Source organism: Staphylococcus sp. GDY8P85P, from assembly GCF_017892405.1.
Classification (GTDB): domain Bacteria; phylum Bacillota; class Bacilli; order Staphylococcales; family Staphylococcaceae; genus Staphylococcus; species Staphylococcus borealis.
This window is the reverse complement of sequence record NZ_JAESLA010000017.1, coordinates 18,265-133,607: the sequence shown is the minus strand read 5'-3', so window position 1 is coordinate 133,607 and position 115,343 is coordinate 18,265. Positions and strand designations below refer to the sequence as shown.

Annotated in this window: 112 protein-coding genes, 3 pseudogenes and 3 riboswitches (1 of these 118 running past the window's edge); of the genes and pseudogenes, 66 read left to right on the top strand and 49 right to left on the bottom strand. The window is 34.8% G+C overall.

Annotation, left to right across the window (positions count from 1 at the left end):
* Positions 1–853, top strand: partial view of a putative glycoside hydrolase gene (locus KA828_RS04530; RefSeq protein ID WP_075108796.1) — the 3' portion only. Its footprint begins 473 nt before the window's first position; 853 of the gene's 1,326 nt are visible here — the last part of the coding sequence; the start codon falls outside the window, past its left edge; the stop codon is at positions 851–853.
* Between the two features lie 60 nt (positions 854–913).
* Here KA828_RS04530 and KA828_RS04525 read toward each other — a convergent pair whose 3' ends face one another.
* Complete coding sequence (locus tag KA828_RS04525) at positions 914–1,540, bottom strand: cell surface protein (protein WP_075108795.1); 627 nt, start codon at positions 1,538–1,540, stop codon at positions 914–916.
* 197 nt (positions 1,541–1,737) lie between these two features.
* Positions 1,738–2,169 carry a hypothetical protein gene (locus tag KA828_RS04520; protein WP_178377483.1) on the bottom strand — a complete coding sequence of 144 codons (432 nt, stop codon included), beginning with the start codon at positions 2,167–2,169 and terminating at the stop codon, positions 1,738–1,740.
* A gap of 141 nt (positions 2,170–2,310) precedes the next feature.
* Positions 2,311–2,417, top strand: a riboswitch (SAM riboswitch).
* 111 nt (positions 2,418–2,528) lie between these two features.
* Between KA828_RS04520 and KA828_RS04515 the strand changes: the two genes are divergently transcribed.
* Both KA828_RS04515 and KA828_RS04510 read left to right on the top strand, forming a co-directional pair.
* On the top strand, positions 2,529–3,344 hold the full coding sequence (locus KA828_RS04515) for a MetQ/NlpA family ABC transporter substrate-binding protein (RefSeq protein WP_210125509.1): 816 nt from the start codon (positions 2,529–2,531) through the stop codon (positions 3,342–3,344).
* A 265-nt stretch (positions 3,345–3,609) separates the two neighbouring features.
* Positions 3,610–4,947 carry an aspartate aminotransferase family protein gene (locus tag KA828_RS04510; RefSeq protein WP_210125508.1) on the top strand — a complete coding sequence of 446 codons (1,338 nt, stop codon included), beginning with the start codon at positions 3,610–3,612 and terminating at the stop codon, positions 4,945–4,947.
* Between the two features lie 237 nt (positions 4,948–5,184).
* On the opposite strand, the gene KA828_RS04505 is transcribed toward KA828_RS04510, so the two are convergent.
* A complete protein-coding gene (locus KA828_RS04505; protein WP_053028895.1) occupies positions 5,185–6,636 on the bottom strand; it encodes an APC family permease in 1,452 nt (483 codons plus the stop codon).
* A 739-nt stretch (positions 6,637–7,375) separates the two neighbouring features.
* Here KA828_RS04505 and alsS point away from each other — a divergent pair.
* The 3 genes from alsS to KA828_RS04490 all read left to right on the top strand — a co-directional run bounded on the left by alsS (position 7,376) and on the right by KA828_RS04490 (position 10,806).
* A complete protein-coding gene (alsS, locus tag KA828_RS04500) occupies positions 7,376–9,040 on the top strand; it encodes an acetolactate synthase AlsS (protein WP_210125507.1) in 1,665 nt (554 codons plus the stop codon).
* A gap of 34 nt (positions 9,041–9,074) precedes the next feature.
* Complete coding sequence (gene budA / locus KA828_RS04495; protein ID WP_053028893.1) at positions 9,075–9,779, top strand: acetolactate decarboxylase; 705 nt, start codon at positions 9,075–9,077, stop codon at positions 9,777–9,779.
* Positions 9,780–9,918: 139 nt separating this feature from the next.
* The gene (locus tag KA828_RS04490) at positions 9,919–10,806 is read left to right on the top strand and encodes a zinc ribbon domain-containing protein (RefSeq protein ID WP_210125506.1); all 888 of its coding nucleotides are present in this window, start codon (positions 9,919–9,921) and stop codon (positions 10,804–10,806) included.
* 245 nt (positions 10,807–11,051) lie between these two features.
* Here the strand turns inward: KA828_RS04490 and KA828_RS04485 are convergent.
* Positions 11,052–11,333: pseudogene (locus tag KA828_RS04485) on the bottom strand (CocE/NonD family hydrolase C-terminal non-catalytic domain-containing protein); the annotation flags it as partial.
* A gap of 62 nt (positions 11,334–11,395) precedes the next feature.
* On the opposite strand from KA828_RS04485, the gene KA828_RS04480 reads away from it, so the two are divergent.
* From KA828_RS04480 to KA828_RS04465, 4 genes are all read left to right on the top strand, one after another.
* Entirely contained in the window at positions 11,396–11,989 is a 594-nt protein-coding gene (locus KA828_RS04480; RefSeq protein WP_075109407.1) for a TetR/AcrR family transcriptional regulator, read from the top strand.
* Between the two features lie 387 nt (positions 11,990–12,376).
* Positions 12,377–12,898: a DUF3278 domain-containing protein gene (locus tag KA828_RS04475; protein ID WP_178377495.1), complete on the top strand. Its 522-nt coding sequence runs from the start codon at positions 12,377–12,379 to the stop codon at positions 12,896–12,898.
* Entirely contained in the window at positions 12,895–13,398 is a 504-nt protein-coding gene (locus KA828_RS04470) for a hypothetical protein (RefSeq protein WP_210125505.1), read from the top strand. Before KA828_RS04475 ends, KA828_RS04470 begins: the two co-directional genes overlap by 4 nt.
* A gap of 62 nt (positions 13,399–13,460) precedes the next feature.
* A complete protein-coding gene (locus KA828_RS04465) occupies positions 13,461–14,177 on the top strand; it encodes an epoxyqueuosine reductase QueH (RefSeq protein WP_210125504.1) in 717 nt (238 codons plus the stop codon).
* A gap of 52 nt (positions 14,178–14,229) precedes the next feature.
* On the opposite strand, the gene KA828_RS04460 is transcribed toward KA828_RS04465, so the two are convergent.
* The gene (locus KA828_RS04460; RefSeq protein ID WP_210125503.1) at positions 14,230–14,520 is read right to left on the bottom strand and encodes a hypothetical protein; all 291 of its coding nucleotides are present in this window, start codon (positions 14,518–14,520) and stop codon (positions 14,230–14,232) included.
* A gap of 81 nt (positions 14,521–14,601) precedes the next feature.
* Positions 14,602–15,669, bottom strand: a complete 1,068-nt coding sequence (locus KA828_RS04455; RefSeq protein WP_193838916.1) for a quinone-dependent dihydroorotate dehydrogenase — start codon at positions 15,667–15,669, stop codon at positions 14,602–14,604.
* A gap of 225 nt (positions 15,670–15,894) precedes the next feature.
* On the opposite strand from KA828_RS04455, the gene KA828_RS04450 reads away from it, so the two are divergent.
* Complete coding sequence (locus tag KA828_RS04450) at positions 15,895–16,749, top strand: fructosamine kinase family protein (RefSeq protein WP_075109412.1); 855 nt, start codon at positions 15,895–15,897, stop codon at positions 16,747–16,749.
* 52 nt (positions 16,750–16,801) lie between these two features.
* On the opposite strand, the gene KA828_RS04445 is transcribed toward KA828_RS04450, so the two are convergent.
* From KA828_RS04445 to KA828_RS04415, 7 genes and pseudogenes are all read right to left on the bottom strand, one after another.
* A complete protein-coding gene (locus KA828_RS04445) occupies positions 16,802–17,749 on the bottom strand; it encodes an amidohydrolase family protein (protein ID WP_075108211.1) in 948 nt (315 codons plus the stop codon).
* A 6-nt stretch (positions 17,750–17,755) separates the two neighbouring features.
* Complete coding sequence (locus tag KA828_RS04440; protein WP_228481709.1) at positions 17,756–18,115, bottom strand: hypothetical protein; 360 nt, start codon at positions 18,113–18,115, stop codon at positions 17,756–17,758.
* Between the two features lie 172 nt (positions 18,116–18,287).
* Positions 18,288–18,500: pseudogene (locus KA828_RS04435) on the bottom strand (bile acid 7-alpha dehydratase); the annotation flags it as partial.
* A gap of 25 nt (positions 18,501–18,525) precedes the next feature.
* The gene (locus KA828_RS04430) at positions 18,526–19,362 is read right to left on the bottom strand and encodes an alpha/beta fold hydrolase (protein WP_210125502.1); all 837 of its coding nucleotides are present in this window, start codon (positions 19,360–19,362) and stop codon (positions 18,526–18,528) included.
* Between the two features lie 55 nt (positions 19,363–19,417).
* Positions 19,418–20,422: an amidohydrolase family protein gene (locus KA828_RS04425; protein ID WP_210125501.1), complete on the bottom strand. Its 1,005-nt coding sequence runs from the start codon at positions 20,420–20,422 to the stop codon at positions 19,418–19,420.
* Positions 20,423–20,464: 42 nt separating this feature from the next.
* The gene (locus KA828_RS04420) at positions 20,465–21,169 is read right to left on the bottom strand and encodes an SDR family NAD(P)-dependent oxidoreductase (RefSeq protein WP_193838921.1); all 705 of its coding nucleotides are present in this window, start codon (positions 21,167–21,169) and stop codon (positions 20,465–20,467) included.
* A complete protein-coding gene (locus KA828_RS04415; RefSeq protein ID WP_210125500.1) occupies positions 21,169–21,726 on the bottom strand; it encodes a TetR/AcrR family transcriptional regulator in 558 nt (185 codons plus the stop codon). Before KA828_RS04415 ends, KA828_RS04420 begins: the two co-directional genes overlap by 1 nt.
* Positions 21,727–21,848: 122 nt before the next feature.
* Between KA828_RS04415 and KA828_RS04410 the strand changes: the two genes are divergently transcribed.
* From KA828_RS04410 to KA828_RS04400, 3 genes are read left to right on the top strand one after another with little or no spacing between them, the layout of a single operon-like run.
* Positions 21,849–22,148 (top strand): DUF2316 family protein, encoded by a 300-nt coding sequence (locus KA828_RS04410; RefSeq protein ID WP_193838923.1) that lies wholly within the window; start codon positions 21,849–21,851, stop codon positions 22,146–22,148.
* A gap of 12 nt (positions 22,149–22,160) precedes the next feature.
* Positions 22,161–22,979: an NmrA/HSCARG family protein gene (locus tag KA828_RS04405; protein ID WP_210125498.1), complete on the top strand. Its 819-nt coding sequence runs from the start codon at positions 22,161–22,163 to the stop codon at positions 22,977–22,979.
* A 25-nt stretch (positions 22,980–23,004) separates the two neighbouring features.
* Positions 23,005–23,382 carry a VOC family protein gene (locus KA828_RS04400; RefSeq protein ID WP_210125497.1) on the top strand — a complete coding sequence of 126 codons (378 nt, stop codon included), beginning with the start codon at positions 23,005–23,007 and terminating at the stop codon, positions 23,380–23,382.
* A 91-nt stretch (positions 23,383–23,473) separates the two neighbouring features.
* Here the strand turns inward: KA828_RS04400 and KA828_RS04395 are convergent, their stop codons facing one another.
* The 8 genes from KA828_RS04395 to KA828_RS04360 all read right to left on the bottom strand — a co-directional run bounded on the left by KA828_RS04395 (position 23,474) and on the right by KA828_RS04360 (position 30,195).
* Positions 23,474–24,343: a DMT family transporter gene (locus KA828_RS04395; protein WP_075108202.1), complete on the bottom strand. Its 870-nt coding sequence runs from the start codon at positions 24,341–24,343 to the stop codon at positions 23,474–23,476.
* The gene (locus tag KA828_RS04390) at positions 24,336–24,761 is read right to left on the bottom strand and encodes an NUDIX hydrolase (protein WP_053016377.1); all 426 of its coding nucleotides are present in this window, start codon (positions 24,759–24,761) and stop codon (positions 24,336–24,338) included. The genes KA828_RS04395 and KA828_RS04390 overlap by 8 nt, the downstream gene beginning before the upstream one ends.
* Positions 24,730–25,497 (bottom strand): class I SAM-dependent methyltransferase, encoded by a 768-nt coding sequence (locus KA828_RS04385; protein ID WP_210125496.1) that lies wholly within the window; start codon positions 25,495–25,497, stop codon positions 24,730–24,732. The genes KA828_RS04390 and KA828_RS04385 overlap by 32 nt, the downstream gene beginning before the upstream one ends.
* 392 nt (positions 25,498–25,889) lie before the next feature.
* Positions 25,890–26,126 (bottom strand): DUF896 domain-containing protein, encoded by a 237-nt coding sequence (locus KA828_RS04380; protein ID WP_011274805.1) that lies wholly within the window; start codon positions 26,124–26,126, stop codon positions 25,890–25,892.
* Positions 26,127–26,138: 12 nt separating this feature from the next.
* A complete protein-coding gene (locus KA828_RS04375; protein ID WP_210125495.1) occupies positions 26,139–27,083 on the bottom strand; it encodes an LLM class oxidoreductase in 945 nt (314 codons plus the stop codon).
* 207 nt (positions 27,084–27,290) lie between these two features.
* On the bottom strand, positions 27,291–27,857 hold the full coding sequence (locus tag KA828_RS04370) for a TetR/AcrR family transcriptional regulator (RefSeq protein ID WP_075108199.1): 567 nt from the start codon (positions 27,855–27,857) through the stop codon (positions 27,291–27,293).
* A gap of 83 nt (positions 27,858–27,940) precedes the next feature.
* Entirely contained in the window at positions 27,941–28,543 is a 603-nt protein-coding gene (locus KA828_RS04365) for a DUF4811 domain-containing protein (RefSeq protein WP_245336038.1), read from the bottom strand.
* 134 nt (positions 28,544–28,677) lie between these two features.
* Positions 28,678–30,195 carry an MDR family MFS transporter gene (locus KA828_RS04360; RefSeq protein WP_210125494.1) on the bottom strand — a complete coding sequence of 506 codons (1,518 nt, stop codon included), beginning with the start codon at positions 30,193–30,195 and terminating at the stop codon, positions 28,678–28,680.
* A gap of 136 nt (positions 30,196–30,331) precedes the next feature.
* On the opposite strand from KA828_RS04360, the gene KA828_RS04355 reads away from it, so the two are divergent.
* From KA828_RS04355 to KA828_RS04300, 12 genes are all read left to right on the top strand, one after another.
* Positions 30,332–30,925, top strand: a complete 594-nt coding sequence (locus KA828_RS04355; RefSeq protein WP_193838928.1) for a TetR/AcrR family transcriptional regulator — start codon at positions 30,332–30,334, stop codon at positions 30,923–30,925.
* Between the two features lie 197 nt (positions 30,926–31,122).
* The gene (locus tag KA828_RS04350) at positions 31,123–31,686 is read left to right on the top strand and encodes a M23 family metallopeptidase (RefSeq protein WP_210125493.1); all 564 of its coding nucleotides are present in this window, start codon (positions 31,123–31,125) and stop codon (positions 31,684–31,686) included.
* A gap of 309 nt (positions 31,687–31,995) precedes the next feature.
* Positions 31,996–33,054 carry a PTS sugar transporter subunit IIC gene (locus KA828_RS04345; RefSeq protein ID WP_075108194.1) on the top strand — a complete coding sequence of 353 codons (1,059 nt, stop codon included), beginning with the start codon at positions 31,996–31,998 and terminating at the stop codon, positions 33,052–33,054.
* A gap of 141 nt (positions 33,055–33,195) precedes the next feature.
* Positions 33,196–34,623: a phosphate--AMP phosphotransferase gene (locus KA828_RS04340; protein ID WP_075108193.1), complete on the top strand. Its 1,428-nt coding sequence runs from the start codon at positions 33,196–33,198 to the stop codon at positions 34,621–34,623.
* 437 nt (positions 34,624–35,060) lie between these two features.
* Positions 35,061–35,762, top strand: coding sequence for an aggregation-promoting factor C-terminal-like domain-containing protein (locus KA828_RS04335; protein WP_053028866.1), 702 nt, complete (start codon positions 35,061–35,063; stop codon positions 35,760–35,762).
* Positions 35,763–35,928: 166 nt separating this feature from the next.
* Complete coding sequence (locus tag KA828_RS04330; RefSeq protein ID WP_075108192.1) at positions 35,929–36,414, top strand: glycosyl-4,4'-diaponeurosporenoate acyltransferase CrtO family protein; 486 nt, start codon at positions 35,929–35,931, stop codon at positions 36,412–36,414.
* Between the two features lie 2 nt (positions 36,415–36,416).
* The gene (locus tag KA828_RS04325; protein ID WP_210125492.1) at positions 36,417–37,925 is read left to right on the top strand and encodes a phytoene desaturase family protein; all 1,509 of its coding nucleotides are present in this window, start codon (positions 36,417–36,419) and stop codon (positions 37,923–37,925) included.
* Positions 37,926–37,938: 13 nt separating this feature from the next.
* Complete coding sequence (locus KA828_RS04320) at positions 37,939–39,066, top strand: glycosyltransferase family 2 protein (protein ID WP_075108190.1); 1,128 nt, start codon at positions 37,939–37,941, stop codon at positions 39,064–39,066.
* Between the two features lie 20 nt (positions 39,067–39,086).
* Entirely contained in the window at positions 39,087–39,944 is an 858-nt protein-coding gene (locus KA828_RS04315) for a phytoene/squalene synthase family protein (protein ID WP_075108189.1), read from the top strand.
* 9 nt (positions 39,945–39,953) lie between these two features.
* On the top strand, positions 39,954–41,459 hold the full coding sequence (locus KA828_RS04310; protein ID WP_210125488.1) for a phytoene desaturase family protein: 1,506 nt from the start codon (positions 39,954–39,956) through the stop codon (positions 41,457–41,459).
* An 80-nt stretch (positions 41,460–41,539) separates the two neighbouring features.
* Positions 41,540–41,647: riboswitch (SAM riboswitch) on the top strand.
* Between the two features lie 79 nt (positions 41,648–41,726).
* Positions 41,727–42,887 carry an aminotransferase class I/II-fold pyridoxal phosphate-dependent enzyme gene (locus KA828_RS04305; RefSeq protein ID WP_075108188.1) on the top strand — a complete coding sequence of 387 codons (1,161 nt, stop codon included), beginning with the start codon at positions 41,727–41,729 and terminating at the stop codon, positions 42,885–42,887.
* A 33-nt stretch (positions 42,888–42,920) separates the two neighbouring features.
* Positions 42,921–43,919, top strand: coding sequence for a D-lactate dehydrogenase (locus KA828_RS04300; RefSeq protein ID WP_210125486.1), 999 nt, complete (start codon positions 42,921–42,923; stop codon positions 43,917–43,919).
* 159 nt (positions 43,920–44,078) lie between these two features.
* Here the strand turns inward: KA828_RS04300 and copZ are convergent, their stop codons facing one another.
* The 3 genes from copZ to KA828_RS04285 all read right to left on the bottom strand — a co-directional run bounded on the left by copZ (position 44,079) and on the right by KA828_RS04285 (position 47,221).
* On the bottom strand, positions 44,079–44,285 hold the full coding sequence (copZ, locus tag KA828_RS04295; protein ID WP_053028858.1) for a copper chaperone CopZ: 207 nt from the start codon (positions 44,283–44,285) through the stop codon (positions 44,079–44,081).
* Positions 44,286–44,373: 88 nt separating this feature from the next.
* On the bottom strand, positions 44,374–46,761 hold the full coding sequence (locus tag KA828_RS04290) for a heavy metal translocating P-type ATPase (protein ID WP_210125485.1): 2,388 nt from the start codon (positions 46,759–46,761) through the stop codon (positions 44,374–44,376).
* 253 nt (positions 46,762–47,014) lie between these two features.
* Positions 47,015–47,221: a hypothetical protein gene (locus KA828_RS04285; protein WP_053028857.1), complete on the bottom strand. Its 207-nt coding sequence runs from the start codon at positions 47,219–47,221 to the stop codon at positions 47,015–47,017.
* Between the two features lie 231 nt (positions 47,222–47,452).
* On the opposite strand from KA828_RS04285, the gene KA828_RS04280 reads away from it, so the two are divergent.
* The 3 genes from KA828_RS04280 (at position 47,453) to KA828_RS04270 (ending at position 52,049) form a co-directional block, all read left to right on the top strand.
* Positions 47,453–48,322 (top strand): SDR family oxidoreductase, encoded by an 870-nt coding sequence (locus KA828_RS04280; RefSeq protein WP_075108186.1) that lies wholly within the window; start codon positions 47,453–47,455, stop codon positions 48,320–48,322.
* A 398-nt stretch (positions 48,323–48,720) separates the two neighbouring features.
* On the top strand, positions 48,721–49,296 hold the full coding sequence (locus KA828_RS04275; protein ID WP_075108185.1) for a sugar O-acetyltransferase: 576 nt from the start codon (positions 48,721–48,723) through the stop codon (positions 49,294–49,296).
* Positions 49,297–49,544: 248 nt separating this feature from the next.
* On the top strand, positions 49,545–52,049 hold the full coding sequence (locus KA828_RS04270; protein ID WP_210125484.1) for a glycosyltransferase: 2,505 nt from the start codon (positions 49,545–49,547) through the stop codon (positions 52,047–52,049).
* 249 nt (positions 52,050–52,298) lie between these two features.
* Here KA828_RS04270 and KA828_RS04265 read toward each other — a convergent pair whose 3' ends face one another.
* The gene (locus KA828_RS04265; RefSeq protein WP_210125483.1) at positions 52,299–53,249 is read right to left on the bottom strand and encodes an NAD-dependent epimerase/dehydratase family protein; all 951 of its coding nucleotides are present in this window, start codon (positions 53,247–53,249) and stop codon (positions 52,299–52,301) included.
* A gap of 279 nt (positions 53,250–53,528) precedes the next feature.
* On the opposite strand from KA828_RS04265, the gene pruA reads away from it, so the two are divergent.
* Positions 53,529–55,073 (top strand): L-glutamate gamma-semialdehyde dehydrogenase, encoded by a 1,545-nt coding sequence (pruA, locus tag KA828_RS04260; protein WP_210125482.1) that lies wholly within the window; start codon positions 53,529–53,531, stop codon positions 55,071–55,073.
* Between the two features lie 134 nt (positions 55,074–55,207).
* Here the strand turns inward: pruA and KA828_RS04255 are convergent, their stop codons facing one another.
* Complete coding sequence (locus tag KA828_RS04255) at positions 55,208–55,657, bottom strand: VOC family protein (protein WP_107629132.1); 450 nt, start codon at positions 55,655–55,657, stop codon at positions 55,208–55,210.
* Between the two features lie 134 nt (positions 55,658–55,791).
* On the bottom strand, positions 55,792–56,340 hold the full coding sequence (locus tag KA828_RS04250; protein ID WP_075108182.1) for a TetR/AcrR family transcriptional regulator: 549 nt from the start codon (positions 56,338–56,340) through the stop codon (positions 55,792–55,794).
* Between the two features lie 273 nt (positions 56,341–56,613).
* Between KA828_RS04250 and KA828_RS04245 the strand changes: the two genes are divergently transcribed.
* On the top strand, positions 56,614–57,084 hold the full coding sequence (locus tag KA828_RS04245; RefSeq protein ID WP_053028849.1) for a hypothetical protein: 471 nt from the start codon (positions 56,614–56,616) through the stop codon (positions 57,082–57,084).
* Between the two features lie 161 nt (positions 57,085–57,245).
* Complete coding sequence (locus KA828_RS04240; protein WP_210125481.1) at positions 57,246–58,196, top strand: CorA family divalent cation transporter; 951 nt, start codon at positions 57,246–57,248, stop codon at positions 58,194–58,196.
* Between the two features lie 51 nt (positions 58,197–58,247).
* On the opposite strand, the gene KA828_RS04235 is transcribed toward KA828_RS04240, so the two are convergent.
* Positions 58,248–58,568, bottom strand: a complete 321-nt coding sequence (locus KA828_RS04235; RefSeq protein ID WP_053028847.1) for a YrhK family protein — start codon at positions 58,566–58,568, stop codon at positions 58,248–58,250.
* A 92-nt stretch (positions 58,569–58,660) separates the two neighbouring features.
* On the opposite strand from KA828_RS04235, the gene KA828_RS04230 reads away from it, so the two are divergent.
* Entirely contained in the window at positions 58,661–59,182 is a 522-nt protein-coding gene (locus KA828_RS04230) for a methylated-DNA--[protein]-cysteine S-methyltransferase (protein ID WP_210125480.1), read from the top strand.
* Between the two features lie 84 nt (positions 59,183–59,266).
* Here KA828_RS04230 and KA828_RS04225 read toward each other — a convergent pair whose 3' ends face one another.
* A complete protein-coding gene (locus KA828_RS04225) occupies positions 59,267–60,433 on the bottom strand; it encodes a hydroxymethylglutaryl-CoA synthase (RefSeq protein ID WP_075108178.1) in 1,167 nt (388 codons plus the stop codon).
* A 295-nt stretch (positions 60,434–60,728) separates the two neighbouring features.
* Here KA828_RS04225 and KA828_RS04220 point away from each other — a divergent pair, with 295 nt between their 5' ends.
* Together KA828_RS04220 and KA828_RS04215 are read left to right on the top strand one after the other, a co-directional pair.
* Entirely contained in the window at positions 60,729–61,880 is a 1,152-nt protein-coding gene (locus KA828_RS04220; protein ID WP_193838941.1) for a thiolase family protein, read from the top strand.
* Positions 61,881–61,884: 4 nt separating this feature from the next.
* Complete coding sequence (locus tag KA828_RS04215) at positions 61,885–63,159, top strand: hydroxymethylglutaryl-CoA reductase, degradative (protein ID WP_075108176.1); 1,275 nt, start codon at positions 61,885–61,887, stop codon at positions 63,157–63,159.
* A gap of 100 nt (positions 63,160–63,259) precedes the next feature.
* Here KA828_RS04215 and KA828_RS04210 read toward each other — a convergent pair whose 3' ends face one another.
* Together KA828_RS04210 and KA828_RS04205 are read right to left on the bottom strand one after the other, a co-directional pair.
* Positions 63,260–63,694, bottom strand: coding sequence for a CHAP domain-containing protein (locus KA828_RS04210; protein WP_053028842.1), 435 nt, complete (start codon positions 63,692–63,694; stop codon positions 63,260–63,262).
* A 330-nt stretch (positions 63,695–64,024) separates the two neighbouring features.
* The gene (locus KA828_RS04205) at positions 64,025–64,240 is read right to left on the bottom strand and encodes a sterile alpha motif-like domain-containing protein (protein WP_011274838.1); all 216 of its coding nucleotides are present in this window, start codon (positions 64,238–64,240) and stop codon (positions 64,025–64,027) included.
* Between the two features lie 192 nt (positions 64,241–64,432).
* Here KA828_RS04205 and cidR point away from each other — a divergent pair, with 192 nt between their 5' ends.
* The 5 genes from cidR (at position 64,433) to ptsG (ending at position 70,954) form a co-directional block, all read left to right on the top strand.
* Positions 64,433–65,317, top strand: coding sequence for a cidABC operon transcriptional activator CidR (gene cidR / locus KA828_RS04200; protein WP_053028840.1), 885 nt, complete (start codon positions 64,433–64,435; stop codon positions 65,315–65,317).
* Between the two features lie 314 nt (positions 65,318–65,631).
* Positions 65,632–66,018 (top strand): CidA/LrgA family protein, encoded by a 387-nt coding sequence (locus tag KA828_RS04195; RefSeq protein WP_053028839.1) that lies wholly within the window; start codon positions 65,632–65,634, stop codon positions 66,016–66,018.
* A 1-nt stretch (position 66,019) separates the two neighbouring features.
* On the top strand, positions 66,020–66,706 hold the full coding sequence (locus KA828_RS04190; RefSeq protein WP_075108174.1) for an LrgB family protein: 687 nt from the start codon (positions 66,020–66,022) through the stop codon (positions 66,704–66,706).
* A gap of 52 nt (positions 66,707–66,758) precedes the next feature.
* Positions 66,759–68,498, top strand: a complete 1,740-nt coding sequence (locus KA828_RS04185) for a pyruvate oxidase (RefSeq protein ID WP_053028837.1) — start codon at positions 66,759–66,761, stop codon at positions 68,496–68,498.
* Positions 68,499–68,887: 389 nt separating this feature from the next.
* The gene (gene ptsG / locus KA828_RS04180; protein WP_070854744.1) at positions 68,888–70,954 is read left to right on the top strand and encodes a glucose-specific PTS transporter subunit IIBC; all 2,067 of its coding nucleotides are present in this window, start codon (positions 68,888–68,890) and stop codon (positions 70,952–70,954) included.
* 62 nt (positions 70,955–71,016) lie between these two features.
* Here ptsG and KA828_RS04175 read toward each other — a convergent pair whose 3' ends face one another.
* Both KA828_RS04175 and KA828_RS04170 read right to left on the bottom strand, forming a co-directional pair.
* A complete protein-coding gene (locus KA828_RS04175) occupies positions 71,017–71,574 on the bottom strand; it encodes a LysE family translocator (RefSeq protein ID WP_245336037.1) in 558 nt (185 codons plus the stop codon).
* A gap of 205 nt (positions 71,575–71,779) precedes the next feature.
* The gene (locus KA828_RS04170; protein WP_210125479.1) at positions 71,780–72,832 is read right to left on the bottom strand and encodes a zinc-dependent alcohol dehydrogenase family protein; all 1,053 of its coding nucleotides are present in this window, start codon (positions 72,830–72,832) and stop codon (positions 71,780–71,782) included.
* A gap of 201 nt (positions 72,833–73,033) precedes the next feature.
* Here KA828_RS04170 and KA828_RS04165 point away from each other — a divergent pair, with 201 nt between their 5' ends.
* Positions 73,034–73,438, top strand: coding sequence for an acyl-CoA thioesterase (locus tag KA828_RS04165; RefSeq protein ID WP_053028834.1), 405 nt, complete (start codon positions 73,034–73,036; stop codon positions 73,436–73,438).
* Between the two features lie 20 nt (positions 73,439–73,458).
* Positions 73,459–73,815, top strand: coding sequence for a thioredoxin family protein (locus tag KA828_RS04160; protein WP_053028833.1), 357 nt, complete (start codon positions 73,459–73,461; stop codon positions 73,813–73,815).
* 28 nt (positions 73,816–73,843) lie between these two features.
* Here KA828_RS04160 and KA828_RS04155 read toward each other — a convergent pair whose 3' ends face one another.
* Positions 73,844–74,803 carry an L-lactate dehydrogenase gene (locus tag KA828_RS04155; protein WP_210125478.1) on the bottom strand — a complete coding sequence of 320 codons (960 nt, stop codon included), beginning with the start codon at positions 74,801–74,803 and terminating at the stop codon, positions 73,844–73,846.
* A gap of 163 nt (positions 74,804–74,966) precedes the next feature.
* Between KA828_RS04155 and KA828_RS04150 the strand changes: the two genes are divergently transcribed.
* Positions 74,967–75,938 carry an alpha/beta hydrolase fold domain-containing protein gene (locus KA828_RS04150; protein WP_075108170.1) on the top strand — a complete coding sequence of 324 codons (972 nt, stop codon included), beginning with the start codon at positions 74,967–74,969 and terminating at the stop codon, positions 75,936–75,938.
* A gap of 108 nt (positions 75,939–76,046) precedes the next feature.
* Here KA828_RS04150 and KA828_RS04145 read toward each other — a convergent pair whose 3' ends face one another.
* Entirely contained in the window at positions 76,047–76,961 is a 915-nt protein-coding gene (locus KA828_RS04145) for an EamA family transporter (RefSeq protein WP_245336036.1), read from the bottom strand.
* Positions 76,962–77,075: 114 nt separating this feature from the next.
* On the opposite strand from KA828_RS04145, the gene KA828_RS04140 reads away from it, so the two are divergent.
* On the top strand, positions 77,076–77,960 hold the full coding sequence (locus KA828_RS04140) for an AraC family transcriptional regulator (RefSeq protein ID WP_075108168.1): 885 nt from the start codon (positions 77,076–77,078) through the stop codon (positions 77,958–77,960).
* A 17-nt stretch (positions 77,961–77,977) separates the two neighbouring features.
* On the opposite strand, the gene KA828_RS04135 is transcribed toward KA828_RS04140, so the two are convergent.
* Positions 77,978–78,298, bottom strand: coding sequence for a hypothetical protein (locus KA828_RS04135; RefSeq protein WP_210125477.1), 321 nt, complete (start codon positions 78,296–78,298; stop codon positions 77,978–77,980).
* A 427-nt stretch (positions 78,299–78,725) separates the two neighbouring features.
* On the opposite strand from KA828_RS04135, the gene pgsB reads away from it, so the two are divergent.
* The 10 genes and pseudogenes from pgsB to KA828_RS13105 form a co-directional block, all read left to right on the top strand.
* Complete coding sequence (gene pgsB, locus KA828_RS04130) at positions 78,726–79,883, top strand: poly-gamma-glutamate synthase PgsB (protein ID WP_210125476.1); 1,158 nt, start codon at positions 78,726–78,728, stop codon at positions 79,881–79,883.
* A gap of 1 nt (position 79,884) precedes the next feature.
* Complete coding sequence (pgsC, locus tag KA828_RS04125; RefSeq protein WP_075108165.1) at positions 79,885–80,337, top strand: poly-gamma-glutamate biosynthesis protein PgsC; 453 nt, start codon at positions 79,885–79,887, stop codon at positions 80,335–80,337.
* 23 nt (positions 80,338–80,360) lie between these two features.
* Positions 80,361–81,434 (top strand): CapA family protein, encoded by a 1,074-nt coding sequence (locus KA828_RS04120; protein WP_210125475.1) that lies wholly within the window; start codon positions 80,361–80,363, stop codon positions 81,432–81,434.
* Positions 81,424–81,585: a hypothetical protein gene (locus tag KA828_RS04115; RefSeq protein WP_174841346.1), complete on the top strand. Its 162-nt coding sequence runs from the start codon at positions 81,424–81,426 to the stop codon at positions 81,583–81,585. The genes KA828_RS04120 and KA828_RS04115 overlap by 11 nt, the downstream gene beginning before the upstream one ends.
* A 1-nt stretch (position 81,586) precedes the next feature.
* The gene (locus KA828_RS04110) at positions 81,587–83,182 is read left to right on the top strand and encodes a gamma-glutamyltransferase (RefSeq protein WP_210125474.1); all 1,596 of its coding nucleotides are present in this window, start codon (positions 81,587–81,589) and stop codon (positions 83,180–83,182) included.
* Between the two features lie 362 nt (positions 83,183–83,544).
* A complete protein-coding gene (xylB, locus tag KA828_RS04105) occupies positions 83,545–85,038 on the top strand; it encodes a xylulokinase (RefSeq protein WP_210125473.1) in 1,494 nt (497 codons plus the stop codon).
* Positions 85,039–85,557: 519 nt separating this feature from the next.
* A complete protein-coding gene (locus tag KA828_RS04100) occupies positions 85,558–86,604 on the top strand; it encodes a PTS sugar transporter subunit IIC (protein ID WP_075108161.1) in 1,047 nt (348 codons plus the stop codon).
* A 2-nt stretch (positions 86,605–86,606) separates the two neighbouring features.
* Complete coding sequence (locus tag KA828_RS04095; RefSeq protein WP_210125472.1) at positions 86,607–87,293, top strand: L-serine ammonia-lyase, iron-sulfur-dependent, subunit beta; 687 nt, start codon at positions 86,607–86,609, stop codon at positions 87,291–87,293.
* A gap of 13 nt (positions 87,294–87,306) precedes the next feature.
* Positions 87,307–88,203, top strand: coding sequence for an L-serine ammonia-lyase, iron-sulfur-dependent, subunit alpha (gene sdaAA, locus KA828_RS04090; protein ID WP_053028816.1), 897 nt, complete (start codon positions 87,307–87,309; stop codon positions 88,201–88,203).
* A gap of 179 nt (positions 88,204–88,382) precedes the next feature.
* A pseudogene (locus KA828_RS13105) lies at positions 88,383–88,550 on the top strand (hypothetical protein); the annotation flags it as partial.
* A 115-nt stretch (positions 88,551–88,665) separates the two neighbouring features.
* Here KA828_RS13105 and KA828_RS04085 read toward each other — a convergent pair.
* Entirely contained in the window at positions 88,666–89,160 is a 495-nt protein-coding gene (locus tag KA828_RS04085) for a GNAT family N-acetyltransferase (RefSeq protein ID WP_210125471.1), read from the bottom strand.
* Between the two features lie 157 nt (positions 89,161–89,317).
* Between KA828_RS04085 and srtA the strand changes: the two genes are divergently transcribed.
* Entirely contained in the window at positions 89,318–89,920 is a 603-nt protein-coding gene (gene srtA / locus KA828_RS04080) for a class A sortase SrtA (RefSeq protein ID WP_193838949.1), read from the top strand.
* 270 nt (positions 89,921–90,190) lie between these two features.
* Complete coding sequence (locus KA828_RS04075; protein WP_075108157.1) at positions 90,191–90,988, top strand: Cof-type HAD-IIB family hydrolase; 798 nt, start codon at positions 90,191–90,193, stop codon at positions 90,986–90,988.
* A gap of 64 nt (positions 90,989–91,052) precedes the next feature.
* Here KA828_RS04075 and KA828_RS04070 read toward each other — a convergent pair whose 3' ends face one another.
* Positions 91,053–92,045, bottom strand: a complete 993-nt coding sequence (locus tag KA828_RS04070) for a D-lactate dehydrogenase (RefSeq protein WP_075108156.1) — start codon at positions 92,043–92,045, stop codon at positions 91,053–91,055.
* 319 nt (positions 92,046–92,364) lie between these two features.
* Between KA828_RS04070 and KA828_RS04065 the strand changes: the two genes are divergently transcribed.
* The 3 genes from KA828_RS04065 (at position 92,365) to KA828_RS04055 (ending at position 95,803) form a co-directional block, all read left to right on the top strand.
* Positions 92,365–93,021, top strand: a complete 657-nt coding sequence (locus KA828_RS04065) for an NAD(P)H-dependent oxidoreductase (RefSeq protein ID WP_210125470.1) — start codon at positions 92,365–92,367, stop codon at positions 93,019–93,021.
* Positions 93,022–93,243: 222 nt separating this feature from the next.
* The gene (locus tag KA828_RS04060; protein WP_210125469.1) at positions 93,244–94,737 is read left to right on the top strand and encodes an aldehyde dehydrogenase family protein; all 1,494 of its coding nucleotides are present in this window, start codon (positions 93,244–93,246) and stop codon (positions 94,735–94,737) included.
* Between the two features lie 157 nt (positions 94,738–94,894).
* Positions 94,895–95,803 carry a phosphate/phosphite/phosphonate ABC transporter substrate-binding protein gene (locus KA828_RS04055; RefSeq protein WP_210125468.1) on the top strand — a complete coding sequence of 303 codons (909 nt, stop codon included), beginning with the start codon at positions 94,895–94,897 and terminating at the stop codon, positions 95,801–95,803.
* Between the two features lie 266 nt (positions 95,804–96,069).
* Here KA828_RS04055 and KA828_RS04050 read toward each other — a convergent pair whose 3' ends face one another.
* Together KA828_RS04050 and KA828_RS04045 are read right to left on the bottom strand one after the other, a co-directional pair.
* Positions 96,070–96,876, bottom strand: coding sequence for a VOC family protein (locus KA828_RS04050; protein ID WP_075108152.1), 807 nt, complete (start codon positions 96,874–96,876; stop codon positions 96,070–96,072).
* 365 nt (positions 96,877–97,241) lie between these two features.
* A complete protein-coding gene (locus tag KA828_RS04045) occupies positions 97,242–97,523 on the bottom strand; it encodes a GNAT family N-acetyltransferase (RefSeq protein ID WP_193838955.1) in 282 nt (93 codons plus the stop codon).
* Positions 97,524–97,696: 173 nt separating this feature from the next.
* Here KA828_RS04045 and KA828_RS04040 point away from each other — a divergent pair, with 173 nt between their 5' ends.
* Positions 97,697–98,659 (top strand): metal ABC transporter solute-binding protein, Zn/Mn family, encoded by a 963-nt coding sequence (locus tag KA828_RS04040; protein ID WP_210125467.1) that lies wholly within the window; start codon positions 97,697–97,699, stop codon positions 98,657–98,659.
* 45 nt (positions 98,660–98,704) lie between these two features.
* Here the strand turns inward: KA828_RS04040 and aldA are convergent, their stop codons facing one another.
* A complete protein-coding gene (aldA, locus tag KA828_RS04035) occupies positions 98,705–100,132 on the bottom strand; it encodes an aldehyde dehydrogenase (protein ID WP_210125466.1) in 1,428 nt (475 codons plus the stop codon).
* Positions 100,133–100,308: 176 nt separating this feature from the next.
* Between aldA and mhqR the strand changes: the two genes are divergently transcribed.
* The 4 genes from mhqR (at position 100,309) to mhqD (ending at position 103,303) form a co-directional block, all read left to right on the top strand.
* On the top strand, positions 100,309–100,743 hold the full coding sequence (mhqR, locus tag KA828_RS04030) for a MarR family transcriptional regulator MhqR (protein ID WP_210125465.1): 435 nt from the start codon (positions 100,309–100,311) through the stop codon (positions 100,741–100,743).
* A gap of 63 nt (positions 100,744–100,806) precedes the next feature.
* Positions 100,807–101,775: a ring-cleaving dioxygenase MhqE gene (mhqE, locus tag KA828_RS04025; protein ID WP_210125464.1), complete on the top strand. Its 969-nt coding sequence runs from the start codon at positions 100,807–100,809 to the stop codon at positions 101,773–101,775.
* A gap of 11 nt (positions 101,776–101,786) precedes the next feature.
* Complete coding sequence (locus tag KA828_RS04020; RefSeq protein WP_210125463.1) at positions 101,787–102,695, top strand: VOC family protein; 909 nt, start codon at positions 101,787–101,789, stop codon at positions 102,693–102,695.
* A 14-nt stretch (positions 102,696–102,709) separates the two neighbouring features.
* On the top strand, positions 102,710–103,303 hold the full coding sequence (gene mhqD / locus KA828_RS04015) for a methylhydroquinone degradation carboxylesterase MhqD (protein WP_210125462.1): 594 nt from the start codon (positions 102,710–102,712) through the stop codon (positions 103,301–103,303).
* A 60-nt stretch (positions 103,304–103,363) separates the two neighbouring features.
* Here mhqD and KA828_RS04010 read toward each other — a convergent pair whose 3' ends face one another.
* On the bottom strand, positions 103,364–104,398 hold the full coding sequence (locus tag KA828_RS04010) for a YkvI family membrane protein (RefSeq protein WP_245336035.1): 1,035 nt from the start codon (positions 104,396–104,398) through the stop codon (positions 103,364–103,366).
* A 255-nt stretch (positions 104,399–104,653) separates the two neighbouring features.
* Here KA828_RS04010 and KA828_RS04005 point away from each other — a divergent pair, with 255 nt between their 5' ends.
* Positions 104,654–106,435, top strand: a complete 1,782-nt coding sequence (locus tag KA828_RS04005; RefSeq protein ID WP_210125460.1) for a cation:proton antiporter — start codon at positions 104,654–104,656, stop codon at positions 106,433–106,435.
* Positions 106,436–106,544: 109 nt separating this feature from the next.
* On the opposite strand, the gene KA828_RS04000 is transcribed toward KA828_RS04005, so the two are convergent.
* The 7 genes from KA828_RS04000 to KA828_RS03970 form a co-directional block, all read right to left on the bottom strand.
* Positions 106,545–108,509, bottom strand: coding sequence for a fructose-1,6-bisphosphatase (locus tag KA828_RS04000; RefSeq protein ID WP_075108143.1), 1,965 nt, complete (start codon positions 108,507–108,509; stop codon positions 106,545–106,547).
* Between the two features lie 184 nt (positions 108,510–108,693).
* Positions 108,694–109,308: an undecaprenyl phosphate transporter UptA gene (gene uptA / locus KA828_RS03995; RefSeq protein WP_210125459.1), complete on the bottom strand. Its 615-nt coding sequence runs from the start codon at positions 109,306–109,308 to the stop codon at positions 108,694–108,696.
* Between the two features lie 189 nt (positions 109,309–109,497).
* On the bottom strand, positions 109,498–110,496 hold the full coding sequence (locus KA828_RS03990; protein WP_210125458.1) for a ThiF family adenylyltransferase: 999 nt from the start codon (positions 110,494–110,496) through the stop codon (positions 109,498–109,500).
* Complete coding sequence (locus KA828_RS03985) at positions 110,496–111,263, bottom strand: thiazole synthase (RefSeq protein ID WP_053028785.1); 768 nt, start codon at positions 111,261–111,263, stop codon at positions 110,496–110,498. The genes KA828_RS03990 and KA828_RS03985 overlap by 1 nt, the downstream gene beginning before the upstream one ends.
* Position 111,264: 1 nt before the next feature.
* Positions 111,265–111,465 carry a sulfur carrier protein ThiS gene (gene thiS, locus KA828_RS03980; RefSeq protein WP_053028784.1) on the bottom strand — a complete coding sequence of 67 codons (201 nt, stop codon included), beginning with the start codon at positions 111,463–111,465 and terminating at the stop codon, positions 111,265–111,267.
* Positions 111,449–112,564: a glycine oxidase ThiO gene (gene thiO / locus KA828_RS03975; protein ID WP_075108141.1), complete on the bottom strand. Its 1,116-nt coding sequence runs from the start codon at positions 112,562–112,564 to the stop codon at positions 111,449–111,451. Before thiO ends, thiS begins: the two co-directional genes overlap by 17 nt.
* Entirely contained in the window at positions 112,557–113,147 is a 591-nt protein-coding gene (locus KA828_RS03970) for a thiamine phosphate synthase (protein ID WP_210125528.1), read from the bottom strand. The genes thiO and KA828_RS03970 overlap by 8 nt, the downstream gene beginning before the upstream one ends.
* A gap of 65 nt (positions 113,148–113,212) precedes the next feature.
* Positions 113,213–113,322: riboswitch (TPP riboswitch) on the bottom strand.
* A 588-nt stretch (positions 113,323–113,910) separates the two neighbouring features.
* Between KA828_RS03970 and KA828_RS03965 the strand changes: the two genes are divergently transcribed.
* Positions 113,911–115,191: a pyruvate MFS transporter gene (locus KA828_RS03965; protein WP_210125457.1), complete on the top strand. Its 1,281-nt coding sequence runs from the start codon at positions 113,911–113,913 to the stop codon at positions 115,189–115,191.
* Positions 115,192–115,343: the final 152 nt, after the last annotated feature.

Below are 115,343 nucleotides of genomic sequence, written 5' to 3'. Positions count from 1 at the left end.
AGAACATCCGGAGTGGTCATTTAAAGAAAGTGATGGTTCAGTTTGGACAAATGGTAAAGGTGATAGCTTCGTTAACCCATTTATGAAAGAAGTTTGGGACTACGACATTGATGTAGCCAAAGCGGCAGCTAAAGCCGGTTTCCAAGATATTCAATTTGACTACGTGCGTTTCCCAGAAGGCTTTGAAAATGAAGCAGACAGTCTAACTTATAGTAAAGGTGACTATAAAAATAGCAAGTTAAGTTCTGGCGATCAGCGTGTGGATACCATTACGAAATTCTTAGAACACGCTAATAAAGAGTTGAAACCGATGGGTGTTAATATATCTGCGGACGTATTTGGCTATTCTGCATTAGTTAAAAATGCACCTGGTATTGGTCAAAGTTTCCCTAAAATATCTGAAAATGTAGACGCAATTTCATCAATGATTTACCCATCACATTGGAGCAATGGTGACTTTGGTTTACAAGCGCCAGATACAGAACCATATAAAACAGTGAATCGATATATTCAAAAAGAAAATAACTTATTAGATTCACTTGGTAAGAAAAAACCAATTTCACGTCCATGGATTCAAGACTTTACAGCATCATACTTAGGCGATGGTAATTATATTGATTATGATGCGAAAGCTGTATCTGAACAAGTTCAGGCATTAAAAGATAATGGTGTAAATGAGTTCTTACTATGGAATGCCGGCAACGAATACACTGAAGATGCGAACTATAATCCTAAAAAAGGTAGCGCGAAAGAACGTGACCCTGAGGGTGTAGAACAAGACACAAAGCAGAATGAGAAGCAAGACGACAATAAGAAAGATAAAGACAACGAAAATAATAATAGCACTCAATAATGTTAAAAAGGGAGAGAGACAGAATTCTTTTAAATTCTGTCTCTCTCCCTTAGTAATATCTTAGTCAATGTTCTTATGCGTTTGTTTCGCTACGAATATGCTCCCCAATAATAAGCAAAGACCACCTAATAGTTGAGTGGATTGTTCATGATGCGATTGACCTGTTTCTGGTAAAGATGATTGCGTCGTCGTATGATGGTTTTCTTGCTTTTGATCTGATTGAGACGAAGGTACTTCATTAGATTTAACGTTACCAACATAGTAAGTATTTAATTCACGTGCACAATCTACGGAATTGACTTTTGACGCTGCTTCTTGTCGGTCATCTAATTCAGCGGCATTCGCAATACCGTGTTCAACATATGTTTCTCCACTTTGAAGTCGATTGAAGTTACTGTATCTATCATTTTTATATTCGACTTGGCCATTTTTATAAACTTTATAGACACCTATACCAGCATTTGCCTTATTGTGGCTTTCAATTTTGAAATAGTCCCCTTTATCAATTGCTTTGTCAAAGTTTTGTAAATCTGGATTACCACCACTATTTGATAATGCTTCCGAAGCAATTTCTTGTGCATTGTCCTTCGTCACTACATCAGCTGCGAGTGCATGTTGTCCGTTAAAAGCAGATAATATTACCGTACTTGTTAAAAGTGTTGACGCAAATAGAGAAACCTTCACCACAATGAAAACCCCATTTCATTATTTATCTTTTACAACGTTAGTGTAACATTCAGATTTAATTAAAAGAGGGGATTAAAGTAAACCATATTGAAACTTTAAATTAGCTTAAAGAACGGCGTATTTGTAAAGTTAAATTTACAATAGTGATGTTTTAATGACTATAAGCGATTGTTTATATAACGTGCATGGTTATCAACTTACCATTTCTTTTTAGAAAAATAAGGAATCGACCATGCCATCAGTAAAGTGAATATCAAGTGTGCGATCATCCATAAGGCATACGCTACCCAATTAAATTGGAACAGTGAACGTTCAGCCAACGTAATAAGTAATGGGTATAAGATTAGAAAAATAATCATTAATAAGAGATAACTTAATTTGTATAAAGGTTTGAATAACAGATAAATGATTAGAAACGTTATGTAAATACAAAATCCAATAATGATATGAATTAAAAGTTCTAAAATAAGTGGTGTCTTATTAGGATCTGCGATGAAATCAATGTTGATTAATAGCAAAGTAAGGTGTGTCGTATGCATCACCACATCCATGACAAACATGATAAGTAATAATAAAATACTAATGAACAATGCACTAAGTAAGTGATAGCTGTAACGTAACATAATCATCAACCCTTCGAATGTGTTTAACAAGCTATTCCCTACAGTAAAACAACTTACACATTTTAAAAATTTAGAATATTTAAAAAATGATATTGACCCAAGCTTGATCCAATGCTAATATAATATCAATTCAATAAAACTTGTTAACTCTTATCAAGAGTGGTGGAGGGATGTGCCCTGAGAAGCCCAGCAACCGTCGTGTAACGAAATGGTGCTAATTCACATAAAGTAGACAATACTTTAAGAGATGAGAGAAAGTGTATCGATACTTTCTCTTAAATAATAGAAAGTATTTTTTTATGTCTTCTAACTATTTAAGAGTTGAAGTGTAGTTGAATCATTTTAAAAAAGAGGTGTCGATATACATGAGAAAATGGTTAAGTATGATCAGTATTTTAGTTTTAATTATCGTATTAGCAGGATGTGGCAAAGATAAAGAGGATGATAAGAAAATCACAGTTGCTGCTTCACCTGCACCCCATGGAGATGTGTTGAAGAAAGCTAAAGAACAATTAAAGAAAAAAGGTTATGATCTAGAAGTTAAAGAGGTTAATGATTATAAAGTACCAAATAAATTATTAGATAAAGGCGATGTAGATGCTAACTTCTTCCAACACGTACCGTATCTAAAAGCTGAGAAGAAAAGTCATGGCTATAAAATAGAAGAATTAGGTAAAGTATTTACAACGCCAATGGGTGTCTATAGTAAGAAATATAAACATTTGAAAGATATTCCTGAAGGATCAACGATCTATGTTTCAAATAACCCTGCAGAGGAAGGACGATTTTTATCTTTCTTTGTAGATGAAGGTCTGATTAAGTTGAAAAAAGGTGTCAAAATTGAAGATGCCAAGTTTGAAGATATTGCGGAAAATAAAAAGAATTTAAAATTTAATCATCAGCAAGGGGCTGAGTTTTTACCTAAAACATATAAAAACGGTGAAGGTGCAGCAGTTATTATGAATTCTAACTATGCCATCGATAATGGTTTAAAACCGTCTAAAGATGCAATTGTGATGGAAGGTAAATCATCACCATTTGCCAACATTATCGCAGTTCAAGAAGGACATAAAAATGATAAGAAGTTCCAAGAATTATTAAAAGTCATGCAATCTAAAGAAATTAAAGACTATATTAAAAAAGAATATGGAGACGATGTCATTCCTTACGAAAGTAAATAATCCTATATCTTTATTGGGGAGTGGGACAACGAATTTAAAAGAATTCTGTCCCACTCCCTCATTTTTTTAATAAATATGTATCATCAAAAAAACTAAAAATAGCAAATTATAATTATTTTTGATTATTCAGAAAATATTTACAAATCTGACAATTATTAGTAAGATATTGAATATTATCAATGAAACATTGTTTATTAAGATGGCCGGAGACTTTTCAAAGAGAGGGATGTAAAAGGGATGGTCGATTATGGGAGGATGAGTCAATATGAGTAAAGCAGAGGAATTAATACAAGAGGATGGGAAGTACTTTGCGGTATCAGGAAGAATTAAATATTACCCATTAGCCATTGATCATGGTTACGGTGCGACACTCGTAGATGTGGATGGTAAAGAATACATTGATTTATTAGCAAGCGCGAGCTCGCAAAATGTAGGGCATGCACCTAAACCGGTAATTGAAGCGATTCAGAAACAAGCTGAGAAATTGATTCATTATACACCTGCATATATGTATCATGAACCAGCAGTGAAATTATCTAAGAAACTATGTGATATTGCGCCAGGTGATTATGAAAAACGTGTGACGTTTGGATTGAGTGGATCTGACGCCAATGATGGCATTATTAAATTTGCAAGAGCGTATACTGGTCGACCGTATATCATTAGTTTTACAAATGCCTATCATGGTTCAACATTTGGGTCACTATCGATGTCAGCCATTAGCTTAAATATGCGCAAGCATTATGGTCCTTTATTAAATGGCTTTTATCATATTCCGTTTCCAGATAAGTATAGAGGTATGTATGAACAACCTAATCCTAATACAGTAGAAGCGTATCTTGCACCACTTAAAGAAATGTTCGCCAAATATGTGCCAGCAGAAGAAGTTGCATGTATTGTCGTAGAAACGATTCAAGGTGATGGTGGTTTACTAGAGCCAGTAGACGGTTACTTTGAGGCGTTAGAAGCATTATGTCGTGAACATGGCATTTTAATTGCAGTAGATGATATCCAACAAGGACTAGGGCGCACAGGTACATGGAGTTCAATTGAACACTTTAATTTCACACCGGATTTAATCACATTTGGCAAATCATTAGCTGGTGGGTTACCGATGTCTGCGATTGTTGGTCGCAAAGAAATCATTGAAACGCTTGAAGCACCGGCGCATCTATTTACCACTGGTGCCAATCCTGTAAGTTGTGAAGCGGCTTTAGCAACATTGAAAATGATTGAAGATGACGCATTACTAACTGCTAGCTCGGAAAAAGGCGCCTATGTACGCAACCGAATGGACAAATGGGTTGATAACTATCAATTTGTCGGAGATGTACGTGGTAAAGGTTTATCTATTGGCGTTGATATTGTGTCAGATAAACAAATGAAAACGAGAGCCTCAGAAGAAGCGCTAAAGATTTGTAATTATTGCTTTGATCATGGTCTTGTACTGATTGCAGTAGCTGGCAATGTACTTCGTTTCCAGCCACCATTAGTCATTACGTATGAGCAATTAGATTATGCGCTAGATACAATAGAAGATGCGTTACAAGCATTACAAGATGGACAATTAGACAACTATAATATAGATGGACAAGGATGGTAATACATCAAGAAAAGGGAGTGGGACAGAATTCTTTTTGAATTCGTCGTCCCACCCCCGCAAGGATGACTAGAACTGAAAAAAGCTTGATTTAAGCGCCTTCTCAGTTCAGTCAGCTACTGCGAAGGCACAAAATAGATTCATTATATTATTTTTGTCCGGACTCATTTAATGTAAAAATCAAAAGAAGCACCTATCTCATGAAAATAAATGAGATAGGTGCTCTATGTTATGGCTATATTAATCTTTCGGTACGATGTACTCTTTTTCTTCATTTTTCTTAGAATGTCGAACACCATAACTTAAATAGATGATGATACCAACGACAAACCAAATTAAAGTATAGAGTTTAGCGTCGAAGCTTAATCCCCAGAATACAAGTAATACTAAGATGAATGTAATAATTGGTAGTACTGGGAAGAACGGTACTTTAAATGACGGTACGGGTAAATCTTTACCTTCACGTTTTCTTAGTCGATACATTGCAAGAGATACAAACATGAATGCAACTAATGTTCCGGCAGAAATAAGTTGTGCTAAGAATGCGAATGGGAACATTGAACCAATTAATACACCAATAATAGTAAGTATTAACAGTGCTCTGTTTGGTAAGTGCTTATGGTTTAATTTAGATAACCATGATGGTAATAAACCATCACGACCGAATGAATAAAGCAAACGTGATCCTGCTAACATCATACCAATTAAAGCGGTGAACATACCTATTACTGAAATTGCTTGAATGACAGCCGCGATAATACCATGACCACTTTGACGTAGTGCCCAACCTACAGGCTCTGCATTGCCAGCATATTTAGAGTAGTGGAACATACCTACTAATACTAATGCTACACCTACGAATAATACAAGTGCGACAGCTAATGAACCAAGAATACCACGTGGCATGGTTCTTTGTGGATTGATTGCTTCTGCAGAGTTAGCTGCAATAGAGTCAAAGCCGATATAAGCTAAAAATATCATTGAAACCCCAGCATAAATACCTTGCCAACCACCGAAATCACCATTTTCAGTGACTTTATGTTCTGGGATAAATGGTACATAATTGGATGCTTGAATGGCTGTTAAACCTACAATAATGAATAATACAATTGCTAATACTTTTAAGATAACTAAGATGTTCTCAATACGTGCAGTCTCAGTCATACCACGCGATAAAATAATTGCAGTAATAATGATAACTACAGCCGCGATAATGTCTATGACGCCACCATCAGCGCCAAACGGATTGGATAAAGCTTTAGGCAATACAATACCTAAAGGGGAGATCAGTCCTCTTAAATTTGCTGAGAATCCGGATGCTACAAAGGCAACGGCAATAAAGTACTCAGCTAAAAGTGCCCAACCTGCTACCCAACCTGAAAATTCGCCAAATAAAACGTTAATCCAAGAATACGCAGAACCAGCGAAAGGCATAGTTGATGCCATTTCAGCATATGAGAAGGCAACTAAACCTGCTACAATTGCTGCTAATAAGAATGATAACGCAACGGCAGGACCTGCATGTTCAGCTGCAACAACACCAGGTAATGTGAATATTGCAGTTGATACAATTGTACCAACACCTAATGCAAGAAAATCTCGAACACGTAATGTACGTTTCAAGTGCCCATCTTTATTTTGATAGATTGTGGGATCTTCTTTTCGAGTTAAATTTTTGAAAAAACTGGCCATAATCATGAACCTCCACTTACTTAATAAAATGAGTTATAAGATTAGCTTGTTAGCTCTAGAATATTTATTATCTTAGCATAAAACTTTATATTTTTGTCTAAAATTTCTGAAAATTTTAAGTTTTCTCACTTTTTATAAAATGACAGAGTATAACAAGGAAATTTTAAATGATAGATTTGATTATAACAGATTAAAAAGAAATAAAAACAACTAAAAAGAGTAAAATTATACTTAAAATATAAAAAGGGGTCTTTTGACTGAGAATAATATGCTAAAAACTTAGAATAAGTCAAGTAATTAGACCTTTTTTTAGCTACTTTTTACTAAAAAATTAAACTTTGTTGACCTATTCCATTATGGAATAGGTTCTATCGAAAATATGTATTTTATTAATAGTTACGCACATACTATAATGAGTCATGTAATAAAGTTACATCATATTCAAATGCTTCTATTATGTGTAATAAATCCATCCCCTTATATTGAATCAACGCTTAAGTGTTGAACTTTATGATTTGTTACACCTCTTGACATAAATAGAAGACTCCCATCTCGCATTTGAATATGCATCCCTAACTGAGATTACTAGCAACAATGAAATAATGAAGTAACTTTAAATATAAAGAAGCCACAACTCATGTAACTAAGTCTTTCCCTCTTTTTCCCTTAAAAATAGACATGTATGTGGCTTCTTTTTAATATTAAAAAATAATTGGACTTTGAAAGGATATGAATTTAGATGACTAAAGAAAACTACTCTGCTGCAGATATGGTCATTGATACTTTAAAAAATAATAATGTGGATTATGTATTTGGTATTCCGGGAGCAAAAATCGATTATCTCTTTAACGCACTTGAAGATGATGGTCCAGAACTTATTGTGACACGCCATGAACAAAATGCTGCTATGATGGCGCAAGGAATCGGACGTTTAACTGGTAAACCAGGTATGGCATTAGTTACAAGTGGCCCAGGCGTGAGTAACTTAACAACTGGATTATTAACTGCTACATCAGAAGGAGATCCAGTGTTGGCTATCGGTGGCCAAGTTAAACGTAATGACTTATTACGTATGACACATCAAGCAGTAGATAATGCTTCTCTTTTAAGATCATCTACAAAATATAGTGCAGAAGTACAAGATCCTGAGTCTCTTTCTGAAGTAATGACAAACGCTATCCGTACAGCGACTTCAGGTAAAAATGGTGCAAGTTTTATCAGTATTCCGAAAGATGTTATCGAATCACCTGTAACATCTAAAGCAATTGATTTATGTGAACAACCACAATTAGGTGTTCCAAATTTAGAAGATATTCAAGATGTAATTAAAGCGATAAAACATGCTAAATTCCCAGTGTTGCTAGTAGGTATGAGAAGTTCAAGTGAGAAAGAAACAGAAGCCATTCGTCAATTAGTTGCGAAATCAAATTTACCAGTTGTTGAAACATTCCAAGGTGCAGGTGTGCTTAACCGTGAGTTAGAAAATCACTTCTTCGGACGTGTAGGATTATTCCGTAACCAAGTGGGTGACGAATTATTAAGAAAAGCTGATTTAGTCGTCACAATAGGGTATGATCCAATTGAATATGAAGCAAGTAACTGGAACAAAGAACTTGAAACAGAAATCATTGTTATTGATGAAGTACAAGCCGAAATTACAAACTTCTTACGTCCTAAAAAAGAATTAATTGGTAATATTGCAGGTACGATTCAATTATTATCTGAGAATGTGCATGAACCAATCATTAATCAAAGTCGTTTAGATGACTTAGAACGTTTAAGAGCAGATGTTATTGAAGCAACAGGTATTAAATATACTCATGAAGATGGTGTGATGCATCCATTAGAAATTATTGAAACAATGCAAAACACATTAACTGACGATACTACAGTTACTGTCGATGTGGGTAGTCATTATATTTGGATGGCACGTAAATTTAGAAGTTATAACCCAAGACACTTATTATTTAGTAATGGTATGCAAACACTTGGTGTTGCTTTACCTTGGGCAATTGCAGCTGCACTAGTACGTCCAAATACACAAGTTGTGTCAGTAGCAGGAGATGGCGGTTTCTTATTCTCAGGTCAAGATTTAGAAACAGCCGTACGCAAAAAATTAAACATCATCCAATTAATTTGGAATGATGGTAAATATAATATGGTAGAATTCCAAGAAGAAATGAAATATAAACGTTCAGCTGGTGTTGAATTTGGACCAGTTGATTATGTGAAATATGCTGAATCATTTGGTGCTAAAGGGTTACGTGTTACTAGCCAAGCAGAATTAGAAGCAGCATTAAAAGAAGGCTATGAAACTGATGGCCCAGTATTAATTGATATTCCAGTTAATTATAAAGATAATATCAAGTTATCAACAAATGTATTACCAGATTCTTTAAATTAATTTTTAGATAAACAAACTTAGGAGTGAATATTCAATGAGTCACGTATTATATCAACATGGTACGTTAGGTACATTAATGGCAGGTCTGTTAGAAGGAACTGCATCTATCAATGAACTATTAGAACATGGTGATTCAGGGCTAGCGACATTAACTGGTTCTAATGGTGAGGTTATCTTTTTAAATGGTGAAGCATTTCATGCCAATGAACATAAAGAATTTAAGAAATTGAATGGCGATGAAATGACACCATACGCAACGATTACACGTTTTGAAGCAGACCAATCTTATCAAACCTCAGATAAGGATTCTGAAAACGTATTAAATGAAGTTAAGGAACATATGTTAAGTGATAATCTATTTTCTGCAGTGAAAATAAGTGGTACATTTAAAAAAATGCATGTACGTATGATGCCTAAACAAGAGCCACCGTATACTAGATTGATTGATTCAGCACGTAGACAACCAGAGGAAACACGTGAAGATATTAAGGGAACAATCATCGGTTTCTTCACACCTGAGTTATTCCATGGTATTGGGTCTGCTGGTTTTCATATTCATTTCGCTAATGATGATCGCAACTTTGGCGGCCATGTATTAGATTTTGAAGTGGATGATGTCACAGTGGAAATTCAAAACTTTGAAACATTCGAACAACATTTCCCAATCAATAATAAAACATTTACAGAAACAGAAATTGATTATGCGGATGTTGATGCAGAAATTAGAGAAGCTGAGTAACTAATAATCATACCTAAAAAAGAAAGATGAATTCTTAATGAATTCATCTTTCTTTTTTAATTTATAAAATATAATATATGACACAATATAAAATAATGGTATAATGACTTAGAATTTTATATTTATGGAGGTAGCCCTAATGCAATGTCCAAATTGTGGTCAGACATATCAACCAGGAGATCAATTTTGCGGTAGTTGTGGTAAGAAATTAAATGATTCAACGCTCCAATCAACGCAATCAGCAACAGAATCAGTCAATTCGGAGATTCAATCTACAACGTATTCTAAAACAGTTAAACAAGAAGGTTTCAATGAAACACAACGTGATAATGCGTATGAACATGGTGAATTTGCACATAGATATATGTCTTATGAACACCGTTATGCTGAAGGTCCATTCACACTGAAAGTGAAAACAACATTTAATGAAAGTAAGTCATTTTTTAAACAAGCATTTACTGCTCATGATGCTGTAATTAAAGGGGAACATTCATTTAGCCAGACGTTACTTGCTTCATTAGTCGTTATTGGTTTGATCATATTGGGAATGTTTTTACACATATTTTCAGCAAGTTTATTTGATGGTTATTTTGTTGATACTGCAACAATTATCTTGAAATTTGTATTAACACTCCTGTTAGCACTTGTGTTTTTACTTGTCGTAACATTTGGCGTTATTCGCTTAATGATCGTAGAACGTATTTTATTTAAAAAAATATTATCAGATTATATATTCATCAATACACTGTCAGTCAGTGTGCTGTTTTTAGGACTTGTTGTGTTTTTCCTTGAGTTCTATATTTTCAGTGGTATATTGATTGCGTTCTCTATGATTTTACTTATAACATCATCAATAGTCTTAATTTCGAAATATAGTGTGAATCATACACTACGTATAGCGAGTTTTTATGGCATCATGATTTTCTTTGTCATTATAGCCTTCGCCATGCATTTGTTCGGATCAACGCTTGTTCATCATTATGATGATTTAGGTATTGCACATCAACTGTTTTGGCGTTGGTTATAACGCGTTGGGACATGTAAGTCATTCATATTAACAATAAAAGGGAGTCGGACAGAATGTTTTTAAATTCGTCGTCCGCTCCCATTTTGCTTTGCTTGTAGGATTTTTTAGTGAAATGCGCTTTGCTGGGGCACTAGATTATAACTGAGAAAAGCTGGGTTTAAGCGTCTTCTCAGTTTAGTCAGCTATTGTAAATTTCCAAAACAGTATGATTATATTATTTATGCCCAGATACTTTTTATCCATTGTTATTCAATTACAGGAATGATTAAGTGTGAATCATAATTGTCGCCAGTATATACAAGATGACGACCTTTGTTTACTGTATCTTCATGTTCATAGCGTGTTTTCATATTAGGTAAAGGTGTGCTATTATCTTTGATAATTTCGTTACCTTTAACAATAACTACTAAAGATTCACCTTTTTTAAATAATGTGCTTGATGGTAATAATTCTATTTCAACTGGCACGATTTCATTTGGGTTAACTTTTTGTTCGTGTTCATGTGTATGCCATGGTTGGGTAATTGTACGAAAACCAACAAGGTCGGTATAATTGTACAAAAACAAACATGTAAAGTGAGGTCTATAAAATGACTCAAGATCGTAGAATTAGGAAGTCGCAACAAGCGATTAAAATGGCATTTATCAATTTATTACATAAATATGATTTCAATGATGTAACTGTACAACAAATTACAGATTTAGCTGATATTAATCGCGGTACGTTTTATAAGCATTACTTAGATAAATACGATTTGCTAGACAAAATGGAAGACGAACACGTAGATGTAGTGCGTACGTTTATTAAAGAAAGCAAACAAAGTAGTGGCGGGAAGTTCTCAACAGAGGATTTAAGACACATCATGGAATTTCTGATTGCACATATTGAGGATAATATAGCATTTTATCAATTAATGTTCAAAATAGGGACAGCGTCTAAATTGCATGAAAAATTATATGGCTTGCTAACGAACTATTTAAATAGTTTTACAAATACACAGGGTGATATTAGTGGTATTCCATTTTCTTATTTTATGAGTTATGTATCAGGTGCAGGATTATCATTCTTAAGACATTGGGTTGAGGATGATAACCGTATCCCTAAAGAAGATTTAATTCAATATTTTTACGATATTGTTAATAATGGACCAGCTACAATTATACAAAGAGAGATTAATAAATAATGTATGGCTTCTAATTACTGATATTAGTGATTAGGAGCTTTTTCATTTAACTGACATTCTATGTATCTTGGGTTATACATATATTTTTATATTTAAAATTAAGCATAAAAATAACGTTTTCTTAAACCACAATTTAGAAAACGTTAGCCCAATAATAGAAATTGGAGATACATATTGGCTTACCTATAAGTCAGTAATATGTCCTTTATTTTTACACCTAGTTCCAAATCTCAAACGATCTAGGTGTTTTTTATTACAATTATTGTAGCATAACACTTGATGTTAAGCAATCTAAATAGAATCTTTGTGTCGTCTATATTTGACATATACAGAAATGTCGTTTATATTTTACATATACCGTAATTAATAATCTTGAGGTGATCAAAGATGACCAATTTTCGAGATAAAATGATTAATCGACTCATCGGCGTAATGACTGAACGTGATGAGCGAGAAAAAGAAATGCTATACGCACATGTTACGACAACTTTTGTTATTACTTATTTTGGCTTGCTTATATTAGCTTTCATTAGTTTAATCAATGATTATGTTGTGCAGCGTGTTAATATACCAACCATTGGTGTATTCGTTTTGTTCTTTATTGTGAATATATTCTTATCGATAGGTATTCGAAAACATCATTTAGATGAAAATCGAGTTTATACTAAAGAAGCCTATCAAAGGGTGTTAAAAAAGCATAAGTTAAGTTGTTTACTCGGTGGTATCATGTTCGGTGTCATTATGAGTTTACTTAATTTAACGCGATTATATTTTTCTGATCAAAAGATTGAATTAGGATTTTTTATAACGGTTAATTTGATGGCATCTTTAATTTTCGGTTTAGTCAGTTATTTTGCTGGTAAGAGTAAAATTGTTAAGGCATACAATGAAGGGGCGTATAAAGAATGAATAAATTTAGTAATGCGTTATTCAATTGGTTTACACAAAATCCTACAGATCGAGATGAGCGTGAACAAGGTGTCCTTGAACATAAATTAGCAGTTATGTTTTTAATAACCTATATATTAATAGTTATCTTAGGTACAGTTAGTTTGATTATAGATATGATGAGAGAAACAGTAAGCTTCGGAACGGTGTGCTTATTAGTATTAAGTGTTATTTTAACGTTTGCCTCTCTATGGATTAATAGAAGAAATCGTTTAGATGAGTTAAAAGCGACTTCTGCAGAAGCGTATAAATATTGGGTGAAGAAACTTGCATTAAAATGCGCGTTTTTAGTTGTTTATTTTGCAGTGATGATGTTTATTATTACAGGCGTTATCTTTCCGTATATTTTTAATGACGGGTTTGACTTTAAAGCGCAATTCATCCGATGTGTCATCTCTGGCGTGCTATTCGGAGGCTTCATGTTTACTTATTACATGATGATGTTGAAAAAAGAATATTAACGATGATTCGGCTCCTTAAGTATTATATAATAAATTTATATAATACTTAAGGAGTCATTTTTATGTTAAACGCGGATCCAATTATTGCTAAAATGAAAAATCAAAAAATCAACTATGATCGAGTACTGAAAAAATTAATTCATCAATGGGAAAGGGAAGGATTGAGACCTAAAATCTTGCTACATAGTTGTTGTGCGCCATGTAGCACTTACACGTTAGAATATTTAACAGAGTATGCTGATGTGGCGATTTACTTTGCTAATCCTAACATCCATCCTAAAAATGAATATTTAAGACGTGCTAAGGTTCAAGAACAATTCGTTAAAGATTTTAATGAGACGACTGGAAAGCAAGTGGAATATATTGAAGCAGAATATAAGCCACATGAATTTATGAAAATGGCGAAATCGCGTGGACTTACTGAAGAACCAGAAGGTGGCTTACGTTGTACTGCATGTTTTGAAATGCGTTTAGAGCTTGTTGCTGAAGCTGCTGTGAAATACGGCTATGATTATTTTGGTAGTGCCCTTACATTATCCCCTAAAAAGAATGCGCAATTAATTAACGAGTTAGGGCTGGAAGTGCAACATTTATATGATGTGAACTATTTACCAAGTGACTTTAAAAAGAATAAAGGATATGAACGTTCAATAGAAATGTGTAATGACTATCACATTTTTAGACAATGCTATTGTGGATGTGTCTTTGCTGCGATGGCACAAGGGATAGATTTCAAACAAATCAATCAAGAAGCGAAAGATTTTTTACAACAATTTTAATTAAAATGACTCCTAATTTGAAGTTGAAGTATTTCAAATTAGGAGTCTTGTTTTATAATGTTCGATTAATAAACCGTATAATAGCTAAGACGGCAATAACAAATGCAGAAAGAAAACCTGCAATTTTTAATCCTTTTTTCTGTTTCTCAGGTTCTGGATCTTCATTTTCCATCATTTCAAGCAACTCGCGTTCGATTTCAAGATCAAGTGCGGTCTTCTTTTCGCCATTATAGCCAATGCTATTATCATCATTTGATGATTGATGATTCGGTTTAGATGATTGCGTTTGGTTTTTAGTCGCTTGGTCTGCATTGTGTTTAGTATCTTTATCTTCTGCAGTCATACGCATACCCCTCCGGTAAACTAGTTATCTTTGGCTTTAGTATAGTACTTTTTAAAATTAAGTAAAGCCATATCACCATTATTATTTGGCATCTAAACCAATGATATCACTTACATTGTTGTATTGATGTTGTTTTAAATATGCAGCGATGTCTTTATTAATCTTCTTAGTTAATCCAGGACCTTCGATAACTAATGACGAATATATTTGAACGAGAGAGGCACCATTTCGCATCATTTGAATGGCATCTTTAGCGCTAAATATACCGCCTGTGCCGATAATTAAGAATTCACCTTTAGTTTGTTGGTATGCCCATTTCACTAATTCTAAATTTCTTTTGAAAAGGGGGCGCCCACTTAAGCCACCGTCTTCTACTTTATTCGCAGATGTTAAACCATCACGTTGTCGTGTTGTATTAGCGAGAATCATACCATCAAATGTTTCTGTAATCGCTGGTAAAATCGTTTTAAATCCATCAAGCTCTAAATCAGAAGTTAATTTTAAGAAAATAGGGACATTTACTTCTGTATGCGCTTTGAAATCTTTTAATGCGTTACATAACATTGAAAATTCATCTTTATCATGGAAACTTTGTAAGTTCTCAGTGTTTGGTGAACTAATATTGACTGTAAAGAAGGATACATCTGCTTTAAACGTATCAATCACTTTAATGTAATCTTGATAGCGATCGTTGTATGGCGTCGTTTTATTTACGCCAACGTTTAAGCCAACAGGAATCGCGTATGAATGGCGACGTAAATTCCATAACGCACGATTCATACCAATATTGTTAAAGCCCATACGGTTAATTAAGGCATTATCTTCTACTAGACGATACATACGTGGTTTCGGATTGCCATCTTGAGGTTTTGGTGTAATACCACCTAATTCAAGTGCACCGAACCCAACATTTTCAAGTGCTTTAGGGACTTCACAAGATTTGTCAAAGCCTGCAGCTAAGCCGATTGGATTGTTAAATGTAATACCTTTAATCGTTTGCGTTAATGATGGGTCTTCATAATTAAATAGTTTATGCATCACAGGTAATAAGAAAGCACGCTTCTGTGCGAGTTTCAAAGCGTCGATCGTCATACTGTGTGCTTTTTCAGGGTCAAATTTAAATAATAGTGGTTTAATTAGTTTATACATAATAATGCTCCTATTTCATTGTATTTGAGGCTTACTATCCTCATTTAATATCATTGAAAAAACATTCCTCTCTAAGACTAGCATGTTCAACCATAATTGCATAGTTAATTTAAAGACTGTTTGAAAATTTGCCTTAACTAAAATCGATATAAGGACGTACGATTAGTTAACGCATTTTCAGGAAATATAATATAGTAAGAAGATGTATGCGAAGGAGGAATCATCATGAAGAAAGATTGGCAAGCACAGCTACCATTAGACCAAATCAGTGATATTTCACCAGTCAGTGGTGGAGATGTCAATGAGGCATTCAAAGTAACGACTAAGGATGATGTGTATTTCTTGTTAGTTCAGCGTAATCGAGATAAGTCATTCTATGCAGCTGAAATCGCTGGACTCAATGCATTTGAACAAGCAGGTATAACGGCACCACGTGTCATTGATAGTGGTGAAATCAATGGGGATGCTTTCTTGATATTAAGTTATTTAGATGAAGGAACAAGTGGTAGCCAGCGTGAATTAGGTCAATTAGTAGCAAAAATGCATAGCCAACAACAACAAGATGGTCAATTTGGATTCGATTTACCACATGAGGGTGGAGATATTTCATTTGATAATTCATGGTCAGAGTCATGGGTTGAAATCTTTGTCGAACGCCGCATGGATCACTTGAGAGATGAACTGATGCGTAAAGGGTTATGGCATGCCGAAGATAATAAAGTATATGAACAAGTCCGTACTGTGATGGTAAATGAATTAGAGGATCATCACAGCAAACCATCGTTGTTACATGGAGATTTATGGGGTGGCAATTACATGTTTTTAACGGATGGACGTCCAGCGCTATTCGACCCGGCTCCGTTCTATGGAGATAGAGAGTTTGATTTAGGTATTACGACGGTATTCGGTGGCTTTACCCAAGCATTCTATGATGAATATGAGAAACATTATCCTTTAGGAAAAGGTGCACGTAAACGTTTAGAATTTTATAGATTATATTTATTTATGGTTCATTTACTTAAATTTGGTGGAATGTACGCAAGTAGCGTGAACCGATCAATGGATGAAATATTGGCATAAACAATAAGCATAAATGGCACCGGTACAGTGATACCGGTGCCATTTATGTTTATTATTTTTCATTAATTGATTTTAATAATTGTTTACCGTTATCATATAACATTTTTTCAAGTTCATGTCGTGAGATGAATTCAGTTGTTTCCAATTCATCTGCTAACATTGTAACGACTTGATCTGTTGTATACGGTGCATCTGAACCATATACAATTTTATTCATATCTACACTTTGAGCAATATTTGGAAGCTGATAAGGTAAGACTTTTCCAGCTAAATCAAAATATAATGTTTGCATAACTTGTTCTAAATCATCAGGTTGACGCGTACTACCAAACATCTTATTACCCATTGCGACACGTTGCGCAATGACAGGCAATAATGCGCCACAATGCGGAATAATCCATTTAATATTTGGATACTTGCTAAACACATTATTTTGGCTCATATAAATGACTGTGCGTGTGGTATCAAAGATAAACTCCATTAAAGGTGCAGGAACAACGTCGCTCATTGCTTCGATATTAGGCTTAGGCTCATTTGGGTGCAGTGCCACAACGGCATGACGTTCATTTAATTTAGCTAATATGTTATCCAAACGGTCATCACCAATATAAATACCTCGTGCATTTGTAGGTAAGGTGAAACCTAAAGCACCTTGTTGATCTAATGCAGTATTAATCGTTTCAATGCTTTCATCCACTAATGGAAGTGGTAACGTCGCAAAGAAACCTAATTGCTCTGGGTATATGTGTGTAAATTCAGATGCATACGCATTGACTTCTTTAGCTAAGTCAATCATTTCTTCATCTGGTGCCACACTGATATGTGGGCTCGAAATAGATAGCACACCATATTCAATGTCCATACGTGTCATTAATTCTAAATAACTTTCAGGTGAGAACTTCGGTGTTGCTACGCCATCACCTTTGCCATCGAAATAATCATCTAGAAACTTCGAGAATCCAGGTGATATATAATGTGCATGTAAATCAATTTTCTTCATATTTTATTACGCTTCTTTCTCTTCTTCTTTAAAAGTTAGCCAATCATCAATTTCATCATAATAGGCATTGACTTCGTTCGGTCTATCAATGCCTTGTAACTCACTGTTCACATCATAGCCAATAGCATTTAATGCATAAGATAAGCAAGCATAACTTGGACGATAATCTGCAAAGTCATTCTTTGGCAAATTAATCGTCGTTGGTTTAACCGGTGTTAGGCTATCTTTCTCATATATACATTCAAGACGTGTAATATACCAAACTCCTTGATTATCTTGTTCGAGACAATATACTAATTTGGCATCTGATTGTAATTCCATTTCAACATTTTGAATTGAAAGGCGTGTTTGAATGGTCGCTTGCATAATTGCTACAGCACGTGTGTCATTAATCCAAACTTGGGGGAGTGGGACAGAATTCGTTTTAAATTCGTCGTCCCACCCCCGCAAGGATGACTAGAACTGAGAAAAGCTTGATTTAAGCGCCTTTTCAGTTCAGTCAGCAACTGCGATTTTGCAAAAGAGCATCATTATATTATTTATGTCCTAGGCTCCTAGATGAAGCGACAAACTCACTACCATTACCTTTAAACCATGAAATATTGATATAAGAATCATTTGCGAAACACGTTTTCATGCTCTCCCATAGGGCATTGTCACGACAGAAACGTTCAAATTGAATAAGCTCAAGAATATCTTCTTTAGCGAGTAACGTTTCGTTAGTATAAGGTTTATTTCTCGTGAAAAGCACTAAAATGACACTCCTTTAATTCAAATTAATCCCACATTTCAAGTAATACATTAGCGAAACCTTCAGGTTCTTGAACGTATCCTAAGTGACCCCCTGGAATGTCGATGATGTTGATACCAGTTTCTTCAGAAATGAAGAAGTTAACTTCTTGAGGGAATGAACCTTTTGAAGCTGTACCATTTAATAAAGTAATGATGTCATTATGTTTATTAAAATCATCAATTGAAATATCGGATTCTGTATATTGACGAATTTCATATTTGAACCAACCTAACATTTCATCGAAACGTTTTTTACTGTCAGCATCATTCTCAGCTTGAGCTGGTTTTGACATGTATTGTTGGTCTAATTTACTAATTTGTAACGTTTCGCCAAATAATTTCATTGCTTGAGGCATACCTTCATTAATTGCAATATCAATGATTTCAGCATTTTTATCTTGCCAATATGTCGCATCTGGTAAAAATGTGTTAATTGGTGGTTCGTGGAATGCGATTTTTTTAACGACATCTGAATGTTCTTTTAAAACGTGCATTGCCACGATTGAACCTGAGCTTGAACCTAATACATAGACAGGTTCATCACTTAATGATTTCGCTAATTCAGCGATATCTTGTGCGTCACGTTTAACACGGTAACGACTATCTGGATTGATTGCTTCTTCAGGTAGTGGTTCAGTTAATTCACTTTGACCATAGCCACGGCGATCTACAGCGACAACTGTGAATTTATCTTTTAATTGTTGTGCAAGTGGCATGAAGATATCTCCAGTTCCGTTTGCACCAGGGATGAAGATGATAACAGGACCATTGCCCACTTTGTGATAACGTAATTTAGCGCCTTGTAATTCTAATGTTTCCATTTATAAAACCTCCGATTAAATTTGTATGATTTAGTCTTTAATTGTAGTTATATGACTATTTATCTAAACCCAACAATTTAGCACCATTGGTATAACTCATTTTCTCTTGTTCTTCTTCAGTTAAACCTAGTTCACTTAAGAATGTGCCTAAATTTTCCGGTTCAACATAAGGGTAGTCAGCTGAATATAGTATTCTATCAATACCGACTTCTGCTTTGACTAAATCAAATTGTGGTTTCGTTAACATACCACTTGGTGTAATGTAGAAATTATTTTTGAAATAATGACTAATTGGATGTTGTAGGTGATCTGCAAATAAAATAGAATCCATACGTTCTAAGAAGAATGGTACAAATTCGCCCCAGTGTCCAATAATAATATTTAAGTTTGGATGACGATCAAATACACCTGAAAGCACTAAATGAATCGCGTGAATACCTACATCAACATGCCAGCCATAACCGAAACATGCGAATGTAGCAGCTGTTACGTCTGGATAGTTCCCTTTATAGTACGCTTGATATACATCACTTTGTACTGGAGATGGATGTAAATAGATTGGCGTGTTTAATGCTTCAGCGGCGGCGAATAATGGTTCGTATGCATCTTGATCAAGGAAACCGTTTTTAGGGTGTCCCATAATTAAGGCACCTTTGAAATTTAAGTCATTGATACAACGTTTAAATTCTTCAACTGTTGCCTCTGGTTCGTTAATTGGTAACGTCGCAAATCCAACAAATCGATCTGGATATTTTTCAATATATTCTGCTAATGTATCGTTTGCCTTTTTACATAAATCAATCGCACGTTGTCCTTCTAAGTTTGATGGTGCGCCATTACCATAGGATAATACTTGCATTTCAACATCATGTTTATCCATAAATTCAATACGTTTGTCGTGATGTGATATTTCATCTGCATCTGTGAAACCTGATTTTTGTTCAAGACCTTCAAGCATTGTTTTCATTGGCACGCCCTTAGGGTCAGCGGACATATGTTCCATTGTTTCCTTTTGAATTTCTTCTACAACATAATGTTCTTCAAAGTTAATACTTTTCATTAGAAAAGCCTCCTAAATATTAATTCATTGAATAAATAAAAATTACCAAGGCATAGTGCCATTGCCATCAATAAAGGTACCTGTAGGGCCATCTGTATCAATAGTTGCAAGTTGAACAATAGGGATGATACCTTCAGATGCAGGTTTAGAATTGTTACTAAAATCTCCAACTAAATCCGTGTTGGTTGAACCTGGATCTGCAGCATTGATTTGCATATGCGGTAATCCTTTCGCATATTGTACGGTCAACATCGTTACGGCAGATTTTGATGAACAATAAGCTAATGAATTTACTCTAGATTCTTGTGTATCAGGGTTTGTTACCATGCCGAATGAACCTAAACCACTACTTACATTGACTACAACAGGTTGGTCAGATTGTTCAAGAAGTGGAATGAAGGTGTTCATCATACGTACGATACTAAAGACGTTTGTGTTATACACGTTCTCCACGTCTTCAACAGTTAAATCTGCAGGTTTAGCGAAACCACCTGAGATACCAGCATTATTGACTAATACGTCTAAACGTCCTTCTTGTTCTTGAATGGTTTTAAAAGCATTTTGAACTGAAGCGTCATCGGTAACATCTAGTTGCACATAATCTATGCCAAGTGATTCAGCAGCTTTTTGACCGCGTGCTTCATCACGAGAACCAATATAAACTTTATGTCCTTGTTCCTTTAGTGCTTTCGCAGTTTCAAAGCCTAACCCTTTGTTGCCGCCAGTGATTAACGTGATTCTTTTCATTATTTCGTCACCTCTGTAGGTAAATATAGTTTGGTTAAATTATTTCTAAATGTTTCATTAGAAAGTTGTCGTTCGTTTTTTTGAAATTCAAAGGTCTCAGTTGTTAAAGATTTTAATAGCATATCTGTTTTAAATATTGCCCAAGATTCGTCTGTATAATCATTAAATAAATCAAAGTAATATTGATTCAAATGTTTGAAGAAGTCACTTTCACGGAACAACTGGGCATTATCTTTACCTTCAATACAATGTAATAAACCACTATTATCCGTTTTGAATTTTAAAAATATATCCAGCGAATGGGCCATGATATCAGTTTTAGACGCATAGTGTGATTTGATTTCTAGCATTTGCGTCATAATGTCATCGAAGTCATGTTCGATAATGCGATAGCATAGGTCACTTTTATCTTTGAAGTGACGATAGAGTGTCCCCATACCAATATTCAATTCCTTAGAAATTCTATTCATACTTACATTTTCAACGCCTTCGGAATTAAATAATTCTAGTGCTTTGTCTTCAATACGTTGTCGATTCTTTAATGCATCCTTACGCATCATATCACCTCTTAAATAGATTTCGTTGACAAACGGATAACTGTCCGTTTATTATAAATCTTGTTAATGATGAATACAAATATAAAGGGTTAATTAATTTATTTTTTGAAAAGAGGGTAAATATGTCATTAAATAAACATCAAAGACACGTGACGAGTGAAGAGTTGAAAGCACATTTCCATGAATCAACATTAAGTATTGAAAATATTGCTCAAGAAATGAATATTTCTATTGAAGAAGTGGAAAGGGTATTAGACATGGATGCCCCAAATGGTTTCTTTGGCAATAAATTGCAAACATTTATACACTTAGTGTGGGATGTTCGTGATTTAATTAATGACAACATTAGACAAAACGGCAATCAACCTAAAGACTATACGTATTTAAAAGGTGACAAAGAAGATTATTGGTTTTTACAATAGGAGAGATAAATAATGAGTAAAAGTATATTAGTTATTGGTGCTACAGGTAAACAAGGTAACGCTGTAGTAAAGCAATTATTGAAAGATGATTGGAAAGTTCGTGCTTTTACACGTAATCAACATAATGAAACGTTGACTTCAATCGATAGTGACAATTTAGAGATATTTGAAGGCGATTTAAGTCATCAAGATAGCTTATCAAAGGCTATGGAAGGACAATATGGTGTTTATAGTGTTCAACCTATTATTGTAGACAATGTAGAAGAAGAATTACGTCAAGGTAAGATGATTATTCAAACGGCGGAACAACAAGGTATTGAATACGTTGTTTACAGCACTGCAGGTGGTGTGAATCGTGATCGTACAGGTCCTCACTTTGAAGCACTTGCTGAGATTGAGAATGAGCTTAAAGCAAGCGCGTTAAACTACACAATTATTAAACCATCATTTTTCATGGATAATTTCTTAAGAATTACTAAAGTAGAGAATGGCGAAATTGTAATCCCTGAATTTATCGATAGAGATGTTAAATTTGCGATGATTTCTTCAATCGATATCGCTAAAATTGCAGCCAATGTGTTTGCGAACAATGAAAAATATAACCACCAAGCCATTGAAATCGCTTCTGATGAACTTACGTTAAAAGACGTTGTGAAGACATTTGCTACGGTGACAGGTAAACCTACAGAAATTAAAGGGTCATTTTCAAGTGGTACTGCCGAACGTGGTTGGCTTGAAGAAAAAGGGTATGTGATTGATTTTAAACAAATGGATGACATTAATCCCAATCGCTTAACGTTAGAACAATGGATTAGTGAAGTGAACTTTTAATTTTTTTTAAATGAGGGGGAAGACTATGATTCAATCAATGTGGTTTAATTTACATGTCGAAGATTTAGAACGTAGCGAGAAATTTTACAAAAATTTAGGCTTTGAGATTAATAAAAATCCAGATATGCTAGACAAAATGGTTGGTATTACAATCGGACAAACGATTGTGATTTTAATTGAAAATAACCATTTTGAAAAAGTGACGCATGAATCAGTTTCAAAACAACCTAATGAAGTCATCATATCTTTAGGTGTAAAAACGACTGATGAAGTGGATGAGTTAATGCATAAAGTGGAAGTGCTAGGCGGTAAAGTGATAGATGAGCCTGGGACTTATCAAGGATATTACGGTGCAACTTTTGCAGACCCAGATGGACATAAATATAATTTCTTAGTTTGTTAGTTCAATTAATTTTATAAAATACGCTAATTAATATACGCCCCAAAGTTAGAATGAGATCTAATGTTGGGGCGCATTTTTAATGAAAAAGTGATCATGAAGACGTTTTTTTATCTTTATATAGGTTCATATAAATGATAGAAATAATGATTAAAATCGCACCGGTTATGAATTTAGGTGTTAATGGTAAAGGGAAAAACGGGAAAGAAAATATAAACACAAATATAGGATTGAGGGTTCTTATAATATTCGCTTCACGAAACGAAATGTATTTCAAGCCTTCATAAAATAATAAAAGTCCTATTACACCACTGCACAAAGCAGAAAGTAAAATAGAGAACAAACCTATGCCTATATGTATGGTATGTAAATGATTAGTCACAATTAATATGATACCTAGCAACAAAGTAGAAGTCGCCTGATTGTATAGTAAGATGGTTTTAGAATCAATGTCTTTAACGGTCTTTTTAGCTAACATATTCGTTAGCGCAAAAAAGAATGTATAAGATAGGGCGGCAATCACACCTAATAAACTGTTAAAATCACCTGAAAAATGAGTAATCAAGAATGAACCTATAACAGCAAAAATTATAGGAAGGGTATCGTGTTTGCACAACGTTTCATTTAGAAAGAGAACTGAAAGAAACAATGCAAATATAATATAAAATCTTCCTAATAATCCAACACTAACTGGATCTAACAAACTTAAACTTACATATTGGAGTAAAATACCTATTGTATTAGTAATACCTAAGAGCCATATAAATTTGTTATGATAGATTTTTATTTTACTTTTATCGAATAATACAGTGATTAATAATATTAAAGTTGAAAACAAAGCATTAAAAAAACTTGCTTGAATAGGTGATAAATCAGTGAGTGAAAGTTTGTTTAATATTGGGGTTAAAGACATGATTGCTACGGAAATAATATTAAATAAATACCCTTTTTTAACCTTATTCATGGTATGCTCCTAAATATTTAAAAATTTCTTCATATAACCCATCTTGAAATGATAATAAATTTTTGTCTAATGGTTCTTTCGTAAGTATTCTTTCAGTAGTTTCTGAATATTTCGGTATATCTTTAAAATAGCTTACTTCAGCTTTTGTAATTGTAGTGGTATGGCCATTTGGTAGTATATAGTAACCTAAATAGTCTATATCATTTTCAGTGATGACAGCGCCAGACTCTTCATAAGCTTCTCTGATAGCTGTCTCATTCATCGTTTCATTATGGTTTACCTTACCTCCTGTTAATTCCCATGCTCTTTTTTTATTTTTAACAAAAACAAGATGTCCTTGATAGGTTAAAACAATTAAAACAGAATCATATTTTGTAACTGTCTCATTAAATTGAAGTTTGATATGATTTATAATCATTTTTATCTACCTCCTTTATGAGGTATATATAACTGTAGAATCCAAAATTTTTATTAAAAACATTTAATATTTGATCAATTGATGAAATCAGTTTAAAACTGATTGAGTCGTTCTTAAAAGTCTTTCGTAGTTCAGTATTTCGTGAGACTACTTTAAAACCATATTTATTAGCTATCTTTTCTAAATCATTTACGCTATATTCCGTTTGATAACCAAATTTCCAAACTTTTAATAAAATTTTTATTTTCTTATCTAAAATACCAAACGAATATTTATTTGGTGTCATTAATATAAGGTGTCCATTAGTTTTCAATACTCTATACATTTCATTCATGACTTTATCAGGGTTTAGAAAATGTTCTATAACACCTAATGAAATAACTGTATCAAATGTATTTTGAGGGTAAGGTAAATTTTGAACATCTCCAATAACATACTTAAATTTGATTCCAGTTTTAATCATATACTCAGTTGCAATACTTTTTGCATTTTCAGAAATATCAATACCATGTCCTTCAATTTTATATTTCTCAATAAGTTTGAATTGGATGGCCCCATCTCCGCATCCAGCTTCTAATACTTTATCGCCTGGACTAAAATAATATTCATTATAAATAAATGTTTTTAATTTATCTTTTGCTCTTTCAATTCTTGATGGTGGGAAATTATATGATTCTTTTTTGTTAGAAAACTTCCATACATTTTCCCAATGATGTTTACTTGATACTTTATTCATAGATGCACCTTCTTAGTTGTTTTATATATTATTATATATTTATTTTATATAATATCATAATTATTATCGTGATAAGTTATGATTTTTGATTCTATACCTGAATATATCTTATAAATAAACATTTGTAGCTTGAACTATTCTACGATAGACTATGAAATATATTTGTTGAGTGGCATAGAGAATCAGTCGCATAAACGAACATAAGTGAGCAATCACTTCATTAAGTAATTTTAATTATTAAAATCAAAGAACTACTTTATAGTTTCCCTAGGAAAGGGTTTCAACAAATTGAGCTGTGATTCAACTCAGAATTTTACTCAAAAATATGGACATAAAAAAGCTGCCCTCAAAGTTGGAACTTTAAGGGCAGCCTAAGTCTTAATAATATGCTTTTAATTTTCTTGAATATTGCCGTATTCTTCTCTTAAGTCATACACTTTATCTGGTGTAACGTCTTGTCCAAGTGGGTCTAAAACTTTCATAGTAGAGAAAGTATGAAGTACTTGACCTCTTATCATACCTAAATATTCTTGTCTTAATTGATGTTGTTCTTGTTTTTCTTCAACGCTCAAACTTTCAACTTTTTCTTTATTTGCTAATTGATTAATTCTATCTAGTAATTCTCTCATTATTTATTCCTCCTAATTTGTATGTGCTGGGAAGTGGGGTACAATATACGTTCCAACTTCTTCTATGAGTTCTTCGATATCACGATCATCATTTGTAAATCTTAAGATAATATGATTTGTATTAATTGATTCATAAGCTTTTAATATTTGTAATAAATTTTTACGTCCAGTACGGAAACCACCTTTGATCGGTTTAACTGTTTCATTTGGATTTCGGGATAAATTAATCATTAAGATATTCATAAACGGTTTGAAACGGTCGGTACCACTGTGCCAAGCTTCAACTAATTTCTTTTGATCTTGAAAAGATTGGGCGTAAAATAACCAGCCATCCATATGTTGTTGTAACCAGGACATAGACTGTCTTGAGTAGCCTGTACCAAACATAGGAATTGTATGATACTTAGGCAATGCTTGTAACCCTGAATCCTCATATAATTCAAAAATTGAATTTGAAATGTTGGGAGAATATGATTGCCAAAGTGCTCTTAATGATTGAATGGTTGTTTGATAACGTTCTGTTAATTCACTTTCATCTACTTTAAATGCAGGGAATTCGAAAGAACGATCACCGGTAGCCATACCGAGTAATAAACGTTGATTGGAAATAAGATCAAGTGAGGCTGCTGATTTAGCAAGGTGAATGGGATGTCGTAAGGTTGCTACGGTACTACCCGTACCTAGTGCAATTTTAGAGGTAAAGGCACTCAGATAGGTTAAAAAGACGAACGGATCATAATTCGTTGTAACCTTGCCTAAATGAGGACTGTACAGTGGATTATCTCTCACAGATAAACTTGCAAACCCCAAAGACTCTGCCTTTTGAGCGTATCTCACTTGTTCATCAAAATCTATATTATTTTGTTGTTTATTATCAAATGGTATGGATAAACCTAGCGTCAATTTATTATTTTTGAACGTTCGTTTAAATCCCTCATGTTCATCGATATCTGACATGTCTTTCCCTCCTTACGTAATTAATGTTAAAACAACATGTATTACTTAACTAACACTTGTTGTATAAATGTAATATACGCCCTATTTGATTAACATGCAACATACATGCTTATGAAACATGTTGTTTAGACAACAATGCTCAGTATTTGTTGATTAGATTAGCTTTTTCCATAAAAAAACTTCCAAGGCTATGCCTCAGAAGTTGAATTATAAGTGTGTTATATGATGAATTAAGAAAGGTAAATTTTTATCTATAAAAGCTTCAGCTGAAAGTGAACTTGTATCGAGCCAATGTCGGGCGAGACCACATAATCCTGAAGCTAGAAAGCTCGCACTGTTAACGAGTATGTCAATATCATGTTCAGGATAGCTATTGCGAAGCATAATGGTAAAAATATCCTCTAATTCATTATTGATACGTTGATGGGCTTGGTTACAGAACGTTTCACTATTCATTTTGCATGAATCTTGTACTTCAACCATATAATTGGCAATAGATATAAATAGATTAGTAATGACGGTTTCATTAATCATATCAGAAATAGCTAACGTGTCATTTAGATCTTTCAGAATCGTTTCAGATAAAGTGTAATCGAGAATATCATATTTATCTGTAAAATGTGCGTAGAAAGTAGCACGGTTGACTGTAGCACGTTCAGTAATATCTTTAACCGTTATTTGCGACATCTTTTTCTCTCGGGAAACCTCTTGAAACGCGTCTACCAGTAGTTTCTTTGTTCTAATAATACGCGGGTCTACCTTAGTCGTAGTCATTATAGGCACCTCCCTTATTGACTTATTACTTACATTAAATTATCTGTCGAAAAGAGAGGGTTGTCAAAGTTCACGCTTGTTGGTTATTTAAGCATTTCTTTAACTTGTTTTGTAGCAAGTCGTTGTTTTTGATCGTTAATATAATTTTCAAGTTCTTTCTCAGACGCTTTAGGATGTGATTGTTTATACGCTATCATTTTATTTTGCAGTTCTTTTTTAATTCTATTTTGTGATTTTGATGATGCCATTTGATTTTTTTGAAGTTGCTTTGCTTGTTTTGCATCTAGTACGACCCATGTATCATTAGGTACTGTAACAATCGATGTTTGTTTGATAAGTTCTTTTTTATTGTTTCCAAAATCAAACAAATAACGGTAGAAGTCGTTTTTCCAAGTCCAATATGTTTTAGTTGTTTTAACTGTCGCTTGGTCTACATCTGCTGTTCTATAGAAAGCGTGTTTCTTTATTGAATCTGATAAATTTTCTTTACTAGTACTAGGTTTAAAATGTGCTGATGGTTTGTCATCATTTTTATTTTCTTTATAAACCATGACATAATTATAAGAATTGTTACCTATTTCATTCGCAATTAACATGTTTGTAGGAGATTTTGTAGAGCCAGCAGAATAAATTTGTTTTTCGGGTTCAGTGATTGTTTCTTTCTCCATACCAAAATGATGCGTCATGTTTGCAACAATGCCAATGATTAATGCTGTAATAGAATGGTGAATAATGAACCGATAACATAACGTGTTAGGCGATGTGGAATCAGTGTCCATGATGCAAATACGGCAATAGTTAGAATAATAAGTATAATCATCTAATTCTCCTCGCTTTCTGAATGATTCATTTTCAAGAAAGGAACGATAATTAATCCGATGACGGCAAATGCTACGCCAATTAAAAACGCAGTATTAAAACCATCAATAGATGCTTGTTGTGCATGTTCGGCATAAAGTAATGGATTTGCATCTTTTAAACTTTTAGCTGGCATATGGTTGTTAATCATATTTTGCGTAATAGATGTTAGCAATGCGACGGCTATAGAAGATGCAACTTGTCTAGCAGTGTTGTTTGCTGCTGTACCGTGTGTACCCATTTTAGTTGGCAAGGCATCCATTGCATTTGTTGTTAAAGGCATCATAATTAAAGCCACACCAAACATCCGTATTGAATATAAAACTAAGATAAGCGACGGTGATGTCGTATCCGTTAAAAAGCCAAACGGTAATGAAGCTAATGATAAAATTAAGAATCCAACAAAAGCGAGTCGTTTGATGCCAATTTTATTATAAAGTGCACCAGAAATAGGCGAAATAAACCCTAACATTAAAGCACCTGCAAGTAAGGTTAATCCAGACTCAAATGGTGAAAAACCATGAATATTTTGTAAATAAGTAGGTAGCATCATTTCCACACCATACATAGCCATTGTCACAACGATAAGGCCAATCGTTGCAATGACAAAGCCTTTGGATTTAAATACACGTAAATCTAAGAACGGGTCATCTAATTTAAACTGACGCATACAGAACCATCCGATAAGAAGGACGCTAATGATAAGCGGTAGTATGACATAACTAATACTTCCCCAACCCTCGCTAGAAACATTTGAAAAGCTCCATAAAAATAATCCAAAACCAAGGCTTGATAAAATGAGTGACCACATATCTAGTTTGATCTTTCTATTTGGTATGACATCTTTCATAAAAATGAAACTTAATATAAAAGCAATCGCTACAATAATAATTGGGATCACAAAAATGTTACGCCATGAATCGCTTATTGTGAGACCAAGCATCGTATGATCTTTATTTAATATCCAACCAGCAAATGTTGGTCCAAGTGCTGGCGCTAATCCAACGGCTAAACCACTCAATCCCATCGCAGTACCACGTTTGTTTGGTGGGAACATGTTAATGATGATGATTTGCATCAAAGGCATCATTAAACCAACAGCGATTGCGGTAACAATTCGACCGAATAAGAAAATAATCCAACTATCGCTATTTGACGGTGCAATAGCAGTTAGTATTAAACCAATTAATAAAATGGCATATGCAATGACATGTAACCATTTCGTTGAAAAACGAGTAGCTAAGTAGGCAGATAATGGAACCATTATGCCGTTAGCTAATAGAAACCACGTAGTTGCTTGTTGTGCAGTACTAAAATCAATATTAAAATCTTTCATTAATGTAGGTAGTGCTGTGCCTAATGACGTTTGCATTAAGGCACCAGCAAATGTTGCAAGTAAAATGACAACCATAACCATCAATTTATTATAAGGTTTGCCATGTTCATCTAAGTCAAATGTAGTATTTATATTCTCTGACATAATAAGCCTCCTTTAAAAGTACCAACTTAATGTAACAACTTTCGAAGCGAAAAAGGAGAACAAAATAAAATATAATGTTTAAAATAATACACTATGTATCAAAATGTATTATAATACGATGCGAAAGGGTGATGAGATGGCTTATAGTAACAAAACACAATTGACGCAACGTCTACTTAGAGAAGCACTAATCAATTTATTAGATCACAAGCATTTTGAAGCAATTACGATTAATGAAATTACTCAAGAAGCGTATGTAACAAGAAGTACATTTTATAGATATTATGATGATAAATATGAACTGTTATCGGAAATTGAAGATGATGTTTTAAACTTTATTAAAACACAAAGAGAATTTAATGTAGAAAATGAAGATATTTTAGATGTGGGTAGCATCGCAAACTTATTCAAAGCGATGGATCCGTATTCAGAAGTATTAAAGGTATTGTTGACGAATGAAGGAATTCTAAGTTTCAAAATGAAAATTAGAAATTTAGTGTCTAAGCGTTTCGAATTTATAAATCATATTTCACAGGGTTCGAATCTTAAAAGAGAATTAGGTAAAGAATATTTAATAACGATCATTGTAAATACCTTTGAATATTGGTCAAAACATAAAAATGAAATCAATGTTGATGAAATAGCGCAATTTATTGTCGAAGTATATAAAGGTGGTATTTTTAATGCGTTAGATTTGGAAAAAGAGGATATTGAGCGATTAAAACAATAAATAATGACATTTTAACAGGTCTCTAAGATAGAAAATTATGGATAAAGGTGACCATACGAAACGAGTTTCTACTATTATAATAGTCAATTTTGTTCATTATCTAGTCAATTAGTCTGATTATAAGCAAAGTATACGCGCTATCAACGCTAGATTTGTTAATATACATGATAATTACAAATTGTAGAGGAGCGCGATGTTTGAAACACTTGATTAAAATAGCTATCACAATATTAGTGTGTGTAAGTATCGGTATATTCGTAACATATGTTATACGTGAAATAGATGACCAGTCATCCCATATGTCTTTAAATCGTGATAATAACGATTTAAATTGGAAGCGTGATGGGCGATTAACACATGGTTATGGCACTTATAATCATGGATTAGAATTTGAAGGTAATGACCGACACTATGGTAACGATTATGATTTACCTGAAGATACTGAAGTGCTAGCAGCAACAGATGGCGTTGTCACCAAATTATTTGAAGATGAATTAGGTGGGAAGGTCTTACAAATCTCAGAATCAAACGGGCAATACCATCAGTGGTATATGCATTTAAATGATTTTAAAGTAACTCAAGGTCAAAAAGTAGCGGCTGGAGATATCATTGCTTTATCAGGTAATACAGGAGAACAGACAACAGGGTCACATTTACACTTTCAAAGAATGAAAGGTGGTATAGGCAATGATTATGCTGAAGATCCACAACCTTTTATTGAGCAACTGCCCGAAGAAGAAGAAAGTTTATTTAATATTTAATACGTCGAACGAAATGGATGGTATAAAAATCTGAAGCCTACGTCGTGCTTCAGGTTTTTTTAGTTTCAACATTGCCTGCCATATTACAACGGGTAAATGTTTGGATATAAGGATAATCATTAAATGTTACTTTTTAGAGAAAAAAACAAAAATAATATTCTGAAAATTTAGAATTTGTGATATAGTAAAATCTATCATTACTTATATACGTGATTGCCATGAGGAGATGTTGAAACATCATAGCAATAACTCATAAGTAGGTTGATCAATTTAATAAGTGTGCAGAACAGACAACAGGAGGTATTTTACATGACATCAACACTTAGAGAAATAGGCGTTAAAGATTTTACATTTAGAGTGCTATCGGGCGTAGCCATAGGTATCGTGGTGGGCTTAGTACCCAATGCCATTTTGGGAGAAATCTTTAAAGCGTTAATGCATCATCATCCATTTTTTGGCACATTGTTACATGTTGTACAAGCAATGCAATTTACAGTGCCAGCTTTAATCGGCGCACTCATTGCGTTGAAATTTGACATGACACCATTAGCCATTGCAGTGGTTGCTTGTGCCTCTTATGTAGGTAGTGGAGCCGCACAATTTAAACATGGCGCATGGGTGATTGCTGGTATTGGAGACTTGATTAATACGATGATAACAGCAACGATTGCTGTAATATTCATCTTATTAATTGAAAAACGTGTCGGCAGTATGGCGCTCATTGTATATCCAACGATTGTAGGTGGATTGTCAGCTACAATTGGCGTATTCATTTTGCCATATGTACACATGATTACAACTGGCATTGGTAATATGGTTAATAGCTTCACAGAATTACAACCTGTATTAATGTGTATGCTCATTTCTATGGTCTTCAGTTTTATTATTATTTCACCGTTATCAACAGTTGCGATAGCTATTGCAATAGGGATTACAGGTCTTGCGGCAGGTTCAGCTTCTATTGGTATTTCAGCTACTGAAGCAGTATTGCTTATTGGTACTAGCAAAGTGAATCGAGTTGCAGTACCGATTTCTATATTCTTTGGTGGTGTGAAAATGATGATGCCTAATATGGTTAAATATCCAATCATCATGTTACCAATCCTTATAACTGCTGGTATATCAGGAATTGCAGGAAGTTTGATTGGTATTGCGGGAACGAAAGAATCAGCAGGATTTGGTTTCATTGGTATGATTGGTCCAATTAGTGCTTTTAAATTTTTACATATTGATTCTGCCTTAGTGAGTGTCTTACTCATTATTTTAGGATTCTTTGTTGTGCCATTAGTAACTGCATTTGTTTTAGATATTATTTTCCGAAAAGTATTACGTCTATATACTAACGACATATATAAATTTATGGGTTAACGTCCTATTAAATAGGAATTGATAAAGTGTTGAATGTCGCATTTTATCAATTCTTTTTATTTATAAAGATTGAGAAAAAATAGAAATAAATCGTGTTACAATAAAAATGAAATGATACGTTACAAAAAGGGTGAATGGTTAATGGCTAATAAAATCGAAAAACTAGCACTAAAGACAGCAGAACTTACAAGACAAACACATGATTTGGGTATTCCAATTATGATTTTATTTGAAGGTGTCCCAGCCTCTGGAAAAACACGCTTATCAAATGAATTATTACTTAACTTTGATGCGAAATATACACATTTTATTGCAACACAGTCACCTCAAAAGGATGATTTAAGATATCAATTCTTACAAAAATATTGGAATACATTACCTAAAAAGGGTGATATCAATGTTTACTTTAGAAGCTGGTACTCTCATTATTTAGATTATCGAGAGAATGAAATTAAGCATGATAGATACAAAAACTATGATGTCTTAAAAGAACAAATTGCGTCTTTTGAGGATATGTTAATCAAAGATAATTATGAAATCATTAAATTCTTTATTGAAATTAACGAAGATAAAAGACAAGAACATATTAAGCAAACGAAAGAGAATCCATTAATGCGGTGGAAAGTTCAAGAATATGGTAGCGTCTTATCAACAGAAACATATTTAGAGGATATGCATCAATTTATTAAACAAGATCAACAATGGCAGATTATTGATTATACAGAACGACAATCAGCAATCGAAAAAATGTATGAACACATTATACAACGTTTAGAACAAGCCATTGCTAAACATCATGCGCAAGATAATGAACGTGATGGTGACTTTACCGAGCACTTTAGTACCAAAATGTTTGATATCGAAGTAGATAAAGTATCCAAAGAAGCATACAAATCATTGATTAGCGAATTACAAAAACGCATGCGAGAAATACAATTCGCATTATATGAGCGGAAAATCCCACTCATTCTTGTGTTTGAAGGCATGGATGCAGCCGGCAAAGGTGGTAATATCAAACGTATTAGAGAAAAGCTTGATCCAACTGGTTATGAAGTCAATGGCATTAGCGCACCTACTGACGTTGAATTAAAACATCATTATTTATGGCGCTTTGCAAAAGATATGCCACGAAGCGGACACATCGAGTTATTTGATAGAAGTTGGTATGGCCGTGTATTAGTTGAGCGTATTGAAGGATTTGCAACGATGAATGAATGGCAACGTGCTTATGAGGAAATTAATGCATTTGAAAAAATGTGGACAGATGAAGGTGCAATCATCTTAAAATTCTTCCTTACATTAGATAAAGACGAACAGTTGAAGCGTTTTAAAGATCGTCAAAATAACGTCGATAAACAATGGAAAATCACGGATGAAGATTGGCGTAATCGTGAAAAATGGGATTTATACGTCGAAGCAAGTCATGACATGGTCAAAAAAACACATACAACCTATGCACCATGGTTAGTTGTACCCGCCGACCATAAGAAAACATCAAGAATAGAAATTATGAAATATATTATTCGTAAATGTGAAAAAGTATTATGGGGCGTTAAAGATTATGAATGAATATGATTAAATAATAGGAACCAAGAAACGGTAGAAAATCATAACGTTTCTTGGTTTTTTTAAAGTTATATAGATAAATTGAATAGTTCGGAGTAGTTAGAAATATTACGGCATTGTAACAAAACGGCAATTTGTAATATTACAGACAATGTAAAACAGTTGTAAATTTCTTAAAAAAGTATTGTAAATCCTTGTTTCATAATGAAATTTTAAACTATTTGTTCAAAAAATAATTGTTACAAAGCGAAATACTTATATTTCAATGTTACAAAATAAGGTGTCCATTGTAATTTTTTGTAAGAAAAGCGTAATACTACTGGCGTTTTTTTATGATATAGTACTTATTGTCAAAAGTTAAACACAGAGCAAAACACAATAACTAAAGAATATAACATAACGAAAATATAAACTAATTTTTTTTGGAGGAATTTTTTATTATGAAAAAAACAGTAATCGCGTCGTCATTAGCAGTAGCTTTAGGAGTAACAGGTTATGCATTAACTACAGATAACAGTGCACATGCATCTGAATCAACTACTAATTATGCACAATTAGCTAACTTAGCTCAAAACAACCCATCTGAATTAAATGCGCACCCAGTACAAGCTGGCGCATACAACATCTCATTCGTTAAAGATGGTTTCAAATATAACTTCACTTCTGATGGTCAATCTTGGTCTTGGAATTACACTTACGTTGGTGGTGCTGACACAGTAGCAACTACACAAGCTGCTCCAGCTGCTCAATCAACTGATTACTCAGCTTCTTACAGCAACGAAGCATCATCTCAATCAGTAAGCTCAAACCAACAATCAAGCAACACTAGTGTTAGAACAGTTTCTGCACCAACAACTACTTCATACTCAGCTTCATCAGCTTCAACTGGTGGATCAGTTAAAGCGCAATTCTTAGCTAACGGTGGTACTGAAGCTGCTTGGAACGCTATCGTAATGCCAGAATCAGGTGGTAACCCTAACGCAGTTAACCCAGCTGGTTACAGAGGTTTAGGTCAAACTATGGAATCATGGGGTACTGGTTCAGTAGCACAACAAACTAAAGGTATGATTAACTACGCTAACAGCCGTTACGGTTCATTAGATGCAGCAATTGCATTCCGTAATAACAACGGTTGGTGGTAGGATTTACTCAGATAACTGGATAGCACATCGAGTTATCGAGGAAAGAGGTCGACATGATGGTCGGCCTCTTTTTTTGTATTTTAATAGACACTGTAGCATAACGTTTACCGATGAGGTTTATAGGGAAGATATTAGAACAATTATTATGTCGAAAGTGTTGAATGTTATGTCATTATGGAAAGTATTGAAATTAGGCTTAATACATAGTGTGTTCTGGACAACCACACAATTATCAATATCTCATTTGATGTTACGATGTCCGTCATCCTTCTTTGTGAAATATGACAAGGTTTTTACAATATGGTCGTGGGAAAAGAATGGCGCTTTATGGAATACACTATTGCGTATTAATAAGTGGAAACGCTTCATTCCAGAAGGTGCTAGATTCAATCATCATATTTATAATAAAAAGAAACTAGCTTCTTTTAAATTAGAAGACATACATATAATGATTGTAGAAATGCGTCGGGCAGAACTTGTGCATTGGTTATCAATGATACCAGTGATTATTTTTGTAAAAGCGCCTAAATATATACAATTTATCAATATGAGTTATGTTATTTGCGCTAATTTACCGATTATACTGACACAACGTTATAATCGTCCAAGATTAGAATTGTACTATCAACGCAGAGTGAAACGGAGTGAATAGACTTGTCACATAAAAATATTATCGTTATCGGCGGTGGATTAGGCGGTATATCAGCTGCGATTCGTCTTGCACAAAGTGGTTTTAATGTCACACTTTACGAGCAAAATGATCACATCGGTGGTAAAGTCAATCGACTTGAAGCAGACGGATTTGGTTTTGACTTGGGTCCATCTATTTTAACGATGCCATGGATATTTGAAAGATTATTCAGCTATAGTAAGAAACAAATGAAAGATTACGTTACGATTGAACGCTTACCTTTACAATGGCGTAGTTTCTTTACAAATGGTAAAGTTATTGATTTATACGAAGATTTAGAACAAATGGGCCTTAACAACAGTCAACTCACGGATGAGGATATCAAACAATTGCACCAATTTATGGATTATGCAGCGCACATTCATCGTTTCACTGAAGAAGGTTACTTCGCACTTGGGCTTGATACGGTTTCGGAAATTATCAAATATCAAGGTCCATTGCGTTCAGTCAAAGGTGTAGATTACTTCTCAACAATGCAACAAGCAATCAATCGTTACGTCGAAAAGCCAGAGTTAAGAGATATGCTAGGTTATTTCATTAAATATGTTGGTTCGTCATCTTATGACGCACCAGCCGTGTTAACAATGTTAATCCATATGCAATATGAACAAGGTTTATGGTATGTCAAAGGTGGCATTCACCATCTTGCACGTGCATTGGAGCGATTAGCTGTTGAAGAAGGTGTGACAATTCATACTGGCAAAGATGTACGTAGTATTGATACGTATTTTAATCATGTCACAGGCGTTAGATTAGATGATGGTTCACATGTAAGTGCTGATTACATCGTTTCTAATAGAGAAGTCATACCAACTTATCGTGACTTACTACACTTTTCAAATAAGCAATTAGCGCAATTAGAGAAGGTTTATGAGCCTGCAGCGTCCGGATATGTTATGCATTTAGGTGTAGACAAAACCTATCCTCAATTGGCCCATCATAATTTCCTTTTCTCTAATGATTCAAAACGTAATTATCGAGAAGTGTTTCATGACAAAGTCTTACCACAAGACCCAACCATTTATTTAGTAAACTCGAATAAATCCGATCCAGCGCAAGCGCCAAAAGGATATGAAAATTTAAAAGTGTTACCACATATTCCGTATATTCAAGAACAACCATTCACTGAAGAACAATATAATGATTTTCGAGCACGTGTCTTGGATAAATTAGAGCGTATGGGGCTTACAGATTTACGTCAGCATATTGTATATGAAGATATTTGGACACCGCATGATATTGAACAAACCTATCACTCGAATAAAGGTACCATTTATGGGGTAGTGGCAGATAAGAAGAAAAATAAAGGATTTAAGTTTCCTAAACAAAGTCAATACTTTGATAATTTATTCTTTGTCGGAGGATCCGTTAATCCTGGTGGTGGGATGCCGATGGTGACGTTAAGCGGTCAACAAGTCGCGGATAAAATTAATGCACTTGAACGTGCGCTTACGAATGATTCAGAGGATTAGAGGTAATACAAGTATGACAAAATTAGCGTCACTGCTTCATGGAAGTATAGGTTTATCGTTAGTCAGTGGTTATTTAATGTATAATCGCCGGCATCTATTGTCATTTGATAAAACACGTGTAGGGGACTTTAGACAAAGCATAAGTGTGATCATTCCAGCGCGTAATGAAGAAAAAAGATTGCCAAAGTTATTATATAGTTTGTCACAACAGTCACTACAAGTTGAATGTATCGTCATGGATGATGATTCAAATGATAGCACTGCTGAAATTGCGCGAAAAATGGGCGCAAACGTGTATAATGTGACATATGATAGCAATGAGCATACATGGGTTGGTAAGTCATATGCATGTTATCAAGGTGTTGACCACACAACATCAGACATCATTGTATTTATGGATGCAGATGTAACATTACAAAATGATGATGCATTAGAAGCAATTATTCAGACTTATGCACAACAACATTATCGTGGTTTACTAAGTATTCAACCGTATCACAGTGTGCGGAAACCTTATGAACACTTATCGGCAGTGTTTAATCTAATGACAATTGTAGGTACAAATACATTTTCAACTTTAGCTAAAGCAAAGGGTGATGCATTAGCATTTGGCCCGGTAACCGTCATGAACAAAGCGGATTATATTAAGACACAAGGCCATAAAAATGCTGCGTCACAAATCATTGAAGGGTTTGCTTTAGGTAAAGCGTTTCAACGTTACCAGTTGCCAGTGACTCAATTTGAAGGTCAAGGCTACGTTAATTTTAGAATGTACGAATCAGGCGTTCAAACGCTCATAGAAGGATGGACGAAGCACTTGGCGGTAGGTGCATCGTCAACACAACCGCATATTATGATGTTAATCATGTTATGGATGATAGGTAGTATCACTTCATTCAGTGCATTCATACTCAGTTTATTTAAACAAGGATTGTCATTTAGACGAGCGCTACTATCTTATGGCTTGTATACATTACAATTCAGCCGTTTACATCGTAGAGTAGGTAATTTTTCGCTTTTAGTTTTGATTTGTCATCCAATATTATTTTTAGTGTTTATTTTAATTTTTATCAATTCATTTCGTCACATCCATTACACAAAACAGGTAAAATGGAAAGGACGACGATTTAATATTAAATAATATTTAGCAGGGGGTTCTCCATGAGCACATTAGAAGAAAATTATCAATATTGTCATCAAATTATGAAAGATTACTCTAAGAGTTTCTCATATGCTTTTGATATGTTACCTGAGCAACAGCGACGCGCAATATGGGCAATTTATGCTGTTTGCAGAATCGTTGATGATAGTATCGATGTACATCAAGACGTGGATTATTTACATAAGATTCATCGTGATGTTGAATCTATTGAACATCAAACAATAACGACATTTGAAAGTGATGCACGCATTATGACGGCTTTTGCTGATGCAGCGACACATTTCCAAATGAATTACCAAGCCCTCTACGACTTAATTGATACCGTAGAAGCCGACCAACACTTCGAGATGTTTGAAACAGATCGTGGTCTACTCGATTATTGTTATGGGGTAGCAGGAACAGTCGGTGTATTACTGATTCCTATTTTGGCAACGCCACCGTCAGACGAAGCTTATGCGTATGGTAAGCAATTAGGTGAGGCGCTTCAACTAACGAATATACTACGTGATGTTGGTGAAGATTATCGAAACGGGCGTATTTACTTTAGTAAAGCACGTTTAAATGAGTTTAATGTTTCAATTGCAGATGAAATGGAACGCAATCAACCCTCTGACAATTACATCAAAATTTGGGAATTCTATGCGACACTAGCGGATAATAACTACGATATGGTATTGAATCATCTCGATGTTTATAATGAAGAATCTCGTATGATTATTGAGTTAGCAGCTCAAGTCTATCGCGGTATACTAACTGAGGTACGTAAATCATCATATTCATTGAAAGAACGCGCATATGTTTCTAAATGGAAAAAACATAAAATCTACCGCAACTTAAAGAAAAAATATAAAGATTAGGTGAGATGTATGAACATAGCAGTAGTAGGTGCTGGTGTTACCGGCTTAGCAGCTGCCGCACGATTGGCCGCGCAAGGTCATCAAGTAACCATTTTTGAAAAGAATGAACAAGTCGGTGGCCGTATGAGTCAATTTAAGAAGGATGGTTTTACCTTCGATATGGGACCGACTATAGTGATGGTTCCAGATGTTTATAAAGCAGTATTTGAAGAATGTGGCAAACGTTTCGAAGATTATGTCGATATGAAACCACTCACACATATTTTTGATATCTATTTCTCAGATAAAGATAAAGTAAGTGTATCGACGGATTTGGCACAACTAAGCCAGACGCTAGAAGAGATAGAGCCAGGCTCAACGCAAGGGTTTATGCAGTTTTTAACGGATATATATAAACGATATGAGGTAGCGCGTAAATATTTCCTTGAGCGCACGTTCCGTAAGCCAAGCGAATTTTATAATCCGTTAACGTTATATCGTGGACTTAAACTGAAGACGTTTAACAATGCGAATCAATTAATAGATAATTATGTATCTAATGAAAAAATACGCAAGCTACTTGCATTTCAGACATTATATATCGGTATTGATCCGAAACAAGGCCCATCAATTTACTCTATTATTCCTATGATTGAAATGGTTCATGGCGTCCATTATATCAAAGGTGGCATGTATGGATTAGCCCAAGGCTTATTACAGCTTGGTCAAGACTATGGTGTCAATGTTGAACTCAATGCAGACGTGCAAGAGATCATCATTGATCCTAAATTTAAGCGTGCAGATGGCTTACGTGTTAATGGTGATATTCGACGTTTCGATAAAGTACTATGTACAGCCGACTTCCCATATGTGGCACAACATCTCATGCCTCAGCACGCGCCATTAAAGCGCTATTCTCCTGAAAAGGTGGATAACATGGATTATTCATGTTCAGCATTTTTAATTTATGCAGGTATTAATCGTCAATTACGTGATAAATTGTATGTCCATAACGTGGTATTTGCTAAAGATTTTAGAGGTAATATTGATGATATCTTTAGTGGAAAGATGCCAGATGATCCATCATTATACCTTTACTTCCCATCTGTAGAAGATGAAGCATTAGCACCTGAGGGTCAGACAGGCATGTACGTATTGATGCCAGTCCCAGAATTAAAAACAGGCCAAATTGACTGGCATGACCCTACAATAGTCGAGAAGGCGAAAGACGTCATCTATAACAAACTTGAAACGATTGAAGCGCTTAAAGATGTCCGTCAAGATATCGTATCTGAAACAGTTTTTACACCGCTTGATTTTGAGCAACGCTACAATGCTAAGTTCGGTTCAGCATTTGGACTCATGCCAACGCTGACACAAAGTAATTATTACAGACCAGCCAATGTTTCAAGAGACTACAAAGACTTATACTTTGCAGGTGCAAGTACACATCCGGGGGCAGGTGTACCAATCGTTCTAACGAGTGCTAAAATTACGGCAGAAGCAATGCTTGAAGATATTAATCATGGTGTATAATCTCCATAAAGTAAATGAATCAGAAAATTATAAATATTGACAATCATTATTGAACTGATACAATAAATATTAATTCAATAGACTTATCCAGAGAAGTGAAGGGATTTGGCCCAATGAAACTTCAGCAACAGACTTAAAAGATAAAAGTACTGTGCTAATTCCAAAGAGGTATACCTCAAAGATAAGTGTCATAGTTATAAACTAAGCTATATGTCACTCTCTTTTGAGCGTGATATATAGCTTTTTAATTTTGTAAGGGGGTAAATCATGACAATTTCAAATAAGCTAGCGCATATTCCAGATAGTTACTTTGGTAAGACAATGGGACGCAAAGTTGAACATGGTCCATTGCCGTTAATCAATATGGCAGTGGGTATACCGGATGGTGAAACGCCTAAAGGTATTGTTGATCATTTTGCAGAAGCAGTTCGAATTCCAGAGAATCAAAAGTATGGTGCCTTTCATGGTAAAGCATCATTTAAAGAAGCGATTGTTAATTTTTATCAACGCCAATACGGTGTCACGTTAGATAAAGAAGACGAGGTGTGCATACTTTATGGTACAAAGAACGGTTTAGTGGCATTACCGACATGTATTGTGAATCCTGGAGAGAATGTGTTGTTGCCAGATCCTGGTTATACAGATTATCTCGCTGGTGTCTTGCTTGCTGATGCCAATCCAGTACCACTTAATTTGGACCCACCAGATTACTTGCCAGATTGGCGCAAAGTAGATGCACAAACATTAGCGAACACGTCATTAGTTTATTTAACTTACCCAAATAATCCTACAGGTTCAACGGCCACTAAAGCGGTATTTGATGAAGCTATTCAAAGATTTAAAGGTACACGCACAAAGATTGTTCATGACTTTGCATATAGTGCTTTTGGTTTCGATGCTAAGAACCCGAGTATACTCGCTTCTAAAGATGCAAAGGAAGTAGCCATTGAAATTTTTTCATTGTCAAAAGGGTATAACATGTCAGGTTTCAGAGTAGGCTTTGCGGTAGGGAATAAAGACATGATACAAGCACTAAAGAAATATCAGACACATACGAATGCGGGTATGTTTGGTGCCCTTCAAGATGCAGCAACGTATGCGTTGAATCATTATGATGCCTTTTTGGATCAACAAAATGACACATTTAAGCGACGTCGTGATGCTTTTGAGAAGCGATTAAAGGAAGCAAATTTACCATTTGTGCATTCTAAAGGTGGTATATATTCATGGCTTCAAACGCCACCGGGTTACGATAGTGAATCGTTCGAACAATATTTATTAAAAGAGCAGTCCATCCTAGTAGCACCAGGTATTCCATTTGGAGAAAATGGGCGTCATTATGTGCGCATTTCTTTAGCACTGGAGGATGATTTATTGACTGAAGCGGCGAATCGACTCGCATCGTTATCTAATTTGTATAACGTATAACACTAAGACGAACATGAGAAAGGATGATAGATAATGACTAGAATAAAAATGATGAGTGTACGTGATGAAGATATTCCTTATATTGAAGAATGGGCAGAACAGCATAAGGTTGAAATAGAATTAAACAAAGAGATATTGACGGAAGATAATGTGGATAGTGTTCAAGGATTTGATGGGTTATCTTTATCTCAACAACATCCAATATCTGAAGAAATATTTGCGAAACTTCAACGTTTCGGGATTAAACATATTGCGCAACGTAGTGCTGGGTTTGATACGTATGATTTAAATTTAGCTACACAATACGGCATCATTATATCTAATGTGCCGTCTTATTCACCAAGTTCTATTGCAGAGTTTGCCGTGACACAAGCAATTAATATTGTTAGAAATCAAAATGCCATTCAACGTAAACTTCAAGCATATGATTTTAGATGGGAACCTTCAATCTTGTCACGTTCAATCAGTGATTTAACTGTTGCGGTTATCGGAACTGGACGTATTGGTTCCATTGCAGCAAGAATCTTTGCCAAAGGGTATGGTAGTCATGTTGTTGCCTATGATCCATTTCCAAATGAGCAAGTTGCACAGTATGTTACGTATAAAAAAACATTAGAAGACGCATTGCAGGATGCTGATATTGTCACAGTTCATATTCCAGCAACAAAATATAATCCGCATCTTTTTAACGAAGCATTATTTTCTAAATTTAAAAAAGGCGCTGTATTTGTCAACGCGGCTAGGGGATCAATTGTAGATACACGAGCATTGCTGGATGCCATTGATCGCGGACACATTAAAGGTGCTGCGTTAGATACATATGAGCATGAACGTGGATTATTCCCTGGAGATTATCGTGATAAAGCAATTAATGATGAATTGCTAGAGACGTTAATTGCCAGAGAGGATATTTGGTTAACTCCGCATATTGCATTCTATACGGATGCAGCTGTAAAGAATTTGATTGTGGATGCACTTGATGCAGTCCTTGATGTGTTGAATACAGGGACGACGCAATTAAGAGTAAATTAAAAAAGAAGTTAGGCATGGCACACTGAATGTTTTATAACCCTGGCTAGATTAGCTTGTAGCATTTCAATCAGAAATGCGTTTTGCAGGGATTTGCCACGCCTAACTTCTTCTATTTCACTTTTCGAATTCGCCTAAATCCTAAGCGCTTTTGTCCGGACCTTATTTTACATCGTAGCCTTGATCTTCAATGGCTTCTTTCATTTGTTCAACTGATACTCTATCTTCGTCATAATCGACGCGAACTTGATGTTTGTCTAAGTCTACTTCAGCTGAAGTAACACCATTTAATTTAGCTAGTGCTGATTCCACAGCGTTTCTGCAGTGGTCGCAACTCATACCTTCAACATTCATTACTTTATTAATCATAATGATCACCTCCGACGTTCTTAATAGTATATACCCATATTTTACTCCTTTTTAATAAACAAAGAAATAAAATAGAAATGCTTCAAAATTATAGTTTCATTCGTCTTAGTCGTAAAGCGTTACTTACAACACTAACTGAACTTAAGGCCATTGCAGCGCCAGCTATCCATGGTGCGAGTAATCCCATTGCTGCAATAGGTATGCCTGCAATGTTATATCCAAATGCCCAGAATAAATTTTGTTTAATGTTGCGAATGGTTTTATGACTCGCGTGGATGGCTTTAGGTACTAACTGAATATCGCCTCCTAGAATGGTGATATCTGCAGCTTCTATCGCTACTTCAGTCCCCGTTCCCATTGCAATACCAATATCTGCTTTAACCAGTGCAGGGGCATCATTGATACCGTCACCTACCATAGCAACGTTATGCTGCTGTTCTTGTAACTGCGTGATATGTTGTGCCTTATCTTGAGGGAGAACTTCAGCAATGACTTGGTCAATACCAACTTCATTGGCAATCGCACGTGCAGTTCGTTCATTATCACCAGTTAGCATGACCGTTTTAATATTCATAGCTGCTAGTTGTTGGATGGCGTTTTTGGCAGAAGGTTTAACTGTATCTGCAACAGCAATCATGCCCTTAAGTTCACCACCATATGCAATTAACATTACGGTCTGACCATCAGCTTCCATATGTGTCATCTTCTGTTTCATCGTATCTATGTTGATGTGATGTGCGAGCATCAATTTTTTATTGCCAACAAGTAACTGAGTCCCATCGATCATCGCTTGTATACCGTGGCCTGGTAATGTTTGATAGTCAGTGACGTCTACCAATTGCACATGTTGTTGTTCAGCATAGTTAACAATTGCAGTAGCTAAAGGGTGTTCAGAGTTCTTTTCAGCGGAGGCCACTAAAGCTAGTGTATCTTCATCCCCATCTAAATAAGTAACTTCTGGTTTACCATGAGTTAATGTGCCTGTTTTATCGAACACAACCGTATCAACTTGATGTGTGCGTTCGACATACTCGCCACCTTTGAATAAAATACCATTTTCAGCAGCGCGACCTGTACCAACCATGATAGACGTTGGTGTCGCTAATCCAAGCGCACATGGACAAGCAATAACTAAAACGGATATCGCAGCAACAAGTGCATTCTCAAATTGACCAGGATGAACGATGGTAATCCAAATGAGGAAAGTTAATAATGCGATAGCAATTACAATTGGCACGAAATAGCCAGATATGATATCAGCTAAACGTTGAATAGGTGCTTTAGAACTTTGAGCTTCTTCAACGACTTTAATAATGTTAGAAAGGGCAGTGTCCTTTCCAACTTTAGTGGCTTTAATTGTAATTACACCATTTGTATTTATCGTTGAACCGATCACTGCATCATCAACCTGCTTATCCACGGGCATGGATTCACCAGTCAACATTGACTCATCTATAGCAGTTTCACCTTTGATGATTTGACCATCAACCGGTATCTTTTCACCTGGTTTAATTAACAAGATATCATTCACACTAACTTGATTCAGAGGTACCATTTGTTCGATGCCATTGTCATCAATGAGGCGTGCCTCTTTTGCCTGTAAATTCAGTAATTCACTTAATGCATGTGTTGTTTGCGATTTAGCGCGTGCCTCTAAATATTTTCCGAAAAGAATCAACGTGATCAGCACAGCACTTGTCTCAAAATATAGGTGAGGCATATGTGTTGAACCAGCTAACCATTTGATCATTTCATAAATACTGTAAAAGTAAGCAGCGCTAGTGCCTAATGCGACAAGTACATCCATGTTAGCGCCACCGTTGCGCAAGTTCTTATAAGCGCCAACATAGAATTGCCAACCAATGATGAATTGGATTGGTGTCGCAAGTATAAATTGGAACCAAGGATTCATTAAGAGATCTGGTAAATGCATATTAAAGAGATGAACGAACATTGTCATGAGTAACGGTAATGCCAGAATCGCTGAGATGATTAATTTGTTTCGCTTATGTTTCAATGCGCGTTGTTTACGCGTAGCTTGATCTTCTTCAGTTTGTTTAGGTTGTGCATCATAACCTAGCTTTCTAATACGTTCTATTAAAGTATCTAAATCGGTTTGACCGGGATAGTAAGCTACCGTGGCTTGCTCAGTCGTTAAATTGACAGATGCTTGTTTGACACCTGTAGTTTTATTTAATACTTTTTCAATGCGATTTGAACAAGCAGCACAAGTCATGCCACTTATATCTAATTCAGCTTTATCTATGACTACATCATAGCCAAGCTTTTGAACGGTCGACACGAAGTCATTGATCTCATAGTCATTTGAATCATATTCGATTGTCGCCTTTTCAGTCGTTAAATTAACCTGTGCGTTAACATTATCCATTTTGTTTAATCGCTTTTCGATACGGTTAGAACAGGCGGCACAAGTCATACCGGTAATAGTCAATGTAGTATGTTGTTTATTGCTCATTAGGACACCTCCATTACAATTCATACATAATATACCCCCTTAGGGTATTTAAGTCAATGTTTCTGTTCTGTTTTTGAATAAAAAAGTGCCCTCCAAAGTGTTCATTTTTCAATGTCTACTTTGAAGGGCACATATTAAGTCTATATCTTAGGCTACAAATGTATATGAGCAGTCGTGGACTGAATTCAACATGCACTTGAATGTTTTCTCATTGCCGATAATATCATTCTATTGTGTCGTTGATATCGTTATTTTAGAAAAAATCAGATGGTTTAAAATGGTCTAAATTTAAATCTTTATAGTTATTAAAATCAAAATTGGATATATTTTGAACCAATTCGCCATTTTTAGCTTGATTGTAATAATAGTTCGCTTCGTTCATTACATCATGATCTTGGAAGGTCTTTACAATACCAAGTATGATTAGTAATGCAATAATACCTTTAAATAAACCTCGCATAGCGTCGCACTCCTTTATCTGTATGTTCTCGTTAGTGGCTTAAGTTAAATCTTTAATAGAAGTTTAATTTAATTATATAAGGTTTCGTACTAAAATGCATGAGACTAAGGAACTGACTTCCTATCATTCTAAAGTTGTAATGAAATGGATCGTTGATAATCAGATAACAACTTTGTTTCAAATGCGACATTAATGGGAACGGTTAAGTAAATGGATAAGGAGTGGTAACGAATGAATTTATTAGAATTTCATAAGCAAATTAAAGGCTATACTCAAGATCATCAACCAGGTACTGAGAAAGATATGAATCCTAGACCAGTTTCAGAGCTAGATGACTATAAAGCAGCAGGTAAACTGCAAGGTAAAGTTGCATTAATTACTGGTGGTGACTCAGGTATTGGTCGTTCTGTTGCGATACTATTTGCTAAAGAAGGCGCGGATGTAGCAATTGGTTATTACGATGAGCATGAGGATGCTGAAGAAACCGTTCAACGTTTGAAAGACATCGGTGTTAAAGCTAAAGCGTATGCACATGATTTAAAAGATGCACAGCAATCTAAAGATTTAGTGCAACAAGTGGTTCAAGACTTTGGCGGATTAAATATTCTAGTAAATAACGGTGCTGTTCAATATCCACAAGACCATTTTATGGACATTACGCCAGAACAATTTAAAGAGACATTCGAAACTAATATATTTGGTATGTTCTTCTTATCACAAGCGGCCGTTCCATATTTAAGTGATAACGATACGATTATTAACACAACAAGTGTAACAGCATATCGTGGTTCAGGTCATTTGATTGATTACGCTTCAACTAAAGGCGCGATTGTTTCATTTACGCGATCATTAGCTACAACGCTAATGGAGAAAAATATACGCGTCAATGGTGTAGCGCCAGGACCGATTTATACGCCATTAATTCCAGCTACCTTTGATGAAGACAAAGTGGAAAATCAAGGTGGCAATACGCCAATGGGTAGACGTGGACAACCTGCAGAACTTGCGCCAGCCTATGTGTTTCTTGCAACAAATGCAGATAGCTCATATATTACAGGCCAAATTATTCATGTTAATGGTGGAGACTATATTACAACTTAAATGGAATTAATGTCTAAGACGTCATGGTTATGGTCTGAGACATAAATAATCTAATAATGCTATTTTGGAAATTCGCAATGGCTAACTGAAGAGAAAAGACACTTAAGCCATGCATTGCATAGTTCTAGCGGGGCCCAAGCAAAGAGAATTTCATAAAGAAATTCTACAAGCAAAGCAAGCTGGGGTTGGGGCCCAAGCAAAGAGAATTTCATAAAGAAATTCTACAAGCAAAGCAAGCTGGGGTTGGAGACGTTTTAAAAAGAATGTTGTCTCACTCTCGGCTTTTTTGTTGTTAGACATAAAGTCTGCATTTTTTAATGAAAATGGAATTTCAATGCAAAAGCGTCTTGATTCGTTTAAACTTTATGATAACAATTGAAAGAAGGTGAGTGAGTACGATGACAGAGAAAGAAAAAATGTTAGCACATGAATGGTATGATGCGAATTTTGATAATGAATTAGAAGCAGAACGTATACGAGCTAAAGATTTATGTTATGACTTTAATCAAACACGGCCAAGTGATGATAGCAAACGACAAGCAATCTTAACTGAATTATTTGGCACCCAATTAGAGCATATTACAATTAATAGTCCTTTCGATACAGATTATGGGTGGAATGTTAAATTAGGTAAGAACATCTTTGTTAATAGTAATTGTTACTTCATGGATGGAGGTGGCATCACGATTGGTAATGATGTATTTATAGGTCCGTCTTGTGGTTTCTATACTGCCCATCATCCTTTAACGCCTAAAGAACGTAATGCAGGTTTAGAGTTGGCTCAGCCTATCACAATTGGGAATAATATTTGGTTTGGTGGCAATGTTGTAGTCACACCTGGTGTGACGATTGGTGATGGCTCAGTTATTGCAGCGGGAAGCGTAGTGACTAAAGATGTACCACCGAATAGCCTAGTTGCGGGTGTGCCTGCTAAAGTAATAAGAGAAATTGATGAAAGAGATGCCCCTAAATAGTCATGTCATCAATCAGGTATAGATAACCTTTGAGTCGTCCAGTGGCTCAAAGGTTTTTGTATCTAAAAATTTAATATACAAAACGCATTATTTTAATAATATATAATATAAATAAATGATATAATATATTTAGACTGTATATTGGCGTTCATCTCCATACATACTCAAGAATCAAAATGTAATTCAACGCATTCATTTTATGACATCAACTTAAGAGAATGAAATACAACTTAGAAAGGAAAATGAATATGGCACTGAAGACATTTTTACAAAATCAAAGTCGACGTAAATTTAAATTTATAACGACGCCTTTACAAAGAAGAAATAACTCAGCTTATACACGTAAAATAATGCGTTATGCGCACAATTATGAAGCGAATAAAGTTAAACAACACGATATTCTATATCAAGTAAGAGATGGGAAGAGTATTACAGATAGTCCATATGCTATCTTTAAACGTTTGGTTCATCATCCCAAATATCGTAAATATACGCATAAATGGGTCGTCGACACTACCGAAACGTTAGAATTTTATAAAAAGAAATTTGAGAACTACAAAAATATTGAATTCGTGATTAAAGAATCTCCAGAGTATTTAAGGGCACTAACCGAATGTAAGTATCTAATTAACAACTCAACATTTCCTGCCTATTTCATTAAAAAGCCTGATCAAATTTATGTGAACACATGGCATGGTACGCCACTCAAATATATGGGGCTAGACCTTGAAAATGGCTTACATGGTTCGCAAAATATTATTAAAAACTTTTTATCGAGTGATTATATCATAAGTCCTAATCGCCATACGTCAGATATTTTTAAAAGGGCATTTAGATTGGATAACATCTATGGTGGACAAATTTTAGAAATAGGATATCCAAGAATAGATCTTACATTGAATAGTGATTCAAAAATGCTTATTAATGAATTAAGCTCATACATTGATATTACTGATGAGAAAGTATTGTTATATTGTCCTACTTGGAGAGGTGATGATGTCAACACGCCTGAGGAAAGTTTAAATCATATTGTCGAAGAAGTTGAAAAGTTGAAACATCATCTCGATTATCAAGTATTAGTAAAGGTACATCCATTTATTTATAAAAAAGCAATTAAAAATGAGGCACTAAAACCTTATCTTATTCCAGATTATTTTGATACAAATGAAATATTGGCGTTTGTTGATTTAATGATAACGGATTATTCAAGTATCTTCTTTGACTATTTAGTCACAAATAAACCCATTGTCTTTTATACACCTGACTACGAAGCATATCAATTTGAAAGAGGAATGTATATCAATGCTCAGGATTTACCGGGACCGGTTGTGCATACCATTGATGATGTTGTACAAGCGATACAACAGAAAACATATCAATTAAATAAGGTGCAACATAACTATCAAATGTTCAAAAATACGTATGCGTATCTAGATGATGGAAATGTTACTGACAAAGTGATTGAGCGCGTATTCACCTCAAAACATAAACGTAAAAAGGAAAAGAAATGTGCTAAAAAACGACTATTAATTTATCCTGGTGGAATGAAAAATAATGGTATTACCTCTTCTGTTATCAATTTATTAGAGAATATTGATTACAATCAATACGACGTTACACTATTTACAAATAGAAGTAATAATGAAGAAATCTTGAATAATCTGAATAATGTTAACCAAAATGTAAGAATTATTTTAAGAGTTGGCCCATTAGCAGCGTCGTTAAAAGAGACGTATAAAGTAGACTTCGTCAGACAACGAGGGCTAAAAAGTGCATTAGAACGTTTCTTATATCCAAAACATGTATATGAACGTGAGATGCGTAAAATAATAGGTGAAAGTCAATTTGATTATGCGATAGATTTCAGTGGGTACTCTATGTTTTGGGCGAATCTTATTTTAGCTACGACTGCCAAACGTAAGTTGGTCTACCTTCATAGTGATATCAAAGCGGATATGGAGAGAACCGTTAACGGTGTGAAACCGCATTATCAAAATTTAAAAGGTTTGATCACATTGTATGATCAATTTGATAAACTGGTATGTGTTTCTGATGCATCAAAAGAACAAAATATGCACAATATTGCTAAAAAAGCACTAAATAAGAAATTTGTAGCGTCAAGAAACACGATTAATTTAAGTAAAATATCGCAATTCATGTTAGATGATGCTGATCAATTTGAGAAAAATAATGTGCCGGTGCTCGTCAGTGTAAATAAAGGGAAAGTGACGTCGGTACCTTTTAAAGAGGATGATTTTAAAATTGTGTCGGTTGGCCGTTTATCACCTGAAAAAGGATTTGATTTATTAATTGAAGCGGTTAGCAAGGTTATCGTGCATTATCCTAATACGAAATTATATATTATGGGAGAAGGTCCATTAAGACATAAATTAGAACAACAAATTCGTAAGTTGAAGTTAGAACAGCATGTCTTTTTATTAGGACAACGAAAAAATCCATTCTATATTATGAAACAAGCAGATGTTTTATCGTTAACGTCTTATTATGAAGGCCAATCAATGGTTCTTCTTGAAGCACTATCACTTGGCATGAATGTATTGGCATCGGATATCATTGCGAATCGTTATGTATTAAACAATGGTAAGTATGGGATGTTAGTGAGTCATGATGTCAATGATATTAAGCACGGCTTAGCGCGTTTTATCAAACATCAAACACCCAATTATGAGACGTTTAACGCTCAAGAATACAATCAATTAGCGATAGAAGAGTTCTATAACCTTCTAAAATAATCAGTAAATACAATATCTATTGAACTTAAAAATTCCTGATCCTAAAAGCATTTGAATGTGTATCAATCATGATTGGGATAAAGTAAGTAATCATTTCATGAGTTTAATAGAATGATAAAAAAAGCGGGAGTGGGGCGACGAATTCAAAAGAATTCTGTCCCACTCCCTACAAATATATATTGACAGTAGTTGACTAAATTAAAAGGGCATTTGCAACAAGCTGCTTTTAATTTATCTGAGTCGATGCTTTTATAATTTTACTTTATGTTCTTTGTTATAGGCCAAATAAGATTGAATGCCTTTAGCTATATCATATTGAGGATGATAACCCAATGATTCAAGTGGTGTAATGTCAGCACAAGAATGTTTAATATCTCCAAGTCTTGGTGCTTTAAATTGGTATGGGGTACTGTAATTGAAGCCCTTTTCAAACGCTTTAAAAACTGCTTTCAGATTTGTTTGTATGCCCGTACCTACATTGAATATTGAACCACTTGTTGCTGGAGTATTCAGCACAAGCCACATAGCGGCAATTAAATCATCAATGTAAACAAAATCACGAGTTTGTTCACCATCACCATAGAAGGTAAATTCAGTCTGATGTGTAAATCTATGATTCATTATTGAGATGACACCTGAATAATCCGAGTTAGGATTTTGTCTTGGACCATAAACATTAAAGAATCTGAGACAAGCGCAAGGCATATCATATAAATGATGGTAAATCTTAGCATACTGCTCTCCAGCGTATTTCTGTATTGCATATGGAGATAATGGCGATGGTATAGAGTGAGAAACGGATTTAGGTAAACTTGGTAAATCACCGTAAATGGCTGCCGATGAGGCAAATATGAATTTTTTAATTTGCTTGTTGTACGTTCGAATGGTTTCTAGAAGATGAACTGTGGCATCAATATTAATTTGATTAGATAAAGATGGTTTCTCAATCGTTTCAACAACACTCACCATGGCTGCTAAATGAATAACATAATCAAATTGCTCTTGACGTATTAATTGCGTTACAAACTCAAAATCGGTGATGTCCTTGACGTAAATATGTTCTTTATTAACAAAGGGAATATTATGTAAGTATCCGGAACTTAAATTATCGATAACATGTACCTCTATATTGTGTTTAACAAAATGTTCGGCTACATGTGAGCCAATAAATCCTGCTCCACCTGTAATTAATGCTTTCATTTGTGTACTTCCTTTTCTTGATGTCGTTAATTTGTGTAAATTTATTATACTTTATTTTTATAAAAATATAAAATTATAATAATATCGTTTGTATGTGTTTTAACTGAACAACTGCATCTGACTAATAATTAAAACTTTTCAGATAATATGTATGTAAGCGATTGCAAAAATAACCCGAAGCATAGTAGAATGAAATTAATGATACAAATTATCATTTTAAGTAAGTCAATGTTTTACTGATTTTTATAATTCTTACAAATACATAGGGGGTAATTAAGAATGGTAGTACCTTTCAAAAATGAACCTGGGATTGATTTTTCAGTACAAGAAAATGTAAAAAGATTTCAAAAAACGTTAGAACAAGTTAAAAGTGAATTTGGTCAAACACTTCCAATTGTGATTGACGGTGAGCACATTACTAAAGATGATACATTTGATTCAATTAATCCAGCTAATACATCGGAATTAATTGCTAAAGTATCTAAAGCAACTAAGGAAGATGTTGATAAAGCATTTGAATCTTCAAATAAAGCTTATAAAGCGTGGCGTCAATGGTCACATAAAGATCGTGCAGAATTATTATTACGTGTAGCAGCAATTATTCGTCGTCGTAAAGAAGAAATTTCTGCGGTTATGGTATACGAAGCAGGTAAGCCATGGGATGAAGCAGTAGGCGATGCGGCTGAAGGTATCGACTTTATCGAATACTATGCACGTTCAATGATGGAATTAGCAGATGGTAAACCGGTATTAGACCGTGAAGGGGAACATAACAAGTACTTCTATAAATCAATTGGTACAGGTGTAACGATTCCACCTTGGAACTTCCCATTTGCTATCATGGCTGGTACAACATTAGCACCAGTAGTAGCTGGTAATACAGTTCTATTGAAACCTGCTGAAGATACAGTATTAACTGCGTATAAATTAATTGAAATTTTAGAAGAAGCAGGTCTGCCTAAAGGTGTTGTTAACTTTGTACCTGGTGATCCTAAAGAAATTGGTGACTATTTAGTTGATTCTGTGCATACACACTTTGTTACGTTCACAGGTTCTCGTGCAACTGGTACACGTATTTATGAACGTAGTGCAGTGGTTCAAGAAGGCCAAACATTCTTAAAACGTGTTATTGCAGAAATGGGCGGTAAAGATGCGATTGTCGTTGATGAAAATATTGATACGGATTTAGCTGCAGAGTCAATCGTAACGTCAGCATTTGGCTTCTCTGGCCAAAAATGTTCAGCATGTTCACGTGCTATCGTACACAGTTCAGTTTATGATGAAGTCTTAGAAAAAGCAGTAGCATTAACAAAAGAATTAACCGTTGGTAATACTGTAGATAATACATTTATGGGTCCTGTAATTAATAAAAAACAATTCGACAAAATTAAAAAATATATCGAAATTGGTGGTAAAGAAGGCAAAATTGAAATTGGTGGCGAAGCTGATGATTCAACAGGTTACTTCATTAAACCAACAATTATTTCAGGATTAAAATCATCTGACCAAGTAATGCAAGAAGAAATCTTTGGTCCAGTGGTTGGCTTTACTAAATTTGATAATTTCGAAGAAGCAATTGAAATTGCGAATGATACAGACTATGGTTTAACAGGTGCAGTGATTACGAATAATCGTGAGAACTGGATTAAAGCAGTGAATGAATTCGATGTAGGTAACTTATACCTTAACCGTGGATGTACTGCAGCAGTTGTAGGTTACCATCCATTTGGTGGCTTCAAAATGTCTGGTACAGATGCTAAAACAGGTAGTCCAGACTACTTATTAAATTTCTTAGAACAAAAAGTCGTTTCAGAAATGTTCTAAGATCAAAAAACATTTTATAAATATAAAGCTGGGAGTGGGACAATGAATTAAAAAAAGAATTCAGTCCCACTCCCTTATATTATAGATTCTGTTACAGCATATTCTTAATGAAATAAAACAGAGATTGATGTGAATTATGAATTAAGTTGTGTGTAATCTTGCCCGTGTAACATCCAACGTACGCCATATTTATCAGTGAAGGCACCCATTTTTCCACCCCAGAATTGTTCTTTAAGCGGCATTTCGATGTTTACAGAGTCGTGATTTTTAATTTTATCGTAAAATTGTTGAACTTTATCTGAATCGTTATGATCATTAACATCGAAATCGATAAGCAGTGAAATACCATTATTAATATTCTCTACGCGTCCAAATGAATCGGAACATAAGATTTTGACGCCTAATACTTCGAATTCTGCGTGCATAGTAGCGTCTGCAGCTTGTTCTTTCGTCATGCCAAATTGTTCTGCTTGTGCTTCGCTAATGTCTAATCTTTTAACGTTTGTAGCGCCAAAGACGTCCTCGTAATAAGATATTGCTTCTTTTGCTTTTTCGAATGCTAAATATGGAAATAATTCAGTCATGATATAACCCCTTTTTATTAGTTTATAACCAAGGCCATTATATATTGATTTATACTAAATAGCGATTAATACCTATTGACGACTATCAAAAAAACATGAAGAAGTAGCTTTGATGCCTACTTCCTCATGTTTATTTAATCGTGTGCTTTGACATTGATAAGTTTATGAAAAATTTGGTCCATTTGCTTAGGTTTGATTTCTACATTTTCATCCTTTTTCCAATCCATAAATGCATTTAGCACGGAACCGAAGACATAGAATACTAAACTCTTAGGAACGACACCGTCAACAGTAATGCGATGCATGTTTGCTTTGAAGTCGTTCTGCATGATTTCAATCAAATAGTTATTGCGCGCTTCATCAAATGCTTTATCATTGAATTGTTTATGTTCAATTCTAGATATTTCTTCTTTATTAAATGTATTGGCTAGTGTTTGAAAAGGATTATTCAAACGTTCTTTAATATCAGTCGCAAAATAATCATCATGTGTTAGTTTCAATAGCTGATTTAATAATTCGAATTTATCATAAAAGTGTTTGTAAAACGTCGTGCGATGCACACCAGCATTTTTGCAAATCATATTTACCGTTATAGTTGAAAATGCTTCTTCTTCTAGCAACGAATATAGACTATCTGTTAACGCTTTTTTGGTCTTAATTACCCGTAAGTCTTTATCATTCAAAATTGTTCTCCCCTAACATCTATAGAAGAATCTAATCATTTTATAGAAACATAATATCTAATTATAGATTATATAAATACATAAATAAACATGTATTTACATTAAAGATGTAAATAACGTATAAAAATTAAACTGATATGAAAATTCTGAAATATCGTGTACGATGATTTAGACGATGCGTTTCAAAGCATTGTGAAAGGGTATATGTTATGCAAATAGAAACATTGTTTAACGAATGATATTAAACGAGTTCTGTATGGGAGGATTTCAATTATGAAGGGCAGTAAACAATTAGATCAAATTAAAGAGGATAATAAGAAGCAACTTAAGAAATTATTTAAATATGATAAAGATAGCGCGCTAACATTTAGTAAAGAAGACCGTGAAAAGGTTCAAGATAAATTTGGCGTTTATGTTATTTTTGATAAGAAAACGCCTATTTTCGTTGGACAAACTGGTGGTTACTCTACAGGTTATCAACTAATTACTAAGGATTTATTTAATAAATTAGGTCAATATAATTTAAAATCAGGTGTAGGGACGACTAAATTTAAAAAAGGCTTAGCACAACAAAAAGGGGTTAATGTAGACGATATAAAATCAATTACAGCTGAAGATTACAATTTGAAATTCCAATATGTCAATGTTAAAAATGAACCAGCATTCATTAACGTTTTAGAAATTTTAGCCATTGAATATGCTAAAGACAAAGGTTATGAATTATATAATTTTAATCAAAACTAATGTGATTATTTTACACCTGTAATATGGTTGGGAATTAAGGTTAAGACATTAACGGATTTAAGCAATGAATTTAATGCGACTTTCCGTGTGTCTTAGCCTTTTGTTTTTATTTTCTGAAAAGTGGTATGGAAGAATAAAAGATATAAAAAGTAGGAGATACTATGGCAATCCGTGTCCACTATCAAGACCAAGCACATCGTTTTCATACTGCATGTACATTTTCAGCTATACCTGAAGATGCAAGACTTGTATGGGTTGATTTCGAAAATCCAACTCAAAATGATCAAGCAATACTGACGCAACGGTTCAATATTGCTAAACACCACTTAGAAGCGTCTGTATTTACAGTAACAAGACCCAAAATAAGTACCCATCCACATAAACAACATTTATATCTCATACTCCATACGATAAGTCACAATGATTTTTCAGCAGAACCACTAAGTATAACTGTAAAGCATAATTGGGTGATTACCGTACATAAATATCCCATGAAGGTTTTATCAGACATCATTTCGTCATTCAATACGTTGCCGAAAGACATAACTGTAACTGAACTGGTAGCCGTCATGATTGATAGAATCACAGATGAATATTTTAATTATGTCAATCATGTGGAGGACATTGTCTTTTCTTTTGAAAATCAGAATGTAGATAAAGTTAATAACCGTAAATTAATGGATGATGTCTATCACATTCGCTCTGAAATTATTAAACTCAAGCGTGTATTGATTCCAATGGAACAACTACTAAATGAAATGATAGATGAAACATCATTAAACGTATCACACGAGTATCAGTTATTGATTAAGCATATTCATAGTAGGTTATTAAGACAGAACGATACGTTAATGGCATGTGAACATATTACAGATGATATTAAAGATAATAATGAGTCTTATCGTTCTAATAGAATTAATGGCGTGATGAATGTGTTAACGATTATTTCATCCATATTCTTTCCACTATCATTTTTAACGGGATGGTATGGCATGAATTTCTCCTATATGCCTGAACTCGATTGGCATTATAGCTACTTTGTCTTTATCGCTATTTCGATCATAGTTGTTGTATCACTCATTACACTTTTTAAAAAGAAAGATTGGTTCTAACACAAATTAAGCGTGAGGCAATGAATACAATTCGGATTCTGCCCCACTTTATTAATGATTGTGTGTCTCTTCGGTAACGTGTTGACTATACTTTCGTTTGTAATATCTTGATAGTTTCATATCGTGAACAAAAGAAATCACAGGTCTTGCAGTCATTTGAAGACTACCAATCACAAATAATATTGTGCCAGCAATCATTGTTTGATCACTAAAGAATAAAAAGCTTCCTATCAAGAATATAATGCCTAATACAATATCATTGATTTGATATAGGGCTTTGTAGAAGAATGAAATTTGTTTAGCATGATCATCTTCATTAAATCGATTCGTATTGAAATGCAAATCAACATCATCTTTATTTAAACCAGCCACAGGTACACCTCCCATTATTTAAGTATTGTTTCATACTTCCCGTTGTACATTGGCATCAAACTTCGTCATAATGGTCAGAAAGGAGGGGTTTGATGGCGTATTCAATGCTTTACGAATCACCCGTGCAAAATTTAGAGCTCATTAGTGATGGCAAGTCACTCACACATCTACTTTATAAATATCAGGACACGACAGTGACGCATCCTACTAATCCGGAGCTAGATGTCTTCAAAAAAGCGGTTAAATGGTTAAATCAATATTTTGATGGACAGCGTCCGACTATTGATTTTTCGCTTAAACCAGAAGGTACTGCATTTCAAAAATGCGTATGGCAGAAATTACAACATATAGAATATGGTCAATTAAGAACGTATGGAGAGATTGCACATCTTGTAGGAGAAGAACGCGGTAAACCCAATATGTCGGCACAAGCAGTGGGTGGCGCAGTAGGTAGTAACCCTATTTCAATTATTATCCCATGTCACCGTGTAGTTGGAAAAGATGGTAGCTTAACAGGGTATGGTGGCACAATTAATCATAAAATCAAACTACTCGAACTTGAAAAAGTAGACATGACTCACTTGTATCGACCTAAACATTCAACCAAACCGTGATCATAGTGAATATAAATAAAAAGAGGCGTAAGAGACACCTTGCTAAAAGTGCATGTCTCTTACGCCTTTTTACTATAAATGATGTTATTCAGGACGGTGATATTGACGAATATCATCTTGAATACGTTCTAAATAGTAAATAGATGTGTCGTCATTTGATTGTTCCGTATCATGATCGAATTCTAAATTATCGAAACGTTTAAAGAAACTTTCGTAGTCTTCAACTGAGACTTCATGACGATCATTCAATAATGCCTTATGTCCATCAATATCTAATTGTTTATCGTAACCCTCAACTAGAGTGGCACTAAAGAACTCTCCAACTGAACCTGAGCCATAGCTAAATAATCCAATTGTTTGACCACCTTTAAGTGATCGATTCTCTAATAATGAGATTAAGCTTAAATATAATGAACCTGTATAAATGTTACCTACATAACGATTGTAGTATACTGCATCTTCATAACTAGAAGTTAAACGTTCTTGTGTTGTTTCATCGGCATCATTAATAATAGAATCCAATGCTTTTTTACCCATTTTAGTGAATGGTACGTGGAAACATAATGATTCGAAGTCAGATAGTGATTTACCTTCACGACGCGCATATTCATTCCAACTTTCTTGGAACGATTTAATATATGCATCTTTAGATAAAGCACCTGCAACTAATGGATATTGATGTCCAGTTGGTCTCCAGAAATCATAAACATCCTCTGTATATGCAACAGCGTCATCATTTAAGGCTAAAATACTAGGATTATGAGAAATTAACATAGCCACTGCGCCAGCACCTTGTGTTGGTTCACCACCAGATTGAATACCATAACGTGCTGTATCACTTGCGATGACAAGGACTTTTTCTTCAGGACGTTTCTCAATGTAGTCTTTAGCTAATTGGATGGCAGGTGTTGCAGCATAGCAAGCTTCTTTCATTTCGAAGCAGCGTGCAAATGGCTGAATACCTAATAAATTGTGTATTTGAACTGCCGCAGCTTTGGCATTATCAATTGCAGATTCAGTCGCTACAATGACCATTCCAATATGTTTTTTATCATCATCTGTTATAATATCTTTAGCAGCATTAGCCCCCATAGATACAATATCTTGTGATACTGGACTGACTGCCATTTGGGTTTGACCAATCCCAATTAAAAATTTATTTGGATCAACTTGGCGAGCTTCTGCAAGCTTAGCCATGTCTACATAGTATTTAGGGACGTAAAAGTTAATTTTATCGATTCCTATACTCACGGGCACTACATCCTTTCATTATTCTAATTTTTATAATTCATATTAATAGTAGCTTTTTGTGACAATTTCATTTAAAATGCTCACTAATAGAAAGCGTTTTCATTCTAATGGTTAAATGCAATAACGCATGTCGTTTAATAGCGTAATATAATAAAATACGTGAAACTGCATGGTATAACATTGAGTTTGAGAAAACTTCTATCGGCTATTATTAATAATCATATTAATAGTTATTTTACCAAATTAAATAACTAAATTACAATTTATATATAAACTACATATAAGGAGATAAAGAATGAAAAAAATTGCTATAGTCAGTGCTAAAAGAACACCAATCGGTAGATATAAAGGGAAATTAAGAAATTATTCTGCAGTTGAATTAGGAACGACAGCTTTGAAAGGTGCTATCGAAGCTGCGAACATTGATCCTAACATCATACAACAAGTTATTTTTGGTAACGTATTACAAAGTGGTGTAGGACAAAACCCAGCACGCCAAATTGCAATCAAAGCCGGTGTACCTGATACAACCCCAGCTATGACAATTAACGAAGTATGTGGTTCTGGGCTTAAAGCGATCATATTAGGGAAACAGTTAATTCAATTAGGCGAAGCGGATGTTGTTGCAGTCGGTGGGGTTGAAAGTATGACCAATGCCCCTCAATTAATTTTGAAAGAGGGACAAGAACCTGTTGAAAGCTTTATGCACGATGGGTTAACAGATGCGTTTCATTATGTACCAATGGGCGTAACAGCTGAGAATATCGCTGAAAAATATGACATTACACGTGAAATGCAAGATGAATTTGCAAATCATTCACAAGCAAAAGCAGCTAAAGCGACGCAAGAAGGTAAATTCAACAATGAAATTATTAGCATGACAGACGCTGAAGGTGAAGAAATGACTTCAGATGAAGGTGTGCGTCCAAATAGTAGTGTTGAGAAACTTGCAACATTAAAGACAATATTTAAAGAAGATGGCACAGTCACAGGTGGTAATGCTTCAAGTATTAACGATGGCTCATCTGCACTTATCTTGATGGAAGCATCGTATGCGAAAGCAAACGGGTATGACATTCTTGGTATTGTTGGAGATTATGCTGAAGTAGGTTGCGATCCTCAATATATGGGCTATGCACCATTCTATGCTGTTGAGAAGTTACTGAATAAAACAGATAGTAAAATTGATGATGTCGATATTGTAGAAATGACTGAAGCATTTGCGGCACAAAGTATACCAGTTAAAGATAATTTGCATATTCCAGATGACAAGTTAAACATTTATGGTGGTGCGATTGCATTAGGACACCCAATTGGTGCGAGTGGTGCCAGACTTGTCACAACATTAGTGAATGCACTTGAACAAGAGAATAAACGCTCTGGTATTGCAACGGCATGTATCGGTGGCGGACTAGGCATCGCTTTAATGATCGATAAAGGGGAATAATAGTATGAAGCAATTAGATAAGTCGTTTCGACATTTATCTCGTGAAGATAAATTAAAACAACTCGTTGATTATGGTTGGCTAACAGATGACAACTATCATGTATTATTAAATAATCCATTAATTAATGAAGAGGTTGCGAATAGTTTAATCGAAAATGTGATAGGCCAAGGGACGTTGCCTGTAGGTTTATTACCTAAAATTATTGTTGATGACAAAGCATATGTTGTACCAATGATGGTTGAAGAACCTTCTGTTGTAGCTGCAGCAAGTTATGGTGCCAAATTAGTCAACAATACAGGTGGTTTTAAGACGGTTAAAAGTGAACGCTTAATGATTGGTCAAATCGTCTTTGATGATGTCAACGATACAGAGGCATTAGCTCAAGACATTCAAGCATTAGAACCACAAATTAAGCAAATTGCAGCTGAAGCATATCCATCAATTATAGAACGTGGCGGTGGATATAGACGTATTGAAATCGATACGTTTCCAGAACACCAACTATTGTCATTGAAGGTTTTTGTTGATACTAAAGATGCAATGGGTGCCAATATGCTTAATACGATTTTAGAAGCTATTACAGCACATTTAAAGAATGAATTTCCAAATCGTGATGTGCTCATGAGTATTTTATCTAACCATGCGACAGCTTCAGTCGTACGTGTACAAGGTGAAATTGATATCAATGATTTAAATAAAGGTGATCGTTCTGGAGAAGAAGTTGCACACCGCATGGAACGTGCTTCAGTATTAGCACAAGTTGATATTCACCGTGCAGCAACGCATAATAAAGGGGTAATGAATGGTATCCATGCAGTTGTCCTAGCAACAGGAAATGATACGCGTGGTGCTGAAGCGAGCGCACATGCATATGCAAGTCGTGATGGGCAATATAGAGGTATCGCAACCTGGAAATATGATAAAGAACGTGGACGTTTAATTGGAACGATAGAAGTACCAATGACATTAGCTATTGTTGGTGGCGGTACAAAAGTGTTGCCAATTGCGAAAGCTTCACTCGAATTATTAAATGTTCAATCAGCACAAGAGCTAGGTCAAGTTGTTGCTGCGGTAGGATTAGCACAGAACTTTTCAGCGTGTCGAGCGTTAGTTTCTGAAGGTATCCAAAAAGGCCATATGAGCTTACAATACAAATCGTTAGCTATTGTTGTAGGTGCTAAAGGTGATGAAATCGCGCGTGTTGCCGAAGCATTAAAACAAGCGCCTAAAGCAAACACTGCGACAGCGCAACAAATTTTAGAAGATTTACGACAATAATGATATATAGAAAAGCCACTACGTATGACTTAAGGACTATATTGAAGTACCTTACTCATGGTAGTGGCTTTTATTGATTCATTTAATGTCATGATTTCATTTAGTAGATGTAATTATAATTACGTGCTGACCATTTACTTAAGTAACGAGTACCGTAACCATTTGGTCTATTATAGTTATATTCAGAAACTTTAATACTTCCATTTTTATATACGGCTTCGACAACAGCAACATGACCATAATAACCTGCAGTAGATTGCATTACTGCGTAGCGTTTAGGTGTATGACCAGTTCTATAGCCAGAGCGTTGTGCGTTGTAATACCAATTCTTAGCATTTCCCCAACGATTTGATACAGGTTTACCTAGTTGAGCACGACGTTGATATGCCCACCAAGTACATTGACCTTTCGTATAGTAATTATAAGAAGCGGCTTCAGATACGTGCGTGTGTTCAATAGTTTGATATGTAAAAGTTCCTGCGAACATGATTCCAGTAGCGAGTAAAAGACGTGAAAATAATTTTTTAAATTTCATTGTGTTCTCCTCAAAATATAAAAGAATTAAAAACTGTATTAATCATATTCGTTAAAAAGGTCTAATACAATATAAGAAACGAATTATACAAATAACTGTAATATATATGAAATATAACAGCGTAATTTGTAACTTATTTTACATTAAAGTAAATTTGCACCATTTCGCACAGTATCATAGTAATGTTTTAAAGTTCGAAAGACTTTTAATTTCAAATGCGGGGAGAGGGACGACGAATTCAAAAAGAATTCTGTCCCACTCCCAAAAAAAAGCGCCATAAAGGCGCTTGGTGAGATGATACGTCCATGATGTATAATAACAAGTTAGAAATCATACATTTGTGAATTGGTTAAAAACAGCCAATGCTCTTTTAACGATCGTCACGGGTATGTTTTCTGGACATGGATTATTTCGAAAATATGACAATACTTCTACTTGGCTCTTCACGTCTCTAGGGAAATTGCTATCTTGATTAATCCAATTTACCAATTCACCTAATGGTGTGTCATCACCAACAAAATTTTGCATAAATTCGTAAAAGCTCAATGCCTCACCTCTCTAATCAAATTGAGCCTATGTGATTATAACATTTTTTGAAAAAGAAACATATAGGGTCAAACATTGAAATTTAAATATCATAGTGCATGGAAACATATAGTTTTACTTTAAATATTTTTATTTTCTCAAAAATATTTCGTGTATAATGAAATTATAATAATGAACAAAGAGGGTGAGCATTTGGATATCAAACATATGAAATATTTTATGGAAGTGGTAAATCAAGGTGGTATGACAAATGCTTCAAAATCTTTATATATTGCTCAGCCAACGATTAGTAAAGCGATTAAAGATATTGAAAATGAATTAAAGATGACATTATTTGATCGTCAAAAACGCTATCTCGTACTTACGGATGCAGGTAAAATATTCTACAAAAAATGTGAAGAAATTATTGCCTTATATGATAATATTCCTTTTGAAATTAATGGATTATTGGGATTGGAAACAGGCCATATCAACATTGGAATGTCAGCAGTAATGGATATGCAACAATTTATTTATATTCTTGGTGAGTTCCATAAACTATATCCTAACGTGACATACAATTTAAATGAGAGTGGCGGTAAATCGATAGAAACACGTCTGATCAATGACCAAATTGATATTGGGATTACAACTATTCCGATTGATGAAAATGTCTTTGATTATTTGCCTTTATACAGTGAAGATTTAAGGCTGGTTGTAAGTAAAGAGCATGAACTTGCTACACGTGATTCAGTGACGATGGCTGAGTTGAAAAATGAAGATTTTATACTATTTAACGAAGATTTTTACCTCAATGATAAAATAATTGCTGCAGCTAAAAATGCAGGTTTTCTTCCAAATACAGTTTCGAATGTTTCGCAGTGGAACTTTATTGAGTACTTATTGCTAGCACACTTAGGTGTAAGTATCTTACCAGAACATATTGCAAATATGCTTAAAGATAATATTAAAAGTATTAAAATTGAAGATACAGGTATGAGCTGGGAATTAGGTGCCATTTGGAAAAAAGATAAACTATTAAGTCATGCAACATCTAAATGGATAGGTTTTATGAGTGAGCGATTGAAATATGATTAAAATCATAGGTCTATACAATTATATAAACTAAAATAAAGTCTTATATCATATGTTTTATTTAAGGGTTGGAATGTGTATTCGCATTCCAACTTTTTTTATGTAATCAAAATGAAGGCTTGAATACATTTTTCACAATATAAACACATTATTTGAAACTACTAATGATAATCGTTAAAGCGATTACATAGAAAAAAGCTATAGGTCGTATTTAAAATGGATATTTTTCTATTTTTGAACGTTGAATTAGAATGATGAATATAGGTTCAAAATTCACTGTAACAATTTCGACATATTTTAGTGGGAGGTCAGTCATCTTGAAAAAATTATTATTTATTTCAAAAGTTATCATACAAATTGCCATTATCATAGTCATTAGTTACTTAGGTAGTTTGTTGCAAACATTATTGCATATACCACTAGCTGGAAGTATCGTAGGCATGATATTGTTGTACATTTTACTTGAGTTGAAAGTGATACGCATGAATTGGATATCTGAAGGTGCAGAGTTCCTATTAGCTACAATGGTGTTTTTCTTTATACCTTCCGTTGTAGGTATTATGGATATTGTGTCTGATATCACGAAGAGTTATATCATTTTCTTCTTATTAATTATTGTAGGTACAAGTTGCGTTGCACTTGCTTCTGGTTACATTGCTGAAAAGATGGTTAAACAACCTAACGTTAAGAGAGGTCATCAATAGTATGACATTTATTCAAGCAATCTTAATGATATTGTTGACCGTCGTTATGTATTTTGCTGCAAAAAAACTACAACAAAAATACGATAATCCATTTTTGAATCCAGCATTAGTTGGTTCAGTTGGTGTCATTATCGTATTATTGTTAACACATCAAAACTATCATGATTACATGACAGGTGGTAAGTGGATTAACCATCTATTAAATGCCACTGTTGTATGTTTAGCTTACCCACTATATAAGAATCGACATAAAATTATTGAAAATTTAAGTATTATCTTTACGAGCGTGATGGTTGGCGTAATACTTAATTTTGTGTTAGTGTTTACCTCGTTGAACTTATTGGGTTATGACGAGGAAACCATCGTAACAATATTACCACGTTCAATAACAGCTGCTGTTGGTATTGAAGTTTCACAAGAATTAGGTGGTACGGATACGATAACAGTCTTATTCATCATCACTACTGGACTAATCGGTAGTATGATGGGATCAATGTTATTGAAAGTAGGTAATTTTAAGACCTCTATAGCGAGAGGTTTAACATATGGGAATGCATCACACGCGTTCGGTACCGCAAAAGCATTAGAACACGATATTGAATCCGGTGCATTCAGTTCAATTGGAATGATATTGACTGCTGTCATAAGTTCAATACTTATTCCAATCATGATTATTTTGTTCTACTAAAGGGAATATATACTTAGTACTCGTTGAAAAAGAGAAAGGGGCTATTGTAATAATGGCGAAGATAAAAGCAAACGAAGCATTAGTAAAAGCGTTAGAAGCATGGGATATTGACCACTTATACGGCATTCCTGGTGATTCAATTGACGCAGTAGTAGATAGTTTACGTACAGTTAGAGATTCATTTAAATTCTATCATGTGCGTCATGAAGAAGTAGCAAGTTTAGCTGCAGCTTCATACACTAAAATGACAGGAAAAATTGGGGTAGCATTAAGTATCGGTGGTCCTGGTATCGTTCACTTATTAAATGGTATGTACGATGCAAAAATGGATCGTGTGCCTCAATTAATCTTAGCAGGTCAAACAAACAGTACATTATTAGGTACAAAAGCATTCCAAGAAACAAACATTACAGATATGGTTTCAGATGTTTCTGTATACAACCACCAAATTAAAAAAGGTGACAACGTATTTGAAATTGTAAACGAAGCAATTCGTACTGCATACGAAAAACGTGGTGTCGCAGTAGTTGTATGTCCTAACGACTTATTAACTCAAAAAATTAAAGACACTACAAATCGTGCTATAGATACTACTAAACCTAAAGCACCAACGCCAACTCTACGTAGCATTAAAAAAGCTGCAAAATTAATCGATAAAAGTAAAAAACCAGTTATGATCGTTGGTGTAGGTGCACAAAATGCTAAAGATGAATTACGTGAATTTGTTGAAGCAGCTAAAATTCCAGTTATTCATACATTACCAGCCAAAACAATCATTCCTGATGATCACCCATATAGCATTGGTAACTTAGGTAAAATCGGTACAAAAACATCTTATCAAACAATTCAAGATGCCGATTTATTAATCATGGCAGGTACAAACTATCCATACGTTGATTACCTACCTAAGAAAAATATTAAAGCTATTCAAATCGACACAAACCCAGATGTCATTGGCCATCGTTTCAGTGTCAATGTGGGTATCGTTGGTGACGCTAAACTTGCTTTCCACCAATTAACTGATAGCATTAAACACGTACCACAACGTCCATTCTTAGAAAAAACATTAGAACGTAAAGCTGTTTGGGATAAATGGATGGAACAAGACATGAATCAAGAAAGTACGCCAATCCGTCCAGAACGCTTAATGAAAGCTATTAGCAAATATAGTGATGACGATGCGGTATTCTCAATTGATGTAGGTACGTCTACAGTTTGGTCAACACGTTACCTAAACTTATCAGTTAATAATAAATTTATTATTTCTTCTTGGTTAGGTACAATGGGTTGCGGTCTACCAGGCGCAATTGCTTCTAAAATTGCATTCCCTAAACGCCAAGCAATTTCTATTAGTGGTGACGGTGCCTTCCAAATGGTAATGCAAGACTTCGCAACTGCTGTTCAATATGACCTACCAGTGACAATTTTTGTTATGAATAACAAACAATTATCATTCATTAAATATGAACAACAAGCTGCTGGTGAATTAGAATATGCCATTGACTTCTCTGATATGGATCACGCTAAATTCGCAGAAGCTGCTGGTGGTAAAGGTTATGTCTTAAAAGACCCAAGCCGTATTGATGAAGTAGTAGAAGCAGCGTTAAATGAAAATGTACCAACTATTGTTGACGTACATGTTGATCCAAATGCTGCACCATTACCAGGTAAAATTGTGAACGAAGAAGCAATTAATTATGGTAAATGGGCTTACAGATCAATTACTGAAGATAAAAAATTAGACTTCGACGAAATTCCACCAATTTCAGTTGCTGCTAAACGTTTCTTATAATAAATATTCAGCGTTCTCATAACGCTTGAGACAAAATTGCCGACAAAACTTTGGTTTTGTCGGCAATTTCTATTTAAAAAAGTATTGAAACCGTTTTACCATAGGTATATAATATAAATTAATTGAAAAAAAGAACTGCGTGTTACTATTAAATTAGGCATAAGCAATCAATAAGACTAGGGCATGGAATAGCCTTAGTAAAAATACATTTCATAATTTGCGTTACTTAGAGATGTGTTTTTGAAAGTAGAAGAGAAATTAAAGGGACGAGTATACATGATTTTAAATCACTGTATCGCTATGCATTTCTCAAACTTACTTTTCTTAGTATTGCTTATGTCTTTTTTTATGTTATCGTGTTCAAATTTAGGTAGAAGGGAATAAGGATTATGTTTAAGAAATTTTTCGGTCAATTGCAACGTATCGGTAAGGCCTTAATGTTACCAGTTGCAATTTTACCAGCTGCCGGGATTTTATTAGCGTTCGGTAATGCGATGCACAACGAACAACTTGTTAGCATTGCACCGTGGCTAAAAATGGACGTCTTCGTGATGATTTCATCTGTTATGGAAGCGGCTGGACAAATTATATTTGATAACTTGCCATTGCTATTTGCAGTTGGTACAGCACTTGGATTAGCTGGTGGAGACGGTGTTGCCGCTTTAGCAGCTTTAGTAGGTTACTTAATTATGAATGCCACTATGGGACAAATTATGCATATCACAATTGATGATATTTATAGTTACGCTAATGGTGCTAAAGAACTAAGTCAAGCTGATAAATTACCAGCATATGCCTTAATTTTAGGTGTTCCAACACTTCAAACGGGTGTGTTCGGCGGTATCATTATGGGGGCACTTGCTGCTTGGTGTTATAACAAATACTACAATATTACATTACCACCATTCTTGGGATTCTTTGCAGGTAAACGTTTCGTGCCAATCGTGACATCAGTAGTTGCAATCATTACAGGTATTGCATTATGTTTCGTTTGGCCACCAATCCAAGAAGGGTTAAATAGCTTATCAAACTTCTTATTGAATAAGAACTTAACATTAACAACATTTATCTTTGGTATTATTGAGCGTTCATTAATTCCATTCGGATTACATCATATTTTCTATGCGCCGTTCTGGTTCGAGTTCGGACAATATACAAACCATGCAGGTGAACTCGTTCGCGGTGACCAACGTATTTGGATGGCTCAATTGAAAGATGGCGTACCATTCACAGCAGGTGCATTTACTACTGGTAAATATCCATTTATGATGTTCGGTTTACCAGCTGCTGCATTAGCAATCTATAAAAATGCACGCCCTGAACGTAAAAAAGTAGTTGGTGGTTTAATGTTATCAGCTGCTTTAACATCATTCTTAACTGGTATTACAGAACCATTAGAATTCTCATTCTTATTCGTAGCACCATTATTATATGTTATTCATGTATTTTTAGCAGGATCATCATTCTTAATCATGCACTTACTTGATGTTAAGATTGGTATGACTTTCTCTGGTGGATTTATCGACTATATTCTTTATGGTTTATTAAACTGGGATCGTACGCATGCGTTATTAGTTATTCCAGTTGGTTTAGTCTATGCAGTTGTTTACTACTTCTTATTTAGCTTTGCAATTAAGAAATTCAATCTTAAAACGCCTGGCCGCGAAGATGAAGAACAAGAAATTCGTAACTCAAGTGTAGCAAGATTACCATTTGATGTATTAGACGCAATGGGCGGTAAAGAAAATATCAAACATTTAGATGCTTGTATCACACGTCTTCGTGTTGAAGTAAATGATAAATCTAAAGTCGATGTACAAGGTTTGAAAGCGTTAGGTGCTTCAGGTGTGCTTGAAGTAGGTAATAATATGCAAGCAATCTTCGGTCCGAAATCAGATCAAATTAAACATGATATGTCACTTATCATGAAAGGTGAAATCACTAAACCAAGTGAAACAACGGTTACTGAAGAAACATCAGATGAACCTATAAACGTGGAAGAAATTAAAGAGACAGAAATCTATGCACCAGGAACTGGACACATTATTCCATTATCAGAAGTACCTGATAAAGTATTCTCAGAAAAAATGATGGGTGACGGTGTTGGATTTGTACCTGAAAAAGGAGAAATCGTAGCACCATTTGATGGTACAGTTAAAACTATCTTCCCAACGAAACACGCAATCGGATTAGAATCTGAATCTGGTGTAGAAGTACTTATTCATATTGGTATTGATACAGTGAAATTAAACGGTGAAGGTTTCGAAAGTCTTGTAAATGCTGACGAATCAGTTACACAAGGTCAACCTTTAATGAAAATCAACTTAGCATACTTAAAAGAACATGCACCAAGTACAGTCACACCAATCATTATTACAAACTTGGGAGATAAAACGTTAACAGTAGAAGATGTTGAATCAGTAGACCCAGGTAAAGCAATTATGAAAATTAAATAATATTGAAATAAACCTCTTGTCAGAAATAATGACAGGAGGTTTATTTTAATCGGGAAAATGAACTACCAAAGTTCTACAGCACTATAAAGTAATAAAACTGTGATAACGACATTAATGATTTTATAATGTTGTTGATAGATTCGATTCATCATTTGGCCTAAAAGGCTCCATACGATTGCGCCAGTAATACCGATGACAATAAGTAAAATTGAGCGTACAAAAGTAGAATTCCAAGCATCAGGTAATGTGAATGTTGTTAAACCAGTTAAAAAATATAACATCGCTTTAACATTCGTAGCTTGAATGAGTATACCTTTGAGTATAGGGCGATCTAATGCTTCTTTCGCACTATCTGGCTTTGAAATCAATACATGATACGCAAGATATAATAAATAAAGCGTACCGATAATCTTCATAATGATAATAAAGCTATGGTTATGTTTTAGTGGCTCTGAAAATAATAAAGCAATTGCTAGTGTAAATAAAATACCTATGAACACACCCAAATTAAAAGGTAAGGCGCTTATGAAGCCTTTACGTTGACCTTCGGACATCGCCATGATGGTGTTAGGCCCAGGTGTGAATGACATGGTAGTAATAAACAGTAAGTAAGAGAACAACGACCATCTCTCCCTCGAAAAGTTGAATAAATCCATTTTAACACCAATTGAAATAAAAAATGAGATTAAATTTAGATAATTCTGATATTTGTGATTGGATTCTATGTAAAAAAGACCTTTAACCAATGACTATGCATTTTGAAATCAATGCTTAGAATGGTTAAAGGTCTTATAGAAATTAATAATATAAAGTGATGATTAAGGATTATTGTGTTATATCATTCTCGATAAGTAATTTAATCGCTTTATGATCTGTAGCATTTCTAAACAAATCATAGGCATGTGCAATATCACTTAACTTACTATAATGTGTAACCAATTGTTCAGGTTGGATAATTTTACTTTTCAAAGCTTCTAACAGTTCTTCAGTTGTATTTGCAGACACAAGTCCTGTTGTTACGTTAATATTCTTAATCCATAATTTATCGATATCGAATTGAACCGGTAAACCGTGGACACCTACGTTAGCAATTGTGCCATCGACGCCAATTAATTTTTGACATAAATCGAATGTTTGCGGAATACCGACTGCTTCTATTGCTACGTCTACACCACGATGATTCAGTGATTTGACTTGCGCAATAGCTTCTTCCACATTGCTAGAATTAACAGTATGCGTTGCACCTAATTCTTTCGCAGTTTGTAAACGATTATCATCCAAATCAATCATAATGATTTTAGAAGGTGAGTAAAATTGTGCAGTTAATAAAGCAGCTAATCCGACTGGTCCAGCTCCCACAATTGCAACCGTACTACCCGGTTTCACTTTCCCTTTTAATACACCAATTTCATATCCAGTAGGTAATATGTCGGATAACATGACTAATGCTTCGTCAGGTAAAGCGTCTGGTGCATGGTATAAAGAGTTATCTGCGAAAGGAACTTTAACATATTCGGCTTGTGTACCGTCAATTAAATGACCTAAAATCCAACCACCATCATTTTCACAATGCGCATAGATGCCTTTTTTACAGTAATAACATTTGCCACATGAAGAAATACAAGACACGATAACTTTGTCGCCAACTTTAAAATTGTTGACACTTGAACCAACAGATTCAACAATACCAATACCTTCATGACCTAATGTTGTATTTGCAGGTACTTCAGGTGTATCACCTTTAATAATATGTAAATCCGTACCACAAATCGTCGTTTTGACCATTCTGATAATAGCATCTGTACTTTCAGTTACAACCGGCTTCTCTTTGTCAATGAGTTTTGCGATACCGGGCTTTTCATAAATATAAGCTTTCAAATGAATCATCCTCCTGTTAATTGTGAATTATTTCACAATAATTATAACATGTTAATTTAGTTATGCATTTAATAAAAATAATATATAATAAAATTGACATATATAATTGTACCATCATGAGATGTATAGTTAAATTAGATGAAAAATGCATTTAATCGTCGTAAAATATAATTGAAAGATGATTTAAAGGAGATTATATTTATGGAAAATGAAGGCTTATTAGTAGCTGAAAAAGAGATCGAAGTAAATAATTACGACATTGATGCGATGGGTATCGTGAGTAATATTGTATATATTCGCTGGTTTGAAGATTTACGTACGATATTCATTAATAACTACATGACCTTCTCAGAAATGATGAAGCAACATATATCGCCAATATTAATGAAAACAGAAATAGAATACAAAGTTCCGATAACGATACATGATAAGCCAGTAGGACGATGCTGGTTTGTTCAAGGTGGAAGAATGAAATGGGTATTTAAATTTGAAATTTCTTCCGGAGATAAAGTGCATTGTATTGGATATCAAACGGGTGGTTTCTTTGATTTAGAACGTCAAAGAATAACTAAGATGCCAGAAGTATTTCAAGATTTATTAAAATAAGTAAAAGTGTGGGTGAGAAAATGACGAAGCATTTGAGTACTATTGAAGCTTTTCATCAATTTATTAAAGATCATCAACTAGTAGTTGTTCATGTAATGCGAAATCATTGTTCGGTATGCCATGCGGTGTTACCACAAATTGAGGATATTGTAGCTACTTATCCTCATGCAGAACTTGCCATTATAAACCAATCAGATATCGAAGCAATTGCAGGTGAGTTATCTATATTTACTGTGCCTGTAGATTTAATTTTTATGGATGGTAAAGAAATGCATCGTCAAGCACGTTTTATAGATATGCAACGTTTCGAACACCAATTGGATTTAATGTATGATAGCTGTTTTGGAACAGGGGATGGAACTTTGAATTCAAATTGAATTCTGTCCCTATCCCATGTGTCCGTTCTTATTTACTCATACGTTGAATGATATCATCGGCACGTTGTTGATAGGTTGCTATTACTTGGGCTGATTGATGTAATTGTGCGTGTTCATCTTCGGATAAAGCGAATTCAAAGACTTTATCTGCTCCGTTACCATTAATGATTGTTGGCACACCTATATAGACATCGGTAAGTCCATACTCGCCTTCTAAATAGCTTGATATATTCATGATGATATGTTTATTGAATAGAATCGCCTCTACAATTCGAACTAAACTAAGCGATATGCCGAAGTTGGTCGTGCCTTTTCGAACATAAATATCATAACCGACCTGCGTTGTCTGTTCTGCTATGGATGCTTTAAACGCTTCAATATTTGTATCAGATGGCAATAAATCTAGGATGGATTCACCTGCAATTTGAGCATGTGACCATACTGCGACTTGCGAATCTCCATGTTCGCCAATAATGGGCGCATATACTTGATTTGGTGCAACATTAAACGCGCGACTTAAGAAGAATTGGAAACGAGCCGTATCTAAAGAGGTGCCTGACCCAATGATTTTATTTTTAGGGAAATTTGAGACGTGTTTAACGACATAGCTCATAATATCTACAGGATTAGAAGGTAATACAAAGTAACCATCAAAACCACTATCGACAATACGTTGAACCATTGGAACAAAGATATCGACATTATCTTCTAATAATTTAAGTCGTGTTTCTCCTTTAGCAAGTTTCGCGCTTGCACAGATCACCACAATATCTGCATCTTTACAATCCTCGTACTGTCCTACATGTACATTAACGAAGTGATCACCAAATGGCGTAGCATGATTCAAATCCCATACATCCGCTTTAGCTTTATCCTCGTCAATATCAATAATTGCCAATTCGTCGACTAATCCTTTAGCTACAACTGCGTGGGCAAACGCAGAACCTACATAACCACTACCTATAAGAACGATTTTATGACGTGACATCAATGCTTGCCTCCTCTTTTAAATTGAAAATTCAGATAATTGATATAAGGATAGCACGTTTGACTTAAATTGAAAATATTGTTTGATATTCTTAGTGTTAATTACTAAATGATTTGGAATTTAAGGTTTATAATATATAAATGTATAGGAGGTCATCAAGACGATGAAAAAAAGTGTATTAACAGTAGCAACATCTGCGATATTAGGTACATTAGCATTTATTAAAGTAAAAGAAAAACGTAGTTATAAGAGTTATATAACTGAAAAGTATATACGAATGTCTGGTATGAAAAAAACATTTGAGAATGAGGCAGATGCTAAAAAAGCATTAGAAGAAACTAAAGCTATTACGGCCGGTAAATATGGTGGCACAAGTTATGAATTTAAACATGATGTTCGAACAAAAAGTTGGAATGGCTGTGTGACATATATTGTGAATGATCAATGTAACCATCAACAAAAAGTGGTGTTATATATTCATGGTGGTGCGTGGTTCCAAGATCCGTTAGAAAACCATTTTAATTTTATCGATGAACTTGCAGGACAACTTGATGCGAAGGTCATTATGCCAATTTATCCTAAAGTGCCTCATCGTGATTACCGCACGACATTTGAATTATTAAAGCTCATTTATGATAAGCAGGTTGCCAAAGTTGAACATACAGATCAACTCATTATTATGGGAGACTCAGCAGGTGGACAAATCGCATTATCATTTGCAGAATATTTAAAAGCAGAAACGACGTTGCCTCAACCGGGTCATATCGTAATGCTATCACCAGTGTTAGATGGTACGATGCGCAATCCAGATGCTAAAACATATGAACGCATCGATCCTATGTTGGGGATAGAAGGTAGTCAATACTTCATCAAATTATGGGCAGGTCAATTACCAATTGAAGATTATAGAATTTCTCCGATTAATGGTGATTTAGAAGGATTAGGACGATTATCCATCTTTATCGGTACCAAAGAAACGTTATATCCAGATGCCTTAAAATTATCTAAAATGTTGAATGCGAAAGGCATTGAACATGATTTTATACCAGGATATAATTTATTCCACATTTATCCGATTTTCCCATTACCAGAAAGACAGAAATTCTTTACACAACTTAAATCTATTATTCTATAAAAGAAAGCGCCTAGGACGAAATGAATCACTGCGTGGTCAAATCAATGCATCGTAAATGCTATCCCACTTGTGTTAATCATGGTAAACGTCTTAGGCGCTTTTCATTGGTTATATCTCTTCAGGTTGTTTCTTAAGCGATAACATTAAAATTAAGATCAGAATTAATACAATGCCAACCACTTGTATCGATTGAAACGTAACATCAAGCCATAAGGCACTTGTTACAACTGCAATGACTGGTTCGATGGTACCTAATAATGTTGTCTCTTTAGGCGATAGATATTTGAGACTATCGATAAATAAATAGAATGCTAAAGCAGTCCCAGCAATAATACCAAATATCAAATAAACGATTGTAGATGCACTCATAGTATTAAAGCTAACATCCCAAATAGGTTGTTTAAAGTTCATGGCACAACCAGAAATGATCATTGCCCATCCAACGATTAAAATAGATGGGAACTTGTCAAGCAAACCTGTGGCATAGATCGTGTAAAACGCAAGTGCTAAACCTGCGATAATGCCCCAGAATAAACTTGTAGGAGATACAACTAAATGAGAAATCGATCCATTTGTTAAAAGTAAAAATGTTCCAATTAATGTCATTGCAATGGCTAAAATATCAAATGGACGGAATACATCGAGACCACGTATAACGAACCAAATGATGATATACACAGGTGCAATGTATTGTAAAAGGGTAGCTACAGCAACATTACCAGTTGCGATCGATGCCATATAAGCGTATTGAACAAATAGCATACCGATTAAACTATAAATAAGCAAACTAACGATTGTTCTAGGATTTCGAAAAACAATAAAAATAGATTGTTTAGGGCGTCGTATTTTATAAAGACTTAATAAGAAGACGCCGCTGATTAATAGGCGTGCAGTGACATACCAATCAACATCTAAACCGCGTTGGTTGAACAGTAAATCCGAAACTGTTCCGCCTAATCCCCACAAAGTAGCACCTATAATTGCAAATAACACACCTTTTAGTCTATGTTGTGTGTGATTCATACAATGCACCTCCATCTGTATTTTGTTTTATTATAAATCTCATAATATAATGTTTATGAAATGGATAATACTCAAATAATGAGTAAAAGTATCAAAATATTGAGGTGATTACAGATGACGTCTGAAATGACTGTTAATGCAAATTTGGAAGAAAAGATTAATTATCCTGATCGTCGTTGGCCACATGTTATTTTACATACGACGCTAAATAAGACATTACTCGGCTATATACCGCTACATTGGCATTATGCATTACAATTTATGTATGTGACAGATGGGATAATTCAGGTGAAGTTAGCAGAAAATACACTAGTGATTCATGAGGGTGAAGGATTATTTATTAACTCCAACGTTGTACATGAAATTCATGATGTAGATGAAGGGGCACGTTTTTATTGCTGGAATATTGGATTACCTAATGTTACAGAATATATTAACTTTACGTATGTCAGTCATATTGTAGATCAAGCGCAGTCTATTCCGTTTATTAAATTAAGTCCAAATGATGAAGAGAGCATTCATTTATTGAAACGGATTGAGAAAGTAGGGCAAATTTATATAGCTCAAAAAGGTTATTTTCAACTACAAATTCTTAGTGAATTTTATCAATGTTTAAATCACCTGTTAAATATCTTTGATCAGTATCAACAAGTCACTCAATATTTCTTTGATCCAAGAGTGAAGCAATGTATTCAATACTTACAAAATCATTATTATAAAAAAGTTAAACTTAGCGAATTAAGTCGTATGGTTCATATGAGTGAGGCGGAAACAATCAAGTTATTTAAACGATTTGCAGGAGACACACCATTGAACTTTTTACAAAACTATCGCCTAGAGCAAAGTGCAAAGCAGCTGATGTATCATCATCGAAATGTGACTGAAGTAGCGATGGATTGTGGTTTTTCAACAACAAGTTATTTTATACAAAGTTTTAAACATAAATATTCGCTTACACCGAAGCAATTCCAAATCAAATATGCGAAACACTTAAAATAAAGTAGGTGCAATGTTCATCAATCAGATGAATGTGCGCCTACTTTTTCGGTATCTGTATTTAAAATTGTATCATTTGAATTTAAAGTCATTTCTTCTTTCGCAACATCATCACGCGTTGCAGATGCTTTGTTTAACTTCGTATCATCAATGCCTTCGTTAGAATCTTTAGTAACACGATTAATGTGTTGATGGTCTGTGTCTAAAACTGAATTACTCATATCGTTTCCTTGTAAGCTACCTACAAGAATAAATACTAAATAGCTTGAACAAACGAATAATACCATTGCTAAATAGATGCCAATTGCTATTTTCACAGGTTTAGTCAAAGGTTTACCCATCAGTATCCTCCTAAAGTTGTATCTTTATTTACCTTTAAAGTAACATCAGAATTTTAATTTAATGTAAATATGGCGTAAATATTTAATGATTTATCAGATAATACATATTAAATATTAAATTTAGAAAAATATTTTTAAAATTAGTCTTTATTTGTAATTTTAAAATATTGAATATTTCTAAAAAAATTAATCTTTGTTAATATAATTTTACATTAGATTTACAATATTAAAACTGACTAAATACGTAAATGATAGCATACCCTTATTAGAAGTAATAATTCGTTTAAAATGTTCATGATAAAAAAGACGTTTTATTAATTAACAACTTCTATAGAAAGTGTTGAAACATCACTTTTGATATACATATTAACGCAATACGTATTTAGACAACTTAATATTAAAAACAATCAAAGAGAGGGACTATACTGTGATTCTCATTATAATTTGTATCGCATTGATTTTATGGCTCGGTATTAAAGAGAAAAAGCGTCATACAAATCGACTTAATAAGATTCCGATTAGAATCAACATTAACGGTATTCGAGGTAAATCAACTATCACTAGAATGATTTATAGCATTCTAAGAGAGGATCATTATCATGTGATAGGTAAAACGACAGGAACAGATGCCCGAATGTTATATTGGTTTACTGACAAAGAATATCCAGTCATTAGGAAACCCCAAGGTGCTAATATTGGGGAGCAACGTGACATCGTGCGCAAAGTGGTTAAACAAAGAGCCGAGGCGCTAGTGAACGAATGTATGGCAGTTAATCCAGATTATCAGATTACCTTTCAACAGGATTTAGTCAAAGCCAATATTGGCGTTATCGTCAATGTTATGGAAGACCACATGGATGTGCTTGGACCTACGCTTCAAGATGTTGCACAAGCGTTTACTGCAACAATTCCATACAAAGGGACATTAGTTGTGATGAAAGACGATTATACTAAATTTTTCGCAAAAGAAGCTAAAAAACGAAAAACGAAGTTAATCGTTGTCGATAAAGATAAAATTCCTGAATCCTATTTAAGAAAGTTCCCTTATCTTGTCTTTCCAGATAACGTTGCAATCGCATTAGGCGTTGCGCAAGCTGTTGGGATAGATAAGGATACTGCATTAAGAGGTATGTTAAATGCACCACCAGATCCTGGCGCAGTAGAAATTAAATATTTTAATGCAAATCGCACACGAAATGTATTTGTTAATGCATTTGCTGCCAATGAACCACAATCGACTAAAGCGATTTTGAACAAAGTTGAATCTTACAACTATCCATATACAAAAAAAGTAGTTATTTTAAATTGTCGTTCAGACAGGGTAGATAGAACACGTCAATTTGTTGAGAACTTTATTGACGATGTAGACTTTGACACACTGATTTGTACCGGTAAAAGTACGCAAATGGTGACAGACTTAATGCAACACTTACCTGACAAAAAATATCTTAATTTTGAAAACCGTGAGTTTCTAGAAATTGAAAAAGCCATCATGCAAGAATCACACAATGCACTCATTTTCTGTGTAGGTAATATTCATGGTCCAGGTGGTAGAATAGCAGAATTTATAGAAGGGATAGAATAAAATGATAGGTTCAGAATTATACTTCTCCCTATTTGTCGGTATCGTATTAAGTTTAATATTTGCCGAGAAATTTGGGATTAATCCAGCAGGGCTCGTTGTACCAGGCTATTTAGCACTTATATTTGATCAACCCATCATGTTGTTATCTGTGTTAGTCATTAGTTGTTTAACATTTTTCATCGTTACATATGGTATTAGTAGATGGGTTATTTTGTACGGAAGAAGAAAATTTGCGGCGATGATTTTAACTGGGATGGTTCTTAAATTCCTATTCGACTTGATTTATCCATTGACGCCATTTGAAATGGTTCAAGTGTCTGGTATTGGTGTCGTTATTCCAGGAATCATTGCGAATACAATTCAAAAACAAGGTGTCGTGATTACGTTGTCAACAACGATGTTACTTACTTGTATCACATATATCATCTTATTCTTATATAGCTTTATTAATTAATCGCGAGCAAGGAGCGCAGAGTAATGAAAAAGAAAAAACGGTTATCAGCGAGCGAATGGTTACTTAAGCAATCTAAACGACACAAACGCCTTAACTTCATTTATACACTTATCGTTTTAATTGTTGCACTTGTACTTCTGGTATTCGCTATTAGAGCTGTGAAAGTTGAGCCAGTTGAGGCTATGCCAAGCTCAGGTAATGATTATATTCGTAGTACATATTTAGGTAATATCACATTGAATAAACATTTTAGACAAATGGATCTTAACGATGTGTTTAATGGCTTGAAACAACCGCTTCAACACAGTGACTTCTCAACGGCGTCACTCTTAGTAAGCCACTTCTCAAATGATCCGAAAACGAATATTAAGAAGAATATTGAGAATATTATGTTCTTGAAAAAGCAAAATATTAAAAGTGTCAATTTAATCAATAACACGATTGATAATGTGCAAGCCCAAGATTTGAGTAAACAAGTAGAAGCACAAACCGATTATAACTTTATGACTGGTAACGGTTCGAATCCAATTAACAGTAAAACGGTACAACAAACGGTAAAAGGTAAAAAAATAGCCAATGTGTCATTTACGGATGTAGGTTCGAATTATGAAGATCCACTTAAAAATACAACATCTATTAGTTTAGATCCTAAAATCTTTGTTCCGCTGATCAAAAATTTAAAGGAAAATAATGATTTAGTTGTTGTTAACGTGGATTGGGGTATTACGAATGAACGTAGTGTAACGGATCGTCAAAAAGAGTATGCGCATGCTTTAGTGCAATCTGGCGCAGATGTCATCATCGGCCATAATTCGGTCGTTCAAAAAGTTGAAAAATATAAAAATGCGAGTATCTTTTATAGTTTAGGTAATTTAACGTCAGATTCATTCCTATCTAAAAATCAAAAAGGGATGGTCGTTCAACACGATTGGAATGGACAACATCATAAATTCAGCATTACGCCAGTACGTGGTGCAGATGGCAAGATAACAAAAGACAACATGAACAAGATAGAGGCACAACGTTATTACAATAATATTAACGACAAATCAATTCACCTTAAAAAGGAGAATGGAGGATATACCTTTGAATATTAAAAAGCATTGGTTAGGTATTGTAACAACGCTCATTATAATTGCAATTCTGTTAATGGTAACGTTTGCCAAAGCGAACGAAGGCCTTGATAATTTTGAGAAAAATGAATTAAAAGATGCAACGGAGCAATATTTATCTAAAGGGGCCAGTTAGTATGAATATTTATAGTAAAGTGACATTATCAGTCATTTTAGTTATCACCATTTTGATATCCTTTGTCTTTTACTATTTCAATAAAGAAGACAATCCTGATAAAGATACACTATTCGAAAATAAAATTGCAGATCATAAATCCTCTGGCAGTAGTAAAAAATATGGTGTAGCATCAAATAACCCTATTGCCACACGTGTCGGAAATAAAATTATTGAAGATGGTGGTAATGCAGTAGATGCGGCTGTAGGTGTTTCCTATGCATTAGCAGTAACAGAACCACACTCATCAGGATTAGGTGGCGGTGGTGCCACACTTACATACAATGGTAATGATGGTGAAGAACCTAAGATGTATGAATATAAAACATTGTCTTCTTATAATTATAAGAAAGGCGATGAAATTGGTACGCCAGGATTTGTTAGGGGTATGCATGATATGCATCAACGTGAAGGTAAAATGGACGAGAAGAAAATATTCAGTTATATTGTGCCATTAGCCGAAGATGGTTTCGAAGTGGATTCAGAATTGGAACGTAGTTTAAAAATATATGGATCAGATATCGACCGTAACTCTCCATTCTTTAAAGGAAAACGTACGGTACGTGAAGGTGATGTGGTGAAACAACCTGCATTAGCTAAAACAATTAAAGGTATTAGAGATAAAGGGCCTGACTATTTTTATAAAGACATCGCCAAAAGTATATATAAACAAGTCGATAGTGAATTAACTGAAAAAGACTTTTCAACATTTAAAACTGAAGAAAAACGACCTGTATCAACCAAATATTTCAATAACACAATCTACTCTGCTTCAAACCCTTTAGGTGGTGCTTTAATGTTACAAGGATTGAAAATTGATGAAAGCGCCAATTCGAGCAATGATAGAGCAGATTACATTAATGGTATTGTTAAATCACGTGATGTAATGTATCGAAATAGGGATATCGTTAATGGTCAAGAAGCAAATAGTGATTCACATTTATTAGAAGACTATTTATTAGATAACTTAAATAATGTGAACAGTGGTGGCAATGAAACGAACAGTGACTTTGATACATCACTTGATACTACGAGTACAACGCATTTCGTAGTAATTGATAAGAACGGTAAAGTCGCTAGTACAACGAATACATTATCTAGTTTCTTTGGCGCAGGTAAATTTATGAAGCAAGGTTTCTATATGAACAACTCGTTAACAAACTTCTCAAGTGATCCGAATAGTCCAAACTATGGTGATAAACATAAAGCACCACGTTCATATACGTCACCATCGATTGTTGTCGGACCAGATTTCTATATGGGTATTGGTACACCAGGCGGAAACAAAATCCCTACGATTTTAAACGAAGTACTTATCGACTACCTTAGAGGAAATGGTACGTTACAAGAATCTATTGATAAACCACGTTTCTATAATGATGGTGGTACGATTTATTATGAAAATGCAACGAGCGATGAAGATATTAATATCTTCAAGAGTATGGGCTACGGTGTTCAAGAAAAACGTAATGACGCTAACTTTGGTAGTGTTCAAGGCGCCATTTATAATAAAAATGATCAAACGGTTGAAATTGGCCAAGATGTGGGTAATAGATAATAGTGATCTATTAGAAATAGCATCGTAAGCAATTGGTATCAAAACGTTTGATAGTTTAGTATCAATGTGCATGTGTTGGCTAAACTGAGAAGCAATGTATATCTATATCAACATAATCGATATTTAGTCATTCTTATGGGGGTGGAACAATGAATTCAAAGTGGATTCTGTTCCACCCTTGCTTTATTTTTTATTGAAAAAGATTTGAAATCTTAGTTTACTATTGAAAATATCATCAGAATCGATATGATAAATATAAAGGTTTTGAATTTAATTTAAAATTTATATAAAATAAAAAGATATTGAATTGCTTACTTAATATGTAAGGGAATGTACGCTTACAATTGATTGATAAAGGTGGAATGGTTGTGGAAGACGTAGTATTAGGAATTGACTTGGGTACCAGTGCAGTTAAAATCATTGCGGTTAATCGACAGGGTGAAGTGATTGCTTCGACAAGTGAACCTTTAACCTTGATACAAAGCCGTGCTGGCTATAGTGAACAAGATCCAAATGAATGGTTTGAAGCGGTGAAACAAGGGATTAAACGTATAAATCAAGCACCTGAAATGGCAAATTATAGTGTTAAAGGACTATCATTTTCAGGGCAAATGCATGGCTTAGTGCCTCTAGATAGCAATTATCAACCAGTACGTCACGCGATTCTTTGGAATGACACACGCAACTCCGAACAATGTATGCAAATCAAAGACATATACGGAGAAAGATTAAATGGCAATCCAATACTTGAAGGGTTTACGTTACCTAAGATGCTTTGGATGAAAAAACATGAGCCATCATTGTGGGAACAAGTGAGTGTTTTTGTATTGCCTAAGGACTATGTGCGTTATTGTTTAACAGGCCAAATACATATGGAATATTCAGATGCGGCGAGTACACTATTATTAAGTCCAGAAACACATGATTGGACTAAAGATGTTGGTGAACGTTTAGGTATTGGGGATATTTATCCACCTTTAGTACGTTCGACAGAAGCGGTTGGCGAAGTACGCTCAGAACTACTGGAAACACTTGGTTTTAAATCACCTGTGAAAGTTTATGCTGGTGGGGGAGATAATGCCTGTGGCGCAATTGGAGCGGGTATCATCAATGGTAATGATACGCTTTGTAGTATCGGAACTTCTGGTGTTGTCCTTAATGTAGAAAGTGATGGTTATACTGAATACACTAACAATATCCATTTCTTTGATCATAGTGTGCCTCAAACATTTTATGCTATGGGTGTGACGTTAGCTGCGGGTTACAGTTTAAACTGGCTTAAACAAACCTTCTTTGAACAGGATAGCTTTGATGATATTGTTCAACAAGCCAGTACGTCAACCATTGGCGCGAACCATTTGCTATTTGCACCATATTTAGCAGGTGAACGTACACCACATGGAGATGCATTTATACGTGGCAGTTTTATTGGTATTAATGGTAGCCATAAGAAAGCGGATTTTGCGAGAGCAGTGCTAGAAGGTATTACGTTCTCATTATATGACTCTATACAATTAATGCGAGAAGCAGGTAAGACGATAACGCATATCACTTCAATCGGTGGCGGTGCCAAAAGTTCATTTTGGTTACAAATGCAAGCAGATATTTTCAATGCGACGATCAGAAAATTGAAACATGAAGAAGGGCCAAGTATGGGCGCGGCGATGATTGCAGCTTATGGATTGAACTGGTTTGACAGCTTTGATGCATGTGTTGAGAAATTTATTGATGTTGCTCAAACGTTTGAACCTGACGCTACTAGACACGCACAATACGAAGCATATTATAAAGTATACAAAGACATTTACCATCACACACATCAATTAACTGAAGCTTTATTAAAGATTGAAGATTAATCGTTCAAATCGGCAACTAGGTATGAACCTAATGAGCGTTAGCCTTTTAGGAGAGAACGCAATAAAAAGATGATAAGAAGCAATACTACAAGCCAAGCAAGTTGGGCGTGGAACAATGAATTCATAACAAATTCTGCTCCACGCCCGTTTATTGTGCTAAAAACTTAATAATTTAAATTTTACAATTTTTTCATTTGTGAGCAGTTTGTTATGTATCTATAAATTGACACGTTAAAGTGAATATATAACAAAATAAATGTGTACAATTTAACTAATTATTACAAATATTAGTGTTGCCTTGAAAAGGGTTACAAAGGTAGTTTTAGTGGTGTAAAATAACTAAAATTATTTAGATATTTTCAAAAGATTTCAAATTAAAAATATTTTATCCTCAAAAAGTCTCTTAATGTGATTTATTTCACAAATTTACATTTTTGTCACTGAATAAGTCTTGAAATCGTTTTCTAGAGGGTGTAGTATGACTATGGTTCTTAAATAAATTGAAAGAGGTTTTGGGGAATGAATATTATTTTAGGAGTGGGTACACTCGTATTAGTGCTTATCGTTATGACGCTATTCTTAAACTTCGCGCCATACGGTAAACAAGGACTACAAGCATTATCAGGAGCTGCTTGTGCGACTTTCTTACCACAAGCATTCCTAAGTTACGCTATTGGTGGCGTATTCCATATTGAATTTTTACAAACTATAGGAGACTTAGCAGGAAGCCTTGCAGGTGTTGCAGTTGGTATCTTAACGTGTTTGAAAATGGGTATCTCACCTGTATTTGCAGTTATTGTTGGTCTCGTATTACATGACTTTAAATTATTACCAGCATTTATCGCAGCGTACCTTATTTCATTCGGTATTAAATTTATCGAGAAAAAAGTACCAGAAGGCTTGGACTTAATTGCTGTGATTTTAATTGCTCCAGCAGTTGTATTTGGTTTAGCAACAGCTATTAGCCCAGGAGTTATGGCTGTATTACATCAAATCGGTGGCGCAGTTACATCAGTAGGAGACAGCAATCCATACGCATTAGCAGTTATTTTAGGATTAGTTATTCCTGTAACGGGTATGACACCACTAAGTTCAATGGTATTAACGAGTTTATTAGGACTAACTGGTATACCAATGGCTATCGGTGCATTAACATGTACAGGTTCATCATTTGTTAACTATGTATTATTCAGCAGACTTAATATTGGCGGAAGTAAATCAAAAGCATTCGCAGTGTTTGTTGAACCATTAACACAAATTGATTTAATTGCAAAATACCCTCTACAACTGTATGGTACAAACGCAATTATCGGTGTAGTAAACGCATGTATCGTAACATTTAGTGGACTTGTTATCGGTGTTAAAGGTATGGCAACACCAATTGCAGGTGCAATCGTGTTATTCGGATTTAACGATGCTACAAGATCAATTATCACAATCATTACAGTTGCAGTTGTAAGTGTTATCTTAGCATTTATCTTCAGTACATTAATTAAAAAATTCAACCTAATGGACATGAGTATTAAATTGCCTAGTAAACAGAAACAACCTAAGGAGAGTGTTTAATTATGGCTACTAAAAAAAGCTACGATTATCAAAGCGCATTTGATATTATTGGGCCTGTCATGATGGGACCTTCAAGTTCTCATACAGCAGGAGCAGTTAAAATTGGTAATGCTGCATATGCGGTATTAGGTGGCGTACAGCCAGATAAACTCACAATTCATTATTACGAATCCTTTGCTCAAACACATCAAGGACACGGTACGGATTTAGCCATCGTTGGTGGTGCAATGGGTTACAGCACTTTTGATAGTCGTATTAAAAGTTCATTAGCAATTGCTAAAGACCAAAATATCGAAGTGAACATTATTGAAGAAGAAGGCGACAGTATTGGTGAACATCCTAACTGTGCGTATCTTGTTGCAGAAGGTAATGGACGTCACATTGAAGTCATTGGGAATTCAATCGGTGGCGGTACAATTAAATTAAAACGCATTAGCGTAGAAGGTTTATACATTGATTTTAACTATGGTTTACCTATCTTAGAAATGGATGGGGCGGCAAATAAATCAGAAGTTAATCATTTTATCAATGATGTAAGTGAACTTGGTGCTGACATAAAAGAAGAAATGACACAAACGGGCGATAATTTCAGTTTAGCAGTATTACCACTAAACAAGGCATTATCTGAATCAACGTTAGATCAAATTAAAGAAAAATATAGTCACTTAAATATATCCTATATTAAATAGAGGGGGATTAAAGATGTTTGATTCAATTAGAGAAACAATAGACTACGCAGTCGAAAATAAAATGTCTTTCGCAGATATTATGATCCAAGAAGAGATGGAACTTTCAGGTAAAACACGTGACGAAGTTAGAGAAACAATGAAACAGAACTTAGACGTCATGAGAGATGCTGTAGTTAAAGGATCAACTGGCGAAGGCGTTAAAAGTGTAACAGGTTATACTGGTCAAGATGCGATTAAACTTGCTAAATATAATGAAAATAATCATGCTTTATCAGGCCATGAAATGGTTGAAGCAGTGAAAGGCGCAGTTGCTACTAACGAAGTAAACGCAGCAATGGGTATCATTTGTGCAACACCAACAGCTGGATCCTCCGGAACGATTCCGGGCGTATTATTTAAATTAGAAAAAACACATGACCTTACAGAAGAACAAATGATAGATTTCTTATTCGTTTCATCATTATTTGGCCGCGTTGTTGCTAATAACGCAAGTGTTGCAGGTGCTACAGGTGGCTGCCAAGCAGAAGTTGGTTCAGCTTCAGCAATGGCTGCAGCTGCTGCGGTATCCATCTTCGGTGGTGAACCTGAAGCATCTGGTCACGCAATGGCACTAGCAATCAGTAACTTACTTGGTCTAGTATGTGACCCAGTAGCTGGTTTAGTTGAAATTCCATGTGTAATGCGTAATGCAATTGGTTCTGGTAACGCATTAATCTCTGCTGACTTAGCATTAGCTGGTGTTGAAAGTAGAATTCCAGTGGATGAAGTTATCGAAGCAATGGATAAAGTAGGACGTGGCTTACCAGCTGAATTAAGAGAAACAGGACTTGGTGGTTTAGCAGGTACACCAACTGGTGAAGCAATCAAACGTAAAATCTTTGGTGAAGCAGAAGTGAATAGCTTCTCATAATCCCACCATAGTTATAAGTCATTCTTGAATGTCTGTGAGGCATTTGAGGATGGCTTTTTTATTTAATCATAGGTGTGTCATGTAAATGATTTAAAATTGCATATATTTATCAGAAAATTAAAAAAGTTATTGCAAAATTTCACCAATACAGATAAAATAACTCAAAAGGGGATGATGATATGCTAAGGTTATGTATCATCTTTTTTGTATTCGTGACCAACACAACTATCACACAATTATGGACTGTCGAGGGAACATGGGAGAATCTCTTACTACAATCAATGTCATTAAGTATGATTATTGTATTTCTATTTTATTATGTGGGTTTTGTGATTGCGGAGAAAAAGAGAAAACAAATAGAAACGTTATTTAAAAAAGAAATCTTTCACGAGAAAGAAGACCTTTTTGAAAAAGACGATAAAAGAAAAGTAAGTGAGTAAAAGGGGCTCACTTACTTTTCTTTTATTTTGCATGTAAATCATATTGGTAAAATGCTAGGTCTAACCATTGATTAAATTTGTAGCCAACATTCGTAATGGTGCCTGCATGTTTAAAGTTAAATTTCTTATGTAATTGGATACTACTGTTATTCGACGCATCGATACCGGCTACAATGGTACGATAATTCTTCAATCTCGCATCGTTAATAAGATGTTGTAGTAATTGGGAAGCAATGCCTTTGCCACGATTCGATTGATCAACATAGATTGAATGTTCAATCGAATATAAGTAGGCAGGCCAATTTCTAAACTGACCATAAGTCGCAAAACCCACGGCTTTACCTTCATATTCAAATACAAATATTGGTTCTTGTGCTTGATGTTTTGCGTCAAACCAAGCTTTTCGTTCATCTAGCGTTTGGACATCATAAGTATAAACGGCTGTTGAATGTAATATTGCGTCATTATAAATAGCTAAGATTGCCGGTAAATCTTCAAGTACTGCTTCTCTAATCATTATGGCACCTACTTTTCAAAGTTTGTTTCAGTTTATAGCGAGAATTGTTTTGTTGCAACTGTATGTCATTAAATATGACACGATGAATTAAATTAAACTTATGAAGTAAAAATGATATACTATGACCTAAGAAAGTACATTAAAGGAGTAACATATAATGAAGAATTGGATCAATCGATTGATGACAATCATTGGGGTCATCCTCATTTTAATAGCAATATATTTATTTGCTAAGCCACACATTGATAATTATTTACATGAAAAAGACAACGACAACAAAATTGAACAATATGATAAAAACGATAAGTCAAATAGTAAGCAAACGCCGACGATTCCTAAAGACAAATCTAAAATGGCTGGTTATATCTCAGTACCAGATGCAGAAATTAAAGAACCAGTTTACCCTGGTCCTGCGACACCAGAACAGTTAAATCGCGGTGTAAGCTTTGCTGAAGAGGATGAGTCACTAAGTGATCAGAATATTTCTATTGCTGGTCACACATTTACCGATCGACCACATTACCAATTCACTAACTTAAAAGCAGCTAAAAAAGGGAGTAAGGTTTACTTTAAAATAGGGAATGAAACACGAGAATATAAAATGACAAGTATCCGTGATGTTAATCCAGACCAAGTGGAAGTCCTTAATGAACATAAAGGCGAGAAGAATCAATTAACATTAATCACTTGTGATGATTATAATGAACAAACTGGCGTTTGGGAAAAGCGTAAAATATTTGTTGCGAAACAAGTGAAATAATGAATTACCTTAAAAGCTAAAGCATTTAAGTGTTTGGATTTAAGCATTGCCTGAATTTAGAAACGTAAGTTAATCGGAGTGAAACAGTACATTCATTAAGAATGCTGTTTCACTCTTTTTAATTTAGCTATCAAAATGAAGGGCGCTATTTTTAGCGTTTGTACACAATTTCAGAATGTGAATATAGTTTCATCATGAAAGCGTAAACTTCAACCTTAAAGAGATGACAGATATAATAAATGTGAATACAACGGACTAGGGGGAGTACACATGGTTAAAGCAATAGCAGTAGACATGGATGGCACGTTTTTAGATTCAAATAAGCATTATGATAAAGACCGTTTTGAGAAGATCTTCAAAGCATTAAAAGAACGTAATATAGAATTTATAGCCGCAAGTGGCAATCAATTTGCGAAACTAAAATCTATATTTGGCGAAAGAGATATGTTCTTTATTTCTGAAAATGGTGCAGTGATCTATAAAGGAAATACGCTATACAATCATCGTAGCTTTAATACATCGAATTACAAAGCAGTGGTTGATTATTTAAATATTGAGCGAAACATTAGTGAATTTATAGTTTGCGGATTGAAAAGTGCTTATATTTTAAAAGACACGAGTGAAGCTTTTAAGAAAGATGCCCATTTCTACTATCATCAGTTAGAGGAGATTGATTCTTTTCAGCCTTTGCCAGAAGATGAATATGTCAAAATTGCATTAAATATTAATCGAGACACACATTCGACATTAGATGAGGATCTAGAAGCGAAATTTAGCGACATCATTAAACTCGTATCTAGTGGACATGATAGTATAGACATTATTATGCCAAACATGACAAAAGGCCAAGCACTTCAGCGCTTGTTAAAAGCGTGGGATATGTCTGCTTCTGATTTGATGGCATTTGGAGATGCGAACAATGATAAAGATATGCTTGAATTAGCTGAGCACAGCTATGTTATGGCTAATAGTCATGATGAAACATTATTTGAAATCGCAAAAGCAGTCGCACCAAGCAATGATGAACAGGGCGTCTTACAAGTGATAGAACAAGAAGTATTGAAATAATAAAAAATCAGGAGAATACGCAACTTTTAGCGATCTCCTGATTTTTATTTATTAAACACATATCTTAGTTTAATTGAGTTTCACATTTACCAGTATTAATAACTGATAATGCTGCGTTTAATCCGCCTTCAACTAAATTTCTCACAGCTTCATCAGAGAAGAATGCGATATGTGGAGTGACCAAAATATTTTCATGTTCAATTAATTCTAATAAAGTTTCATCTTTGATGTCTTTACCAGTCCAGTCATAAGTGAAGTAGTCTGCTTCGTTTTCATAAGTATCAATCGCAGCACCGTATAATGTACCATCATTAACTGCTTTAATTAATTCTGGTGTATCAATAACAGCACCACGAGCCGCATTTACTAATACTGCACCTTTTTTCACTTTAGCGAACATATCAGCATCGAATAAGTGGAAACTTTCTTTGTTTGCTGGTACGTGTAATGAAATGATATCAGCATCAGCAATTGCTTCTTCAACTGAATCTTTATATTCTAAGAAGTCTAAAGAATTGTTAGGGTATGCATCGTAACCTACTACTTTAGCTCCGAAACCAGCATAAATTTTACCAGTTGCAGCACCGATACGTCCTGTACCGATAATCGCTACTGTCATATTTTTAACAGGTGTAGACATGATAGGAGCAGCCCATTTGAAATTATGTTCTTGAACACGTTTTTCAATTGCAGGGAAACGACGTACTAATTGTAAAGCGATAGACACTGAATATTCAGCAATTGTTTCTGGTGAATAGCTAGGTACATTTGAAATGATGATGCCATGTTTTTTAGCTAATTCTAAATCGTACATGTCGAAACCAGCAGTACGTTGAGCGATTTGTTTAATTCCATATTCTTCAAGTTTTGGATAAACAGATTCTGCTAATTTACCAAATTGCATTGTAGTGACACCATCGAAACCTTTAGCTAAATCAACTGTATCTTCACTTAAGATTTCTTCAGTTGTAACAACTTCAACATTGTTCGCTTTACCCCAGTTTAAAGCGTCATTTTTCTCGTAGTCACGAGTTCCATAAAACATAATTTTTGTCATTTTAATAACCTCACTTCATTTTGTATGAATTTATAATTAATAAATAAGTTTTCCTAAGTTGTCTATAGAAATGTGAATTATTAATAGGAATAATGATTTGAAACATCTCTATTACTTAACTTACAAATATATTATATTGTGAATTTATTCACAAATCAATAGGGAAATTGAAATTTATTTTTTCAATTGTTAAAAATTTCACATAAAAATAGTAAATTTCCATTTATTTTTAATTGATGACAATTGTAAGCGTATAACTTTAGGCTAAAGGAAACGTCTTATATAATCAAATTAGTATAATCTAAGGAGGAAATATTTTATGAGTTCGATGCAAGATACAATCCTAAACGCGTTTAATTTCAGACATGCAACGAAGGAATTTGATCCAGAGAAACATGTGAGCGATTCAGATTTTCATACAATATTGGAAACGGGGCGCTTATCACCAAGTTCATTAGGGTTAGAACCTTGGCGTTTTATTGTTCTAGAGGATGAAGATTTAAAAGAGAAATTAAAACCTTATAGTTGGGGTGCACAAAAACAACTCAGCACTGCTAGTCATTTTGTTATTATTCTTGCACGCAAAAACGTGACTGCTGACTCAGACTATGTACAACATATCGTTCGAGGTATCAAAAAATATGAAGAAAGTACGATTCCAGCAGTAGAAGACAAATACAATGACTTCCAAACAAGTTTCCATATTAATGATAACGAGAGAACATTGTTAGATTGGGCAAGTAAGCAAACGTATATTGCTTTAGCTAATATGATGACATCTGCAGCATTATTAGGTATTGATTCATGTCCTATGGAAGGATTTGATTTGGATAAAGTTACTGAAATTTTAGCTGAAGAACAAGTTATAGATACAGAACAGTTTGCGCCATCTGTAATGGTTGCGTTTGGCTATCGTAAACATGATCCTAAAGCTAAAGTACGTCAACCAGCCGATGATGTCATCGAATGGGTTTAATGAAGTGTAAAGAGAGCGTCTTGGACATCAATCAATGTCTCAGGCGCTCTCTGTTCTTAATGTTTAACTACTTATAAATATGGAAATGAAATACAAGCAAGTTAGTGTATTTAAAAATTTAAATAAGGTAAAATAGCATTAGCTTTAAGCAAGCGCTTACATTTGATGTAAACACAACGCACATATGGTTTTTCATAAATATTTATAAAGGGATGATGAAAAATGACAAAAGTAAACGTTAAAGATTTCTTAGAGGAACAATACGGTTTATTTATCAACGGTGAATTTCAAGCAAGTGAAAGTGGAGACACATTAACTGTAACTAACCCCGCTAATGGTGAAGATTTAGCTAAAGTAGCCAAAGCAAGTAAATCTGATGTTGATAAAGCAGTTAAAGCTGCACAAGATGCTTTTGACAGTTGGAGTAAAACATCTAAAGAAGAACGTGCGGATTATTTATTAGAAATTAGTCGTCGAATTCACGAAAAGGTTGAACACTTCGCGACAATTGAATCACTTCAAAATGGTAAGCCTTATCGAGAAACATCAACAATTGATGTGCCATTAACAGCCAATCAATTTAAATATTTCGCAAGTGTATTAACGACTGATGAAGGTTCAGTCAATGAAATTGATGACAATACAATGAGTTTAGTGATCAATGAACCAGTTGGTGTCGTTGGTGCTGTCGTTGCATGGAACTTCCCAATTCTATTAGCTTCTTGGAAACTAGCGCCAGCATTAGCTGCAGGTAATACAATTGTAATCCAACCATCGTCTTCAACACCTTTATCATTAATTGAACTTGCAAAAATTTTCCAAGACGTATTACCTAAAGGTGTTGTGAACGTCTTAACAGGTAAAGGTTCTGAATCAGGTGACGCGATTTTCAATCATGAAGGCGTTAATAAATTATCATTTACAGGTTCTACGGATGTAGGTTATGGTGTTGCTAAAGCAGGTGCTGAACGCATTGTACCAACAACATTAGAACTCGGTGGTAAAAGTGCAAATATCATTTTTGATGATGCTAATTTAGATCTAGTAATTGAAGGCGTTCAATTAGGTATCTTATTTAACCAAGGTGAGGTTTGTAGTGCAGGCTCACGTTTATTAGTCCAATCATCAATTTATGATAAAGTAATGCCGAAACTTAAAGAAGCGTTTGAAAATATTAAAGTAGGCGACCCATTCGATGAAGATGTCAAAATGAGTGCGCAAACAGGTCCAGAACAGCTTGAAAAAATTGAAAGTTACGTTAAAATTGCCGAAGAAGATAGCAATGCTAATATCTTAACAGGTGGTCATCGCTTAACTGACAATGGACGTGATAAAGGATATTTCTTCGAACCAACAATTATTGAAATTAACGACAATAGCCATCAATTGGCACAAGAAGAAATTTTCGGACCAGTTGTCGTTGTTGAGAAATTCGAAGATGAAGCAGAAGCAATCAAAATTGCAAACGATTCTGAATATGGTTTAGCAGGTGGTATCTTCACGACAAATATTAATCGTGCACTAAACGTGGCTAAAGCGATAAGAACAGGTCGTATTTGGATTAATACGTATAATCAATTCCCAGCTGGAGCACCATTCGGCGGTTACAAAAAATCAGGTATCGGTCGAGAAATTTATAAAGATGCAATCAAAAACTATCAACAAGTTAAAAACATCTTTATCGATACAAGTAATGAAACTAAAGGCTTATACTAAGTTAATACGTATATCTGTTACAAACTGAATCAGGGCTATCTGCAAAGTCAAAGACTTTGTGGATAGCTTTTTTTATACATTTACACTTCTTTATAATAGAAATACGTTATAATACAATTTAAGTCTTTAAAATTTATATTTTACAAAAGGAAAAATGATGAAAAAAATAATTGTATTATTCATGAGCTTTATCGTGCTCGTCGTCGCACTCAGTGGTTGCTCACCAAAAGAGGATAAACGTTCAGACGATTATAAACCAGAAACGCTAAATGTTGAATTTGTACCTTCACAAAATGCAAAGACATTAGATGCTAAAGTTAAACCATTACAACAACTGTTATCAAAAGAATTAGGCATTCCTGTGAAGGTACATATAGCGACTAACTATAATACGATGGTAGAAGCATTAAAATCAAAAAAAGTAGATGTGGCCTTTATTTCACCTGTGTCTTATACAATCGCGCATGACCAAGGTGCTGCAGATGTACTATTAAAATCTAAAGGTTATTTGGTAGATGATAAAGGACATCCAACTTCGAAATTGGTCGACTACTATCGTTCACAAATTGTAGTACGTCAAAATAGTCATTTACAGACGTTAGAAGATTTAAAAGGTAAGAAGGTAGGGTTACAAGATCCAGAATCTACATCTGGATATATTTATCCTATGGCTAGCTTAAAAAAGGTACATATCCATCAAAATGACATTAACATTGCTCAAATCAAAGGTCATGATCAAGCATTGATAGCATTGTTAAATGGTGATGTCGATGCCGTAGCAACATACCAGGATGCACGCGCAGATTTAAAACGTGATTACCCAAATATCTATAAAGATACTAAAGTGATTTATAGAACAGAAAAAATACCCAATGATACGATTTCAGTGCGTAGTGATATGGATCAGCAATGGAAAACAAAAATCAGTAACGCATTTTTAGAGATGAGTAAAACAAAGAAAGGTAAAACAATACTGACAGATATTTATGGACATCAAGGCTATGAGAAAGCGAAAGATAGCGATTTTGACACAGTAAGAAAGTATCGAAAACTTGTTGAAGAATAAAAAAATAAGGGAGTGGGACAGAATTCTTTTAAATTCGTCGTCCACTCCCAGTTTGCTTTGCTTGTAGAATTTCTTGATGAAATTCTCTTTGTTGGGGCCCCACCCCCAAGGATGACTAGAACTGAGAAAAGCTTGATTTAAGCGCCTTCTCAGTTCAGTCAGCTATTGCGAATTTGCAAAATAGCTTCATTATATTATTTATGTCCGGACTCTTTTTAAATGGTGTGTTTATTAAACGATGGCAAGTAGTGATTAAACGAATCATTCTATCCAGGAACTACGCTTGTATCACTATGAACTGTAATATCGAAACCTTCAGGTGACGTTATATTTTCTTCTTTAGCATTGGGTTTATAGATATCAAAGTGAACTAAGCCGTAAGTATTGTCATTATCTGTTCTAACTTGATTTGATTGCCAAACATTAGCGGCGATATGATGATGATAGTTTTGTGTAGACATAAATAATGCTTGTGGGAAATTAGAAATATGTTCTAATCCAATTTGTTCAATATAAAAGTCACGTGCCTGTCCTAAATCGTGTGTTTTAAGATGCAAGTGCCCGATTTTGCCATCAGCTGGCCAACCAGCCCAACCGTCTTCTGTACGTTGTGCAATTAAATCATCTGCATCTACAGCAAGTGTATCCATTTTTACGAAATGACCATCCCATTGCCATTCTTCAGATGGACGATCTTGATATACTTCAATGCCGTTACCTTCTGGATCATTAAAGTATAATGCTTCACTAACAAGGTGATCGCCACCACCTACAGGTACGTTTAAACGACTAGCGTGGAATAAAAAGTTTGCTAAATCTGCACGTGTAGGGAGTAAGTAAGCAATATGGAACAAACCAGCTTCTCTAAATCCTGGACGACGTCCATCTTCAAGATAGTGTAATGTTAATGTATGTCCATTTGCGCCAACATTGAAAATAACGTGTTGGTCGTCTTGTTCTTTAATTGAAAATCCAAGAATGTTTTTATAAAAGTTAGTCATTTTAGTTAAGTCTTCAACGTTCAATGTAATATTCGTAACTTGTGTTGCTTCAGTAGTGTGAAATGCATTCATAATGTAGTGCCTCCTAAGATGAATGGATCATCTTCATTTATTATTTATATTAAGTATAATAAATATACTACTAATCATTAAATTAAGCAAGAAAGTTGTTTTCTAAATTTTAAATGCATGAAAAAAGGGAGAGGGACAGAATTCTTTTAAAATTCGTTGTCCCACCCCCGCAAGGATGACTAGAACTGAGAAAAGCTTAAATTAAGCGCCTTCTCAGTTCAGTCAGCTACTGCGAATTTGCAAAATAGCATCATCTTGTTATTTATGTCCCAGGCTCACTATACAAGCCTGATTATAGCCTAAAAGCTCTGTATCGATTTAATGTGCGTGAACGCTTATGTGCGCGTCGTTATATTTGAAGTGGATTATCCAAGATAAACATCTTGATAATCTTCATTTTTTTCTAATACATTTTTCGCAAATGGACAAGATGCGATAATTTTTAAGTTGTTTTCTCTTGCATAATTGACAACAGCTTCAACTAATTGTTTGCCTAAACCTTGTCCACCTAGTTCATCTGCAACACCAGTGTGATCAATATCAATTTCATTATTATCTACTTGTTTAAACGTAATGACTGCTTGCGCATTGTGTTCATCTTCTCCAACATAGAATTGTTGGTTACCTTTTTTAATATCTTGTGCCATATAACGTCACTCCTTTAATAATGTCATACTTATATGTATCACTTTTGAAGCAATCCGAAACATGCATGAACTAAATATTAAAATACAAAATAGATAATAAATATAAATATTGCATTATTACATTATTAAAGATATAGTTGTAAACGAATTTGCTACGTCTTGGAGGGGTCTGTGTGAAGAGGATAATCTATTTCTTTATTGTTTTGTGTCTCTGTATGACTGTAACGGCTTGTAGCACAGAACAATATTCGAGTGCCAAAAAGAAAGATATCTCAACGGATAATAAATTAAATATTTATACTACCGTATTTGCATTTGAAAGTTTCACTAAACAAATTGGTGGCAAATACGTCAATGTTGATACGATTTATCCTCCGGGTGCAGACACGCATACATATGAACCAACACAAAGAGATATGATTAATATTGCGAAAAGTGATGTGTTTATCTATTCAAGTGACGACCTAGATCCAGTTGCTAAGACGATTACAGAATCAATGACGAATAATGATATGAAATTAGCCGTTGCGTCTGATTTAAACCATCATACATTACTTGAAGAAGACCATGACCATGATGAACACGAGCATCAACATAATCATGAAGCGGGCAGTCATGATCCACATGTTTGGCTAGACCCAGTACTAGATAAGCATTTTACAGAAAAAATTAAGAATGATTTAGTCAAAAGAGACCCTCAACACAAAACATATTATGAGCAGAATTTTAAAAAATTAAATCAAGACTTAACAGATTTAGATCAAAAATTAAAAGTAATTACTGAACATCCTAAAAGGCATAAAGTTATTATTTCGCATGATTCATTAGGTTATTTAGCAGAACGTTACCACTTCCAACAAGAGGGTGTCAGTGGTATGAATAATGAAGAACCAAGCCAAAAGGATATTCTTGCACTTATTAAACAAATTAATCATACGCAACAACCCTATATACTCTATGAACAAAATATTACTTCTAAGATAACGGATGTTATTCGTGACGAGACCAATGCAAAACCATTAAGTTTTAATAATTTGTCTGTATTATCCAAAGAACAAGCTAATGATAAAGGTTTAACTTTTCAATCAATCATGAAGAAGAACATTAAAGCATTAGATAAAGCATTAAATCATTAAAAACCCCCTAATCCTTTTTACAGGAATTAGGGGATTTATATCTCATTATTCATATCTAATATAGCTTACAGTTGTATTGTAGTATTCTTCGAAACCGTGAATACCATCTGCACCACCTAAGCCAGATTCTCTCCAGCCAGCGTGGTAGCCATTAACGACTTCTTCTGCTTCGCAATTCGCATAAACTTCACCGAACTTCAAGCGTTCTGTCGCTTTCATGACTTCTTTTAAATTCTCTGAGAAGATATAAGAAGATAAACCTGCATTTGTATCATTTGCGGCATCAATTGCTTCATCAAAGTCATTATAAGTTGTAATAGCTAGGACAGGACCAAAGATTTCTTCTTTAAAGGCACTGTCTTCTTTTTTAACATTGTCTAAAATGGTAGGTGCATAGAAGAAACCAGCACGATCTAATTTATGACCACCTAAGACTAAGTCAGCACCATTTTGAATAGCGTCTTGTACTTTGCGATCAATACTATCTAACTGTGTTTGATTAATAATGGCACCATAATCCGTGTTAGCATCTAACGGATCGCCCACTTGTAATTCACTCATACGTTGTTTGGCTTTATTGACAAAGTCTGTGTGCACATCTTCATGAACGAAGATACGTTCTGGACACGTACATACTTGACCTGCATTATTAATTCGCGCAGTTACAATATAATCTACTGCTTTGTCTAAGTTTGCATGCGGCGTCACTAAGACAGGTGCATTACCGCCCAATTCTAGATTTACTTTTTTAACAGTATTGGCTGCATGTTGATAAACGGCTTTACCAGCACGCATACTTCCTGTTAACGATATAAGTTGAACATCTTGATGTGTGGCGAGTTGCGTACCAACTGTTTCTCCAGTACCTGGTACGATTTGAATTAGGCCGGCTGGTATTGTTGAAGCACGGAATAATTCAGCCAAACGTAAAGTGAGTAATGTCGTCTCTTCACTTGGTTTGATGACGATTGAGCACCCCGTTACAAGTGCAGGAATAACTTTACGCATTAAGACCATAATGGGTGCGTTCCATGGAATAATACCGGCAGTCACGCCCACTGGTTTCTTTATTAATTGAATGGTTTCATTCACTACGCTATTTTGTAGGACTTCGCCTTTATTACGCATGCTTAAACTTGTCATATAGTCGATAAATTGTATCGCTTTATCAATTTCACCTTCAGCTTGTGCCAACGTTTTACCTTGTTCTTGAACATACAATTGGGCTAACGCGTCTTTGTTCTGCTCTAATAAAGGAATTAATAATTTTACATGCTCTGCACGTGTAGGTGCGGGCACGTTTTCCCATTCAAGTTGTGCATGTTTAGATTTTTCGATTGCCTCGTTAACTTCGTCCTCAGTTGCGAAAGTAATTGTATCAAATGTTTCACCTGTTGCAGGGTTGATAACGTCCATTGTGTTATTAGACTTACTCTCTACAAATTCATTGTTAATAAATAATTGATTGGTCATTTGAGACACCTCCAACGTTAGTATTCCCTGTAACTACCATTTCCATGCTTATTTCTTTTTGAAAAAGATAGTAATCAAACGCGCATAAATTTATAATAGAACTAACGTATTGACGATAAGTTGAAATACGTGTACAATTTATCTCGAAATCGAAATAAATTAAAGGTGGTGCGTTAATGGATCGCACGGAACATTCATTGAAAGCATTTATTGGTCTTAATAGAGCATTAGATAGATTAGAAAAAATCGTACAGCAAGATGTGAAAAACTATGGACTGAATGTCACAGAATTCGCAGTATTAGAATTACTTTATAGTAAAGGCCCACAACCGATTCAACGTATTAGAGATAGGGTGCTCATCGCAAGTAGTAGTATTTCATACGTAGTGAGTCAATTAGAAGAGAAGGGTTGGATTACGCGTGACAAAGACTCATCAGATAAGCGCGTATATAATGCAACACTTACCGACAAAGGGCAACAATTTATGGCAGACATTTTCCCCCAACATGCTGCTACGTTAGAACAGGCGTTTTCTTTTCTATCAGAAGAAGAATTGATAACGATTCAACAAGCATTCAAAAAATTAAGTGCGCAAACAACAGAAGTGTAAACCTGTGCACTTTAATTTTTTAACTTAAATTATCTCGAAATCGAAATAAATGGAGGGTGACTTATGATAGACACTAATTTGTTAGGTATTCATCACGTAACGGCGATTACAGATGATGCTGAACGTAACTATAAATTTTTTACAGAAGTACTTGGTATGAGACTTGTTAAGAAGACGGTAAACCAAGATGATATTCAAACGTATCACACCTTTTTTGCAGATGATGAAGGATCAGCAGGTACTGATATGACATTCTTTGACTTTCCTGGTATACCACAAGGACGTAAGGGGACAAATTCGATTACGAAACCATCATTCCGTGTACCAAATGATGAGGCACTAACCTATTATATGCAACGTTTTGATGCGTTTGGTGTGAAGCATGAAGGAATCCAAGACGTATTAGGTAAGAAGGTATTGCCTTTTCAAGAAGCAGATGGACAAGATTATCAATTAGTATCTGATGAGGGCGATAGCGGCGTGTCACCTGGCAAACCTTGGAAGAACGGCCCGGTTCCTGAGGATAAAGCGATTTATGGTTTAGGACCAATCGAAATTACGGTGAGCTACTTTAATGATTTCAAGCGTTTGTTAGAGCGTATTTATGGCATGCGAACAATCATAGATGAAGACAATGTAGCATTGCTCGAAGTTGGTGACGGTGGTAATGGTGGTCAAGTGATTCTAAGAAGAGATGAAGATGGGCCAGTTGCTGTTCAAGGATATGGTGAAGTACATCATGTATCATTTAGGGTTAAAGATCATCAAGCGATTGAACAATGGTTGCACAAATACAATGACATAGGTACACCTCATTCTGGTTTAGTAGATCGCTTTTATTTTGAAGCCTTATATGCACGTATAGGCCACATCTTGTTGGAAATTTCTACTGATGGTCCTGGATTTATGGAAGATGAACCATATGAGACGCTAGGTGAAAAATTATCATTACCGCCATTTTTAGAGGAACAAAGAGAGACAATCGAATCTCAAGTACGACCTTTTGATACTACCGGTAAAAGTGATAACTAAGGAGGGATTCAATGATGGAACCTATTACACATATTCATCATATTTCGGCGATTGTTGGCGATGCGCAAGAGACATACGATTTCTATACGAATGTATTAAACTTATCGTTAATTAAACAGACAGTAAATTTTGATGATACGTCAACGTATCATTTGTATTTCTCAAATCATGAAGCACAACAAGATATGGTGCTTACTTTCTTTAATTGGCCAAATCGTTATAGAGGGCGTATTGGTTCAGGTCAAGTTGGACGATTAGCGTTTAGCATACCGAAAGATAGTTTGGCGCATTGGGAAATGAAATTACATGCGAATGGTATCCAAACCCGTCAAACGTTTTCTTTTAATCAAGCCACATTGGAATTTGAAGATCGTCATGGATTGACATTAGCAATGGTTGAAAGTCATGAAACACATGCGAACAATGACATCATAGGATTTCACGGTGTCACGATGTTATCAGCTGACCCACAAGCAACAGAAGCATTACTACGTGATGATTTGGGGCTAGAATACATTCAAGAAACAGATGACAATGTTCAGTATCAAACTGTGGGTAGTGTGCATCATCAAATTATTATTCAGAAATTTATAAACCCACAACCTGTACGTTGGGGTGGTGGCACCTTCCATCATATTGCGTGGTCAGTCCCAAATGACGAGGTACATGTACAATGGCGTGACTATCTTCTAAATAAAGGGATGCATGTGACGGATGTGAAAGAACGATTTTATTTCCATGCGATTTACATGAAAGAGCCTGGCAAATTAATCTTTGAATTTGCGACTGCTGGTCCTGGCTTTATGATCGATGAAGATGTAGATGAGTTAGGTAAACAACTACAGCTACCACCATTTTACGAGGACAGACGATACGACATTGAATCTCAATTAACACCGTTAAGACTAAATGAAAAATAAGGAGTGTGGGATTGATGGAACATATTTATAGACCAGGTAAAGATAATGCACCGACATTAATACTGTTACACGGAACTGGTGGGGATGAAACAGATCTGATTCCACTCGGCACAGCTTTAAATCCTGATTATAATCTATTAGGTATTCGCGGAGAAATTAATGAAAATGGTATGAATCGTTATTTCAAACGCCTTGCAGAAGGTGTCTACGATGAAGAAGATTTAGACTATCGTGGTCAACGGTTGTTAGATTTTATATATGACGCTGCTGAACGTTATCATTTTGATTTGACTACAACAGTCTTAGTTGGGTTCTCTAATGGCGCTAATATTGCGATTAACTTAATGTTACGAGACACAGCACCATTCAAAAAAGCCTTGTTATTTGCGCCACTGTATCCCATTGAAGTAACCACATCGAAAGATATGAGTGACGTAGAAGTATTATTATCTATGGGCAAACATGATCCAATTGTTTCAATGGATCAGAGTGCGCACGTGATGAATTTATTTAAACAACAGGGCGCACATGTTACTGAAGTTTGGGTGAACAGTCATGAAATTACACAAGCAGGATTAATGCAAGGACAAGAAATTCTGAATTCATAATGAAATAAGACTCAAAGATGTATGGCTAACGTCTTTGAGTCTTGTTTAATGTATTTTCAATTATTTAGATAGTACGAAGTGTTTAAATCCTTGATACAAAATTGGGATAAGGAGTATGAAACCAAATAATCCCATGATGGGGAAGACTTTTCCGATTAAAGAAATAAAGCCGATAAATGTACATATAAATGTAACGATAGCCATTGCAATGATGAGTACAAAGTACCCTTTGGAGAATGGCTCTGTAAAACGTGATGCAAAAGCATACATAAGACCAACAATTGTATTATAGATAACTAAAATCATTATAATCGACATCATTGTACCTAATAACGGTGAAATATGATTAGCCAGTAGTAGCGTTGGCAATGCAACAGATTGAATGTGTTCAAATTCTGTAACGAGTCCTAGATTAATCATCAATAGTAGTAATGTAATGATGATACCGCCTAAGATGCCACCCCATAACGCTGACTGACGATGTTGCATGCGACCGCCCATTACACTTAAAAAACTAAATGCGGCTGCAATTTGTAGACTCGCATAATTTAATCCATCAAACCACCAACCGAGTGATAAACCGTGTTGTTCATTGAAGCGGTTCGCCGCACTAAAATTAACATCTCCTGTTATAAAATAATAGATGGCGATAATAGAAACAACAATGACTAGGAAGGGGGTCACCATACCTAAGACGGTAATCAAACGTTCAAATTTAAGAAACAGTGTCATTAGAATAAATAATACTAATAGCAATGAACTTAACCAATAAGGTAATCCGAAACTTTCATGTATGGTTGAGGCCCCACCTGCAGTCATAATCATCGCTAAAGAGAATAAAAATAAAGTTAAAATAATATCAAAAATACGTGCAATCATTGGATGTAAATAATATTGAATAGACTCAGAATGGTTATGAGATTGAATCGTAAAGCCAGTGTTTAAGACGAAGACGCCTGCTAACGTAATGATTAACCCCGTAACGATAATACCAGCAATACTATAGCTACCATGACTCGTGAAGAACTGAAATATTTCTTGACCAGTCGCAAAGCCAGCCCCAACGACAACACCCACAAATGCGAAAGCTACCATTATAGTCTCTCTAAAAAGTTGCACAATTAAAATTTCCTTTCAAATCATTACTTAATTCATATAGTTTAAACGCAATTATCTATTTTAGACGAAATAAGGTTAGAAATAAATAGGAAAGTTTACCCGAAGTGAACATTGTGTGTCCGACAAAGGCATTAACAACTTGTTTATAAATTGGTAATGCAGGTGTAACCAAAGTTTGATAGTATGACACAGTATTGAAAAAAGTTGATTCTTATTGAGGAAGGTGTAGGTATGTCATTAGATTTACCTGTTATGTTAATCATTGTGCTATTTTTAGCGTTAGGTATATTTAGCCAATGGTTAGCGACGCAAATTAAGTGGCCATCCATTGTAGTGATGTCGATTGTCGGCTTACTCATTGGGCCAATCTTGGGACTGGCAAACCCTCAAGAAACATTGGGGGCTGAGGTCTTTAGTCCTATCGTGTCATTAGCTGTAGCGGTAATCCTATTCGAAGGCAGTAGTAATTTGGATTTTCGTGAATTAAGAGGCATCTCTAAAGCGGTTATTCGAATTATTACCATCGGCGCAGCTATCGCTTGGGTGCTCGGTGCGCTTGCATTACATAAAATTTTAGATTTCCCAATTGCTGTAGCGGTTGTAATGGGCGGGTTATTTTTAATTACTGGCCCAACTGTGATTCAGCCATTGCTAAAGCAAGCGAAAGTGCGTAAGAGCGTAGATTCTATTTTAAGATGGGAAAGCATTATCTTAGATCCTATTGGTCCTATACTCGCATTAACTGCGTTTTATATTTATCAAATATTTGAACAGGGCTTCGGTGTTCAAGTCATTTTAATTTTCATTTTGAAAATTATAGCAACAGCCATTATCGGCTTTGGCGCATCATTCATTTTCAATTGGTTAATCCAACGTGATTTCATCCCGCAAAATTTAATGCCTTCGATTCAGTTAGTGTTTATTCTGTTAGTATTCAGTATTTGTGATCAAATATTACAAGAATCTGGCCTATTAGCCGTAACAATTTTTGGTTTAATGATGGCGCGTTATAAGAGACATGATTTAATTTACAAGGAGTCAGATCATTTCATTGAAAATGCATCCTCTATTCTTGTATCGACTGTCTTTATTTTAATTACATCATCATTAACATCATCGGTATTAATGGATGTTTTATCATGGCAATTAGTAGTCTTTGCGATTGCAATGATTGTCTTGGTACGTCCGATATCAGTGTTAGCATCAACGATAGGTACAGAAATCACGAAAAGAGAACGTGCGATTGTTGCTTTAATGGCACCACGAGGGATTGTCGTTTTAACTGTTGCGCAATTCTTTAGTAGGTTATTTCTAGATAACCATGCTAGAATGGCGAGTTATATTACGCCTGTAACCTTTGGTCTTGTGTTTATTACGGTAGTTATATATGGATTTAGCTTTATTCCTTTAAGTAAGTTGTTTGGCCTAGCAAGTACTGAACCACCAGGTGTCATCATCGTTGGTGAAAGTGAATTCTCATTCCACTTAGGTACAAAACTGCGTGAACATGATATACCGGTTATGGTATTTAATCTATTTGAGAATACATCAGATAAAGCGGAAGAACTTGGCTTTGAGGTGTTTAAAGGGAATCTATTATCAAGTAGTGATCGAATATATGCAGATTTAATTCGTTACAATAAATGTTTATTAATGACCAAGTCATTTATTTTTAATAGTTTAGCTTTTAATGAGTTGGTACCGGAGTTCGGCTTGAATCATGTGAGTATGATGCCTGTGTCCTTTACTGACGAACAAGCACGTAATAATTTAAATGGACCGCTGCGCAATCACATTTTATTTGATGAATCACATAGTCCAAGATGGTTTGATAATACGATTGCCAATAAAAATATTGTTGAAGTGTCTGCGGAAGCATACGATAACATTACTGATAATGATATGATTCTTTATCATATTGATGATAGTAGTGTGGTGTCATTTAATAAGAGTACTAAACCGATACCGCAATATGAACATGGGGTATACGGCATCTTAAGAGATGTATATTAGAAAAGGATTATGATGAGTTTTTAAATAATGCTTAAAAGGGAGTGAGGCAATGAATTTAAAACAAATTCTGTCCCACTCCCATAATTTTGTATATCAGTCTAGTCAAATGTTAGTTCAAATATCTATCGTGCATTAATAATTTTAAGATGCGGATTTGTTCTTGGAGTACTTTACCATCATTGGTATCTCTAATTTTTTTGCGTTGTAATTCTTCATCAACCACTCGACGAACAGATAATTCATCTGCGCCATCTGATAATACTTTATCTCTTGAATCGAAATGTTGATGAGCGACTAATTGCATGCCGAATGAATTGTACAGTAATGTATAGCCAGCAATACCAGTTGTTTTTTGATATGCTTTCGAGAAACCACCGTCGATCACTAACATTTTGCCATCTGCTTTAATAGGGTCTTCACCATCTATTTCTTTTACAGGTGTATGACCATTGATGATTCTACCTTCATCTGGATTAAGGCCAAAGTCTTTTAACATTTTACGAATCATATCCACATCTTCTCGTAAATAATAATATGGATTTTTAGGCTCTTTATGCGAAGCTTTGTCTTCGATGAAGTAACGTTCGAATGTTGTCATGGCTCTTTTACCAAATAAAGAACTATATTTACCAGTCCATAGATACCATACTAAATCAGTAGATAAATCATCTGTTATATCTTTGTAATCGTAGGCGTAACGTACATGTCTTTCAAAGACATCTAATAGGTCACGTCCTTTATGTTGTTCACCTTCAATTTCAAACGACTCCATTTCTCCGTGCTCATCAACAGGTATACAGCCATGAATGAGTAAATTACCGTTATATGGAAGGTAAAGTTTGCCTTTCTTCATCAAGAAGGACATGTGACGTTTTAATTTCTCAGATTGTTGGAATGAAAGCAACAATTTATTCATTACTTCTTCCTCTTCAGGTAATAATTTACCAGGATCTTCTGGGTCTACGGTACTGAAACATGTATCTTTTAAAGGATATGTTTTCCCATAAATGGTGATTTCATTTGTATCATAGTTAATCTGTTCCAAGACTAGTCGATCTTCCATTTCAAAGCTAGGACGACGTTTAATGATTGGCATTTCTAGTTTGAATTGAATCATCGCAATCGCTTGATGGATTTTAGTGATTTGACTCTCTTCAAGTTTAGATAATCCAACTGGTTTATCAGGACGTTTCTTCGGTTTGAATGATGGATTATTGCCGCTATAATGTTCTTCTGCAAGTGTTAATAATGGACGTAAATTAATGCCATAAGCATCTTCAATGATGTCTAAATTGTCATAGCGTGCACATATGCGAAGTAGGTTAGCTAAACAGACTTTAGAACCTGCATAGGCACCAATCCATAAAACATCATGGTTCCCCCATTGAATATCAACAGAGTGATAGTTGATTAACGTGTCCATAATCTTATCAGGTTGCGGACCACGGTCATAAATATCTCCAACCACATGTAAATGGTCAACGACAAGACGTTGAATACTATAGGATAATCCAATAATTAAATCATCTGATTGCTCTAACTCGATAATTTGATTTACCAATGTTTCATAGTAGGATTTCTTATTGTTAAATTCGTTATTTTTATAAAGTAGTTCTTCAACAATATATGTATATTCTTTAGGCAATGCTTTACGTAATTTTGAACGTGTATATTTTGATGAACAATAGGTAATCAAATCAATTAATTGTTCAATTGTAGTGATATACCAAACATTTAATTTACCTTTTGAGTCGAAATTATTTTTAACGAGTTTTAATTTTTCTTCAGGATAATAGACAAGCGCAGCCAAGTCATCAATTTCTTTTTGAGATAACTTTTTAGCATAAAGGTCATTAATTTTAGAACGAACGTTACCAGAGCCATTACGCAATACATGTTGGAACGATTCATATTCACCGTGAAGGTCACTGACGAAATGTTCTGTGCCTTTTGGTAATTCTAAAATTGACTCTAAATTGACGATTTCTGTTGCCAGCTTTTCAGGGCTATCAAATTGTTGTGATAATAAATCTAAATACTTCTCTCGTAATTCACTTTCAGTCGTTTGTGTCATCGTATTTCACTCCTGTTTGGAATTGATATTCATTGTAGATAGTTTATAAAACCGCTTACATTAATTATCTTTAAAACGCATCACTTTTTCAATGGTGATGCTTAAAATGTCAGAATTAATTCTTAAAATACGACTGTTTAATAAAAAAGCCTCAGTCACCAATGGATTCTGAGGCTTTCACATATTACTTAACGCGGTTTCTATTTTTAAAGAATATTCTATAAAGCACGTAAAGAACTGCAAGAATAATAATCACGTACATAATGTATGAGTATGTGTGTAAACCGGCCATTAAAGCGTCGAAACTACCACTTAACATACGACCGAGTAAGATTAAGGCAAAGTTCCAAATTGTCGTACCTAATAATGATAAGACGACGAACGTAACGACATTCATTTTATTAATACCAGCTGGGATTGTGATGAGTACGCGTAATACTGGGATAAAGCGACATAGCAGTACAGCCCATGCGCCATAACGTTTAAACCAATCATTAGCACGCTTAACATCTTTACCTTTCAGCTTAAACCATTTACCATGTTTGTCTACAAAGCGATAAATACTGTCTTCATTAATTAAACGGCAAAGATAATACAGGATGAGTAACCCGATAAATGATGCGATTGTTGAAATTAAGAATAGGAATGGTATAGATAAACCAGATTTAACCGACATCAAACCAGCAAACGTAAGTATAATTTCAGAAGGGACTACAGGTAATATATTCTCCAATAAGATAAGAATGAATATGGCTGTATAACCCCATTTACTAATAAAATCAGTAATTAATTGTTCCATTTATATATAAGAACTCCTTTTAGAAGCGTTCGAGACAACACAACGCAATAACTGTGAAAGCCATATACGGCGTCGAAATCATCTCGATCACATTAATTTTTACCATTTGATTTCAAAAATAAAAAATTCATAGTAAATTCATTATAATAAAATTTACTATGAATTGCTTGTATAAACTAATGACAACCGTTATTTCATTGCTTTTAAATAGTGTTGATAGAGTTGCGTTGCCTCTTCATCATCTTCGACACCATAGACATTCATACGGCCATCTTTAAATAAAGTGATTTCGTAATGGTCATCTTTAATTAATTTTGCGAAAGACGTGGCCTTCACAAGCGTTCCAGGAAGATGATGTGCATGTTGAAAGACATTAGGCTGATATCGGAAAAGGTAGGTACGGCCACATAAACTTTCAATATGGTGTTGTTGTTTTGTTTCTAAGAGTGAATAGTGTTGATTGGCACATACGTCACAAGCATGGTCTTGTAATATATCGACGTTCATCGCTTTGTAATCGATCTGCCATGTATCAATCGTAATTAATTTCTTTGAAAAGCCTTCCCCTGATAAGTAACGTAGCACTTCAGAAACTTCGTAACTCGCCACTTGTGAAATAATAGGAGGTAAAACACCGTTAATCGCACAACTCTCACCACTGGATGGCATGTGTTTTAAAAGACATTTTAGGCAAGGGCCTTTGAAATCAATACCATAAACGGTTCCTTTATTGCCAACAGCTGCACCATAAACCCAAGGGATTTGGTGCTTATGACATACTTCATTTATAAGATAGCGTATTTTGAAATGGTCCATGCCATCAATGATGATATCGGGTTTAACGGCGGTGATAATATCTTCAATATTAGATGAAGTGATTTCTTGATAATACGTTTGTACATCTACATGATGATTGATGTCTGCGATATGTTGTTGAACAGCATGTACTTTAGGCACCATATTGAATGCATCTGCCTCAGTGTACAATGCTTGTCGATGTAAATTAGACGTTTCAACAATATCCATATCAACAATTGCGATGTGATGTGCACCCATACGAGCAAGAAGTTCAGCAACATGACTACCTAATGCGCCGGCACCTAAAATAAGCAACGTTGCATCCGATAAAGCATGTTGGCCATGTGCACCAAACGGTGGAAATCTCATTTGCCGATTGTATCGTTGCATTATAAGAATCCTAAACCTTCAGTTGGGCTTGATGCTTGGGCAGTGTATTTTACTGGAATTCGTCCTGCTTCATAAGATAAGCGACCAGCGTGAATGCCTAACTTCATTGCTTCTGCCATTTTCACAGGGTCTTTCGCACCTGATACTGCCGTATTTAAAAGGATGCCATCAGCACCTAATTCCATCGCATGACATGCATCTTTAGGTGAACCAATACCTGCATCAACAATAACTGGTACATTTGAATTCTTAATAATGTAGCTCAAATTCAGTTGATTATTAATGCCACGACCTGTTCCAATAGGTGAGGCTAACGGCATAACGGCGTGCACACCTAAATCTTCTAAACGTTTAGCTAAGACAACATCGTTAGAAATGTAAGGACATACAATATAACCTCGTTCAAGTAATACTTTACAAGCTTCGTAGGTTTCGAAAGGATCAGGTAATAATGTTTCATCATCACCTATAACTTCTACTTTAATCATGTCACATACACCCGCATGTTTAGCGATTTCTGCAATACGAATTGCTTCTTCAGCTGTTTTAGCGCCAGCAGTATTTGGAAAAGTGATAAAGTCTTTTAAATTAATATTTGCAAGTGGGTTAGGTAAATTTTTATCGTATAGGTTCATACGTCTAACTGCGAACGTAAGTACATTTGTTTCCGAAGCTTTAATCGCTTTAGTTTGGATGTCTTCATTTTCAAACTTTCCTGTACCTAATAACAAACGAGAGTGTAATTCTAAATTGCCAATTTTAAACATTTTATCCGCCTCCAACAAATTCTAATAGTTCTAATTGATCATCTTCACGCACAGTGTGTTGATGATAATCATCTTGCTTAATCAATGTTTTATTATGTTCAACAATGACACGTTGTGGGTCTAACTCAAGTGATTCGAGCACTTGATGAATCGATTGTTCCGAGTCGAACGTGAACGTGTCACCATTAATGATACATTTCATGATTTAACCTCCTTGAGACATTAAAAGATTTATATTGAGCTGGTTTGATACCAGTTAATAGCCAATTTGCGATGTCACGTCCGATCACAGGAGATAATAAAATACCATTACGATAGTGACCGGTAATCATATATAAGCCATCATCAATTTGGTCCATAATTGGTAGTTCACTCTCTGTGTACGGACGTACGCCAGACCATTGTTTGAGTACACGTGCGTTTGCAAGTTCAGGAATACGTGCTGTTGCATAATGTTTCAACCAGGAAATGCCTTGCGTTGTATTACCTACGGAATAATTATCAAATTCACTCGTAGCACCAATTAAATAACGATTGGGTTGTTTTGGCACAACATAACATCCATTGGTCATAAATACCGTTTGATCTAAATGTAAATCATCGTGTTCCACAAGTAGGACTTCACCTTTAACGCCAACAACCTCACGTGGTAGTTGATACTGCTTTAATAGTTGAGATGACCATGCACCACCTGCAACGATGACCTTTTTAGCATATAAATCACCTTTAGATGATGCGATTTGATAATAGCCATTCTGACGATGAATGCCAGTAACGTCTGTATTAAAGTAGCGCGTAATGTGACGTTGTTGCAGAGATTTAAACAATGCTTTCGTATAATGATTCGCATTGATTTGTCCATCATTTGGGATATAAATAGCCATGTCTGCTGCAGAGACATTACCATTCGTTAAATCGGCCAAGTCATTGTCTGAGAGCGCAACAACATTGTGATCTAATGCGTGTAGGAATTGATATTGTGCACGTAAATGGGCTACATCACTAGGTTGATTCGCAATTTTAATTAATCCAGATGCTTGATATTGAATATCAATGCCCGTTTCATCTTGTAAAGATTGGCATAATTCAGGAAAGAGGTCTCGCGACTCGAGTGCAAGTCGAAATAAATCACTATCTTCTGTAAATTCATTCTGAGCACCTAACATGCCACCAGCTTTATAGGATGCATGTTTACCAGGTATATCTCGGTCAACGATTGCGATGTCGAGATGCGTGTGACTAAGGTGTCTTGCAATGGACATTCCGATGACACCAGAACCAATAATAAGAACGTCATGCATCTTTCAACCACTCCTTTCGTAGATGTTGAATTTGTTGTAAAGATGCGTTCATAAAGTATGAGATTGCACAAATACCTGCAAAGCCAGGCGGCAGTTGATGTATCGTATCTTTCGTCATACCACCTATGGCATAAATCGGGATAGGCACGTGCAAAACATCGTTGATTTCGGACGATGTTCTAGGTTGCTGATTTGGCTTAGAAGCGGTTGGAAATATATGACCATAAAAGACATAATCCAAGTGATGTCGATAAGCCTGTTTAACAGTGTCAACCGAGTGCGTTGACATGCTAACCTGCACCTCTGGATGGTGTTCTTTATAGTGGAATGCCAACGTGTCCATCTCGCGACAATGTAAACGTGTAAGATTTAGCGCTTCTAATAATTCGACATCGCTATGGACAATGATTTTATCTCTAGGGAATCCAGCAACGATTAATCTGCTGAGAAAAGAACGCAACTCATCTCTAGACATAGGGGTACGAAAGAGTAAACCATCAATCCCCTCACTAATATCAAGAAAATGTTGTAAATCTGACGCTGTTAAATGTTTGTAAGTTGTTATCGCTATAAAGATGGCTATCACTCCTAATAAATGAAAAAAACGCTATCTCCTTCGTAGGAAATAGCGTTGGTCTATATAGAACGTTATTTAGCAAGCCACTTTCCTACGCCAGTGCAAACTGGATCAGGTTCCAGGAATTATAAAGTTCTTTCTTTACTCTCAGCCTTAAACAAAGGCACTTCCAGTGGATAAATTATCTATTTAATTTTTAATAATTATGATTCACGTTTGATTTCAAATTTATTCTACAATTTTTTCGAATAGAGTTCAAATTTTAATAGGAAGAGCAAGGGACATCAATCATATAATGATCCTATTTCACCAATTCTCAGTAGCTGACTGAACGGAGAAGGCGCTTAAATTAAGCTTTTGTCGGTTCTAGTCATCCTTGGGAGTGGGGCCCACCACAAAGAATGACATTACGACATTCTACAAACACAGCAAGCTGGAAGTCGGGGCCCCAACACAAAAAATCACGAAAGTGATTTTACAAGCTAAGCAAGCTGGGAGTGGACAATGAATGTGAAAAGAATGCTGCTCCACTCCCCAATGACGCAATTAGTGAATAAAGTAACGAACGATGTACAATTTAATAAAAGAACTTTTAAATAAGATATTGAAAACGATTTCAAAACCTGGTAATATAAATAAAAATAAATGCTAAAAACCCTATGATGGTAAGGGTTATAAGGGAGTTATTTTTGTATAATAGGGAGTCTTGTGAGTATATTAGACAACATATTTAGAATCAACAAATTAGAGGAAGTAGGAAAAAGAGGTTATGGTACAAAGACAAAAGAAAAGTAGTGTTCGTTGGTTTTTTGCATTAGCATTTTTTATTATAGGTGTAATCGCCTATATGGATAGATCCAACATTTCGTATATTGCCCCGCAAATGATGGAAGATTTACATATGACAAAACAACAATTTGGTCTATTAGCTTCATTCTTCTCGTTAGGTTATGCTTTAATGCAAGTACCTTCAGGTATGCTAGCTGAGAAATTCGGACCACGTAAGATGATTACAATTGCTTTAGTATGGTGGAGTGCTTTCACCATTTTAACAGGTATGATTAAACATCACGGTTTATTATATTTAGTTCGTTTCTTATTCGGTATCGGGGAAGCGCCTATGTATCCATCAAACGCCGTGTTTAATGCAAACTGGTTCTCTAAAGATGAGAAAGGTAGAGCATCAAGTATGTTACTTGCTGGTTCATATTTTGGGCCTGTATTAGCACCTGTCATTACAATTGCTATTGTAAACGCATTTAACTGGCAAGCGGTATTTTATATCTTTGGTGTGGCAGGTATCTTAATTGCAATATTATGGGGAATTATTGCGAAAGATTTACCTGAACAACATCGTATGGTTAATGACGCAGAGAAACATTTCATTATGGAGAATCGTGACCTTGTTCAAACAACGAAATCATTACCACCATGGAATCAATTCTTCCGTCGTATTAGTTTCTATGCGATTGCAGGTCAATACTTTGTAGTACAATTTGTTATTTCATTATTCTTAATTTGGTTACCAACGTACTTAACTGAACAATATCATGTAGAATTTAAAGACATGGCGATTAGTTCATTACCTTGGTTCATTATGTTTATTTTAATTTTATCTGCTGGTGCGATTTCAGATAAAATTTTACGCAGTGGTCAATCAAGATTTGTTTCAAGAGGTTTGATTGCTATTGTAGGTTTCATCGTATTTGCAGTTTCAATTTTCTTTGCAGTACATACTGATAATTTATATGTAACTATTTTCTGGTTATCACTTGGTTTAGGCGGTATGGGCGTATCAATGGGTATGAGCTGGGCTGCAGCGAATGACATTGGTAGAAACTTCGCAGGTACTGTATCTGGTTGGATGAACTTATGGGGTAACATTGGTGCGTTATTAAGTCCATTCTTAGCTGGTGCATTAGTAGCATCACTTGGTTGGACAATGACTTTCCAATTGCTAATTATTCCAGCAGTTATCGCAGCAATTTTATGGTTATTTGTATCACCAGATAAACCATTGATTAAAGATGAAAGTCGTAAATTAAAATAATTTTATATAAACTAGGGCATTATGCCTAGATAAATAGTCGAGACTGGGACATAAATAATATAATTATGCTATTTTGCAATTACGCAGTAGCTGACTGAACTGAGAAGGCGCTTAAATCAAGCTTTTCTCAGTTCTAGTCATCCTTGCGGGCG

Excerpts from the sequence above, each read along its gene's own strand:
- KA828_RS04520 (WP_178377483.1), bottom strand. The coding sequence starts at position 2,169 with ATGATTATGTTACGTTACAGCTATCACTTACTTAGTGCATTGTTCATT.
- KA828_RS04515 (WP_210125509.1), top strand. The coding sequence starts at position 2,529 with ATGAGAAAATGGTTAAGTATGATCAGTATTTTAGTTTTAATTATCGTA.
- KA828_RS04510 (WP_210125508.1), top strand. The coding sequence starts at position 3,610 with ATGAGTAAAGCAGAGGAATTAATACAAGAGGATGGGAAGTACTTTGCG.
- KA828_RS04505 (WP_053028895.1), bottom strand. The coding sequence starts at position 6,636 with ATGGCCAGTTTTTTCAAAAATTTAACTCGAAAAGAAGATCCCACAATC.
- alsS (WP_210125507.1), top strand. The coding sequence starts at position 7,376 with ATGACTAAAGAAAACTACTCTGCTGCAGATATGGTCATTGATACTTTA.
- budA (WP_053028893.1), top strand. The coding sequence starts at position 9,075 with ATGAGTCACGTATTATATCAACATGGTACGTTAGGTACATTAATGGCA.
- KA828_RS04490 (WP_210125506.1), top strand. The coding sequence starts at position 9,919 with ATGCAATGTCCAAATTGTGGTCAGACATATCAACCAGGAGATCAATTT.
- KA828_RS04480 (WP_075109407.1), top strand. The coding sequence starts at position 11,396 with ATGACTCAAGATCGTAGAATTAGGAAGTCGCAACAAGCGATTAAAATG.
- KA828_RS04475 (WP_178377495.1), top strand. The coding sequence starts at position 12,377 with ATGACCAATTTTCGAGATAAAATGATTAATCGACTCATCGGCGTAATG.
- KA828_RS04470 (WP_210125505.1), top strand. The coding sequence starts at position 12,895 with ATGAATAAATTTAGTAATGCGTTATTCAATTGGTTTACACAAAATCCT.
- KA828_RS04465 (WP_210125504.1), top strand. The coding sequence starts at position 13,461 with ATGTTAAACGCGGATCCAATTATTGCTAAAATGAAAAATCAAAAAATC.
- KA828_RS04460 (WP_210125503.1), bottom strand. The coding sequence starts at position 14,520 with ATGACTGCAGAAGATAAAGATACTAAACACAATGCAGACCAAGCGACT.
- KA828_RS04455 (WP_193838916.1), bottom strand. The coding sequence starts at position 15,669 with ATGTATAAACTAATTAAACCACTATTATTTAAATTTGACCCTGAAAAA.
- KA828_RS04450 (WP_075109412.1), top strand. The coding sequence starts at position 15,895 with ATGAAGAAAGATTGGCAAGCACAGCTACCATTAGACCAAATCAGTGAT.
- KA828_RS04445 (WP_075108211.1), bottom strand. The coding sequence starts at position 17,749 with ATGAAGAAAATTGATTTACATGCACATTATATATCACCTGGATTCTCG.
- KA828_RS04440 (WP_228481709.1), bottom strand. The coding sequence starts at position 18,115 with ATGCAAGCGACCATTCAAACACGCCTTTCAATTCAAAATGTTGAAATG.
- KA828_RS04430 (WP_210125502.1), bottom strand. The coding sequence starts at position 19,362 with ATGGAAACATTAGAATTACAAGGCGCTAAATTACGTTATCACAAAGTG.
- KA828_RS04425 (WP_210125501.1), bottom strand. The coding sequence starts at position 20,422 with ATGAAAAGTATTAACTTTGAAGAACATTATGTTGTAGAAGAAATTCAA.
- KA828_RS04420 (WP_193838921.1), bottom strand. The coding sequence starts at position 21,169 with ATGAAAAGAATCACGTTAATCACTGGCGGCAACAAAGGGTTAGGCTTT.
- KA828_RS04415 (WP_210125500.1), bottom strand. The coding sequence starts at position 21,726 with ATGCGTAAGGATGCATTAAAGAATCGACAACGTATTGAAGACAAAGCA.
- KA828_RS04410 (WP_193838923.1), top strand. The coding sequence starts at position 21,849 with ATGTCATTAAATAAACATCAAAGACACGTGACGAGTGAAGAGTTGAAA.
- KA828_RS04405 (WP_210125498.1), top strand. The coding sequence starts at position 22,161 with ATGAGTAAAAGTATATTAGTTATTGGTGCTACAGGTAAACAAGGTAAC.
- KA828_RS04400 (WP_210125497.1), top strand. The coding sequence starts at position 23,005 with ATGATTCAATCAATGTGGTTTAATTTACATGTCGAAGATTTAGAACGT.
- KA828_RS04395 (WP_075108202.1), bottom strand. The coding sequence starts at position 24,343 with ATGAATAAGGTTAAAAAAGGGTATTTATTTAATATTATTTCCGTAGCA.
- KA828_RS04390 (WP_053016377.1), bottom strand. The coding sequence starts at position 24,761 with ATGATTATAAATCATATCAAACTTCAATTTAATGAGACAGTTACAAAA.
- KA828_RS04385 (WP_210125496.1), bottom strand. The coding sequence starts at position 25,497 with ATGAATAAAGTATCAAGTAAACATCATTGGGAAAATGTATGGAAGTTT.
- KA828_RS04380 (WP_011274805.1), bottom strand. The coding sequence starts at position 26,126 with ATGAGAGAATTACTAGATAGAATTAATCAATTAGCAAATAAAGAAAAA.
- KA828_RS04375 (WP_210125495.1), bottom strand. The coding sequence starts at position 27,083 with ATGTCAGATATCGATGAACATGAGGGATTTAAACGAACGTTCAAAAAT.
- KA828_RS04370 (WP_075108199.1), bottom strand. The coding sequence starts at position 27,857 with ATGACTACGACTAAGGTAGACCCGCGTATTATTAGAACAAAGAAACTA.
- KA828_RS04365 (WP_245336038.1), bottom strand. The coding sequence starts at position 28,543 with ATGACGCATCATTTTGGTATGGAGAAAGAAACAATCACTGAACCCGAA.
- KA828_RS04360 (WP_210125494.1), bottom strand. The coding sequence starts at position 30,195 with ATGTCAGAGAATATAAATACTACATTTGACTTAGATGAACATGGCAAA.
- KA828_RS04355 (WP_193838928.1), top strand. The coding sequence starts at position 30,332 with ATGGCTTATAGTAACAAAACACAATTGACGCAACGTCTACTTAGAGAA.
- KA828_RS04345 (WP_075108194.1), top strand. The coding sequence starts at position 31,996 with ATGACATCAACACTTAGAGAAATAGGCGTTAAAGATTTTACATTTAGA.
- KA828_RS04340 (WP_075108193.1), top strand. The coding sequence starts at position 33,196 with ATGGCTAATAAAATCGAAAAACTAGCACTAAAGACAGCAGAACTTACA.
- KA828_RS04335 (WP_053028866.1), top strand. The coding sequence starts at position 35,061 with ATGAAAAAAACAGTAATCGCGTCGTCATTAGCAGTAGCTTTAGGAGTA.
- KA828_RS04330 (WP_075108192.1), top strand. The coding sequence starts at position 35,929 with ATGTCATTATGGAAAGTATTGAAATTAGGCTTAATACATAGTGTGTTC.
- KA828_RS04320 (WP_075108190.1), top strand. The coding sequence starts at position 37,939 with ATGACAAAATTAGCGTCACTGCTTCATGGAAGTATAGGTTTATCGTTA.
- KA828_RS04315 (WP_075108189.1), top strand. The coding sequence starts at position 39,087 with ATGAGCACATTAGAAGAAAATTATCAATATTGTCATCAAATTATGAAA.
- KA828_RS04310 (WP_210125488.1), top strand. The coding sequence starts at position 39,954 with ATGAACATAGCAGTAGTAGGTGCTGGTGTTACCGGCTTAGCAGCTGCC.
- KA828_RS04305 (WP_075108188.1), top strand. The coding sequence starts at position 41,727 with ATGACAATTTCAAATAAGCTAGCGCATATTCCAGATAGTTACTTTGGT.
- KA828_RS04300 (WP_210125486.1), top strand. The coding sequence starts at position 42,921 with ATGACTAGAATAAAAATGATGAGTGTACGTGATGAAGATATTCCTTAT.
- copZ (WP_053028858.1), bottom strand. The coding sequence starts at position 44,285 with ATGATTAATAAAGTAATGAATGTTGAAGGTATGAGTTGCGACCACTGC.
- KA828_RS04290 (WP_210125485.1), bottom strand. The coding sequence starts at position 46,761 with ATGAGCAATAAACAACATACTACATTGACTATTACCGGTATGACTTGT.
- KA828_RS04285 (WP_053028857.1), bottom strand. The coding sequence starts at position 47,221 with ATGCGAGGTTTATTTAAAGGTATTATTGCATTACTAATCATACTTGGT.
- KA828_RS04280 (WP_075108186.1), top strand. The coding sequence starts at position 47,453 with ATGAATTTATTAGAATTTCATAAGCAAATTAAAGGCTATACTCAAGAT.
- KA828_RS04275 (WP_075108185.1), top strand. The coding sequence starts at position 48,721 with ATGACAGAGAAAGAAAAAATGTTAGCACATGAATGGTATGATGCGAAT.
- KA828_RS04270 (WP_210125484.1), top strand. The coding sequence starts at position 49,545 with ATGGCACTGAAGACATTTTTACAAAATCAAAGTCGACGTAAATTTAAA.
- KA828_RS04265 (WP_210125483.1), bottom strand. The coding sequence starts at position 53,249 with ATGAAAGCATTAATTACAGGTGGAGCAGGATTTATTGGCTCACATGTA.
- pruA (WP_210125482.1), top strand. The coding sequence starts at position 53,529 with ATGGTAGTACCTTTCAAAAATGAACCTGGGATTGATTTTTCAGTACAA.
- KA828_RS04255 (WP_107629132.1), bottom strand. The coding sequence starts at position 55,657 with ATGACTGAATTATTTCCATATTTAGCATTCGAAAAAGCAAAAGAAGCA.
- KA828_RS04245 (WP_053028849.1), top strand. The coding sequence starts at position 56,614 with ATGAAGGGCAGTAAACAATTAGATCAAATTAAAGAGGATAATAAGAAG.
- KA828_RS04240 (WP_210125481.1), top strand. The coding sequence starts at position 57,246 with ATGGCAATCCGTGTCCACTATCAAGACCAAGCACATCGTTTTCATACT.
- KA828_RS04230 (WP_210125480.1), top strand. The coding sequence starts at position 58,661 with ATGGCGTATTCAATGCTTTACGAATCACCCGTGCAAAATTTAGAGCTC.
- KA828_RS04220 (WP_193838941.1), top strand. The coding sequence starts at position 60,729 with ATGAAAAAAATTGCTATAGTCAGTGCTAAAAGAACACCAATCGGTAGA.
- KA828_RS04215 (WP_075108176.1), top strand. The coding sequence starts at position 61,885 with ATGAAGCAATTAGATAAGTCGTTTCGACATTTATCTCGTGAAGATAAA.
- KA828_RS04210 (WP_053028842.1), bottom strand. The coding sequence starts at position 63,694 with ATGAAATTTAAAAAATTATTTTCACGTCTTTTACTCGCTACTGGAATC.
- KA828_RS04190 (WP_075108174.1), top strand. The coding sequence starts at position 66,020 with ATGACATTTATTCAAGCAATCTTAATGATATTGTTGACCGTCGTTATG.
- KA828_RS04185 (WP_053028837.1), top strand. The coding sequence starts at position 66,759 with ATGGCGAAGATAAAAGCAAACGAAGCATTAGTAAAAGCGTTAGAAGCA.
- ptsG (WP_070854744.1), top strand. The coding sequence starts at position 68,888 with ATGTTTAAGAAATTTTTCGGTCAATTGCAACGTATCGGTAAGGCCTTA.
- KA828_RS04165 (WP_053028834.1), top strand. The coding sequence starts at position 73,034 with ATGGAAAATGAAGGCTTATTAGTAGCTGAAAAAGAGATCGAAGTAAAT.
- KA828_RS04160 (WP_053028833.1), top strand. The coding sequence starts at position 73,459 with ATGACGAAGCATTTGAGTACTATTGAAGCTTTTCATCAATTTATTAAA.
- KA828_RS04155 (WP_210125478.1), bottom strand. The coding sequence starts at position 74,803 with ATGTCACGTCATAAAATCGTTCTTATAGGTAGTGGTTATGTAGGTTCT.
- KA828_RS04150 (WP_075108170.1), top strand. The coding sequence starts at position 74,967 with ATGAAAAAAAGTGTATTAACAGTAGCAACATCTGCGATATTAGGTACA.
- KA828_RS04145 (WP_245336036.1), bottom strand. The coding sequence starts at position 76,961 with ATGAATCACACACAACATAGACTAAAAGGTGTGTTATTTGCAATTATA.
- KA828_RS04140 (WP_075108168.1), top strand. The coding sequence starts at position 77,076 with ATGACGTCTGAAATGACTGTTAATGCAAATTTGGAAGAAAAGATTAAT.
- KA828_RS04135 (WP_210125477.1), bottom strand. The coding sequence starts at position 78,298 with ATGGGTAAACCTTTGACTAAACCTGTGAAAATAGCAATTGGCATCTAT.
- pgsC (WP_075108165.1), top strand. The coding sequence starts at position 79,885 with ATGATAGGTTCAGAATTATACTTCTCCCTATTTGTCGGTATCGTATTA.
- KA828_RS04120 (WP_210125475.1), top strand. The coding sequence starts at position 80,361 with ATGAAAAAGAAAAAACGGTTATCAGCGAGCGAATGGTTACTTAAGCAA.
- KA828_RS04110 (WP_210125474.1), top strand. The coding sequence starts at position 81,587 with ATGAATATTTATAGTAAAGTGACATTATCAGTCATTTTAGTTATCACC.
- xylB (WP_210125473.1), top strand. The coding sequence starts at position 83,545 with ATGGTTGTGGAAGACGTAGTATTAGGAATTGACTTGGGTACCAGTGCA.
- KA828_RS04100 (WP_075108161.1), top strand. The coding sequence starts at position 85,558 with ATGAATATTATTTTAGGAGTGGGTACACTCGTATTAGTGCTTATCGTT.
- KA828_RS04095 (WP_210125472.1), top strand. The coding sequence starts at position 86,607 with ATGGCTACTAAAAAAAGCTACGATTATCAAAGCGCATTTGATATTATT.
- sdaAA (WP_053028816.1), top strand. The coding sequence starts at position 87,307 with ATGTTTGATTCAATTAGAGAAACAATAGACTACGCAGTCGAAAATAAA.
- KA828_RS04085 (WP_210125471.1), bottom strand. The coding sequence starts at position 89,160 with ATGATTAGAGAAGCAGTACTTGAAGATTTACCGGCAATCTTAGCTATT.
- srtA (WP_193838949.1), top strand. The coding sequence starts at position 89,318 with ATGAAGAATTGGATCAATCGATTGATGACAATCATTGGGGTCATCCTC.
- KA828_RS04075 (WP_075108157.1), top strand. The coding sequence starts at position 90,191 with ATGGTTAAAGCAATAGCAGTAGACATGGATGGCACGTTTTTAGATTCA.
- KA828_RS04070 (WP_075108156.1), bottom strand. The coding sequence starts at position 92,045 with ATGACAAAAATTATGTTTTATGGAACTCGTGACTACGAGAAAAATGAC.
- KA828_RS04065 (WP_210125470.1), top strand. The coding sequence starts at position 92,365 with ATGAGTTCGATGCAAGATACAATCCTAAACGCGTTTAATTTCAGACAT.
- KA828_RS04060 (WP_210125469.1), top strand. The coding sequence starts at position 93,244 with ATGACAAAAGTAAACGTTAAAGATTTCTTAGAGGAACAATACGGTTTA.
- KA828_RS04055 (WP_210125468.1), top strand. The coding sequence starts at position 94,895 with ATGAAAAAAATAATTGTATTATTCATGAGCTTTATCGTGCTCGTCGTC.
- KA828_RS04050 (WP_075108152.1), bottom strand. The coding sequence starts at position 96,876 with ATGAATGCATTTCACACTACTGAAGCAACACAAGTTACGAATATTACA.
- KA828_RS04045 (WP_193838955.1), bottom strand. The coding sequence starts at position 97,523 with ATGGCACAAGATATTAAAAAAGGTAACCAACAATTCTATGTTGGAGAA.
- aldA (WP_210125466.1), bottom strand. The coding sequence starts at position 100,132 with ATGACCAATCAATTATTTATTAACAATGAATTTGTAGAGAGTAAGTCT.
- mhqR (WP_210125465.1), top strand. The coding sequence starts at position 100,309 with ATGGATCGCACGGAACATTCATTGAAAGCATTTATTGGTCTTAATAGA.
- mhqE (WP_210125464.1), top strand. The coding sequence starts at position 100,807 with ATGATAGACACTAATTTGTTAGGTATTCATCACGTAACGGCGATTACA.
- KA828_RS04020 (WP_210125463.1), top strand. The coding sequence starts at position 101,787 with ATGATGGAACCTATTACACATATTCATCATATTTCGGCGATTGTTGGC.
- mhqD (WP_210125462.1), top strand. The coding sequence starts at position 102,710 with ATGGAACATATTTATAGACCAGGTAAAGATAATGCACCGACATTAATA.
- KA828_RS04010 (WP_245336035.1), bottom strand. The coding sequence starts at position 104,398 with ATGGTAGCTTTCGCATTTGTGGGTGTTGTCGTTGGGGCTGGCTTTGCG.
- KA828_RS04005 (WP_210125460.1), top strand. The coding sequence starts at position 104,654 with ATGTCATTAGATTTACCTGTTATGTTAATCATTGTGCTATTTTTAGCG.
- KA828_RS04000 (WP_075108143.1), bottom strand. The coding sequence starts at position 108,509 with ATGACACAAACGACTGAAAGTGAATTACGAGAGAAGTATTTAGATTTA.
- uptA (WP_210125459.1), bottom strand. The coding sequence starts at position 109,308 with ATGGAACAATTAATTACTGATTTTATTAGTAAATGGGGTTATACAGCC.
- KA828_RS03990 (WP_210125458.1), bottom strand. The coding sequence starts at position 110,496 with ATGCAACGATACAATCGGCAAATGAGATTTCCACCGTTTGGTGCACAT.
- KA828_RS03985 (WP_053028785.1), bottom strand. The coding sequence starts at position 111,263 with ATGTTTAAAATTGGCAATTTAGAATTACACTCTCGTTTGTTATTAGGT.
- thiS (WP_053028784.1), bottom strand. The coding sequence starts at position 111,465 with ATGAAATGTATCATTAATGGTGACACGTTCACGTTCGACTCGGAACAA.
- thiO (WP_075108141.1), bottom strand. The coding sequence starts at position 112,564 with ATGCATGACGTTCTTATTATTGGTTCTGGTGTCATCGGAATGTCCATT.
- KA828_RS03965 (WP_210125457.1), top strand. The coding sequence starts at position 113,911 with ATGGTACAAAGACAAAAGAAAAGTAGTGTTCGTTGGTTTTTTGCATTA.